Source organism: Actinoplanes solisilvae (assembly GCF_003999975.1).
Lineage (GTDB): Bacteria > Actinomycetota > Actinomycetes > Mycobacteriales > Micromonosporaceae > Actinoplanes > Actinoplanes solisilvae.
In genome coordinates, this window is record NZ_RJAC01000014.1 from 1 (window position 1) to 112846 (window position 112846).

Below are 112846 nucleotides of genomic sequence, written 5' to 3' on the forward strand. Positions count from 1 at the left end.
CGACCGCAAGGCTTCCCACTTCACCGGATTCCTGCGCCTGGCCTGCGCTCTGATCTGCTACCGCCGAGCCGCCCGCCTCAACCTCCTGACCAGCAACAACCCCTAATGAGATGCGGTCTAAGCCGAGCGCGCGGGTCAGCCGTTGTGGGGGCGGCGGGCCACGGCGAGCAGGTGGGTGGCCGGCCAGGGCAGCGGGGTGCCGTCGAGGTCGGTCAGGGCGGCGACCGGCGCTATCCGGTTGTCGATGACCCAGTCGTTGCGGATCGGGGCCGAGGCCGGGTCGAGTTCGAAGCCGGCCTCGGTGAGCAGGGCCGTCCAGTCGGCGAAGCTCAGGCCGCAGAACTGTTCCTGGGTCTCGGAGAGCCAGTTGTCGACGTAGTCCTTGCGGGTCAGGAAGTCCATGGCCGTGGCCTGGTCGAGCTGTACGGTCTCGTCGTCGACGGGCTCGTAGGCGAACGGGAAGGCGAAGTCGACGGCGAACTGGTCGAGCCGCGCGCGTGTCGACAGGCTTTCCACGTACGTTTTGACCTCGGACGGTGACAGGTCGGCGAGGTCCACGCGGGGCTTCGCCGGGTTCGCGCCGTCGTCGCGGGTGAGGCGCAGCCGGACCGGCCGTCGCGGGTCGTCGGGGCCGCAGACGTCACTGTTGATCCAGACGCCGCCGGGGGCGGTGTGGTCGAAGATGCGGCGGGCGAACCGCAGCACCGAGTCGCGGCGTTCGCCGTACGACCAGATCTCGTGGGTCAGGGCGAAGGTGAGAGTGGTGTCGACCGAGCGGTCGTGGAAGATGGCGCCGCCGAGCACGTTGCGCTGATAGAAGTAGACGTTGGCGTTGCAGAACAGGCCCTGGTCCTTCTTGTGCAGGCACTCCTGGTAGAGGTGGCGGGCGATCTCGACGCCGATCAGGTCGCTCTCGTGCAGGCCGGGCTCACGGTCGGCCAGTTCCAGCATCGAGCCGGCGCCGCAGCCGATGTCGACGATGCGGCCGGGCTGCACATATTGCCGCACGGCGGCCCACTTGCGCTCGGCCGCCGCGGTGAACGCCTCGACGTACGTGCGGTAGTCGCGGGTGGCGGTGAGGCCACCCTCGTCGCCGATGACCGGGTCGTTGACGACAGTGCGGACCGTGTCGGTCAGGCGGTACCGCTCGAAGACGTCGATCGTCGCCGGGTGCGCGAGCGTACGCCATGTGTCGTCGTCCTGGCTCAGCCTCAGGAGCACGTCCCACGGGCGCTCCGGGCTGCTCGGCAACGACGGATCGGCCTCGACCCAGGCGATCGGGAAGCCGAGACGTTCGTACAGCTTGGCGACCTGCGGGGTGGAGCAGGCGACCAGCGTGTCGGCGGGCGTCAGCTCGAGGCCCGTGGCGACCGCGATGGTCTTGAGGGTGACCTCGGCGAAGACGTCGGTCGGCGCGGTGTCGAAGATCGGTACGACCACCGACCGGAGGCCGGCCAGCAGGCTGAATCGCTCGATGGCGGCCTCGCGGCGGTGGTACGGAACGGGGTTGCGTTTCGTGTTCTCGTGGTTGGCCGAGGTCACCGCCCACACGATCGTTGATCCGCCCGCGGCGAGTTCGCGCAGGTAATCGGCCTGGAAGCGGGTCAGCAGGTGGTGCCGGCCGGGAAAGAGAACGAAGGGTGCCACCATCGTGATCTTACCCGGCGGAGCCGGACGGTCAGCGCCAGCTGGTCGGGATGCCGGTGACGTTCAACGGACGGCCGGCGTCGCCGCGCGCATGGGAGGCGCGCAGGTAGACGCGCGGAGCGGTGGCGTCCGCGGGCTGGCGGCCGTAGGCCAGAGTGCGACCGTCCGGGGACCAGATCGGGCTCGACTCGACCACAGTCGGGGTGGCTGTCAGGTTCGTGGTCGCGCCGGTGCGGACGTTGATCGACCACAGGTCACCTCCCACCTCAGTGGCGAGGCTGCGGCCGTCCGGGCTCCAGGCGATCCGGTACGGATCCCAGGTGTCCTCACCGTAGGTCAGGCGACGCGCGGTCATCGACCCGTCGGCACGGACGATCCAGATGTCGCGCGCGAAGATGGGGTCCCACGGGTCGCCGCCGACCGCCCAGCCCAGCAGCACGGCGACGTGCCGGCCGTCGGGCGACCAGTCGAGAAGGCCCTCACCGTATTCGAGGGCGTTGTAGACCACTCGTTGGCCCGGCTCGGCGACCGTGGCCGCCGCGATCTCGCCGGCCTCGAAGCCGATCTCTCGGCCGTCGGGCGACCAACGGGGGTGGCTGGGCACCGAACCGCCATCGATCACCCACTGGCGGTCAGTGCCGTCGGCCTTGACCGTGTAGATGCTCCAGCCGTCGGCGTAGGTGACACGCCGGCCATCGGGCGAATAGTCGGGATAGGCGTACGCCGGGAGATTGAGGTTGAGACTACGAACATCGCCACCGCGGGCACGGACGCTGACGACCCCTTGACCACTGGCACTGTCGTCGAGAACGAGAATCCGTCCGCCCGGGGCGGCGGGCGCGGCGCTCGCGGGGCCCGTCTCGACCAGCACGAAGGCTATGGAGAGAGCCAGTATCCCAGGAAGAACACGCACATTGATCACCTCTGGTGAGTAAACGTGCGCTCACCGTAGACGATCGCTTCCACTGTGGAAGCCCGGCTCGGATCGGCGAGGCGGTATGGCAAGCTCCTGTCCCGTGATCGATGATCTCGCCGAAGAGACTCCGCAGGGCCGCCCGTGAGGGCCGTCATCGTCGCGGCCGCCGTCGCGTTCATCATCTCGCTGTTCATCACGCCGGTCGCGATTCGTGTCTTCACCGCGCTCAAGGCCGGCCAGCCGATCCGGTCCATCGGCCTCGCCAGCAACCAGGGCAAGACCGGCACCCCCACGATGGGCGGCGTCGCGTTCATCATCGCGACCGTCCTCGCGTACGTCGCCGGCCACATCGCCCTGACCACCCTCCCGGAACGGCAGATCGCGCAGGAGGGCCCGACCATGACGGCCCTCGTCCTGCTGGGCCTGTTCGTCTTCTGCGGCGTGGTCGGCTTCCTCGACGACATTCTCAAGGTCCGCCGCCGCAACTCCGACGGCCTGTCCGCCAAGGGCAAACTGCTCGGACAGGCCCTGGTGGGCAGCGGTTTCGGCATCGCCGCCCTCTACATGGCCAGCACCAACGGCCAGACCGTGGCCAGCGAGCACATCTCCCTCATCCGCGACATCAGCTGGCTGGACGTAGGCAAGGTCGGCTCGGTGATCGTCTTCGTCTTCGTCATCACCGCGATGTCGAACGGCGTAAATCTCACCGACGGCCTCGACGGCCTGGCCACCGGCGTATCCGTCCTGGTGCTGGGGGCGTACGCCCTGATCGGTTTCTGGCAGTACCGCCACTGGTGCGCCGACGAGGCCTATGCCCGCGCGAACGACTACTGCTACCAGGTCCGCGATCCCCTGGAAATCGCCATGATCGCCGCAGCCGCCGCCGCGGCCTGCCTGGGCTTCCTGTGGTGGAACACGTCCCCGGCCCGGATCTTCATGGGCGACGTGGGCTCGCTCGCCCTGGGCGGCCTGATCGGCGGACTAGCCGTGGCAACCCGCACCACCCTGCTCGCCATCCTGATCGGCGGTCTCTTCGTCCTCATCACCGTCACCTGGGTGATCCAGATCGTCTCGTACCGAACCACCGGAAGACGCGTCTTCCGCATGGTCCCCCTGCACCACCACTTCGAACTGGCCGGCTGGAGCGAAGTGAACATCGTGATCCGCTTCTGGATCATCGCCGGCGTCGGCGTAGCAGCCGGCCTGGGCCTGTTCTACTCAGACTTCCTGGCGGCCAACGGCTGAACACACGTCAGCCCGGATGGTGATAGGCGGCAATGATCTCCAATGCCTGCCCATACCATCCGGCCGCGTCAGCGTCAGCCGTCGCCGCCAGAGCAGCCTCAAGCTTCAGACCCGGAAGGCCGGTACGAATCCAGCCGTCCACTTCCCGGTGAAAGAAGTCGTCCAGGCCGGAAAGCAACACCGCGTCCACCAGTTTGGCCATCTGCACCATCGCCGGCTCACCCTGTTGCCCAGCCAAGATTTCCAGGTACGCGATGACGCTGTGATCGTTCTGCTCGCCGGTCGCGAAGAGCTCCAGAATGCGCGGCAGAAAGTGCCGGAGATCGGCCTCCTCACCCCAGGTCCCCATCGCCTTGAAGGTGTATCGCTCGAGGTCGCCGGCAGTCAGCTCGCGGAGCGGCGTCCGCTGCAAGACCGATGCTTCCTCGTCGCTGATGCAGTGCCCGCAGTAGCTGATCGGCTGCCCCCGCCTGTTAGGCGCGAACGCAACGTAGAGTTCCTCGACGGCTTGCACACCGCGATGCTAACCGCGCCTCCGCAGACTCGAAGCCGATTTATTCGGGGCCGGTCAACGCTTCCGGCGACAGCCACGGCCCCCAGCCGAAGCTCTGTGAGCTTAGGCTTCTCCCATGCATCCGAACCGGCGCGCCACAGACGACGGCCGCAGGCAGGGAGTCGTTTGGCACCGCGTCTGGTGGGGACCGTTGTTCGGCCTCGTCGCGACTGTTGGCCTCGGACACGCCATGGTTCTCGTGCTGACCCGGCTTCGCGGCGAGGTCGCGCCTCAAGAGTTCGACCTGGGCGGCTTCGCACTCACCTGGACGCTGGTGGCAGCGGCGATTTCGGCCTGGGACTGGTGGGACACCCGCCGTCAACAACGTCGTCGGAAGCGCGAACCGGATGACGCACCGATACTGTCCAGGATCACCTCGTCAGCACTGTTCGTCTGCTGGACAGCGACGTGGTTCTCCAGCTACATGACCGCGTTCGACGGCGAGCTCCCGCTGATCTGGGCCGACACCCTGACCGCGTTCACGTTCGCACTGGCCGCATTCGGATCGAGAGCGGCACGGTCAATTCGCTCAACCACCCCGCTGGGTCCGGGCGGGTGACGTGCCGACCGCGCTGACCACCGGGCGGAAGCCGGACTGCCCAGCCCGGCCTCCGGCCATCGACCGCGGAAAGCCGCTAACCCAGGGCCCGAAGACCGGCCGCCAGAAGCGCCGGGACGGCCGACGAGGCCTGCGCAGAAGCAGGGTCGGCGGCTCGATAGCTGATCCCCTGCGCGATAACCGCGAGCTTGAAGTTGGCCAGCCCCATGTAGAACGGCCAGTGATCCAGTGACACGTCACGCCGGCGGGCATAGGCCTCAGCGATAGCGTCCGGATGCGGCAGCCGGTCGCTGGCCCAGGCCGCGTCCAGTCCTAGGATCGGGTCCAGTTCCGGCTGCCGATAGACGCACATCAGGGCCACGTCAGTGAGCACATCGCCGACGGTCGCCAGTTCCCAGTCGACGACGGCCAGGACTTTGCTGATGTCGGCCGTGTCGACCAGCGTGTTGTCGATGCGGAAGTCGCCGTGCACCACGCCGATGTGGGCCGAGTGCGGCGGTAGCGCCGAGACCAGACGGGAATGCAGCGTCCGGGCGTCCGGCAGGTCGTGGCTTTTCACCTCGTTCCACTGCCGCCACCACAGGCGCACCTGACGTTCCAAGAAGCCGTCCGGGCGCCCCAGACTGCCCAGTCCCACCTCGTCGACGTCCAGCGAATGCAGGTCGGCCAAGACTCTGACCAGTTCGGTCACGCACGACTCGAGTTCCCGGGCTGTGTACGTGTGCAGGTGCGCTCGGGTGCGCACGACCTGCCCGGTGATGAACGCCGACACCGCGAACGGCGCCCCGATCACCGATACGTCCTCGCACAGGGCGATCGCCGGCGGCACCGGCACCGCGCTGTATTGCAGGGCCTGCGCCACCCGCCATTCGCGCGCCACGTCGTGGGCCGAGGGCGTCAGCCCCGACACGGGTGGACGGCGGACGATCCAGCGGTGCGTTCCGTCCGTGACCGCGTACGTGAGGTTTGATCGTCCTCCGCTGACCAGCGAGCTCGTCAGCGGCCCGGACACCGGCACTCCCGACGCCTCCAGGAACGCGCGCACCCCCCGTACATCGAGGGTGGTCATGCGATGCCGACGATCGAGCGGGCTATGGTCAGGTAGCGGTCCAGCAGGGCTTCGACCGGCAGCGTGCCGTCCGGGTGATACCACGACGCCACCCCCACGCAGAGCGAGGCGATGGCCCGGCTCGCGTCCTTCGGGTACGGGGTGGCGAAACTGCCGTCCTGCACGCCGGCCAGGATCACCCGGTCGAGCATGCGCTGCTGTTCGTCGCGTTTGGCCACGTAGCGCGACCGGTTGTCGGGTTCCAGGCTGCGCAGTTCCGCTGTGGACACGGTCGCGCCGATACGGCGATACATGTGGAAGCGCAACAGCGACTCGACCAGGGCGTCGAACTGGGCCTGCGGGTCGTTGTCGGCGGCCGCCAAAGCCTGGCGGCTGCGGTCCAGCAGTTCGTCGATGATGACGTTCATCAGGTCGAAGAGAATGTCCTGCTTGGACGGATAGTAGTGGTAGACGCCCGGGACCGAGAGGCCCGAGCGGCGAGCCAGGTCGCGGGTCGTCGTGCCGTGGTAGCCGTGCTCGAAGAAGGCCTGCAGAGCTGCCTCGAGGATGCGGGACAGGTCGAGTTCCCCGTATCCGCGCCAGTCAGGCGTTGCTGCCATCAGGTCGGTCGTTGCCTCTCTGGTCATAGGGTCACCGCCCGCCCACTCCGGCGACCGACGCGATGAGCAGATCCAGCGCTGATGCGTCGTCGACGGCTCCTCGGTCGATGACTCGTGCGGGGTCGGCGCCCTGCAGGATACGTTTCACCGGAACCTCGAGGCGTTTGCCCGTCCTCGTGTGTGGCAAACGTGGCACGACGATGACGTCGTCGGGAACGTGACGCGGCGAGGCCGACGAGGCGATCACGTCTTTCACCTGTTCGACGAGGCCCTCGGGCTCGCCGACGGGAACGATGAACAGCGGCATCCAGTATCCGCCGCCCGACTGTTCCACGCCCACGACCAGCGCGTCCGCGACGGTCGGCAGCGAGCCCACCGCCGCGTAGATCTCCGCGGACCCCAGCCGTACGCCGTGGCGGTTGATCGTCGCGTCGGAGCGGCCGTGAATGATGACCGTTCCGCGCGGCGTCAGTTCGGTCAGGTCGCCGTGTCGCCACACACCCGGAAACATATCGAAGTACGTCTCTCGAAGCCTACGGTCGTCCGGATCCTGCCAGAAACGTAGCGGCATCGACGGCATCGGCTCGGTGATGACCATCTCCCCCGGCACGCCCGGCGGTAAAGGGCGGCCGTCCGAGTCCCACACCTCGACGGCTGCTCCGAGGGCGGGCGCGCTGATCTCCCCGTCGTAGACCGGTGTCGTCGGGGCGCTGGCCACGAAGATGCCGCAGATGTCGGTGCCGCCGCTCATCGATCCGAGTTGGACGCGGTCACCGACATGCTCACGGAACCATTCGTTCGCGCCGGGCGGCAGCACCGAACCGGTCACGCCGACCAGCCGCAACGCCGACAGGTCGAGGTCTTTGGCCGGTGCGAGGCCCGCGCGCTGGGACGCTTCGAGATAGCCCGGGCTGGTTCCGAAGACGGAGACACCGAGATCGGCGACGAGACGCCACAGCGCGTCCGGCGCGGGCGAGGTCGGCTTGCCGTCGTACAGAATGATGGTCGCTCCGTGCAGCAGGCCGCAGATCTGGGCGTTCCACATCATCCAATTGGGCGTGGTGTACCAGAAGAACGTGTCGCCGGGGTCGAGGTCCATGTGCAGGCCGGGCGAGACGAGCTGTTCGAGCAGCACTCCCCCGTGGCCGTGCACGATGCCTTTGGGCCGGCCCGTTGTTCCCGACGTGAAAAGGACCCAGAGCGGAGAATCGAATCGTACGGGGAGAGCCCGCGGAACGGGATCGGCGGTGATCGCGTCGTTCCAGCTCACGCCGCCAGAACCCGGCAGGCCGCCGGTCTCGACCACGATCGTGTGTTCGAGGCCGGGCAGCAGGCCGGCCAATTCGCGAACCGACGCGCGGCGGTCGTGAACCCGGCCGCCGAACCGGTATCCGGTGCCCGCGAACAACACGCGCGGCGAGAGCTGGGCCATGCGGGACGCGGCCGAGGGCGCCGCGTAGTCGAGCCCGGTCTGCGCCCACACCGCCCCGATCATCGCGGTGGCCACGAACGCGACCACGCCTTCGATGCAGTTCGGCAGGTAGGCGGCCACGCGGTCGCCCGGAGAGACGCCCAGCGACCGCAGATGTCCGGCAACCGCGGCGGATCGGGTTCGCAACTGTGCATAGGTCAGCGATTCCTGCGAGCCGTCCTCCCCGACCAGGATCACCGCGTCCTGATCGTCGGCGCCGGCGCGCAGCAGATGGGTGGCGAAGTTCAGCGTTCCGTCCGGGAACCACTCGGCGCCGGGCATGCGACGGGAGACCAGTGCCGCGGAGGGCGGCGTGACCCAGTCGACCTCGAAGAAGTCGGCTACCGCGGACCAGAACTCCCCGGGCGAGGACACCGACCAGGCGTGCAGGGCGCGGTAGTCGGTCACATCGTCGAGTTGTGCCCGGCATTCGCCGTTGAGCCACGAGGCGAACCGTACGATCCGGGTCTGCGAGATCAGGGCCGGGTCGGGCTGCCAGACGCCGGTCATGAGCGGCGGCCCGGCAGCAGTGAGCCGCGCGTCAGCACCACGTCAACGGCCACAGCGATGATGAGCACGGATCCCGTCGCGAAATATTGCACCTCGGTGGAGAGCCCGAGCAGCTGCACGCCGTTGCTGATCGATCCGATGACCAGCGCTCCGAGGACGGCCGACCAGACCGAACCGCGCCCGCCGAACAGGCTCGTGCCTCCGACGACGGCCGCCGCGATCGCGTTCAGCATCAGTGGACCCGCGCCCGACGTGGCCGAGACGCCGAGCTGGCGGGACGCTTCGACCATGCCCGCGATCGCCGCGCACGCGCCGAGGATGAGGAACGAGTAGAGCACCATCCGGCGTACGGGAATACCGGCGCGCTGGGCGGCCTCGCGATCACCGCCCACGGCGTACAGGTGGGTGCCGTATCTGGTCTGGGTGGTCACGTACCAGCCGATGAGCAGCATGACCGCGACGATCAGCACGGGCATCGGCAGTCCGCGCCGCTGGGTCAGCACATAGACGCCGCCGAAGAGCACGCCGGCCAGCAGAATCGCAGGCACGAAGACGGTGGCCATCGAGGTGAGCGACCCCGTCGAGACCCGCTCACGGTGTTGGTAGAAGCGGTAGGCCGTGAACGCCAGTGTTGCCACGGCGGCCAGCAGGTACGAGGTGCCGACCGGGATCGCCGTGCTGGCGATCTTGGCGAACGACGTGCCGGCGATGCTGACCGTGAACTCCTCGGGGAGCACGACCAGAATCAGGCCCTGCAGGATCACCATGCCGCCGAGCGTGGCGATCAGCGACGGCACGCCGAACATGATGACCAGCGCCTCGATGAACGTGAAGGCCATGCCCGAGACGATCCCGGCGAGGATGCCGATGGCGAGCGGCAGTCCGCTGTTGACGACCAGGCCGGCCGAGATCGCCGCGCAGACCCCGGAGAGTACGGCCGAGGACAGGTCGATCTCGCCGACGAGCAGGACGAACACCACGCCCAGGGCGAGGATCGCCGTCGTCGCGATCTGCAGGGTCAGGTTGGTGATGTTCGTGAAGCTGAGGTAGGCCGAGCTCTGGCTGTAGAAGACGGCCCAGATGATGGCCAGGGTGATGACGACCGGGATGCTGCGGTGGCCGCGGGCGACCGTCTCGATGGCCCGCCCGGCCGAGGTGCGCGGGGTCGCCGTCGTGCCGGTGGTCCGCGAAGTCACGATGCTCACCGGTCAACCCCCTCGTGCGCCCCGGTCATGGCGCTGACCAGGTCGGACATCGTGTATTCGTCGCGGCGGAACTCGGCCACCTTCGCGCCCAGGCGCAGGGCCACGACCCGGTCGGCGACCTGCCGTACGTCCTTCATGTCGTGCGAGATCACGATCACGCCGCGGCCCTGGTCGCGCAGGCGGTGGATCAGGTCGAGCACCTCGCCGCGCTGCGAGACGCCGAGGGCCGCGGTCGGCTCGTCCAGGATCACCACGGCCGGGTCGCTGATCAGCGCGCGGCAGATCGCGATGCCCTGCCGCTGGCCGCCCGACAGCGCGACGACCGGCGTGTTCAGCGAGCGGAGTTTGACCGACAGCGATTCGAGGACCCGCTGGGCACGTTCCTCCATGACGTGCCGGCGGATGCGCCGGCCGGACCAGATCGAGCCGTGGTGTTCCTGTCCGAGGAACAGGTTCTGCACGGCGTCGAGGTTGTCGCAGAGCGAAAGATCCTGGAACACCGTACGGATCCCCGCCTCGGCCGCCGCCCGGGGCGACACCAGACGGGCGTGCTCGCCGCGTACCCGGATCTCGCCGGTGTCGGGCGACTCCACCCCGGACACGATCTTGACGAGGGTGGACTTGCCGGCGCCGTTGTCGCCGATGAGCGCGACGACCTCGCCCTCGTGCACGGTCAGGTCGACCTCGTGCAGGGCTCGCAGGCCGCCGAAGTTCTTGGAGATCTTGGTGAGCTCGAGCAGGGCCATGGGGATCCTCCCTCGCGGGCGGCCGTCGCCGGCCGCCCGCGTCCGATGGAAGGGCTACTTGTTGCGCGTCTTGCAGGTCTGGGTCCCGGCGGCCGGGCCCGTGCAGATCTGGGCCCAGGTGAAGATGCCGAGGTCGACGGCCTTCTGTACGGCGTCGCCGGGGTCCTTGCCGTCCTCGAGGTGGATCAGCGTCGACTCGAGCTTGGCCGTTGGCACCTGCATGGCGCCGTTGTCGATGGTGTCCTTGACGAGGTCAGCCGGGGGCTGCTGACCTCCGACGGCGGCCAACGTGATCTTCGCGGCTGCTTCGGCCTCGACCGAGAACGCCTTGAGCACGTTGTCCTGCTGGTCGCCGGTGAGCATGTACTGCAGACCGGTCAGTTCCGGGTTCTGGCCGCCGTACACCGGGGTCTTGAGGTTCTTGTCCTTGAGGCCCGCGATGATGCCGGCCGTGATGCCGTCGTAGAACCCGAAGAAGACGTTCACGCCGTTCTGCGTCTTGGTCAGGCACTGCTCGGTGGCCTTGGTGGCGTTGTCGGGCGCCCAGTCCTTGATGTAGTCCTCGCAGACGACCTGGATGTCGCCGGCCGAGATCAGCGGGTCGAGGACCTTGTTCTGCCCGGCCAGCATCTGGGTCGTGTAGACGTCACCCTTGTTGCCGAACTGCCGGGCGACCTTGACCGGCTTGGCGCCGAGCTTGCCGCTGTTGATCTGCTCGGCGAAGTACGTGGCCTGCTGCTCGCCGACCTTCTCGGGGTCGAAGATGACCTGGGCGTACAACTTGCCCTTGATCGGCGGGTTCTCGTAGCCGATGACCGGCACGTTCGCCTGCTCGGCGGCCTGCAGCAGACCCGCGCTGGTGTTCGGGTCGGCCGCGACGACGACCAGGGCCTTGGCGCCGGCCGCGATGGCCGCGTTGGCCTGCGCGAGCTGCTGCCCGGAGTCACCGCCGCCGTTGACGAATCTGACCTCGACGCTGGGGTCCAACGCCTTGATCGATTTCTCGAACGACGGGCCGTCCTGCTGGATGTAGCGGGTCGGGGTCGTGTTCGGGGCCATGAAGTAGACGAGCTTGGGGCCGTCGCCGCCGCTCACGTCCGCGGCGCCGTCGTCGCCGCTGCTGCAGGCCGAGACCACAAGGAGGCCGGCGCACGCGATCGCGCCGTAAAAATGACGTTTCACGATTACTCCTCTGCTGACTTTCCACGCTGAACGGCGGCGAGAGGGGATTTTTATGCCGCGTGCTTCGCGGTGATCTGAAGGGCGAGGTGCTTCGAATAGATCCGGACCCAGGCGAGGGGGCCGCCCATGTACCAGAACCCCGGATGTCCGGTGCGCCGGTAGAGTCCACCGAGCTCGCCGTCCTCGCCGATGCCGAGGACGAGCGGTAGCCGGTCGGCGACCACGTCACCGAAGAGCCGGCGAGCCGTCTCGCGCATGTTGCGGTAACCGGTCGCGAGGACGACGAGGTCGGCCCGCAGCGTCCGGCCGTCCTCCAGACGTACGCCGTCGGGGGTGAACTCCGCGAGTCCGGAGCCCTGGGCCAGCTTGACCTTCCCGTCGGCGATGAGCCGCGAACAGCCCACGTCGATGTAGTAACCGCCGCCGTACGCCAGCGCGTAGCCCATCAGGCCGGTGCCGTCGGGCCCGTCGTTGCGCTGGAAACCGACGGCGTCGAGCGCGGCGAGCAGGTCGGCGTCCTTGCGGGCCGTGTCCTTCACGCCGTCCTTGGCCATCTCGAGCACGAGCGGCCACGGTGTTCCGGCGGCGAGCAGATCGGCGTACGCCGTCGGCGGGCCACCCTCGACGAAGTTGCTGCCGAAGATGGCGGGAATGCCGTGCTCCTGACTGATGATGTGCGTCGACGAGCGCTGCACGAGCGTGACGTCGGCGCCGGCCTCGTAGAGGTCCTGCGCGATGTCGTGGCCACTGTTGCAGGCGCCGATGACGACAGCCTTCTTGCCGGCCCAGTCGGTGGCGTCGCTGTGCTGGCTGGAGTGGTAACTGACGCCGTTGTAGGTGTCTTTTCCGGGCACGTCCGGCACGTTGGGTTCGCCCGCGGCCCCCGTCGCGAGAATGACGTCCCGCGGGTGAATCGTCCGTTCGCCGTCCGGTGTGCGCACGTGCAGCGTCCACCGCCCGGCCGCCTCGTCGTAGTCGCTCGACGTCATCTCGGCCGAGGTCCAGACGTTGAGCTCCATCGCCGACGCGTACGACTCGAACCAGTCGGCGATCTTGTCCTTGGGGCAGTAGACCGGCCAGCTCGCCGGGTAGGGCATGTACGGCAGGGCGTCGGCCCACACCGGGTCGTGCAGCACCAGGGAGTGGTAGCGCTTGCGCCAGCCGTCGCCGACCCGCTCGCTCTTCTCCAGGATCAGCGTGTCGACACCCATCAACCCGAGATTCGCGGCGACCGCCAGACCGCCCTGACCAGCACCGACGACCACGACGTCAGGATCAGCGTTGCGTACGTGGTCCTCGCGCTCATCGCGCCAGTTGCGGGCGCTCTTCTCGTGGCGGGGACCGCGCGACCGGTACGGGCCGATCCGGCGTTCGTGGCCGTGCAGGTCGTCGAGCTCGGTCATGACGGTCCAGGCGACCCATTCGCCGTCCTCGAACTTCAGCCGTACGGCGCCACGGCCGTACCCCTGGGGCGTTTCGAAGGTCAGGAAGCCCTCGACGACGTCGCCCTGGAAGCGCGGGCCGAACTCGGTGACCATGTGGAGGTTGGTGATCGAATCGGGGGAAAGGTGGCGGTTCAGCATCGCGGCGACGCTGTCGCGGCCGCGGTAGACGCCCAGGTCCCAGGTGAGGGCGAGCAGGTCGCGCCACCAGCAGTCGCGGGCCAGCAGGGAGACGACGCCGTCGACGTCGGCGACCGTGAGGGCCGCCTGCAGCCGGTTCCGCCAGGTCTGGAAAACGGCCGCGGCGCCGCCGGCCATAGAGCTCGCGGCCGGTTCACTCCCGGCCGAATCGGTTCCCACCGCCGCGGATCCGACTGCCTCGGTTCCGGCTGCCTCGGATCCGGCTGCCGCGGTTGCTGTCTCGGTTTTCAGGGCTTGGTGAGTTTCGGTCGCCATTGACGCGCCCTTCCCGTCCGTATCATCGTGATACAGCCCGAGCGCTCGCTCGGTAGCCACGAGTGTGGACCTTCATCCGCGCGACAGGCAACACCCCCGGCCACTTTTCGTAATGAGATCGTCACGATGCCGCCGCCACCCCGGAGGTGCCCATGACCAGCCGAATCGAGCAGCTCGTCGCCCGCACGCGGGCTTTCATCGACACGCAGGTGATCCCCGCCGAGGACAAATCGGACGGCGATATCGCGGTCGCGGGAGGCTCGGCGTTGCGGGCCACGCTGCAGTCGCAAGCACGGCATTTAGGACTATTCGCCCCGCACGCGCCTCGCGAATACGGCGGGCTGGCGCTGGGCATGGAGGAACGCGCTCCGGTTTTCGAGGCCGCCGGGCGGTCGCTCTTCGGGCCGATGGCGCTCAACATCAACGCGCCCGACGAGGGCAATTTGCACCTGCTCGACCACGTTGCGTCGGAATGGCAGCGGGAACGGTATCTGGCGCCGCTGGCCCGCGGCGATCAACGGTCGGCCTTCGCGATGACCGAGCCGCCGCCGGGGGCCGGGTCGGATCCGCAGGCGCTGAACACGCTGGCCGAGCCGGACGGCGACGGCTGGCTGATCAACGGGCGCAAGAAGTTCATCACTGGCGCGGACGGTGCGGCGTTCCTGATCGTGATGGCTCGCACGGCGGGCGGCGCGACGATGTTCCTGGTGCCGGCGCAGCGGCGCGGGGTCACGCTGGTCCGGCACGTGTCCACGGTGGACCGGTCCATGCTCGGCGGGCATTGCGAGCTGTCGCTGACCGACGTACGGGTGGACGCGTCGGACGTGCTGGGCGAGGTCGACGAGGGTTTCCGGTACGCGCAGGTGCGGCTCGGCCCGGCCCGGCTGACCCACGTGATGCGCTGGCTCGGGGCCGCGCAACGGTCCCACGAGACGGCGGTCGCCTATGTCAGTTCACGGCACGGGTCGGGGCGTCCGCTGTCGTCGCACGGCATGGTCGAGTTGATGATCGCCGACAACGAGATCGACCTGGCCGCGACGCGCTCGCTGCTGCTGACCGCGTGCCGGACGCTGGACGCCGGGCGGCCCGCTCGCGAGGAGACGTCCCTGGCCAAGGTCTTCGGCGCCGAGGCCCTGCACCGCGTCGCCGACCGGGCCGTTCAGATGTGCGGCGGCGCGGGGGTCTCGGCCGACCTGCCCGTGGCCCGGATAGCCCGCGAGATCCGCCCGTTCCGCATCTACGACGGTCCGTCGGAGGTGCACCGCGGATCGCTGGCCCGGCGAGCCGTCCGCCGCTACGGCCGCACCGACACGGGCAGCGCCCACCCACTGACCGGATGACCGGTCACAGGTCGTCGGGGATCAGCGAGTAGACGGCCAGGTCCAGGCGGCCGGCGTGGGCGAGGCCGGCGTTCCTGGCCGTGCCCTCGTAGGTGAAGCCGGCCTTCTCGGCGACCCTCGCAGCCGCGCTGTTGCCGGTCGCGATTCGCAGGACGACGCGCTCGAAGGCCGCCTCGGTGAGCACCCAGCGGGACAGGGCAACGGTCGCCTCGGTCATCACACCCCGGCCCCGGAACGCGGGCGCCGACCAGAAGGCGATCTCGGTCTCCCGATGACGCCAGTCGGTGCGCCTCAGGTCGATCGCTCCGGCGAAAGCGCCGCCCCACTCGATGGCCCGGGTCAGCCCGCTGCCGCTCGCGCGCATGGCCGGCGCCGTCTCCCGCACCCACAACATCGCGTCCTCACGGGTGTACGGGTTCGACATCGGGAGCCAGCGCTGGGTCACCGGGTCCGACGCGGCCGTCACGATGCCCTCGGCATCCGCTTCGCGCAGCGCCCGCAGCACGAGCCGTCGAGTCCGCAGCACCACATCGGGAAACACTTTGCTCACCGGATGATCATCGCTCCGCCCGTCGGCGACCGCGAGGAAGGGGTCGATCAGGGCGCGAGGAAGGGTCGGTCAGGGCGCGGCTATGCGGTTCAGGGCCGATCCTTGGCCGAGTTCACGGCGGTCGGCCGGGTGGACGATGTAGTGGGCCAGGGTTTGCAGCAGCAGGCCCGGGTCGGCGGCCAGCCAGCGGCCGCTGATCGTGTCGAACGGCGACAGCGTCTGCGGGCCGGGGGTGTTGCGGCCCAGGTAGTTGCGGGTCACCGTCGCGCTCGAACCGATCGTACGGATGAAGACGACCGGGGAATGGGCCCACAGGGCGGCGACGTCGGTGACGGCCTCCCACGGGACGAAGTGGGTGAACGTCAAGCCTCGGTGATGGACGCCGTCCGGGCCGACGACCACCCGGCCGGGGGCCAGTCTGAGGACGACGGCCAGGACGACCGCGATGAAGAGCGCCAGCAGGATGAGCACCGCCGTGACGACGTACCCCTGGGTTGTGCCCTGGGCGGCGGAGAAGACGGCCATCAGGATCAGCGCGATGGTGGTCATGCCCAGGAACGCGGTGAGCAGGTAGGTGGGGACGGCGCCGTATGTGAAGACCAGGCCGGTGGAGTCTTCGCGGACGCCGATGGTGCTGGTGCGCGGGCGGCCACCGCTGTAGGCGTGGAAGCAGAGAGCGGCCAGATGTCCGAAGTAGACGGCGATGGCCAGGAAGATCAGGGCGCTGACGGCGTCCTCGCGGGTGACCTGCGCGAGGGCGGCGGTGACGATGCCGAGCGTGATCAGGCCCAGGAAGACAGCGCCGAACAGCAGCAGGCCCGAGCGGCGTTGACCGGCCCACTCGGAGGGCCACGTGGAGTCGTACGGGATGGTCCTCATCAGAAAATCGCGTCCCATGCTTTCTTCGCGCCGTCGCCGATCGCATCGCCGACGTCACCGATCGCTTCGCCTGCCGCGGATATGCCGCCTTCGATGCTGTCTTTCACGCCCTGGGGCAGGCCGTCGTAGGCGTAGTCAAGGGCGCCGCTGACCCCCACGCCGATGACCAGGCCGCCGATCGCGCCGACAACCGTGCCCACGACCGGCACCGGAATCAGCGTGCCGATGGCGGCGCCGGTGGCCATCGCCGCGGCCGCGCCGCCGACGCCCGAGATGAGCGCCTTGCCCGCCGGTTTGCCCTGGTGAATGTCGTAGCCGATGCCGGCCGCGGTGATCGCGAGACCGACGACGGGCAGCTTGCCGGCGATGCGGGCGCCCGCCTTCGGGGCACGGCGGGCCAGCTCGTCGGCCTTGTCGAACGCCTCCTGGGACGCCTTGATGAGATAACGCGACTGCGCCGACCCGCCGGGAGTCTTCAGATAGTGCTCGGCGAGGCGTTTCGAGTCGTCGAGCAACGCGATCGACTGGGCCTTGAGGATGCTGCGGTGCTTGGCGACCAGACCACCCAGGACAGCGCCGTTGATCAGGTCGCCCGCCTGCAGGAACGCCTTGCCGTAGAGGTCGTCCCACATGTTGCGGGCGATCGACTTGGCCGCGTTGCTGGCCGACCAGTAGCCGTCGGCCTGCCGTTGCGCCAGCTCGTAGGCCGCGACCTGGGCCTGGTAGTTCGGCGCGGCCTGCAGGGCCGGGCCGTCCCCCGGCGGCTGGATCTGATCGTCGACCACGGCCAGGCCTGCCGCCCGGGCCTGGTCGCGGGTGCGGGCCATGCCGTTCTGGGCGTCCTCGAGCTCGTCGGCGTAGACGACCAGGGAGTTGGCTGCGGTCTCGATGTCGGTGCGCAGCTCGTCGGCCTTCCTGCTGCCGCCGTCCATGCGCGCCTGGAATGCGGGGCCGGCGTCGCCCTGCCAGCCCCGTTCCGCGTCGGCGCGGGCCTCGCGCATCTCGGTGACGGTGCGGTCGACCCCGGCGGCGAGGGTGCCCTTGAGCCATTGCGAAGACGACCGGATGCCGCCCGGGTCGCCCTCGATGCGCGTGTCGATCGCCATCAGAAGAGTCCGTCCGCAGCCGACGCGTCGGTGTGGGCGTACGTCGTTCGGGCCTGCTCGACGCGGTCGCCGGCCTCTTTGAGACCGACGACCAGGTTGCCGCAGACGTCGGTCAGGTGGCCGATCAGCGCGCCGATGTCAGGGGTGAGGTCGCCGGCCTGCGGGGTGGGCGGCACGCGGGAACCCAGCTCGTCGAGCGACTCGCCGGCGTCACGCAGCCGGCCGGCCACCGCTTGCAGCGTGGGCAGGTCGGCCCGGGTCTCGCCGGCCATCACGACACCTCGGCCCGGCGCCGGTGTTCGGGCGGGATCTCGAGGTCGAGCAGGATGAGCTCGAAACCGGTGGCCAGCCGGATCTGTTCGAGGTCGGCGGTGGGCATGACCGCCCACGGCTGCTCGGGCCCGCAACAGTCGACCAGGCGATCGAGAGCCGTGTAGGCCAGCAGCGCCAACTGCCCGTCGCGGGTCTGTCGCAGATCGACGGTCAACTCGGGGTCACCGGCCTGCCCCGGCGCGCACGCCACATAGACGATCGGCGGGACCTCGGAAGGCGATGGCGTCGTCACCATGCGCAGCAGTCTAGGCGCGCCCGGCAATCCGCACCGCCCCTGACCAGCCGAAAGATCCACTCGGGACGCTTCACGCGTGGGGTCACTGTCGGGCTGGTCGAGCACCCGGCGATCTCGCGCCTGCTCCGGGAAAGCGGGCTGCCGGGCGACGAGGAGGCGTTGCGGTCCTACGCTGCTGGCTGAACCGGCTATCGGTGGGGCGGCGGGTTCGCCTACGGTCGGGGAATGGTGGACGACGCGCGGCGTACCCGGCCTTTGCTGCGGACCTTTGTCGGTGAGGTTCTGCGGCGACGGCGGCTGGAGCAGGGGCGGACGCTGGCCGGGGTGGCTCGGGAAGCGTGCGTGTCGGTGCAATATCTGTCGGAGGTCGAGCGGGGGCGCAAGGAGCCCAGCTCCGAGATCCTGGCCGCCGTCTGTGACTCGCTCGGGATCGACCTGGCCGATCTGCTGGCCGAGGTGGGGCGCGATCTGGTGATCGACCGCGCCCCGGTCGTACGGCTCGACCTGGCCCGCCTGCGCCGGGCTCAGCAGTCGCGTCCGGGCGACGTGCTCATGCTGGCCGCCTGATCTCAGGCTGCGTCGAGGCGGTAGGCGCGCTGCTCACGTCGGGTGATCACGCGGTCGGCCAGGCCGTAGGTGACGGCGTCGGCGGCCGACAGGGTCATGCTGCGGTCGGTGTCAGCCCTGATCTTGGCGACGGGGTGGCCGGTGTGCTCGGCCAGGATGCGGTCCATCTCGGCGCGCACCTTGGCCACCTCTTTCGCCTCCACGGCCAGGTCGGGCAGGGTGCCGCGGGCCTGGCTGGACGGCTGGTGGAGGGTGACCTTGGCGTGCTTGAGCACCGAGCGCTTGCCGGGCGTGCCGGCGGCCAGCAGCGCCGCGGCCGCCGAAGCCGCCTGGCCGACGCAGATCGTCGCGATGTCACATCGTACGAAATGCATGGTGTCGTAGATGGCGGTCAGGGCGCTGAACGAACCGCCGGGCGAGTTGATGTAGAGGCCGATCTCCTGCTCGCCCGACGATTCGAGGTGGATGAGCTGGGCGATGACGACGTTGGCGACGCCGTCGTCGATCTCGGTGCCGAGGAAGATGATGCGGTCGGAGAGCAGCCGCGAGTAGATGTCGAACGCGCGTTCGCCGTTCGGCGTCTTCTCGATCACGGTCGGGATCGTGTACTGGCTCATGCGCTCAGCCCCATCGGCTGACGGGTCATCGCGGGTCGCACGTCGTCCACGCTGTCGAGGATGTGATCGATCAGCCCGTACGCGAGTGCCTCCTCGGCGGTGAACCAGCGGTCGCGGCGGCTGTCGCGCTCGACCGTGTCCATCGGCTGCCCGGTGTGTTCGGCGGTCAGCCCCAGCAGCGTCTGACCGAGCCGTTCGAGCTGGTTGGCGTAGATCTCGACGTCGGCCGCGGTGCCCCCGAAACCGGCCGAGCCCTGATGCATCAGCACCTGCGCGTGGGGCAGGGCGAACCGCTTGCCCGGGGTGCCCGCGGTGAGCAGGAACTGGCCCATGCTGCCGGCCAGCCCGAGCGCCAGGGTGCTGACGTCGTTGGGGATCAGGCGCATGGTGTCGTAGATGGCGAGCCCGGCGGTGACCGACCCGCCGGGCGAGTTGATGTAGAGGCTGATGACGCCGCGCGGGTCCTCGGCCGAGAGCAGCAGGAGCTGCCCGCAGAGCCGGTTGGCGATCTGGTCGTCGACCTCGGCCCCGAGCACGATGATGCGCTGGTGCAGCAGCCGGGCGGCTACCTGGTCGTCGATGGACCCCGCGCTCCACGGGGTCGGTGCGGTGGCTAGTTGCATGCCCCCACGATCGGTCGCCGGACGGCCAGGATCCAAGCCCATCTGCTGTTAGCAGACGGTTCGTCAGCCCTCGGGGATCGGGGCGGTCTCGAGGCTGCGCCAGAGGTGGAGGCAGGCTCGGGTGCGGTAGGGGCGCCAGGGCTCGGCGATCTCGGTGACGGTGGCGGCGGGCGGGAGGTCCGGCAGGGCGTACTGGTCGCGGACGGCCTTGCGGATGCCCAGGTCGTTGGCGAGCAGGACGTCGGGGCGGTGGAGGGTGAACAGCAGGAACACGCCGGCGGTCCAGTCGCCGATGCCGGAGACGGCGGTCAGGCGGGTGCGGATCTCGTCGTCGGTCAGCTTCGGGAAGGCGGCCAGGTCGAGCGCGCCGGAGTCGAGCTGGGTGGCCAGGGCGACCAGGGCCCGGGTCTTCGCGTGGGAGAGGCCGGCCGCGAGGCGAAGCTGGTCGGGGTCGATCGCGAGCAGGGCGGCGGGCTTGGGGACGTGCCCGCCGAACTGGGCCAGGATGCGGTCGAACATCGCTCGGGCGGCCCTGGTCGAGAACTGCTGGCTGACGATGCCGAGGATCAGGGAACCGAACAGGTCGCGGCTGGCCTCGCTGGGCACGAAGAACTGGGCCGGGCCTTGGCGCTCGATCAACGCTCGCAGGGTGGGGTCGGCGGCGGCCAGGTGACGATCGGTGGCGTCCAGTGCGGTGCCGTCCGGGTATTTCGCCGGTTTCTTCGATGGTGCCATCGCCCATCCCCCGAGTCAGCCGCTGCTCCGCCTGGTCAATCGTGCCGCAGGAGATCATTGTTCGCTCGGTTACCGGTCGGGGCGGCGCAGCGGGGCGTGGGCTGCTCGGAGCGTGTCGACGTGGCGGTCGGTGCCGGGTGGCCGGAGCGTGTCGATGGTTCGCCAGGCCTCGTCGAGGGCGTGGAGGAGCTCGTCGGTGCGGGTCGCGTGCTGGCGGCGCAGGTCGTCGCGGACGCGCTCGAGTCGCTGCAGCCAGCCGGCGGCGCTCGGGTTCGGGTTCGCGCTCTGGCTCGGGCTCGGGTTCGCGCTCGGACTCGATCGATCGAATGCTTGAGGGCCGGCGCGTTCGAGGGCCTCGGGCGGCACGATGGCGGCCACCGGCTCGCCGCGGTCGACGATCACGGTGGTCTGGTGGGTCACGCGGGTCAGGCGCAGCAGTTGGAGGAACCTGGTGCGCGCTTCGTTGATCGACAGCTCGATGCGGACGGGCGGCGGTTTGGTGGCCTCGATTGCCATAGGGTGAGCATGCCGCTGGGGTGTGACATTTTTCAGCGGCGACGGGTCAGCGGCGACAGCTCAGCGGCCCGGCGCCGCGGTCGCGCAGTCGTCGCCGATGTCGAGCGCGTGGTCGGTGCGCAGGACGGCGTTCGGGTCCGTGCTCTCGACCGGGTTCGCGGCGAACTCCGGCTTGCCCGGTGCGATCAGGCCCTTCGCGGCGGCCGCGCAGTCGATCATCGCCATGTACGACTGGGCCTCGGCCAGCCACATGCCGCGGTCCTCGGGATAGACGTCGTCCGGGTCGGTGAACTCCCACACGATCTCGTCGTGGGCCGCCGCGATCGGACGGTCGGGGCCCTGGAAGGCGTACACCCAGACGAAGTTGGTGGTGATCTGCAAGGTCTGGATCTTGTTGACCATCTTCGAGGCGTACGTGATCCGGCCGCTCACGCGGGGCGGTGCCGCCGGGTCGAGCTTGGCCGACGGGGCGATCCACGTGGCGATGTTCGAGAGGTCGTCGCTCTTGAACCAGGCCGCCGTGTCCTTGCCGTTGCGTGGGGCGAGCAGGGCCAGGAACTTCGCCGGCTTGTGCTCGACGATCATGGTGTGGTCGAGGCGGCCGGCGATCATCGCGGCGCGCACCTTCTTCAGGGCCGCGCCCACCTCCTTGCCGTTGAACCCCTTGACCGCCTTCGCCGTCGGGAGGGTGATGCCGGCGGCGCCCTCGCGGTAGTTGACGGCGGCCGTGCCCGCGAAGGGGTCGGCCGGCGCGAAGCTCTCCGACGAGGTGACGGTGACGCCGTCGGGCACGTCCTGGGTCGGATAGGCCGTGGCCGGCAGGGACCGGTGGAACAGCCACGGCCGCACGCGCGGCGCGACGACGACCACGCAGGTCGTGAGCACGCCTACGACAGCGAGGACGCTCACAGTGCGTACGAGAATGCGTCGTCGGTCACGGGCGAGATCCATCGGCTGCTCCTGCGGGTGACGGCGGAGATCGATGATTATGGGGCAGCCGCCGACTTTTCGGTGCCCCGAAAGGCGGTTCTCGGTGCCCCTTCGAAGTCTCAGAACGGCCGCCGTACGATCCTCACCCGGCCCCGATGATCATGCGGGTCCGGGGAGGCTCCTCAATGCGTTCGACCGCCGGCCGAAACCTGCTACCGGTACTGCTGCTCGCCTGCACCGCCCTCGTCGCGTGCCGTTCGCCCACCGCCGGCAACGCGGCCCCGGTGACCTCGGCGACCCCGTCCGCGCCCGCGCCCGCAACGACCACCACGCCGGAACCGGCACCGGCCACGTCGAAGGCGCGACCCAAGCCGACGATCAGCAAGGCCGGGCTCAACTACTTCTTCGACATCGCTCTCGGATCCGAGTACGGCAAAAAGAGAACTGTCGTCGCGATGTGGAACTGGAAGACGGTCAGCATCCGCGTGCACGGCGGTTCGGCGAAGAGCAGAAGCTGCCTCAACAAGGTGATCGCCGACTTCAACGCCCTCACCGCGACCACCGATCTGCGCCTGACCACGAGCGCGGCCGACATCGAACTGCACTTCACCCCCGTCTCCAAGATGCGCTCGCTCAACTCCCGATACGCGAAGGGCAACGACGGCTTCTTCAGTGCGCAATGGAACGACTACGCCATCAACCGCGGCACCGTGCTGATCCGTACGACCGGAATCTCCGAAGGCATTCGCTGTCACCTCATCCGGGAGGAGTTGACGCAGGTGATGGGGCTGATGCGCGACTCCGCCAAATATCGGGACAGTGTCTTCTACAGCCGGTACACCCCCGCCCCCACCAGGTATTCGGCGCTGGACAAAGAGGTCATCCGCCTGCTGTACAGCGGGGCGGTCGAGCCGGGCGACAGCCGGAAGACGGTCACGGCGAAGGTCACCGTCAAGAAGTAGAAGCCCGGCCGTACGATCGTGAGCCGTCCCCGATGATCATTCGGGGCTCGGAAAGGCTCGTCACATGCGCCCCACCCTCGGTAAAGGCCTGATCCCGGCACTGCTCCTCGTCGGCACCCTGGCCGCCTGCCACGCACCGGCCGCCGGCTCTCCGGCCTCGCCGGCGTCGTCGGCCCCGGCCCCGTCGGCCTCCCCCACCCCCTCGGCTACGACCTCGCCGGCGCCCGCGCCGACCCGGACCAAGCCGACGATCAGCAAGGCCGGTCTCAGCCACTTCTTCACCGTCGCTCTCGGTGCCGAGATCGGGTCGAAGGAGGAGACCGTGACGCTGTGGAACTGGCCGACCGTGACGGTCCGTGTCCACGGTGGCTCCGCACGGAACAAGAGCTGCGTGAACAAGGTGATCGCCGAGTTCAACGCGCTCACCGCCACCACTGATCTACGGCTCTCCACCAACCCGTCAGACATCGAACTGCACATCGCGCAGGTCTCGAAGTTCAAGTCGCTCGACAAGAGCTACAAGTCCGGCAGCGACGGCTGGATCACCCTGAACGTCGCTGACACCTACGCTCTCGAGAGCGCGATCGTTCTTGTGTCGTCCGGCATCCCGGACAGCGACCGTTGCTCCGCGATCCGCGCCGAGCTGACCGAGGCGACGGGCTTCATGCGCGACACCACCAAGCGCGACAGCGTCTTCTACCGCGAGTACCGCGCGACGAAGTACTCGGCGCTCGACTTGGAGGCCATCCGCCTGCTCTACGGCGGTGCGGTGCGGGCGGGCGACACCAAGAAGCAGGTCACGGCGAAGGTGACCGTCAAGTAGGGCAGGCCGGGGCGACGAAGCCCCGGTGCGTGCCCCGCGTGAACCGGCAGCCGAACGCCGGGTCCGCCACCGCCCGCCGGTCGAGAATGGCGTCACCGGCGGGCCGTTTGCCGGTGCGCAGCCAGCCCGTCAGGTCGTCGAAGGCCTCCTGCAGCTCGGGCAGCGTGAAATCGCAGTGGCCCACTCCGCGGATCGCCCGCGACACGAAACGGCCGGTTCCGGCGGCCCGCGCCGCATAGATCTGTTCCATCGAGAACGGCACGAAAAGGTCGCCGATGTCGTGCAGCGAGAGGACCGGGACGGGCGGCCGGCCGTCGACGCGGGGGACGCCGGACAGTCCGGGGTCGGCTTTCGCGGTACGGCGTACGCGCAGAACCTCGTTGTTGAGACGCCATTCGGCGGCAGTCGGGAAAAGCCGATCGGTGCTGCGATAGAACGTGTGCCGGTTGTCGGCGAGGTTGCCTTTCGCGATGCCGCCCGCGGTGCCGCCCGACAGGCCGGGATAGAGACCGAACAGGAACGGCAGATCGGCCAGCGGCGGCAACGAGGGCGCGGAGTTCCAATAGGTGAAGGCGCTGTCGAACCCGGGCCGGTCACCGCCGCTTCGCCGTTCCACGACCGCTGACCACGTACGCCCGGCCGGGGTTGATCCGGACGGCAGGCCGAGCGCCGGGGCGATCTGTCCGACCTGCGTACGCCAGCGCTGCTGATAGTCGGCGCCGGGCTGCAACGGGAACTCGACATCGACACCGGTGAGGGCGGCGGCGGTCAGGCTCGCGTCCAGGAAATAGTCGTACAGCGCGGTGTCACCGAGCACCCCGCAGTACGGCATCGCGCCGTCGAAAGCCCGCGGATGCTCCTCGATCGCCACCGCCGTGACGTGCCCACCCATCGACGCGCCCGACATGATCACCGACCTTGCCCGTACGCCCGTGGCCCGGCGGAAAACGTCGATGAGCGCGACGGAATCGCGGACGCCCTGGCCGACGTCGTAACCGTTGGTGGCATAGCTGGACGCGGCCCACGCATAGCCCCGGGCGACGTAATGCTGCCGCAGCATCGGATTGTCGACATAGACGGTCGTGCCGGTGCCCCGATAGCCGTGGGCGTAGACGACGAGCCGCCCGTTCCACGCGTCGGGCACCTCGATGCGGTAGGCCGCCCCCTTCGCGATCCCGGTGTGGATCTTCGCTCCGGGCAGGGCGGTGAACGGCGTGCCGTCGAGTTCGCAATCGGGGTCGGCCACGAGATAGCCGGGTTGCGTCGTGCTCGGTGTCGGCGCGGTGCAGGCCGGCGCGGCCAGGGCGGGCGCGGGCATCACGACGAGCGGCACGAACAGGCTGAGGGCGACCGCGGCACGACTCCAAATCATGGCGTTACCTCCGGGTAACATCTGAAGCCACCCATCGACACATGTCAAGCTCGGGGCGCCGCCTTCACCGCTCTGAGGATCGCCTTCATGCCGTCCTTCGCCCAATCCTCCAGAAAGGGCACGGACGGCCATTCGGCGACGGTGTGTCTCTCCACGACGGTATCGCCCATCAATGCCTCGAGTTCCGCATCGTCATGGAGAGCCAGCTCATGGCGCATCGGGTTTCTCAGCACCGGCGGATGCCAACGGCTGTCCGCGCCGGTGCACGACTCGTTTTCGCGCCTGGTTTCCGGCGCGGGCGAACTGCGCGTGGGAGCATGACCAAGACCTGTGGGAGGGCCGACATGACCGCGACGCCGCCGCCACCCGACGCCCTGGCCGGACGCCGATGATGTCGGAGGCGCGCTCGTCGAGCAGGCCGCCGCGATCCGGCGCGGGGAGCTCAGCAGCCGCGAGCTGACCGGCATGTATCTGGCGCGGATCGAGGCCTCGGAGCTCAACGCGTTCATCCGCACCCGCGGCGACGAGGTGCTGGCCGAGGCGGCGGCGCTCGATGACCGGCGCGAACCCCTCGGCCCCTGCACGGCATCCCGCTCGCCATCAAGGACAACCTTTTCACCGCGGGCACGCCCACCTCGGGCGGTGCCGGGGTTCTCGAGGACTTCGTCCCCGCCGAAGATGCCGAGGTCGTACGGCTTCTTTCGAGTCTTTCACCCGCCACACGTTCTGCGTCTCGATGGCCGGGCTGCCCGCCGTTTCGCTGCCCGCGGGCACCGACCCGGGCGGGTTGCCGGTCGGCGTACCTCTGATCGGTCTGCCCGGGTCTGATGCCAGGCTGCTCGACCTGGCCCTGGCCTTCGAACGCGTGCTGGCTTAAGGCGTCGCGGCCCGGCGGCCCAGGGCGGTCACGATCTGAGCTCGCGAGACGACGCCGAGCTTGGGATAGGCGCGGTAGAGGTGGGATTCGATGGTGCGCCGGGAGAGCAGGAGCCGCGCCGCGATGTCACTGTTGCTCAGCCCTTCGGCCGCCATCCGCACGATCTGGAACTCCTGCGGGGGGAGCTCGTCGAGGGAATCCACCGGACGTTCCCGGCTGCCCTCGCCCGCGGCCCGCAATTCCCGGCGGGTGCGTTCGGCCCACGAGACGGCCCCGATGGCGTCGAACGCGTCGCGTGCGGCGCGCAGGGGGCGGCGCGATTCGATCGCCCGGCGCTGCCGGCGGAGCCATTCGCCGTGCGCGAGGACGATGCGGGCCCGCATCATGGGCCAGCGCGACAGGTCCCGGCTCAGCGCCTCGTCGAAGCTGCTCTCGTCGTCGGCGAGCTGCATGCGGCCGACAAGCAACTGGACCTCGACCCACCGGGATCGGGCCTCGTCCGCCATGACCTCGCATTCCCGCAGGTAGGTCTCGGCCTCGGCCTGGTGCCCGGCGCGTACGGCCGCCTCGACGAAGTCGCCGGCGCTGTCTATCGCGCACAGCCGGTTGTAGGCGGCGTCGGCCGGTGTGCGGATGCGGCGCAGATGCTCGTACGCCTCCGCGTGGCGGCCCCGGCCCAGTTCGAGGACGCCGCGGGCGTACTGCGCGAGGCTGACCAGATAGGCCGCGCCGGCCGGCACCGAGACCCGGTCGGCCTCTGCGGTCAGCGCCTCGACGGCGGTCTCGTCGCCGCGGAACGCGGCCACCGCGGACTGGGCGATCAGCGCACCGATCCGCCAGAACGGCCCCTGGGTCTCGACCGCCAGTCGTACCGCCTCGTCGGCGGCCGGAACCGCGAGGGTCAGGTCGCCGAGTTCGAGGGCCGCCCACGCCTGGATGGACAGCACCTGGGCCAGCAGGCGCAGTCGTCCCTGACTCCGTAGCTGACGCGCGGCCGCGTCCAGCAGCGGTACTCCCTCGTCGAAGGCCCCGGCGCGGCACACCGCCATTCCTCGCAGGCAGAGCCCCACTGCGTCGGGCGGCGTCGGGGTGCGGGCGACCTCGGTCAGCACCGCCGCGCCGCGTTCGATCGGCGCCGTACACATCTATATGTAGAGCAGACGCTGGTCGCCGGAGCCGGCGCCGATCCGGTCGGCGGCGGATTGCACGGCGTGGGCCTCGGCGCCCAGGCCGGCCCACAGGCAGCGAACGCTCGCCGCCGTCAGCAAGGTGAGCGCGAGATCCCCTCGCCCAGATCGGCCACGCGGGAGGCCATCGCCACCAGCTCGAGCACGCGGGGTGGATCGCCGGCCGGACCGACCCGGAACGCGTCCTCGAGCGCCATCGACTGCGCCTGGTGCACGAGGCCGAGGCGCAGCCCGCCGGCCTCGCCCAGCAGCCGGAGCACGGTGTCGCCGTCGCCGAGCTCGCTGGCCGCGGCGGCCGCCTGCAGCAGGAGCCCGCCCCGCTGCTCGGTCGTGGTCGCCATGCCGGCGGCACGTTCGGCCGCGCGCGACGCGAACGCCTGTTCGAGGCCGCGGGTGAGAGGCAGAAGCGTCTGCGCATCGACCAGCTCGCGCAGTGCCAACGGGTTCCCCTCCGCCTCGGCCAGCACCCGCGCGCGCGTCGCGGGCGGCAAACCGGGCCGCGCCAGCTCGATCAGCTCCTCGGACGCCTGGCCGCTGAGCGGTTCCAGGTGGAGTTCGGACAGCCCGGCCTGTTGCAACGGGCTGTCGTAGCCCTCGCGCAGCGCGGCGACCAGGACGATCGGGTCGGCGGCCAGGCGACGGGCGACGAACGCGAGTACGTCCGCGGTCGGACGGTCGAGCCACTGCGCGTCCTCGACGCGGATCAGCATCGGCGTGCGGGCGGCGGCGTCACCCAGCAGCTCCAGGATGCCGAGCGCGATCAGGAACGGTTCCGGCGAGGGACCCTCGCTGAGCCCGAACGCGACCTCGACGGCCTGCCGCTGCGGCGGGGGCAGGTGCCGGGCCGACGGGATCAGGCCCAGTTCGCGCCGGCGGCCCACCGTCACCCCCTCGTGCATCGGCCCATCATCTCGTACGCCGATGACGGGCTGGATCTCGTACGCCGAGGAAGTGCTGGTGGAAGCGGGTGTGGGAGATGACCACGGGGACCGGCGGCGCGCGGTGACAAACACCCCTTCGCCCTGGACGGTGACCTCCGGACGCTTGAACGAGTGACCACCGAAGGCCGGGAGGACCGATCATGAACGCCGACAACAGGGGTACGCGCGCCGCGGATCGTCTCGTCGAGGCATTGGAGAAGCAGGGCGTCGAGCGGATCTTCGGGGTGCCCGGGGCCAAGATCGACGCCGTCTACGACGCTCTGCTGGACAGTGGCATCGTGACCGTGGTCTGCCGGCACGAGCAGAACGCCGCGTTCATCGCCGGAGCGCACGGACGGCTCACCGGGAACCCGGGCGTCGTCGTGGTGACCTCGGGGCCGGGCACGGCCAACCTGGCCACCGGGCTGTTGACGGCGAACACCGAGCAGGACCCGATGGTGGCCATCTGCGGCACGGTGCCGCGGACCGACCGGTTGAAGCGGACCCACCAGACCATGGACGCCGCCGCGCTGCTCGCGACCGTCACGAAATACACAGCCGAGGTCTCCGACCCCGACGACGTGGTCGAGGCGGTGGCGAACGCGTTCCGCGCGGCCACGACGGAGCCGAAAGGGGCCGCCGCGGTGGCGGTGCCCATCGACGTGCTCTCGGCGGTGACCGGCCATCGGCTGGCCCGGCGCACCTGGGCACCGGAGGCCGGGCCGGCACCCGCGTGGGCGGTCCAGCAGGCGGCCGAGATGATCCGCGGCGCCGCCCGGCCGGTGCTGCTGGTCGGCCTGCGGGCCTCCGACCCGGGATCGGTCGCGGCGGTCCGCGAGCTCATCAGGGTCACCGGCATCCCGGTCGTCGAGACCTTCCAGGCCGCGGGCACCGTCCCGGCGGAACTGGAGGACCAGTACGCCGGCCGCGTCGGCCTGTTCCGCAACCAGCCCGGCGACATCCTGGTGTCACGCTCCGACGTGCTGGTCACCGTCGGGTACGACGCCGTCGAGTACGACCCCCGGCTCTGGAACCTCGGCGGCGGACGAACCGTCGTGCACATCGACTCCGTCGGCGCCTACCTCGACAACGACTACCAACCGGACCTGGAGCTGCGCGGTCACGTCGCGTCCACCGTCGCCGCGCTCACCCCGCTGCTGAAAAAGGTGCCGCCGAGCCCGGGTCTGGCCGAGGCCCGGCGGGGACTGGCCGCCATCGACGACGCCGCCCGGGACGCGTCGCACGGCACGCGCGGCCTCAACCCGGCCCGTGTCGTGCTGCTGCTGCGTGACCTGCTGCCCGAGGAGACCACCGTCGCGTGCGACATCGGGTCGGTGTACATCTACATGGCCCGCCACTTCCGGGTGCACGAACCACGGCGGCTGCTGTTCAGCAACGGACAGCAGACCCTCGGCGTCGCGCTGCCGTGGGCGATGTCGGCCAAACTGCTGCGCCCGGGCACCCCGGTGGTGTCGATCTCGGGCGACGGCGGGTTCCTCTTCTCGGCACAGGAACTGGAGACCGCCGACCGGCTCGGCCTCGACTTCACGCACATCATCCTGCGCGACAACACGTACGACATGGTGGGCTTTCAGGAGATGCTCAAGTACGGGCGCAAGTCCGGTGTGCAGCTCGGCGACTACGGTGTTCCCGAGTTGGCGGCCGCGTTCGGGGCCCAGGGTTTCCGGCCCGGCACCGAGGAGGAGTTCGTCGAGGCGGTCCGCAAGGCGCTGGCGACCGACGGCCGCTCCATCATCGACGTGCCGGTCGACTACAGCCACAACACCGACCTCGGCGAAGTGCTCTCCCCGGACGCGTTCGAATGACCGGCCCGAACCTGCTCGGTGACATCCGCGGCCACCTGCGGCGCGAACTGTTCCAGAGCTCGACCGTCGGGGCCCTGCTCGCCGGGCTCGACGACGGCGACCTCACGATCGGGCAGCTGCTGGAGAACGGCGACTTCGGCCTGGGCACCTTCGACGCGCTCGACGGGGAGATGGTGGTGCTCGACAGCGTCTGCTACCACCTGCACTCCGACGGCACGGTCGACGTCGCCGGGACCGACACGACCACGCCTTTCGCCGCGGTCGTCGACTTCGTGCCCGACCTCACCGTCGCGTTGCCCTCCGGCCGCACCACCACACGATCCGAGCTGATCGAGCTGGTGGAGAGCCACGTCTCCGGGGACAACTACTTCTACGCGATCCGCGTCGACGCAGACGTCGCCTCGATCACCACCCGGACGGTGAGCCGCCAGGAGAAGCCGTACCCGGGTCTGCTGGAGGCCTCGCACGGGGAGGCCGTGCGGACCTTCGAGAACCTGCGGGGCACGATCGCCGGCTTCCGGTCCCCCGACTACGCCGGCACGGTCACGGTTCCCGGCTTTCACCTGCACTTCATCGACGACGAACGCAGGCGCGGCGGGCACGTGCTGGAGTTCGAGCTGACCGGCGGGCAGGTCGGCGTCTGCCGCATCAGTGACCTGCGGTTGCGGCTGCCGGAGTCCGCGGCCTTCGGCCGCGCCGAGCTCACCGGGGACCAGGCCGGATCGGCCATCTCGGCGGCCGAGGGAGGCGTCCGCCCGCCCGTGCAGTGACGTCACTCAGGTTTCGGTGAGTCGTTCCTGCCACGATGATCTGCATGACCATCACCCCGGTGAGATGCCACTGATCTCCGTGGACCCCGTGCTGCCGGGCCGGGCCGCCGACGTGGCTGTCATGCACGCCTTCGCCGACCGGGCCCGGACCGACGGCGGCGCCCTGCTGGTGACCGGCGCGCCCGGTTGCGGCAAGTCGGCCCTGCTGGACGCCGCCGCCCGCTACGGCTCCGCGGCCGGTGCCCGGATCGTGCGCACGGCCGGCGGTTCCTGGCTCGGCACCAGCGACTACGCCGCCCTCGACCGGGTGCTCAGCCCGCTGCAGGACCGGCTGCACGACCAGCCGGCGGGCATCCGCGAGATCGTCCTCACCGCCCGCGAGGTCACGGCCGGGCCGGTGCCGGACCGTCTGGCCGTCTGCGCCGCGATCCTGCGCGGGCTGGTCGAGGAGGACGAGTCCCGGCTGGCGAAGGCGGTGGACGGTTACCTCGCGGCCGGCCGCCCGCTGCTGGCCGCCGCCGCCCTGGAGGACGCCGGGGGCGCCGATCGGCTCCACCGGGCCTTCGACGCCTATCAGGCGGCCGGTGCGGTGGCCGACGCGCAGCGGGTGGGACGACGGCTGCGCCGCTGCGGTGAACTCCGTCGCGTCATGACTCCCCGGCCGGAGACCGGCTGGGCCAGCCTCACCGACGCCGAGCTGAAAGTCGTACGGGTAATCGCAACCGGCGCCACCAACCGCGACGTCGCCCAGCGTCTGTTCATCTCGCACCACACCGTCAACGCCCACGTGCGCAACGTCTTCGCCAAGCTCGGCATCGCGTCGCGGGTGCAGCTGACCAACCTGGTGCGCGACAACGACGGCTGATTCGCCCAGTCCCCACCGGAACGCGTCTAGACAGCATGAGCGATGTGGCGGAACGGGCCCCTCTCCTAGCTTCGAAAGTGTCAGCACGTCGCGCCGAGAAGGAGCATCGAAATGCAGGGCTTCAGCTATCCACTGTCTCCCAAGGGCATCGCCAATCTGGCCTCGGCCCCGCCGTGGCACTACGCCGGCACCTCGATCAACATCGAGTTCTTCGCCGACCCGGCGGCCGCGGCGGCCTGCCTGCCCGAAGGTCTCACCCTCGAGCCGGACGCGCCCGGCAGTGGCGCGGCCGCCTTCTTCGACTGGCAGTACTCGGGCGACCACAAGGAATACCTGGATCCCGCCCACGCCTGCTACCAGGAGTTCTTCGTGCTGATCAACGCGCGATGGGGCAACGAGAAGGTGGCGTTCTGCCCCTACATCTACGTCGACAACGACGCCGCGCTGGCCCGGGGCTGGATCCAGGGCTTCCCGAAGAAGATCGGCACGATCCACCAGACACGGGCGTTCTCGCTGCCGGACTCGTCGGCCACGCCCGTGGTGGGCACCGGCGGCGAGTTCGCCGTATCGGCGTCGTCGCGGGTGGGCTACCGCATCGTCAACGGCAGGATCACGCTCGAGAAGAAGGTCGAGGACCCCTCGGCGCTGATCGGCCGGCCGGTCGTCAACATGCGCTACTTCCCGCGCCTGACCGTCGGGCAGTACGAGAACCCCGTCGTGCACGAACTGGTGCTCGCCAACATGCTCGACATGCAGGCCACCGACGTCTGGGCCGGCACGGGTGAGCTCGAGTTCCCGGTCGCCGTCGGCGAGGAACTGGCCGACCTCAACCTGCAGCGGGTCGGCCGCGGCGTGCGCATGAACCTGGGCTACACCGTCACCGAGGTCAAGACCTTGGTCGACTACACCGCCTGACCACGCCGGACTGCGGGCGGCCGGGAGTCTGGCCCGGCCGCCCGCCACGCCGTTCCTGGTCAGCGGATGGGCCCGGCGCGGTCACCCGCAGGCCGACATCACCAAGCCGGCGCTGGAGATCTCCTCGGCCTCGCCGCGCGGACCGGAGCCGAGGGCGTTCAGCTCAGCGTCACGCCCCTGCGGCGGGTCTGTCCTCCCCATGAGTCCGGACGCTACCGCGCCCGGCCCGAGCTGGGAAAAGACGCGCCGGCCGACTTCCAGGGCGGGGTCTTCATTCAGGAGGGCACGCTCGACATCCTCGATCATGCCGGGCGGCGGCGGGTCTCGCGCACCTTCTCCTGGTCGATGACGTCCTGCACCGCGCGCAGCACCTCGTCGTCGATCTCGCCGCGGCGGTGCATGCCGATGATCGTGTCGTGCTTGTCGGCCAGCATCGCGAGCTCCAGGTCGATGTACTGCCGTTGCTGCTCGGTGGCCCGCCGGCCCCGCCCCGGTTCGCCGTCGTGCAGGGAGCGCAGGCGGCGGTCGTACTCGATGCGGATCTGTTCGACCACCTCGGGTGGGGTGCCCAGACGCCCGGCCAGCTCGGGCAGCTCGGCCAGGGCGTGCTCGGTCGACTCGACCTCGGCGCGATGGCGTTCCTGCTCGACCGAGCGGTCCTCGCCCATGTGCGCCCACCGCACCACGCGGGGCAGCAGCGGCGCCTGCACCAGCACCGTCACTCCGATCACCACCGCGGTCACGAAGATGATCAGGTCGCGGTCGGGGAACGGCTCGCCCGAGGCGATCGTGTGCGGGACCGAGAGGGCGGCGGCCATCGAGACGGCCCCGCGGAAGCCGGCGCTCGCCATCACCGCGCGGGGCCGGGAGCTGAGCCGTCGAGCCCGCTGGGACGGCCGTCGGTCGAGCGCCCGGATGATGTACGGCGAGACGAACAGCCAGCCGAACCGCACGCCGATGATCACGCCGCAGACACCCGCGGCGATCAGCAGACCGCGCACCAGGCCAACGCTGCTCAAGCCGCGGACAGCGCTCTGCGCCTCCAGGCCGACCAGCACGAACAGGGCGCAGTTGGCCAGGGCGGTCAGGAAGTTCATCACGGTGCGCACCTGCTGGCGGGCGTAGGCGGGGAACGCCAGCGGCGAGACCCGGCCGACCCACAGACCGCTGACCACGACCGCGAGCACGCCGGACACCTCGGCCGCCTCGGCGAGCAGGTAGGCGGCCAGCGGGGTGACCACGGCGAACAGGGTGTGCTGGAAGGCGTCCGTCAAGCGCTTACGGAACTGCAGGACGAGGTAGGTGACGGCCAGGCCGGTGACGACCCCACCGCCGTACGAGAGAACGAAGTTGACCCCGAGGCCGCCCCAGGAGAACTCCTCGTCGCCGATCGTGATCCCCACCGCCAGGGCGTAGAGGACGAGCGCCGTACCGTCGTTGACCAGGCTCTCGGCCCGCAACACGGTGCCGAGGCGGCGCGGCAGCACCCGGCCGAGAACACCGACGGCGGTCGCGTCGGTCGGCGCGATCGCGGCCCCCAGCACCCACGCCGGACCCCACGGGACGCCGAGCGCGTGCGTGACAACCGCCGCACCGGCCGCGGTCAGCACCACCAGAACCGTGCTGAGCAGCACGATCACCCGCAGGTCGCGCCGGATCTGCCGGATCGAGGACGTGAACCCCTCCCAGTAGAGCAGCACCGGCAGGAACAGCAGCAGCACCGCTTCCGGCGGCAGGTGCACCGCGCGCAACGCGGGCACGAACCCGAGCAGGATCCCGGCGAGCAGCATCGGTACCGGGGGCGCCGCCCCGATCCGGCGAGCGACGCTGGCGCAGACCAGGATCGTGACGCCGAGCGCGACGACCAATTCGAGACTGGACATGACCACCCCCGCGGATCAGGATGACAGCTCGGCCGCGAGTTACGCGAGGTCAGAGCGCGGGTGGTGGGCCAGGCGCTTGGCGTCCGGGTGTCGGCCGGGCCGTGAACCCTCAGCCCGTACGCCGGGACGGTCGCGATTCAGTTCCCGTCAAGAGCCCGGTTCCGATCGCCTCTCCACGCCGTCTCCTTCTGCCCACCGAGGTGGAATGGCCAGCGGCGCCAGACCGCGACGTGCAGGATGATCGCCGGGCCGAGGGCACTGGCGGCGACGAAGTTGACCCAGTCGTCGGTGCTCGCCCCGGGACGCCACGAGTAGCCGAGCGCGCCGGCCCGCAGCAGGCCGTAGAGCAGCGCGGAAAGTGCGGCCACCAGACCGAGTGCGGCCAGCCGCCCGGCCACCGGGGGCAGGCTGTCCAGCGGCCACGAACCCAGCAGCAGGCCCACGACCAGACCCGTGGCGACCACACAGCCACACACGGCGGCGATGCGGGGCGGCTCCGCAACCAGGCGAACCAGGGCGTACGACACCGTGGCGCCGCCGAGGACGAAGAGGTTCCCGGCCAGGTGGCGCCGGCGTACACGGGCCATCGGCCAGCCGCGCAGCGTCGAGTACGGCACCACCTGCCAGACGCCGAGCACCGCCAGCCACGCCCCGTACGAGGCCCCGTCCACCGCGCCGCCGCGAACCAGCAACAGGTAGGCGGCCACGCCGACGATCCAGCACCCGGCCAGCGCGGCCGGGCCGGCCACGGCCTTCGGCAGCCCTCGCACCGGCCGGCCCTGGTAGACGAGGGTGAGCTGAAGCATCGCCGCCGCGACCCCGGCCGCCAGCGGCAGCGTGCCGGGGAAGGTCGCCGTGTGCCCGGCGCCGGGGAACGGGTCGACCAGCGCCGCGGGATCGACCCGGTCGACCACGGCCTGGCCGAGGATCGTGCAGACGAACGCGGCGGCCGCCGTCGCGAGCGTGTCGGTCAGCGCCGGCCAGCGTCCGGGCAGCAGCGTCCCGGGCCAGTCGTCCCACCAGAATGCGATCATCAGGAGGAACGGCAGGCCGAACGTGACGATCGGCCCGGCGACCCGCAGCGCGGTCTCCCGATCACCCGCGGCGAGGACGATCGCCACGGTGAGAGGCAGGACCACGATCAGGCCGGCCAGGCCCGAGGCGGGCTGTGACGCGATTCTGGGCATACTGTCGCCGTTCCGGACGGGCGCCCCGGCTTTGCTTCTCCGCGGCGTTCGATGGTCGAGTCCAGCCAGGCTGCGCCTCCCTTGTGACAAACGACTGAATCGACGGCGACCCGCCGTGGGCGATGACGACCGCGGGGTTCCGGTCATGGCCAACAGGGGCATCCTCGATCAGCATGGCGAGCAGGTCGGGGTATGCGATGCCGCCGGCCGCGAACATCCGCCCGATCGGCCGGCACGAGCTGCTGGGAATCAGTGAAGCAGGTCGTGGAGGCGGGCCGCGGTGGCGGCTACCTCGTCGAGGTGGGCGTTGTGGCCGAAGGAGCGCGGCCGGGGAATGTCGATGGGAACGAGCGAGCGGATCCGGCCGGGGCGGTCGGTGAGGACCACTACGCGGTCGGCGAGAAGGACTGCCTCCTGGATCGAGTGGGTCACGAAGACGATCGTCGTACCCAGGTCGAGGTGGATCCGCTGGAGTTCTACGGCCAGTTCCTCGCGGGTCAGGGCGTCCAGGGCCGAGAACGGCTCGTCCATCAGCAGGACCTTCGGCCGCGGCAGCAGGGCCCGGCACAGGGCGACCCGTTGCTGCATCCCGCCTGACAGCTCGTGCGGCCGCTTCTTGCGGAAGGCGGTCAGCCCTGTCATCTCGAGCAGTTCGAGAGCCCGGGGCCCGGCGCCGCGCAGGCCCATGATCTCGGCCGGCAGCAGCACGTTGGCTTCCACCGACCGCCAGGGCAGCAACGCGGGCTGTTGGAACACCATGGCCACGTCGCGGCGCGGTTCGCTGACCACCACGCCGTCGAGCGTGATCGTGCCTCGGGTCGGTGGCAGCAGGCCGGCGATGAGGTTCAGCAGGGTCGACTTGCCGCAGCCCGAACGGCCGATCAGCGTGACGAACTCGCCGTCCTCGATCTGCAGGTCGATGTCGGTCAGGGCCTCGACCGGGCCGGGAAACGTCTTCGCGAGCGACGAAACCGTGATCACGCCCACGGCACCACCAGACGCTCGACCGCAGCGACCAGGTAGAACAGCGCCACTCCGGCCAGCGCCAGCAGCACCAGCGCCGCGAACGCCAGCGGGGTGTCACTCGAGGCGCTCGACCCGGTGATCACCGAGCCGAGACCTCGGTCGGGGCTGACCACCTCGCCGATCACGGCGCCGATGATGGCCAGTGGTGTTGCCACCTTCAGGCCGACGAAGATCTGCGGTAGCGCCCACGGCAGCCGCACCTTCACGAACGTCTGCCACCACGTCGCCTTCATCGACCGGACCAGTTTGCGCAGGTCGGCGGGCGCCGACGTCAGCCCGGCCATCGTCGCGACCACGACCGGGAAGAAGCTGACCAGCACCACCAGCACGATTTTGGGGCTGTCCCCGAAGCCCATCCACACCAGCAGCAGCGGGGCCAGCGCGACCTTCGGCACGGCGTTGACCGCGGCCAGCACCGGCATGGTCATCCGTTCGACCGTGCGGGACGCGGCCAGCACGACCGCGACCACCAGACCCCCGGTCACGGCGAGGGCGAACCCGATCAGCACCCGCTGCAGGGTCACCCAGGTCTCGGCGAGCAGGAAACCCGGCGTACGCCAGAAGGTCTGGACGACGTCGGCCGGGGACGGAACGTAGAACGGGTCGATGTGGAAAGCGACCGTGAGCAGCCACCACAGCGCGACCGTCAGCGCCGCCCCGAGCGCGGGCAGCGCCACCCGGCTCACTTGACGAAACTCCCGTCGACGACCTTCGCCGGTGTCAGGCCCACGGGCATCAGGCCGGCGTTCACGAGCTCGTCGATGCCGGCCTTCACCCGTGCCTCGTCGAAATGCCCGGGTGACCCACCGACGTACGGCTTCATGGCCTCGATCTCGCCCACGGCGGCCGGCACCGCGGCGGTCGGCTCGGCGCGGTTGAGGATCTCGGCGGCCTCCTGCGGATGCTCGATCGTGTATCGCAGACCCTTCAAAGCGGCCGTCGTGAACCGCTCGACCAGGTCGCGGTCGCTGGAGATCAGGTCGGCGCGGGCGATGATGGCGTTGCCGAACAGGTCCTTGAGATAGTCGCTGTAGGGCAGCACGACGACCTGCTTCTTCGACGCGGTCTCCAGAGCTTTGCGGCTGAGCAGGAACGTGCTGAGCGCGTCGACCCGCCCCTGGGCCATCAACCCGGTCAGCGCGGTCGCCTGCACCCCTTGCAGTTTCACGGTCGCCGGGTCAAGACCGGCAAGCTTCGCGTACGCCGGGAAGAGCAGCTCGCTGACCGAACCGGCACCCGTGGCGACAGTCTTTCCGCGCAGGTCGACGGGTTTGGTGATGCCGGTGCCGTCCGTCGTCATGATCGATACCAACGTCTGCTGGTGCACCGCGGCGACCGCCCGCCATTCGGTGAACTTGCCCGTGCCGGCCTGGATCACGGCTCCGGTGAAGTCGAGCGCCCCGAACTGCGCCTGGTTCGACTTGATCATCGTGAGGTTCTGGACGTTGCCGGCGCCCTTCTGAATCGTGACGTCGATGCCGGCCTCGTCGAAGTAGCCCTTCTCCTTCGCGACCCAGACGAAGGCGTCCCGCCCGACCGCCCCGAACGCCGTCACGTAGGTGACATTGTCGCGGCTCTCCGGCGTGCCGCCCCCAGCGCCGTCGTCTCCGCACCCGCCGATCGCCACGACCAGCATCATTGCCGCAAGCCACCGCGGTGACCCGCCCGAGCGCTTCCCCTGGACCATGCGCTTCCCCCGATTCCATCGAGACCGATCTATCGTACGACCGGGGGGCGGGACCTGGTCCGAAATGGACACGGAAAGAAGCCCGGAATTACCGAGCCGCAGCACCCACGACGGCCCGCAAGATTCGCGACGGGCCGCAGGACCCAGAACGGGCCGCAGGAGCCACGACGGGCCGCAGGACCCACATCGGGCCGCAGGACTCACAAACCGCGTCGGATAAAATGACGGGCGATGGCCGCAGGGGCGCAGGTGCTGATGTTCGCCGGGGTGGTGACACTCGGCGCGATGTCGCCCGGCCCCGACTTCGCCCTGGTCGTGCGGCACTCCGTCGTGTCGGGGCGGGCGCACGGCATGGCCGCCGCCGCCGGGATCGCGGCCGGGGTGTTCGCCTGGGCCGCGGCGGCCGCGTCCGGGATCGCCGCGCTGATCGCCTGGGCGCCGGGCGTGCTCACCGCGGTGAAGCTGCTCGGCGCGGCCTATCTGGTCTACCTCGGAGTGCAGGCGTGGCGCAGCACCGCGCAAGCGCAGCCGGATCCTGTGGGCCGCGCGACCGGGTTGCCGGCCGCCTTCCGCGACGGGCTGCTCACCAACGTCCTGAATCCCAAGGCGGCTGTCTTCTTCGTCGCCCTGCTGCCGCAGTTCCTGCCGGCCCGGCCCGGCGTGCTCGACACGATGGCGCTGTCCGGCATCGCGGTGGCCATCACCGTGGCGTGGTTCATCGCGGTGGCCGCGCTGTTCGCGTCCTTGCGGCGGCTGCTCACGCGGACCACCGTGCGGCGGCTGATCGACCGGGCGACGGGCACCGTTCTCATCGCCCTCGGCATCCGGCTCGCCGCCACCAGCGCACGCTGATCGACCGCCACTCCCATCGAGGTCGATCTATCGTACGGGGATGGAACCTTCGAAAGCGGCCCGCGATCTGGTCGCCGGCGCCTACGACACCCACGTGCACGTCGCCCCCGACGTGATGGAACGCCGCATCGACGACCTGGATCTGGCCCGCCGCTGTCTCGAGGTCGGGCTGGCCGGATTCGTTCTCAAGTCCCACTACGTGACCACCGCCGAGCGGGCCGCCGTCGTCCGCAAGGCCGTCCCCGGCGTCGACGCCCTCGGCGCGATCACGCTGAACGGCTCGATGGGCGGCATGAACCCGGCCGCCGTCGAGATCGCCGCCCGGCTCGGCGCCCGCGTCGTCTGGATGCCCACCGTCGACTCCCGCAATCAGCGCACGAGCACCGCCGCCGACCTGCCCGGCGCGAAACCGGCGATGTGGGGGGCGCTCCAGGCCGACCTGCACGCGCAGGGCATCGTTCCCGACGTGGTCGAGGTGCTCGACAAATCCGGCGCGGTTACGTCCAAACTCCGGCAGGTGCTGCGCGTCATCGCCCGGCACGACCTCGTGCTGGCGACCGGCCACCTGGCCTCGTACGAAATCGTCGCTGTGGTCGAGGCAGCGAAGACGGAGGGCGTACGCCGAATCGTCGTGACCCACCCCGAATTCACCTCGCAGCGCCTGTCCGTCGAGGACCAGCAACGGCTTGCGGCGCTCGGCGCCCTGCTGGAACGGTGCTTCACCACCCCGTACACGGGAAAGGTCTCCTGGGAGGACCTGTTCGCGAACATTCGCGCCGTCGGCCCGGCCCACTCGATTCTGTCGAGCGATCTTGGCCAGCCGTTCAACCCGCCGGTCGAGGACGGGCTCGCGCTCTTCGCCGACCGTCTGCTCGCGGCCGGCTTCACCGAGGACGAGATCCACACGATGGCCGTGGTCAACTCCCGCCAAGTGGCCGGATGACCGACTGTCACGACCATCGGACAACCGGGCACGAATGGGTGTGACCCCCGGAACCGAACGACTCCGACATGCCGGGCGGTGAGGGCGGCAGAGCTGACGGTCGGAGCGAGGCCGAGATGGACCGCGTCTAGGCCCTGATCCACCGCGTCGACCAGCCACCTGGTACGCCGCCATGCCGGTTGGCTGCCGCTGCCGATTCTGTCCCACCGGCTTCAGAAGACGTCGTTCCAGGGTCGTGTCAGCAGGACGACCAACGTGACCATGGCCAGCAGGCCGAGTACCGCCCGGAAGCGCGGGGCCGTGTCTTCGACCTGGCGCCAGGTGACTTCGGGGAGATCGCGAGCGCGCCGGAGTTTCCAGGCCAGGTGCCGCTGGGCGCGCCGCAACTCCTCCCGGTCGGGCGACTCGACGCACACGGTCAACGCGCCGGGGCCGGTCCGCAGCGTGCATTGAGCACCGTCGACGTCGAAGGTCGCGTGGGCGTCCGGGCGCAGACAGAGATGGCCGCCCAGGCTTTTACTGAGTTCGATCAGGTCCCGGCCCGGACGGTCGGTGCGGATCCGGGCCTCGGCGGTCGGCACGGCTGAGTCAGCGGGTCTGGGCGGCGAGCCAGTCGGCCAGGCGGATCCGGCCGGGGCGGAAGTCGCCGAGGGGGACGATGGTGCCGTCGGCCAGGGGCTGGCCGAAGTAGCGGGCGTCGGGGTCGGCCACTACCTGGCGCCGGTCGCCCCTGGCTGCCAAGGCCTGCCGGATCACGTCGTCGAAGCGGCGGCGTTCGGGGCCGGCCGTCTCGATCGGGCCGTTCACCGGCGCGGAGACCGCGGCTTCGGCGATCGCGCGGGCGACGTCGGCCGAGGCCATCGGCTGAAATGCCACGGGCGCGATGCGTACGGTGTCGCCGTCGGTCGCGGCGTCGGCGATGGCGCCCAGGAATTCGTAGAACTGGGTCGCCCGGACCACCGTCCAGGGCACGCCCGAGAGTGCGATGAGTTTCTCCTGCGCGACCTTGCCGGGCAGGTACGTGCTGTCGGGGCTGCGGTCGGCGCCGACGATCGAGAGTGCGACGTGGTGTCGTACGCCTGCAGTCTTCTCCTCGGCGAGCAGGTTGGCCGTCGACATCTGGAAGAACCGCATCACGTCGTTGAGGGCGAAGGACGGCGAGTTCGTCACGTCGACGACCACGTCGGCTCCGGCGACGGCGGCGGCCACACCTTGGCCGGTGACCGTGTTGACGCCCGTCTCGGGCGACTGGGCGATCGTCTCGTGCCCGGCCATCGTGAGCAGGCTGACCACCTGGGATCCGATCAGGCCGGTCCCGCCGAATACCACGATCCTCATGACTCCACCCCACAAAAGCAAGATACGGTTCGTTTCTTATAAGCCGACGGTACGGTGGGACCGTCAAGAAACGCAACGTTCCTTGGGGGCACGTGATGACCGCTACACGCAGGCATGGCGCGGAGCTTGTCGACGCCATCCACCAGGCGGTCCTGGCCGAGATGGCCGAGCACGGCTACGCCGGCACCACGTACGAAGGGGTAGCCGCGCGGGCGGGAACGAGCAAAACCGTCCTCTATCGGCGCTGGCCCCGCAAGGCCGAGATGGCGCTCGACGCGTTGATGGAGAGCAGCCCCGACCCGGTGATTCCGGCCGACACGGGCAGCCTGTCCGGCGACCTGAAGGCCCTCCTGAGGGCGATGCACTCGACGATGGAGCGCGCCGGCCGTCAGACGATGCTCAGCCTGCTGGCCGAGCTCGACCGGCCGGCCGCCGAACTGCTGTTCATTCGCGGGAGCGCCTTCCTCGAACCGCTGCTGGCGCGGGCCCGCGGGCGGGGCGAGTTGGGGCCGGGAGCCGTGCCGCCCCGCATGGTCACGATGGCGCTCGATCTCGTACGCCATGAGGTCTTGATCGTCGGGTCTCTGACCGAGGACAGTATCGACATGATCGTCGACGAGATGACGATTCCCCTGCTCAGGGCCCGGTCGATGGCATGACCTGAGTCACAGACTGCATAACCGTACGAAGTGTGAACCTCGCCGTATGTCACAGCTCTCACTTCTTCGGAATCCTCGGACGGAACAGACGAGGAGTGGTGAGGAGCCTGCGATGGTGCGTGCTGCGACGAAGTTGGGAAGCGTGACCGAGGGGACGGTGATCCTGACCGTCAACGGGGTGCAGCGGGAGGTGTTCGTCGACAATCAGACGACGCTGCTCGACCTGCTCCGTGACCACCTTGACCTGACCGGCACGAAGAAGGGCTGCGATCAGGGTGCCTGCGGCGCGTGCACGGTGCACGTGGACGGGAAACGGATCGTGTCCTGTCTCGCGCTTGCCCGCCAGTACGACGGCCGCGATGTGACGACCATCGAGGGTGTCGCCGCCGAAGGCGAGCTGCACCCCGTGCAGGAGGCCTTTGTTCGGCACGACGGGTTGCAGTGCGGGTTCTGCACGCCGGGTCAGATCATGTCGGCGATCTCACTGCTGGAGGAGGGGCGGGCGTCGACCGACGAGGACATCCGGGAGTTCATGAGCGGCAACCTGTGCCGGTGCGGGACGTACCCGAACATCGTCGCGGCGATCCGGGAGTGTGCCGATCGTGACGGTGATCGGTGATGGCCGAGTTCGAGTATCTGCGCCCCGATGACGTCTCCGGGGCGGTCGCCACCGTCACGGCCGACCCGGACGCGGCGTTCCTGGCCGGCGGCACGACCCAGCTCGACCTGATGCTCAAGGACCGCATCATCGCGCCGACGACGCTGGTCGACATCACCCGGCTGCCGTTGCACGGGATCACCGGTGGTTCGGACCGGATCCGGGTGGGCGCTCTGACCACCATGGAGGAACTCGCGGCCGACGAGCGGGTGGTGCTGCACGCGCCGTTCATCCGGGAGGCATTGCTGCTGGGCGCGTCGACGCAGTTGCGGAACATGGCCACGATCGGCGGGAACATCCTGCAGCGCACCCGGTGCCGGTATTTCCGCGACCCGATGGTGGCGGCCTGCAACAAGCGTGAGCCGGGTTCGGGGTGTGCGGCGGTGACCGGGGCGGCTCGTATGCACGCGATCCTGGGGGCCGGGCCGAACTGCATCGCCCTGCACGCCTCGGACGTGTGTGTGCCGTTGATGGCCTTGGACACGGTGGTGCAGATCCAGGGCGCGGACGGTGAGCGGAGTGTGCCGCTGGCCGAGTTCTACACCCTGCCCGGCGATCGGCCCGACATCGAGAACGTGCTGCGCCACGGCGAGATCGTCACCGCGATCGACATCCCGCTGCTGCCGGCCGGCATGAACTCGGGTTACCTGAAGGTCAGAGACCGGGTCTCGTACGAATTCGCGCTGACCTCGGCTGCGGCGGCGGTCTGGGTCGTCGACGGCCGCATCGCCGACGTCCGCATCGCCCTCGGCGGCGTCGGCACGATCCCCTGGCGGGCCCCCGAAGCCGAACAGAGCCTGCGCGGACAGCGGGCCGGCACCCGGGCGTTCCGGGCGGCGGCCGAGGCCGCGATCCACGACACGTTCACCGTTCCCGGCACGCAGTTCAAGGTCGAGCTGGTGAAACGCACCCTCGTCCGGATCCTGCAGACCGTCTCGGGGGTGACGTCATGACCGCGACCATCAACGACCGTCTGCTCGGTCAGCCCTTCGACCGGCTCGACGGCGTGCTCAAGGCAACCGGCGCGGCGCCGTACCCGTCCGACGTCTCGATTCCCGGTCAGGCCCACGCCGTGCTGTTGCAGTCGCCGATCGGCGCCGGGCGCATCCGCGCGATCGACTCGACGGCGGCCGAGGCGGCACCCGGCGTGGTCGCGGTGATCACCCATCTGAACTCGCCCGCGCTGGGCGAGGCGCCGATGACCGGGCTGGGCGGTCCGCCGCGCAACCCGTTCACCGACGACCGGGTCCTGCACTACGGGCAGAACGTGGCGGTCGTGGTGGCCGAGCGGCGCGAGCAGGCGATGGCGGCCGCACTGCTGGTCGACGTCGACTACGAGGTGTCGGCCCCGATCCTCGACATGGACGACCCACGGGCCGCGGTCGAGAACAACGCCTGGGGTCTCGAGACGCACGACGGCGATGTCGAAGCGGCGCTGGCCGGCGCGCAGGTGACCTACGACGGCACGTTCCGCATCGCGCCCGAGACCAACAACCCGATCGGCCTGTTCACAACGGTGGCCGAGTGGGACGGCGACCGTTTGACAATCCATGACTCGACGCAGTGGCCGATGATGGTCCGGGCCTCGCTCGCCGCCGTTTTCGGGGTTCCCGAGGCGGGCGTACGGGTCCTCGTGCCCTACCTGGGCGGTGGCTTCGGCAACGGGCTGCGCACGTGGCCGCACACGATTCTGACCGCGCTCGCGGCCCGCATGCTCGGCCGGCCGGTCAAACTCACGCTCACCCGTCCGCAGATGTTCACGTCGCTCGGGCACCGCGCGCAGAGCCGGCAGCGGTTGCGCCTGGGGGTCGGCGGCGACGGGCGGATGCTCGCGATGGATCACGACGCGACGGCGAGCCTGGCCGCCGAGGAGACGAACTTCTCGGCCATCGTGATCGGCAGCCCCGAGGCGTACGCGACCCCGAACGTCGCGACCCACGACCGGCAGGTGCGGCTGAACATCCCGAACCCGAGCTTCATGCGCGCGCCGGGGCACGCCGAGGCGAATTTCGCGATCGAGTCGGCGCTGGACGAGCTGTCGTACCAGCTCGGGATCGACCCGGTCGAGCTGCGGCTGATCAACCACGCCGACGTACACCCGCGGTCCGGCCTGCCGTGGTCGAGCAACGCGCTGCGCGAGTGCCTGACCGTGGGAGCCGAACAGTTCGGCTGGAACGATCGCAATCCCGAGCCGCAGAGCATGCGCGACGGGAACAAGCTGATCGGGTACGGCATGGCGGGCGTGACGTTCGGGTGGTACGCGGCGCCGTGCACGGCGACGATCACGATGGACAGCGCGGGCTCGGTGATCGTGCGGGCGGCCGCGACCGACATCGGCACCGGAACTTACACGGTCGCCGCCCAGCTCACCGCCGACCTGCTCGGGCTGAGCATGGACGACGTCACCGTGAAGATCGGCGACAGCGACCTGCCACCGGCGCCGCAGTCGGGCGGGTCGGGGCTGGCCGTCGCGCTGGCCGCCGCCGTGCAGTCGGGGGCGGCGAAGCTGATCGAGGCCCTGATCGACGCCGTCGGCGACTCCTCGCCGCTGCGGGGCAAGACCGTGGACGAGGTCGTCGCGGAGAACGGCGGGCTACGCCTGCGGGACGACGCCGACGCCGGGGAGACGTTCCGGGAAATTCTGGGACGGCACGGCCTCGACCATCTCACCGCGGAGGGCACGAGCGACCTGGCCGCCGCCGCGAAGAACGCCAAGATGGCCACCGCGCCGGCCTTCGCGGCCCGCTTCGTCGAGATCACCATCGACGAGGACCTCGGGCTGCTGCGGGTCAAGCGCCTGCTTTCGGTGGTCGACGGCGGCCGCCTGCTCAACGCGAAGACGGCCCGTAGCCAGATCATCGGCGGGGCCGTCATGGGCATCGGCATGGCCATGTTCGAGGACACCATCTACGACCAGGACACGGGCCGCATCGCCAACGCGACCTTCGGCGACTACCTGGTCCCGGTCAACGCCGACGTCCCCGACCTCGACGTCGTCTTCGTCGGCGAGCCCGACAGGTTCAGCCCGACCGGCGTGAAGGGCCTCGGCGAGGTCGGCGTGGTCGGGGTGGCCGCGGCCATCGCCAACGCGGTCTATCACGCGACCGGCCGCCGGATGCGCTCCCTGCCCATCACCATCGACCAGCTCATGTGAGCGTCGGCTCTCCGGCCTCGTCCCACCCGGGGGCGAGGCCGGACGCCGTGCCCCGGAGGATCTCGATCAGCGCGGTGGTGGCGGGCGGATCGGGCGGCTCGCCGTAGGTGGCGACGTAGATCCGGCGCGGACTGTCGGGGAGCAGGGTGGCGTGCACGCCCGGGGTTCGGTGTGCCCGCAGGGCGAGCCCGTTGACGATCGCGACCCCCATGCCGGCGGCGACCAGCGCCTGAGTGATGACCGTGTCGTCGCACGAGTAGGCGACCCGGGGTGTGAACCCGGCGCGCTCGCAGGCGCTGATCGTGGCGGCGCGGCAGCGTTCACAGCCGCCGACCCAGGCCGAGTCGCGGTGGTCCTCCAGCCGCGGCCGGGGCTCGTGACCGATCAGATAGAGCGGGTCGTCCAGCAGGTGAGTCAGCCGGAAATCCTGGTCGCCGGCCGGCCGGTCGTCGTTGCGGAAGATCAGCGCGATGTCGACCTGTCCCGATCGGAGCATTGTCAGGCCGTCGTCGGGGTGGGCGTCGACCAGGTTCAGCTCGATGCCCGGATGCGCCCGGGACAGCTCCGACGCCGCCTTCGGCACCAGGGTGCTGAGGACGGTCTGGAAGCCGGCGAGCCGCACCCGCCCGGCACGCAGACCGACCTGGGCGGACAGCTCGGCCGACGCGGCGTTCACCCGCCCCAGGATCTCGGCCGCGCGCGCCGCCAGAAGCTGCCCCTCGGGGGTGAGCCGGATGCCGCGGCCCACCCGCTGGACGAGCCCGGCCCCGGTGGCCGCCTCGAGCCGGGCCAGGTGATGGCTGACCGACGACTGGGAGTAGTGCAGTTCTTTCGCGGCTTCGGTCACCGAGCCGTGCCGGGCGACCGCTTCGAGGACCGTGAGCTGAGTCAGGTTCAGCATGCATCGACTTTATCGATGATTCGCGGTCCGCTTTGACATTAGACGTCATGCCAGCCGGGCAGCATCATCGGGTGAGGACCGAATCGAAGGAGCACCGGCCATGTCCCTCGCCCGCGTTCACAACTTCGCGATCTCGCTCGACGGCTTCGGGACCGGGGAAGGGCAGAGCCGCGACGACCACTTCGGCCACGCCGGGGAACGCCTGCACGAATGGATGTTCGCCACGCGGTGGTGGCACGGCACCGAACCGGGCGGCAGCGGCGGCGTCGACGACGCGTTCACCCGCCAGTTCGAACCGGGCATCGGGGCCGAGATCATGGGGGCCGGCAAGTTCGGCCACCCCGGCTGGCACGAGGACCCGGACTGGACGGGCGCGTGGGGCCCGAACCCGCCGTTCCACACGCCGACGTTCATTCTCACCCATCACACGCGACCGTCGATCGAGATGGAGGGCGGCACGACCTACCACTTCCTCGACACCTCACCGGCCGAGGCACTGGCCACCGCGCGCAAGGCAGCCGACGGCCGGGACGTCCGGATCGGTGGTGGGCCCACCGTGATCCGCGACTTCCTGGCCGCCGGCCTCATCGACCACATGCACGTCGCCGTCGTCCCGATCCTGCTCGGCCGGGGCGTACGCCTCTGGGACAACCTCGAGGGCCTCGAGAAGGACTTCCGGATAGAGTCCGTCTCCTCCCCCAGCGGCGTCACGCACCTGACGTTCACCCGAGCGTGACGGGCACCGAGGCCTTGCGCGCGCGCTTCACCTCGTACATCTCCATGTCGGCCCGATGCAGGATCTGGTCGACGGTCATCTCGCCCGGCCCGCTGACGGCCACGCCGACGCTGCTGTCGATCCGGACCGGGGTGTCCCCGATCAGGACGGGCGATTCCAGCTCCTTGTGCAGGCGCCGGACAACGGCCTCGGCGTTGTCCCGCTCCCCCACATCGGCCAGCACGACGGCGAACTCGTCCCCGCCCAGCCGGGCCACCACGTCGCGGCCGAGCACCGAACGCCGCAGCGCTGTGCCGAACGCCACCAGCAGCCGGTCGCCCGCCTCGTGCCCGAGAGCGTCGTTGACCGCCTTGAACCCGTCCAGGTCACCCAGGAGCACCGCGGTCGACTTCCCCGAACGGGCGCCGCGTTCGAGGGCCAGGTGCAGCGCCTCGTTCAGCCCGGTGCGGTTGGTCAGGCCGGTCAGCCCGTCGGTCACGGCCATCCGCAGGTTCTCGCGCTGGGCCAGCGCCTGACGGGCCACCACGCAGCCGGTCAGGACGGCCGTACACAGGATCAGGCCCAGCCAGGGCAGCCGGAACCCCTCCTGCGCGGCCACGTAGATCAGCACCCCGAACACCGCCACGATCGCCGCGTACGGCATCTTGCTCACGGGGGCGACCGGACGGGCGCGCGCGCCGAGGTCCTCGCCGGCGTGAGCCACCCGCACCTGCTCGAAGGTCGCCGCGCACAGCAGGAAATGCGCGACGGGCAGGAACAGGAACTCCCACCCGATCGAGCCGAAGTGCGCCGCGGAGAGGTCGTTCCTGGTCAGCAGGGTCTCCCCGACGACCCAGCAGAGGGCGGCGAGCATCAGCAGCCGGGCGGTGTGCCGGACCGAGGAGTTGACGCCGCGCATGAGCACCAGCGACATGACGAAGATCAGACCGACGTCGAGCAGCGGGTGCAGGGCGGCCGAGGCAACGAACTCCGCGGTGCTGCGGTGGTTCGCGATCATCGGGTTGATCACGAGGTGCCAGAGGAAGAGGCCGGCCGCGGCGGCCACGGTTCCGGCGTCCAGCAGCAGGCGTAGCCCGTGCCCGGGGGCCAGCGGTCGCATCGGCAGCCGGGTCAGGCCGATCAGCAGCAGGAGGGTCGCCAGGAGCTTGGTGCCGACGGCCGCCACCGGATAGCCGTCGGACGGAAGGTTGTAGAGCACGATCGCGACGGACAGTACGGTGAAGCTGGCGGCCATCCACCGCCAGGCCGACCGGGTACGGGGATCGAGCCGGGGATGGGTGGCGGCCCGCCAGGCCAGCCCGGTGGCGACCAGAGCGAAGAACCCGATCATCGGCCCGAGGACGAGGGCGGCGCGGTTGAGGTTCTGGTCGATGCCGATGATGATGCCGGCCGCCATGCCCGTGCCGAAGACGGCCAGCCCGGCGGCCGCCGTCCACCTCCAACGCCCCCGCATCGGTACCCCTCTCGACCGGGGACGTACGCGCACCGGCTTTCCTTGCCATCGGCCGGGAACGGCGGAATCTGAGATCCTGCGGCCTTGAAACGAATCAAGTCGGCGTGGCGAGCCGATGCAGGGCCCGGTGGAGGTGGCCGCCCGTCTCGGCCAGGGCCCGCGCGGCGTCGTCGGTAGTGGTGCCGGCGATCAGGGTCACCAGGGCGACCTTCGCGTCGCCGCCGGCGTCGGCCAGGGCCTGGCGGCAGCTCTCCAGGTCGGCGCCGGTCGCCTCGGCCAGGATCCGCAGGCGGCGGTCGCGCAGCTTCGCGTTGGTGGCCAGCATGTCGGTCATCAGATTCGAGTACGTCCGGCCGAGTCGCACCATCGTCGCGGTGGAGAACGCGTTGAGCACCAGCTTCTGCGCCGTACCGGCCTTCATGCGGGTCGAGCCGGTCAGCACCTCGGGGCCGGTGTCGGGCGCGATGTGCACGTCGACGGCGTCGGCGATCGGTGACGCGGGGTTGGCCGAGATCAGCACCGTACGGGCTCCGCAGGCGCGGGCGGCGGCCAGAGCGGCCCGCACGTACGGCGTACGCCCGCTCGCCGTCAGCCCGACGACGAGGTCTCCTCGCGCAACCTGGCCGCCGATCGCCGCGCCGGCCACCTCGTCGTCCTCGGCGTTCTCGGCCGGGCGGGTCAGGGCGGCCGGACCGCCCGCGATGTGGGCCATCACCCGGTCCGGCTCGAGCCCGAACGTCGGGATCAGCTCGGCCGCGTCGAGCACCGCGAGCCGCCCCGAGGTGCCCGCCCCCACGTAGTGCACCCGATGCCCACCGGCCAGCGCCGTCACCGCCAGCTCGACCGCCGCGGCCAGTTCGGGCAAAACCTCGGCCACCACCACCGGCACCGCACGGTCCTCGGAGTTGATCAGCTGCAGCAGGTCGACGGTGGACATCCGGTCGATCGTCACGCTGTTCGGGTTGCGTTGCTCGGTGCGAGCCAGCGGCGTCACCCTCGCACCCGCCGTCCACGCACCGCCGCGTACGTGGCGTCGAGCGCCCCGCGGGTCTCCTGATAGGTACGTTGCGCGACCCCGACGAACAAGCAGTCGATGACCGTGAGCTGCGCCAACCGGCTCGCCATCGCCCCCGACCGGAACGTCGTCTCCCGCGCCGCCGTGGTCAGCACCAGATCGGCGACCCGGGTGATCGGTGACTTCGGAAAATTCGTCAGAGCCACCGTACGGGCCCCGTGCCGCCCCGCCTCGGCGAAAGCGTCGATGGTGTCGGTCGTCGTGCCCGTGTGCGAGATGCCGAAGGCGACATCGCGCTCGTCGAGCAGTGCCGCGCTGGTCAGGGCCACGTGGGTGTCGCTCCAGGCGTACGCGATGCGGCCTATGCGGTGCAGCTTCTGCTGGAAGTCGCCGGCCACGAACGCGCTCGCCCCGACGCCGTAGATGTCCACCCGACGCGCGCCGACCACCAGGTCGACCACCTGTTCCAGCACCGCGATGTCGATCTGGGACGCGGTCTCCTCGACGGCCCGGGCGTCCGCGAACGCGATCTTCTTGACCACCTGGGCCAGGTCGTCGGTCTCGCTGATGTCGCTGCCCACCGGGTCGTCGGCGGAGGCGGCCTCGACCGCGCGTCCGGCCTCGGCGGCCAGCGTCAGCCGCAGCTCGGAATAGCCGGCGAAGCTCATCGCCCGGCAGAACCGGATGACCGTGCTCTCGCTGGAGCCGGCCCGCGCGGCCAGGTCGCTGATCGTCAGGCTGGCGGCGGTGGCGGCCTCCTCGATGATCACCCGGGCGACCCGCTGCTCGGCCGGGGACAGCGACGGCAGCAGCCCGCGAGCGCGAACCGTGACCGACGTATCCGAGCGCCGCGGCGAGGATTTGCGGCCTGTCATGAACACGTTTTCCTTTGCTCCGCGTGGGCTATGTTCACCGGATGACCAGCGCGACGATGGTGATCGGGGTCGATGCGGGGGCCACCACCACCCGGTGCGTGGTCGCGACCCTCGACGGCGAGGTGGTGGGCCGGGGCGAGGCCGGCGGCGCGAACCGCAACAGCAGCGGCGGTGAGGTCAGCGCGACCCTGGGCGTGGCCCTCGACGCGGCGCTGGGCCCGATCGATCGAGCCGGGGTGCGGCTGGGCGTTCTCGGCGCGGCCGGGTCTTCCGGCGCCGGCCGAGAGGCTTTCCGTACGGCGGCCACGCGCGCCTGGCACAAGGCGGGGCTGACCGGCGAGGTGGTCACCGCGACCGACCTCGAGGTGGCCTTCGCGGCCGGCACCTGCGAACCCGACGGCGTGCTGCTGCTCTCGGGCACCGGGGCGTTGTCGGCGCGGTTCGAGGGCGGCGTGCTGCGGCAGCGCTGCGACGGATACGGCTGGCTGCTGGGCGACGAGGGTTCGGCGGTCTGGATCGGCGTGCGAGCGCTGCGCGCGGTTCTGGCCGCGCTGGACGGTCGCGGTGAACCGACGGTCCTGGCTGACGCCGCCCACGCCCATTTCGGAGTGTCGCCGGCCAGCCGCGAAGACATCGCGCAGGCTTTCGTCGCGGCCGGATTCGCCACCGCCCCCGCCGCCCTCGGCCGCCTGGCCCCGGCCGTGAGCATCGCCGCCGGAAACGGCGACCCGGTCGCCGCCCGCATCTGCGCCGACGCCGCATCCCGGCTGCTGCACACGTTCGACAGCGTCCAACCGCCGCCCGGCGCCACCGTTGTGCTGGCCGGCTCGGTGCTGCTCAGCCCCGGCCCGGTCGCCGAAGCGGTGCGCGCCGGTCTGCGCGAGCGCACCGCGGCTGAGCCCCGCCCGGCACGAGACGGCGCGGGCGGGGCCGCCGCGCTGGCCGTCGGGCGGCTCACCGGCGCCCCCGTGCCCCCGGTGGTGCACGCCCGGCTGACCAGCGCTCACGAGGCGGACCGGGGATAGAGCAGGTAGGGCCGCCGCTGCCGCTCGAACGCGGCCAGCTCGTCCTTCCACGCCCCGGTCACCTCGCCGGTCGTCGCGCCCGCGTCGATCATCGTGCGCAGCCGCGTCGACCCGGTGAGCAGGTCGATCCAGTAGCGGGTGCTGTCGAGCCGCCACGCGAACGCCGCTTCCTTGCGCGCCTCGACGAGCATTCCCACCGCCGTACGGATGGGGTCGAAGACGCCCTGGTCGACGACCTTGACCTCGACACCCGCGCACAGCGTGTTGGCGAATTTGTTGAACGTCGGGGTGAAGTAGGCCTCGCGGAACTCGACCCCCGGCAGGTTCAAAGCGGAGACCCGGTCACCCCAGTGGTAGTCGAACCCCGGCCCGCCGATCAGCTCGAACGGCCGTGTCGTGCCCCGCCCTTCGGACAGCGACGACACCCCCTCGAACATCCCCGTGCCGGGATAGACGACGGCGGTGTCCTGGGTGGGCATGTTGGGGCTGGGCAGCACCCACGGCAGGTCGGTGTCGCCCGCTCGCAGCCGCCCGTGCCAGCCAGTGCAGGTGATCACCTCGAGGTCGACCGCGCCCGACAGGAACTCGCCGTTGTAGAAGCGGGCCAGCTCCCCCACCGTCATCCCGTGCTGCTGCACGATTTTGAGCCGTCCCACCCCGGACGTGAAGCCGTCGGTCATCATCGGCCCGTACGCGCGACCGCCGATCGGGTTGGGCCGGTCGAGCACGACGTAGCGGAGCCCGAGCCGGGCGGCCGCCGCCATCGAGTCGTACAGCGTGTAGATGTAGGTGTAGAAACGGGCGCCGACGTCCTGGATGTCGAAGACGATCGTCCGGACGCCCGACGCCGTGAACATGGAAACCCATTTGTCCTGTGTGGCCAGGTAGGCGTCGTAGACGGTCAGCCCCGTGCGCGCGTCGATGCCGGTGCCCTCGCTGCCGCCGGCCTGGGCCGAGCCGCGGAAGCCGTGCTCGGGCCCGAAAACCCCGCCGATCGTCACCCCGTCCGCGTGCATCCGGTCGACGAGATGCCGGTATTCGCGGTCGACCCCGGTCGGGTTGGAGACGATCCCGATCCGCTGTCCCCGCACCGCCTGCCATCCGGTGGCGGCGAGCCGGTCCATTCCCGTTCGGATCGGCAGGCGCGGCAGCAGTCCGGGCTTCGCCTCAGCCGGTGCGGCGCCGAGCGACAGTCCGATTCCCGCCGCCCCCGCCGCGAGCAAGCCTCGCCTTTTCACCGCACCCTCCAGGTCAGCCCATGCCCGTACGCATAGAGCCCCGGGATCTCGACCGGGAGCTTGCCACGCGGCGGGGCCGTGCCGAGCAGAACGGCGCCCAACGACTCCATCGAGACCGCGGCGTAACTGTAGGTCGCGAGATAGGTCTTGACCTCGGGGAACGCCGTCAGGTCGTACGGGTCGCGAACGGCCACGACCACCACCGGCTTCCCGGTCGCGACCAGCGCCTTCACGAGCTTCTGCTGCCGCCCGCCCGGGTCTGCGGTCGTCGTGTCCCAGGCCCGGCTGGTGAGCACCACAGTGACATCGTGGTTCTGCGCCGCCGTGACCGCCTCGGCGATCTTCGCGTCGTTCGGCAGGTTCGTGACCAGTTGGGTGGCCCCACCGAGCGCCCCGGCCAGCGCCGCGACGTTCCCGGTGACGCTGGAGTTCCACCCGGTGACCAGCACCGACTTCCCCGGGGCCAGGGGCAGGACGTCGGCGTCGTTGCGCACCGCCGTGACGGTGCGATCGGTGACCGACCGCGCCACGCGCTGATGCGCGGCCGAGCCCACGGAACGTTCCGCCGCCGACGGGTCGACCGGCTTGACCGACAGCAGGCCCCGCTTCTGCTTCAGCGTGAGAATCCGGCGCACCGACTGGTCGATGCGGGCCTCGGTCAGCTCCCCCGAGGCAACAGCCCCGAGTACGGCGTCCGTCGCGAGCTGCAGGTTCGGCGGCATCAGCAGCATGTCGACGCCGGCCTTGAGCGCCAGCACCGGCACGCGCTCGTCGCCGTACTTCTGCCGTACGCCGGCCATTTCCAGCGAATCGCTGACGATGACGCCGCGGTAGCCGAGCTCGCCACGCAACAGCCCCGTGATGATCGGCTTGGAGAGGGTGGCCGGGTCCTCGGCCGGGTCGAGCGCGGGCACGACGATGTGCGCGCTCATGATGGCGTCAACCCCGGCGGCGATCGCGGCCCGGAACGGCGGGGCGTCGATGCGCCGCCACTCGTCGCGACTGTGGGTGATGACCGGCAGGCCCGTGTGACTGTCGGTGGCGGTGTCGCCGTGCCCCGGGAAGTGCTTGGCCGAGGCCGCCGTGTTCGCGCCGCGCTGGAGGCCGAGGATCTGGCTCGCGGTGAGCGTCGCCGCCAGCCCCGGGTCGCTGCTGAAACTGCGTACGCCGATGACGGGGTTGGCCGGGTTGACGTTGACGTCGGCCACCGGGGCCCAGGCCTGGTTGATGCCGACCGCGCGCAGCTCGGCGCCGGTGACCGCGCCGGTGCGATAGGCGTCGACGGGGTTGCGGCCCGCGCCGAGGGCCATGCCGCCGGGGAACTGGGTGGCCGGCGCGGGCATGCGCGAGACCACGCCGTGTTCCTGGTCGGTCGAGATGGCCAGCGGAACGCCGGTCGCGGCGGCCTGCAAACCGTTGCTCAGCGTGGCGATCTGGCGCGGGTTCTGCAGGCTGTTGGTCCAGGCGAAGTAGATGACGCCGCCGAGATGGTACTTCGCGACGACCTCGGCCGGGGTGGCCACGCCGTACAACCGCTGGTTGGTGGCCGCGTCCGCAGCCGACGGAGTGTTCGCGTCGTTGCCGTAGACGTAGGTCGTGAAGAGCTGGCCGACCTTCTGCGGCAGGGACATGCGGGCCAGGATCTCGTCGACCGGCGACCGCGCGGCCTGGGCCGGGGCTGCGGCCAGCGTGAGCCCCAGAGCGGAGAGTGCGATGAGAGCCACCGTACGGGTTCGCATGGTGCCCGAAGGTAGCCGCGCGCCGCGCCTATGGCAATAACCTCCACCCCCCTTGCGCATCACGGAGGAAACAACCATCCTCGACGGATCGGCGTATTGAGAGGCGTTGATGATCAGACTTAGGTTGTTACTTCCCGTGTGCTTGATAGCGGCCGTCACCATCGGCTCGCCGGCGACGGCAGCGCCCGGCACGCCCGGCACTCCCGGCGCGTCCCCGGCCGACATCCGGTTCCGGCACGACGTGCTGCGCCCCGGCAGCGCCCGCCAGGCCGGCCTGCTGCCCGGTCCCGTCGCCGCGCTGCCCGGCATCGCGCGCTCCTATCTGGAACCCACCGCCGACCATCCGGGCCGTCCGACCTATGCGGGCGCGACCGTGCTGGCCGCCCATCACGGGGTCGTGGTCTCGCGGTTCGCAGTCGGTGACGCGGTCCGCTACGCCGCCGACACCACCGGCATCGTCGAGCTGCCGCCGGACCAGCGTGTCCCGGCCCGCACCGACACCCTCTGGGACCTCGCCTCGATCTCCAAGCTGTTCACCACGATCGTCGTACTTCAGCAGGTCGAGTCGGGCCGCGTGAGCCTGGACGCGCCCGTGGCGACCTACCTGCCGGAGTTCGCGAAAGAGCAGATCACCGTCCGGCATCTGCTCACGCACACCTCGGGCCTGCCGGCGTTCCTGCCGTTCTACTCGCGCTACCCCACGCCCGAGGAACGGCTGGCCGCCGCGATCACCACGCCGGTCACCGCCGGCACCGCGCCCGGCAAGCAGTACGTCTACTCCGACATCGGCCTGATCACGCTCGGCGTGCTGGTCGAGCGGGTCACCGGGAAGGCCCTGGCCACGGCGGTCCGCGACGGGGTGACCGGCCCGCTGCGCATGCGCGACACCGGCTACAACCCGTCAGCGCGCGAGCGCACCGCGGCCACCGAATATCAGCCGTACGTCAACCGCGGCATGGTTCGCGGCGAGGTGCACGACGAGAACGCGTGGTCGCTCGGCGGCGTCGCCGGGCACGCTGGCGTCTTCTCGACCGCCGACGACCTGGCGATCCTGTGCCAGACGCTGCTCAACGGGGGTTCGTACAAGGGCAGGCGGATCCTCTCGGCCGGGATGGCCCGGCAGGCGCTAATCAACTACAACGCCGACCTGCTGCCGCAATACCCCGACAGCGCGCGAGGTCTGGGCTTCGAGCTCGCCAAGCAGTGGTACATGGACGGGATGACGTCGCCGGTCACGTTCGGGCACACCGGGTTCACGGGGACGTCGGTCGTCATCGACCCGCTCGACCAGTCGTTCCTGATCCTGCTGAGCAACCGGGTGCATCCCGACCGCGCGTGGGGCAGCAACAACGTGGCCCGGCGCGCCCTCGCCCGGTCGTTCGCCGCCGCGCATCCCGTGCGTTCTCACGGGACGGCCTGGCGCACGTCGCTGGCCGACAACGCCGTCATGACCCTCACCGCGCCCCTGCGGCAAGAGGCAGACGCGCGGGCGAAGGCTTCCTTCCTTCTCTGGTACGACACCGAGCCGCGCAACGACACGCTGACGATCGCCACGTCCGCCGACGGCGTGACCTGGGTGCCCCTGCCGCTGACCCTGCGCGCGGGGTCTTCGCGGCTCGCCGCCGACGGCACGCTCACCGGCTTCGGCGGCCGCCGCTGGTGGCAGGCTTCCGCCGACGTGCCCGCGGGCACGACCGCGCTGCGCTTGACCTACCGCACCGACGCGACCTCACAGGGACGCGGCGTGCTCCTCGACCGCCTCCGGGTGACCCAGCCCGGAGCGATTCTCGTCGACGGCACCACCACCTACGCCGCCGACGGCTGGAACCCAACGCACACATAGGCGGGAGCCGACCATGACATACAGGATCAGCCGGCGCGGGCTTCTTCAGGGCGCGGCCGGGGTCGCCGCCGCGGGCACCCTGGCCGGGTGTGCCACGAGTGGCGACAGCTCGACGGACGCCGCCAAGGGCGAGGTCAGCGCGGCCAACCCGCTCGGGGTCAACGAGGACGCGCCGCTCGAGGTCGTCATCTTCAACGGGGGCTTCGGCGAGGAGTACGCCAAGGCGCACCAGGCCATCTACAAGGAACGCCACCCGAAGGCCGAGATCAAGCACTCGGCCACCCAGCAGATCGCCGAGACGCTGCAGCCCCGCTTCGTGGCCGGCGACCCGCCCGACGTCGTGAACAACTCCGGCGGCAGCCAGATCGACTTCAACGGACTCGTCGCGCAGGGCGCGCTGGCCGATCTCGGCGAACTGCTCGACGCGCCGAGCCTCGACGACCCGAACAAGAAGGTGCGCGACACTCTCCTGCCCGGGATCGTCGACGTGGGGTCGTACGACGGGAAGTTCCTGTCCTTGAACTACGCCTATTCGGCGTACGGGATCTGGTATTCGGAGAAGCTGTTCGAGGCCAAGGGGTGGGCGTACCCGAAGACCTGGGACGAGATGATCGCGCTGTGCAAGACGATCAAAGCCGCGGGGATCGCGCCGTGGACCTACCCGGGCAAGCACTCGCGCTACATGAGCTGGCCGATTCTCGCGGCGGCGGGCAAGATGGGCGGCGTCGAGGTCATCAAGGCGATCGACAACCTTGAGCCCAACGCGTGGAAGCACGAGGCGGTCAAAGCGGCGGCCGAGGCCTATTACCAATTGGCCGTCGACGGTTTCCTGCAACCGGGCGCCGAGGGCATGGACCACGTGCAGTCCCAGACCGAGTGGTGCCGCGGGAAGGCCGCGTTCGTCTCCTGTGGATCGTGGCTCGAGAACGAGCAGAAAGCCGTGACCCCGCCCGACTTCCGGATGGCGGTCGCTCCGACGCCCAGCCTTTCGACCAGCGACAAGCTTCCGTACGAGGCCTTCCGCGGAACGGGCAGCGAACCGTTCATCGTGCCGGCGAAGGGCAAGAACGTGCGCGGCGGGCTCGACTACCTGCGCGTGATGCTGTCGCAGAAGGGCGCGTCGGACTTCACGCGCAAGGTCAGCAGCCTCACCGCCGTGCAAGGGTCGAGCGAAGGCATCGAGCTGGGGCCCGGCCTCACCTCGGTGACCAAGCTGATCGACGCGTCCCAGGGCAGCGCGTTCACGTGGCTCTACTCGTCGTATTACCGCAAGCTCGAACGCGAGCGGGTCGACGCGGCCTGCGCGGAATTGTTCGCCAAGCGCATCACCGCCGCCGAGTGGTGCGACAAAGTGCAGAAGTCGGCTGACGAGTTCGCCCAGGACCCCGCGATCAAGAAGTACAAGCGGGTCTGAATCGTGCGCGGCAAACGGCTGTTCATCGCCGTCTTCCTGATTCCACCCCTGCTCCTGTACGGCATCTTCGTCGTCTCGCCGTACGCGCAGGCGTTCCAGATCGCGGGCACCGACTGGAGCGGGCTGTCCCCGACGTACGACTTCATCGGGCTGGACAATTTCCGGCGGCTGCTCGACGACGGCTACTTCTGGAACGCGTTACGGCACAACGGTTTGCTGCTCCTGCTGCTGCCGGTGATAACGATCCTGCTCGGGCTCTTCTTCGCCTCGATGATCGCCGTGGGCGGCCGCTCCGACCGGGTCGGGGTCCACGGCGTACGCGGGGCCGGCTTCTACCGCGTCGTCTACTTCTTCCCGCAGGTCCTGTCGGTGGCGATCATCGGCGTGCTGTGGAAGGAGATGTACGCCCCGCACACCGGCGCGGTCAACGGCCTGCTGCGCGCGGTCGGCCTCGATGGTCTCGCGGTGGCCTGGCTGGGCGACCCGCGGTTCTCGTTCTGGTGCGTGATGGCCGTGCTGATCTGGATGAACGTCGGCTTCTACGTGGTGTTGTTCAGCGCGGCGATGCAGTCGATCCCCCGAGACCTGTACGAGGCGGCGCTGCTCGACGGCGCGAGCCGCATGACTACGTTGGTCAAGCTCACCGTCCCGCTGGTGTGGGACACGATCCAGGTCGCCTGGGTCTACCTCGCGATCATCGCCATCGACGGCTTCGCCATCGTCCAGATCATCACCGACGGCGGCCCCTCGTCCTCGTCGGACGTGGTCGGCCTGCGCCTCTACAAGACAGCTTTCGCCGACGGCCAGTTCGGCTACGCCTCAGCCATAGGCGTGGCCATGTTCTTCCTGACCCTCACGGTAGCCGCCATGTTCCTGCGAGTGACCCGCCGCGATCGGGTGGAGCTGTAGATGACTGTCCGACCCTCCCCCGGCGAGACGCCACCCAACCACCTGAACCGTGCCCCAGCCCCAGCCCCAGCCGAGGCAACCGCCTCAACCCCTCCCGCGACCACCAGGTCAACCCCGCAAACCCCCTCCGCGGGGCCGCGCGCTCCCCGCCGTACGGTGCCGGTTTTTTCGCACTTTTTCCTCGCTGTCTGGGCTCTGCTGACGACGTTGCCGCTGCTGTGGGCCGTGCTCAGCTCGTTCAAAAGCGACAACGAGATCCTCACCGACCCATGGAGCCTGCCGTCGCGGCTGCGCTGGGAGAACTGGGGCCGCGCCTGGAACGAGGCCCACATCGGCCGCTACTTCCTGAACAGCGCGATCGTCGTGACCGGCGCCCTGATCCTGACGATGCTGCTCGGCGCGATGGCCGCCTACATCCTGGCCCGCTACAAGTTCCGCGGCAGCCGCCTCGTCTATTACGCCTTCGTCGGCGGCATGATGTTCCCGGTCTTCCTGGCCCTCGTGCCGCTCTTCTTCGTCGTGCGCAACCTGGGAATCCTCGGCACCCTGCCCGGCCTGACCCTCGTCTACGCCGCCTACTCGCTGCCGTTCACCGTCTTCTTCCTGACCGCGTTCTTCCGCACCCTGCCGACGTCAGTGGCCGAGGCCGCGATGGTCGACGGCTGCGGCCACTACCGCCTGTTCTTCCAGGTCATGCTCCCGATGGCCCGCCCCGGCCTGGTCAGCGTGGGAATCTTCAACTTCCTGTTCCAGTGGAACCAGTACGTCCTGCCGATCGTCCTGATGCAGGGCGAGGACGCCGAACAGAAATGGGTCCTGGCCCAGGGCCTGACCGCGCTCGCAGTGAACGAGGGCTACCAGGGCGACTTCAGCGGCCTGTTCGCCGGCATGACCATCGCCATGCTCCCGGTCATCATCGGCTACCTGATCTTCAACCGCCAGGTCCAGAGCGGCCTTGCCGCCGGTCAACTCCGCTGACCGCGGTGTGGCCCACTTCTCGCCGAGCCGATCACCCTGCCATGAAGAAGGCGAGGCCGTGTACGTCTTATCGCCGTGAACAAACTTATCGGCCGGATCCGGGACGATGCGCCGCTGCTCGTGGCCGCCTTCGAGGAGGAGGCTCGCCACCTCGAGACCGACCTCCCCGTGCTCATCACCGGGCTCGGCAAGGTCAACGCGGCGATGGCCCTGACCCGGGCGCTCATGGCCGCCACCGAGGAACCCTCGATGATCCTCAACATCGGCACCGCCGGCGCCCTGCGGGACGGTGTCACGGGCCTGCACGTCGTCCGCCGGGTCATTCAGCACGACCTCAACACCGAACTGCTGCGCTCGCTGACCGACCAGACGTTCGGCGGCCCGCTCGACCTGGCCGAGCCTGACGGTGTGGTCCTGGCCACCGGCGACTCGTTCATCGCCGACGACACGAGCAGAACCCGGCTCGCCGCCCGCGCCGACCTGGTCGACATGGAGGGCTACGCCCTGGTCAGCGCGGCCAACGAGCTGGGTGTCCCGATCCGCCTGGTCAAATACGTCAGCGACAACGCCAATCAGGAGGCCACCAAGACGTGGCGGCACGCGGTCAACTACGCCGCGAAGCAGCTCGCCTCCTGGGTGCACGCGAACGTGCCGGTCCCGGCGAATAATATGCAGCGGTGATCGAGTCCTCACGCGTCTGCCGCTGCGTCCTCTGCCACGACTACGGCGATCGCGACGACTACGACGCCGCCGACCGTGGCGTGATCGAGAACGTGGAGAAGTTCGGCTGGAGCGTCACCGGGGTCCCCTCGGACGACGACGGGCCCGGGTGGGCGTACACGATCGGCCGTTGGCACAGCCAGGGCCGGCCGGAACTGGCCATGTTCGGGCTCGACCTGGGTGTCATGCAGTCCTGCCTCAACACGCTCGGGTCACGTGACGGCCTGGCCGACGGTGACTCGCTCGACGATGTCATCAAGGGCTACCCGCTGCGTCTGCGGGCCGTCGAGCCGGACTGGTTCCGGGCGTTCTTCGGGCACGGCATGTGGTTCTACCGGCACCCGCCGATCCCGTTCCTCGAGGTGGTCTGGCCGGACCGCGACGGCGCCTTCCCCGAGGACACCGGCAGCCTGGCCCAGCCGCACCTGTGGCTCAAGCCCATCGACCACCCGAAAGGCGTCTGGACCCAGGACGTCTGACCGCCGATCTCGGCATCCCAGGCGGGTGTGGTCACGCCCGCAGCGTCTATCCGCGGCGACGATCGCGGGCGTCGGAGTTCTCCTCCTGTTCCTCGGTGTCGCCGTGATCGTGCCCCTGAGGCGCCGGGCATTCACTCGTTCTTCGTGATCTCGTTGCGGGGGCGGGCTTCCAGGGCGATGCGGGCCTGCTCACGCCGGTGGCGCAGGATCAGCCAGGTCATCGGGATGGCGAGGCCGGCCAGGCCCCACACGAGGGCCATCAACTCCCAGAACTTCAACGTTTCTGCCTAACTCGCGAGGGGCGAAGAGACCGATGCCGTACGGGCGGCGGCGGCCAGGGCCATCATTCCAGTAGAGAGCGCCACATCTATGTCCGGCGCGAAGGCCGGGCTGTGGTTTGTCGGCAGACCGGCAAGTTTCTCGGCCGCCGTCGCGCCCGGGGCGGCCCGCCATTGTCGTGGACCGATGACGCCGAGCATCCAGTAGCTGCTCGGAATGCTGTTTCCGAGCGTCAGCAGCGGAAAATCCTCCGACGCGAGGGACGGCGGCCACCAGCCGACCCGCTCGGGGCCGAACGCCTGCTCGTGAGCGGCCCGAATCCCGGCAGTCACGGCTCGATCGGCCACATAGGAGGCAGTGCGCGCGACGGTCGCGATCGCCGGCTCGCGGGGGCTGCCGGCGGCCTCGCACGCGGCCCGGACGAGGCGGGTCAATCTGGTGAGCACGCGGTCGAGTGTCGAGTCGTGCAGGGCGCGGATCGTCACGCCGAGGGTCGCGTGCTCGGCGATGACACCCGGGTGGTCGCCCGCGTGGATCGTGCCGACGGTCAGGGCCACCTGCTCGGCCGGGCTCACCTGACGGGCCACCACGGTCTGCAACTGCACGACGATGCTCGCGGCCAGCACCACCGGGTCGACGCAGAGGTGCGGGGTGGCGGCGTGCCCACCGCGTCCGGGGACCGTGATGTCGAGGGTGACGCAGGCGGCCGTCATCGGGCCGGCACCGTGGGCGATCATGCCGGCCGGCAGCGGCGCGGCGTGCTGGGCGAGGATCAGGTCAGGTCGGCCGAACCGGTCGTACAGGCCGTCGTCGAGCATCGCGGCCGCGCCCCGCAGGGTCTCCTCGGCGGGCTGTCCCAGGATCAGCAGCCGGCCCGGCCAACGATCCTGGGCCAGGTGCTCGGCCGCACCGGCCGCCGCGGCCAGGTGCAGGTCGTGCCCGCACGCGTGCATGACACCGGGAGTCGTGCTGGCGTACGGGAGACCGGTCTTCTCGGTGACCGGGAGCGCGTCGAGTTCGGCCCGGATCAGCACCGTCGGGCCCGGCCCGTTGTCGAGGACGCCGACGACGCCGTACCCGCCGATCCCGGTGGTGACCTCGCAACCGGCCTCGTCCAGCGCTGACGCGAAGCGGGCGGCGGTGCGCTCCTCCCGCCCGGAAAGCTCCGGATGGGCGTGCAGGTCGCGGTAGAGGGCGACGGGTGCAGGCATGTGATCAAGCCAAACGCAGGGCGCTGTCATCGGATGACAGCGGTTTGAGAGCGCGGCCGAGGGTGATCGGTGAGCAGCGTGCGGTGTGCTTGCCGGGAAGCCGGACGACCCCGGCCGGACCGCGACCGTGAGGAGCCACCATGGAGAACGAGACCGACCTCAACGCCCTCGCCGAGGAGATCATGGAGCTGGAGTCCGAGACCTTCTCGATCTCCGACTACGCCGACGCGTCCGAGGCGATCCTGGCCTCCTGCTCCTCGTCGGGCACGACCTCGACCTGCAGCAGCACGACCTCGACCACGAGCTGCTCGGCCTGATTCGCACCACGACGTCGGGCCGCCCGGTGGGTGGCCCGACGTTTTGCCTGCCAGGTTGCCTGCCACGTTGCCTGTCAAGGGAACGGATGCGGCACGAGGCGAAGGTCGCCGACGGTGAAGCCGGCCGCCGCGGGCGCGGTTCGCAGACGCGGCATGTGCGGTGCCCGCTGCCGCCGCCAGCCGAAGTCGATCGGCAGCAACCCCGGCACGATCGTGCAGACCGAATGCAACCCGATCGCCGCCTGCTCAGGTGTTGTCTGGTCGACGACAATCGCTTCCAGTTCCCGCGTACGCAGGAGGTCCAGCACGCGCCGCAGGTCATCGCGCAGGTCCATCGTGCGCGGGCGCTCGGCGTAGAGCCGGTCCGCGGGAAGGCCGGCGTCGTCGGTCAGGTAGCTCGCGGCGTGAACGGCCATCCGCGGCAGGCCGAACAGCGCTGAGTGATCAGGCAGCCGCTGCACCAGCGAATAGTCATCAGCCATCGCCTCAAGTTCAGACCGGCGACGCCGTACGGTGGAAGGCTGGTGCGGGACATAGGTGAGCGTCTCGGCCAGCGCACCCGCGAGCGCCTGCGACGGGTCGAGATGCGCGGCCGCCGCGAACGACAACAACCCCGGACCGCCGTCGTGCCGGACGGCGACGCTCGTGACCACCGGTACGTCGAGGTCGATCCGATTGTCGTACGCGTAAAGCCGGTAGCCCTGCAGCTCGGCGCGGTCGGCCATCGCGCGCACGGCGGGTGGGCCGGAGTCGAGGTCGATGCGGGGCAGGGTCAGGTCGCCGTACCAGGCGAGCAGGAAGGCGTCGCGCTCGATGAGCTCCAGCAGTCCGAAGAGGATCGCCTCCTCCAGGCAACTGCCGGTGGCGCAGCCGCTCGACGAGGAGAGCAGGAAGGTGTCGCCCGCGGCCGGCGAGCTGTAGAAGCTGAGCCGCCGGGGAACCAGCACGGGCCCGCCGGTGTGCAGGTTCTGCCCCCACACCCAGGGAATCGGCCGCCGGGGGTCGAAGGGTTGCAGGATCGGATCGGCGTCGTAGACCGCGTCGGGCAATCGCCCGCAGCGGTCCGGGTGCAGGGCCTGGTCGCCGAGGTCGTCATAGGCGGCGACGACCGGGGTCAGATTGCGGCGGCGGTGGGTTCCCGCATACCGCTCAAGGCCTTCCAGGTAAGCCAGTGACCTGCTCTTCGCATATCCGGTGGTCTGACCGCTCCAGGAGACGTCGAGCAGCCCGCCGTAGCCCCGGATGAAGACGCTGCCGTTCACCGGCGCGGTCGTCGGCGAGGTGATCGTGAGCTGGGTGCCCGCGCCGAGCACGCCGCAGACCGGGTTGACGAGCGCGGCCTCCGGCATCGCATAGTCGGCCGGCGCCCGCAGCCGGTAGACATCGGGGCCGGGTTTCGGCCGGGGCTGCAGCTCGAACACCACAGGCACGTCAGGCTGGGCGTCCGAGCAACCGGGACAGAGCGGCTCGGCCAGCATCGGATAGCTGTCGACCCGCAGGCTCCCGAGATCGAGACGGGAAACAGCACGGTCGGGTGAGAAAACGCTCGCGTAGGAGAGGCGGTAGAGGTCCCAGACGGCGTCGACGTGAAAGGCGGTCAGCTTCGGCCAAGGCCCGGTCGCGGCCATCCGGTCGCCGGTCTCGAGGGCGTCGCGTTCGCTGCGGCCGCGTAGTCGCTGCCATCGGATGGCCAGGCAATGCCCGCATCCCCCGGCCGGGCCGATCAGCACGGCGGCGGCGCTGAGGTGCACGTTGGCGTCGCGTCGATCGGGCCCCGCCGCGTCACCGCCGCCCAGCCTCGCCACGCGCGGTTCGGGGCCGAGCGGCTGGGCCTTCCAACGGGTGTGCAGGTGATCGGCGAGGTGGACCGCGGCGGCGGAGAGCGGGGTGGGGCGCGCCGCCGCCACGGGAGCGGTCACGAGTTGTTGCTCCAGCGGAACGTCCGTACGCCGATTACGGCGAAGACGGCGCCGAAGGCGAGCAGCGCGGCGCACGACACCAGGTAGTCGGTCATCGTGCCGAAGCTGGTGAAGGCGTACGCCATGCCGTCGTTGACGTAACGCAGCGGCAGCGCCTTGGAGATCCCCTGCAGCCAGCCGGGCATCAGCTCGAGGGGGTAGAACGAGCCGGAGAGGAAGGCCATCGGCACCACGATGCAGTTGGCGATCGCGGCCACCGCCTCGGCCGTGTTGGCGCGGGAGCCGACGATCAGCCCGAGGGCCAGGAACGCCGTGACCGCGAGCAGCATCGTCGGGATGGCGAGCGGCCACGTCGCGTCGGGGCGCATGCCGAAGCCGGGCAGCATGGCGACGCCGACGAACAGCACGCTCTGCGCCACGCCGATGGCCAGCGCGACCACGTAGCGGGAGCCGATGACCGACCACAGGCTGGCCGGGGAGAGCCGGATGATGCGCAGCAGGTCGTCGTTGCGCCACTGCATCAGCGTGAACGACACCCCGAACAGCGCGGCGCTGGCCAGCCCCCACGAGAGCACGCCCGGCGCGATGTAGTCGATGTAGCCGCGTCCGGTGTCCCCCACCTCCTGGCCGCGGAAGATCAGCCCGAAGATGACCAGGAAGACCAGCGGGAAGGCGAACGTGAAGAACAGGGTCGTGGCGTCGCGGACGGTCGCCTTGTAGGTGGCTCGGGACAGTGCGGCGTATGCGCTCATGCCTGCGGTGCTCCGGTCAGTTCGAGGTAGACGTCTTCCAGGGTGGCGGGCCGGGTCTCGACGTCGTCGAGGTCGCCGAGGGCGGCCAGCACCCGCGCGGTCTGCGTGGTGTGCAGCACGATGCCCTCGTCGGCCACGACGTCGACGCGGTCGACGCCGTCGAGCTCTTCGGCCTCGAGAAGCGTCAGCCGCCCGGCCGGGACGACCAGCCGCGTCCCGATCCCGGAGCTCGCGATCAGTTCGCGCGGGCTGTCGAGGGCCAGGACCCGTCCCCCGGTCAGGATCGCGACCCGGTCGCAGAGTCCCTGAGCCTCGTCGAGGTGGTGGGTCGTGTAGACGATGGTCTTGCCGGTCGCCTTGAGCTTGCGCAGCATCGCGCCGAGGTCGCGGCGGGCCTGCGGGTCGAGGGCGGCGGTCGGCTCGTCCAGGAAGATGACCTGCGGGTCGTGCACGAGGGCCGACGCGATGGCCAGCCGCTGCCGCTGGCCGCCGGAGATGTTGGTGACCCGCACGTCGCCCGAGCCGGTCAGCCCGACCAGTTCCAGCGCCCGCTCGGCGGCGGCCGGCGGCAGGCCGTAGAGGGCGGCCACCGTCACCAGGTGCTCCCGCGCGGTCAGCCGGGTGAAGAACGCCGAGCCCTGCGTCTGCACCCCGATCAGCGGCAGCAGTTTGAGGTTGCGCGGCGCCGGCGACATGCCCAGCACGGTGACGCTGCCCGAGTCGGGAACCCGCAGACCCTCGATCATCTCGATGAGGGTGGTCTTGCCCGCGCCGTTCGGGCCGAGCAAACCGAAGAACTCGCCGCGGCCGATCGAGATGGTGATCTCGTCGACCGCTCTCACCTCGCCGTACGACTTGCTCACGGCGTCCAGCACGATCGCTGGACCGTCGGTGGATGACATGGGATCGCCTTTCATCAATTTTTTCGGGTACGGGGCCGGGCCAGCCAGCCGGCGATCGTGAGTCCGACGACAGCGGCCGGCAGAGCGTAGGCGAACCCGCCGAGCGACGGTACGAGCAGATAGCCCGCCACGAATATGACCAGCCCAGCGACCGCGGCGACCGCGAGGAGCCACCAGGCCGCGAAAAGTCCGAGTTGGACAGCGACGGTCCGCGGATAGCCACGGCCCCGGCGAAGCACGAAGCGACGGCTCTCCTGGGCCAGGTTCAGCAGACCGAACGAATGGCTGACGATCTTGTAACCGTCCAGCGGCGGCAACGGGATGACGTTGACGATCGTCTGAACGGCGGCCACCAGCACGTACGCGCTGAAGAGGGGACCCGGCACGACGGCGAGCACGGCGCCGACGAGCATCAGGACCAGCCCGTTCGCCACCGCCCCGGCCGCCGCGATCATCACCTGCCGCGACCGCCGCGGCAGGTAGAGGTAGTCCTCCACCCGGCACGTGAGCAGGAGCAGATTGATGCGCGTTACGGTTGCTCCGAAGTGGACGGCCACGATGCCGTGCGCGAATTCGTGCAGCGCCGCGCCGGCCCAGGCGAGCACCACCAGCGCGACCAGACTGAGGGGGTCGCCGAACGCGGGCCGGGCATCGTGCCAGAGCGGGCCGATCCTCAACGCCACGACCACGAGTACGACGGCCACGAGCACCGCGAGCAGCGTGAAGACCGACGGATGCAGCAGCCATCGCAGCCGCCGCGCCCAGCCGGCGAGCCGTACGGAACGGGGCTGAACCTCCACGAAGGGGGTCGAGAACAGGTCACGCTCGTGCAGCAGCCACAGCAGCCGGGTCCAGTGGTCGTCGCCGAGCCGGCGACCGTAGGCAACCGCGTACTCGGCTCCGATCTCCTCGAGGGAGCGCGTCCCGTCGAGGCGGCGCATGAGGAACTGTTCCTTGGGCGATATCTCGTACGCTCGTCCGCTGTGCCGGTCCTTGACCAGGTAGACCGTGTCGGGTCCGCGTTGCAGCGGCCGCGAGAAGACGAGGTCCTCGCGCAGCCGGGGCCGCTTGGTCTTCACGCGGTGACCACCTGTTCGCGCAGCACGCGGGCCAGCAGATAGGACAGGTACGCCTCGTCGCGGATCGTGGCGTGCAGCCGGTTGTTGGTCATGTGCAGATAGGGCGAGAGCAGCGCCGTCAGCGGATCGGCGAAGCCGTGGCCGGGCAGCGCGAGCACCTTTGCCCGCAGCTCGACGGCGTGCGCACCCCACCCGCGCAGGAAGCCCGGCAGCCGTCCCGTCTCGCCCCGCCCGACGAGGTCGAGGATCCGGCGCACCCGGCGGCCCAGTTCGACGGCGACCCCGTCGTACATGCGGGTGTATTCGTCGGTGCCGATGAGGTTGGTGCCGGTGAAGGCGCGGTGCCAGAACTGGTGGTAGCGGTCGAAGAACTCGGTCAGCTCGTCGCGGTCGGGCTGGAATGTGCCGGCCAGAACGGTCATGAGCTGCGCGGCGGTGCCCAGCAGCACGGGGCGCAGGTGCAGGTTCATCGACGAGACCGCGTGCAGCACGGTGTCGGTGGAGTGCCGGAAGTGCCACTCGGCGAGCTCGACGCCGGCCGGCCCGCCGTACTTGGCGTACTCGGGCTCGTAGGGTCGATAGGAGTAGGAGTTGTTGGGCTGCAACAGCATCTGCCCGTTGCCGTCGACCAGTTCGGCCGGCCGCCCGGCCGGGAACTCGAGCGCGAACAGGATGTCGTAGAGCTCCCGCAGATATCCGGTGCCCATCGCGTAGAGCGCGGGCCGCTTGGCCAGGAACCGGCTGATCGCGGCTTCGGCGTACGCCCGGACGGCTGGTTCGTCGTCCGGCGTGCGCGGCTTGAGGCGCAGCCGCACGTGCGGCCCTTCCAGCCAGTAGTTGATGTAGAAGTGGCCGTCGAGCAACTGCTGGTCGTTCAGCTCCCGGATCAGCGGCGCCACACACTCGACCAGCAGCGGCTGGGGGTTCGCGGCGTAGAAGACGTGCAGCGCGAGCCACTTGCTCATCGGTTCTCCTCGAAGGTCTCGACGGCCAGCTCGCTGACGTGTCCGCCGGCGGCCAGCTCGCCGGCGGCGGGCAGCATCTCGCGCAGCACAACCCGATCGTCCGGGCCGTCCAGTGAGGACCGGAACGCCTGCAACGACAGCGGGCTCGCGAAATCGACGTACTGCGGCTTGGGATTGGTCATCGAACGGGCCGGATAGACGGTGGCGAAGACCTGTTCGGGTACGCCGTGACGCGCCCGCCACCGCCGCCAGCCGAGGAAGGCCGCGGGGTCGGCGCCGGGGTCGCCCGTGCCGGGCAGGTCACCCACACGGGCCGACCAGCTTCGACGGGCGAGCACGACGTTGCCGACGCGCAGGCGGGGGCGGGTGGTGACGCCGTCGGTGCTCGCCGTGGAGGGCACGCCGCGCCACACGTCGAGGCGGACCATCGACGCCGGCGAGAGCAGCAGGAGCGTACGGGGAATCTGGGGCAGGGCCATCGGAACCAGGTAACCCAGGTAGACCGGCACGATCTCCTGGCCCAGGCGGGTCGAGCGCAGCACGATGCGGTCGGTCGCCGGGTCGTGCACCAGGGTGAGGTCGTCCAGGGTCAGCCGGCGGTCGGCGGGGACGCTGCTGGTCTCGCCGGGGCAGACGATGACGTAGTCGGTGAGCCGGTCGTGCAGGTTCAGGTTGGTGGTGGCCGCTCCCCCGGTCAGCTCGGCGAAGACCGCGCCGGGCGGGGCCTTCTCGGCTGCCTGGGTGCGCAGCCGCTCGGCCAGGGTCGGGGTGTCGTCGTCGAAGCAGTGGGTGAAGCGGCTGAACGGGAACGAGAGCCCGCCGAACGACTGGTTGAGCACCAGCAGCGGGCCGTCGTCGCGCAGGGCGAGCTGAACGAAATGCCCCTGCGGGCCGGTGGCTGCTCCGAGCAGGGAGCCGACCTCGTCCAGGAACGACGCCGGAAGGGTCAGCTCGGCCGCGGCGGAATCCTCGGCGAGGCGGGCCGCGAAGAGCTGACGGGCTTTGTCGAGCGCGGTCATCTCGGGCCGGCCGAGCCAGTTCTCCTCGGGCGTGTACGTGCCGTCCTCGGCGAACGGGCGGCGCCCCGAGGTGTACGAGCTGTACTGGTCGTACAGGTCGTCGTGGAAGTCCTCGACGAGGCGCAGCAGGTCGTCGCAGCGGCCGCCGACGCCGAATCGGGCCAGGAAGAAGCCGTGGAACATGATGCGGTGCGGCCGGTTCTGGTCGAAGGCGGGCAGGACGCGTTCGACGGCGGCCAGGTCGGTGGCGATCAGACGCTGCCAGGCTTCGGCGCCGACGGTGACAGGCTCGCCCGCGACGCGGCTGTCCTCGTAGAGCAGCGTCTGCGGCAGGCTGGGACCGCCCAGGCCGGCCAACGCCGTGCGCAGCCGGCGCAGCAGGTCGCGGCGCTGGTCGAGGTCGCCGTCACGGTAGGCGTCGACCAGTTCGGCGATCTCGTGCAGGCGGGCGGCGAGCTGGTCGGCCCAGGGCCGGTCGAGCTGTCCGAGGGTGGCGGCGAGCGTACGAACGGGGTCTTTGACGTGAACGTCGGTGTCGAGGCCGACCAGGCGGAGCATGCCCAGCCGCAGCAGGGTCGACAGATAGGTCTCGCCGTCCTCGTGGGTGGCCCCGGTGGCTGTGCGGAGCCGGTCGACGAGGTCGGCGCAGCGCATCGTGCCGCGCTGGTGGAGCAGGGTGGTGAGCTCGTCCAGGATGCCGCTGCGGCGCAGGAAGAAAAGGCCGTCGCGCACCGAGTCGAAGCTGACCGCGGCACTGTCGTCGCCGGTCGTGACCCAGTGCCGCACGTAGCGGATGCGGTCGGCGTCGTGGAGCCAGCCGGGGGTCAGCTCGACCGACAGGTCGCCGCGCCGCTGGGGGTCGGCGCTGATCAGCTCGGCGAGGCGGGCGACCAGCACGACGTTGAGCCGCACGTGCCGCTGCCACTGCTCGCTGAGCTCGAGTTCCAAGCCGCCGTCGGTGAAACGGCCCAGGGCGACGGCCGTGAACGTGCTGAACGGGCTGGTCTTGCAGGCGGTGCGGTACAGGTACGAGAGCAGCGAGCGCTCGACCCGGCGGGTGCGCTTGTTCGCGGGGCGGGTCAGTTCCGGGGGCTTTCCGAGCTGCTCGTCCAGGGTGGGTGAGGCGAGTTGGAGCCCGCCCCGCAGGCGCGGCTCGTCGGCGAGACCCCACAGGTGCCTGCGGGCCCGGGTCGAGTCGGCCGCGAAGACCGCGGCGCCCTCTTCTTCGCGACGTGCGAGCAGCGCCCGCAGGTCCAGCCACTCCCGCACGGCCGGAAGACCGGCGAGTCCCGGATCGGGATTGGCCGGCAGCACGTTGTTGAAGATCTGGCGGCGCAGGGTCAGCAGCCGCCGCCGGGCCGCCTCGTCGTCGTTGTCGTTGACCAGCTCGTACAGGAGGTCGCTGACCTCGGCCGCGCCGACCGCGAGCCGCTGCTCCAGGGCGAGCACTTCGTCGGCCCATGTGCACGTCGCAGGGGCGCGCAGCGGGTCGACCGCCGAGAGCGGGAGGCCGGCCACGCGGGCCACGAACAGGCTGCTCACCGCAGCTCGAAACGGTAGTCGCCCAGGGCCGCCCGGTCGTGGCCGGCGAGCATGATGAGCAGCGGGAACTCGTCGGTCAGGCCCAGCTCCTCGACGTAGGAGACGCTGTCGAAGCCGAGCGCGACCCCGGCGCCGAGACCGAGGGCGGCCGCGGCGGTGTAGAAGGTCTGGGCGATCGCGCCGACGGTGGCGTTGACGAGGTTGTAGCCCCGGTCGCCGACGGCGTCGAGCACGGCGTGGGTGCGTACGGTCGGGACGAGCACGACCGCGGCCTGTTCGAGGTTGTAGTTGGCCAGGAAGTAGTTGCGCTGCAGGAACTCCCCCGGCGGGCCGCTTGCCACGGTGACCAGGCTGTGCTCGGCCGGGTCGTAGACGTAGCTTCCAGCCGGTACGTCGGCCACGTGGTTGACGAAGGCGTAGACGCGGGCCAGCGGTTGGTCGGCGGCGGTGGCCCGCAGCAGCGCGGCGAACTGGTCGGCCGCCATCGGCCGGGCCAGGAAACGGCCGAAGCTGCTGCGGCGGGCGGTGAGGGCGGCTTCGAGGGGCACGGTCATCGGCGCGGGAGCGGGCAGGCGGGTGCCGCCCGGCGGTGCCGGATGGGCTTCCGCGGCGGCCAGGGCCTCGGGGGCGGGCCGCTCGACCGCATCGGCGGTGGCCCGATTGACCTGGCGCAGGGTGTCGAAGGTGAGCAGGGTGCGGGAGCGCTCCTGATCCCGGTGGCGATTTCGCACGGGTGTGTTGCTTTCCCGCCCCGGCATGGTCCAGGTGAGCGGGACGACGGCGAACAGCGCCTCGTCGTCGACGTCGAGCCCGAGCAGGTCGCCCACGGCCGCCTGGTCGAACCAGAACACCGGCCGGATCCGCCGCCCCTGCCCGCCGGCCCAGAGACGCCAGGTCTGCAGGATCGTGCCCACGTCCATCGACACCGCGTGGTACGAGAAGTTGTTGTACTTGAAGGCGTTCTGCCAGTACTTCACGCCGATCACCAGGAACTGGCCGGTCGGCTGCGGCGGGTCGACGGCCGCGTTGACCCGGGCGCTGACGTCACCGGCGAGCATCCGCTGCATCGCATGGCGGGCGTGCGCGTAATAGTAGACGCCGGGCGTGACCCCGGCCCCGGGCCCGGCGATCCAATAGACGCTGCACGGGTAGAGCCCGCCGCCCGAGGCCGTGCCGCGATGCCAGTTGGCGTGCGCATAGGACGGCAGCGCGGCCAGGTCGGTGTTGGCCTGGATGCCGAGGCGACGGCCCAGAAGCCCGTACGAGTGGTGAAGCATCCCGGCCAGCAACGGCAGCGTGAACGGCTCGTCGACGTCGCCCGCACCGGTCAGAGCCGTGTCCACATCGGCGCCCGCGATCGGGGGCGCGGGCAGCCCGAACGCGCTCGCCCGCGGGTAGTACTTGCCGCGGCGAGGAGCGTCGCCCCAGTCGGGCGTGAAGTCGGCCGGCGGCATCGGATCACGACCGCGGCGCAGGATCGCGGTCGCGTAGGCGTGGGCGAGGCCGGGTTGGTCAGGCGTCATGGCAGCACCTCACGGGAACGGGTGGGGAACGAAGTGGATCTCGTCGTCGCGTAGGTCGCGGTCGAGCAGTCCGGCGCCTCGGAACGCCGTCCGCAGGCGGGAGGCGTACGGGGCCCGCTGGCGCAGCCAGCCGAAGTCGATCGGGAGCAGGCCGGGAACCACCACACTCGCCGTGGCCAGCCCTAGGTCGCGCTGCTCGGGGCTGGTCTGGTCGACCGCGATGACGTCGAAGCCCTGCGCGGTGACGGTCTTCAGGCAGAGTTCGAGGTCGTCGCGCAGGTCGCCGCTCTCGTAGGCCGGGCCCAACGGCACGACGCCAGGACCGCCCTCCAGTAGGAACGCGGCGTGCTCGGCCATCTCGGGCAGGCCGTAGAGCAGCGGATGGTCGTGCAGGCCCTGCACCCGGGAGAAGTCGTCGACCATGCGGCGCAGGCGGGCCTCGTCGGCGCCGGACCGCAGCCGGACCATTACCGAGTCGGTGGCGATCTCGCACAGGGCGGCGGAGAGCGCCGTCTGCGGGTCGAGGCTGGCCCCGCCGCCGAACGCCATCGTTCCCAGGCCGCCGTCCTCGCGCACCGCCACAGCGGTGACGACCGGGATGTCGAACGTCGTCCGCGTGTCGAAGAAGCGGGCGCGGTAGCCGTACAGGGCCAGCCGGTCGATCATCATGCGGGCCTGCGGCCGCTCGATGCTCTGCGGGTCGATCTCGGGCAGTGGCCGTTTGCCGTACCAGGTCAGCAGGAACGCGTCGCGCTCGATCGCCTCCATCAGGCCGTGGTAGACCGCCTCGACCAGCGAACCCCCGGAGGCGCAGCCGTTCGACGTCTCCTGCACGAACCGCTCGTCGACCGTGGCCGCGTGGTAGTAGACGAGGATCTCCGGCACGAGAACGGCCCGCCGGTCGCGCAGGGACCAGCCCCAGACCCAGGTGATCGGGCGGTCCGGGTCGAAACGGTGAACGTACGGGTTGGCGTCGTAGAACGCGTCGGTGTAGAGGCCGCACTCGCGCGGGTCGAGGGCGTCGGGGCCCAGTTCGCGCAGGGTCGCGGTGACGGTGGTGCGTTTGCCCCGGGGGCGCAGGCCGGCGGCGCGTTCGAGGCCCTCCAGGACGGCGACCCGGGAGCTGCCGCGATAGCCGTCGGTGTGCCCGCCGTACAGGGTCTCGCGCAGGTAGCGGCCGCTGCGCAGGCTGAACGAGCCGACCGCGGGCGAGGTGGACAGCGAGGTGAGGTCCTGCCACAGGCCGCCGCCGAGCGCACCGCAGACCGGGTTGGCGAAAGCCTCGACGTTCAACGGGTAATCGTCGAGGTTCCGGCCGCGGAACGGCGCCGCCTTCGGGGTGGCGACCAGCTCGATCGTGGCCAGTTCGCGGGCGTCGGCGACCTCGCTGCCACAGGCGGAGCACTCCGGATCGGGCACCAAGGGAACCCGGGTGACCCGCAGCGTGGACAGGTCGACCTGGAGAACGCCCTCGCCGACACCCGTGTCAAGCAAGGCCCGCAAGAAATCAACGGCGAAAGGCACGCCGTACGGGGTATCGCCCGCGGCCCGGGTGTCGCCGCCGAGCTCGAGTGCGTCGCGAAGGTCCTTGTGGCGTACGGCCTGCCAACGGCGCGCCAGGCAGGTCGAGCAGCCCTCCGTGAGCAGCGCGAGGTGGCCGTGGACCAGGACGCGGGCCGGCCGGGCGGGGGCGCTCAGCTCGTCGCGCACCCCCAGCGCGGCCGTCTCGATGTCGCCGATCATCGGTCGTCCTCGGTGGCCAGCAGCACCTTCACCGCGACCAGACCACCCGCGGCGCCCAGCGGTGCGACCAGCACCTCGTCACTCAGGCCGTCGAGCACGTCGGACCAGCGCCGCGCCACTTCCGTGGAGGCGTCCGTCTCGCCGTCCACGGGCAGCGTCCCGGCGTCGAAATCGACCAGCACCGGGTCACCGACGTCCGGCTCCGCGCCCTGGGCCCGCAACTGGGCCTGGCCGAGCACGTCCCGCAGAGACGCGACGGCCGCCACCGTCCACACCGGGTCGAAAGCCAGCGCGTACGACCCCGGGTCGGAGGTGCGGGCCAGCAGCACCGCGCCGGGCAGCTCGAGCAGCTCCACGGTGACGCCCAGGTTCGCGGCCGACTTGGTGAGGAAGACGAGCTCGGGGTCGGTGCCGAGGGTGTCGGGGCGAACCCGCCGTACGGTGCCCCGGCCGTTGATGACCTGCCGCAGGGCTTGGCCGGCCAGGGCCGACGCGAGCCCGTTGCGGATTGCCTCGGCCAGGTCAGCGCCCGCTCCCCGGCCGGCGCTGGTCGGTTCCGCGCCGCGGTCCGCCGGTCCGAAGGGTTCCAGCACCGCCTGGGGAACCGCAGCCGCCTCGCCGGTCAGCAACGACCAGGCCGCCGCCCAGCTCGCCGTCGCGGGAGCGTTCCACCCGTCAGCGAGTCCGAGGCGGGCTGCGTCGTACCGGGGTGCGTCGTCCTTCGCCGGGTACCCGAATCCTAGAACCGCGGCTACTCGCAGGGCCCGCAACCGTGCCCCGGCGACGTGGTGGACGTCGAACGCGCTGATCGTGCGGCGCCGGCCGTTGGCGTCGGTGAGCTCGACCGTGCCGACCTTCAGCGGGGTCTGGTCCCAGCGCTCGTCGTCGTAGCGGCGGAAGACGCCCAGGTGGGGCTGGAGCAGCGGCTGATGGGCGGCGAGCCGGGCCACGGTCGCCTCCGCGTCCTCCGCCTCCCCGGTCTCGTTGAACTCGACCTCTTGATACGCGGGCTGTCCCGGCCGGCAGAAGGCGCATCGGGGGTGCGGGATCAGGGGCTCGGTAAGGACGTCGAGCGAGGCGAGATGCTGCACGATCACGCTGCCGTCGGTCTCGGCCGGCAACGCCCCGGTCGTCAGGCGGAACACCTCGTACGCCAGAAGGTTGCCGACCATCGAGGCGAGCGGACCTTCGGGCTCGGCGGCGGCCGGTGACGCGCCGGACGGCAACGCGGCGGCGCGCCACACGTCGGCGGCCGCACCGGTGTCGTCGTTGTCGCCGAACCGCAGCATCGCGCAGCACCAGCAACCGCGGCGGTCCGCGGACTGCGCGGGGCCGATCAGCATCCGCTCGCCGGCCACCCAGGCGGGCAGGAGCAGCCGGTCGGCCGGGATGCCCGCGGTGAGCAACCGCAGCGTGTCCCGGGGAGCGTCGTCGCCCGCGGCCACCACGACGATCTGGGCGTCCTCCAGCTCGGGCCAGCCGGGCTCGCGGGGCAGTGTTGCGACCGGCTCGGTCAGCGCCGGTGCTACCTCCGGGGCGACCGTCACCGCGGCGGCGCCGTTGCGCAGCAGGCCGGTGGCGCAGGCGACAGCGACGGGTCCGGTGCCCAGCACGGCGACCCGGGTGTTCCGGAAGGTTGCGAACCGTTGCGGCGCCCGGTCGACGTAGTGGCCGATGTAGGCGATCTGGGCGGCGAATCGCGTCGCGACCGCCGGACCGAGGATGTCGGCCGGGTCGGTCTCGTCGGCCGGGATGTCGCGGGCGAAGCCGCGGGCGTAGAGCGCGCTGACCAGCTCGGCGATCATGCCGCGCTGGGCGGCGGGCAGGGGCGCGCAGATGTCGGCGACCCGGTTGCGGCCGTTGAGGTGCGGGACGAGCAGCGACGCCAGCCGGTAGGCGGTGGCCGACGTGAGCCGGAAACCGCTGTCGGCGTTGTGGAACAGCACACCGTCCTCGGTGCGGGTGAACAGCACGTCGTGCCGGATCCGCGGCCGGGTCTGCGCCACCGTCTCGTAGGCAGTGCTCATGACAGGGATCCCTTCGCTGGTAGGGCTTTGGCGTGACGCCGGAACAGCTCGCGGATCCAGTAGTGGTCCGCGGCCTCCTCGATCAGGCTGTGGTCGACCAGCTCGTCGAGCAGGTCGCGGGCGGTGGCCGGCCCGGTGTCGAGCAGCTGCGCCGCCCGCGCCACGGTCAACCGTTCCGGCGTGGCGTTGGCCAGCCGGACGAACGCCGCGGCGAGGGTGTCACCGGCCCGGCACAGCGCCTCGTCGAAGCGGTATCCCAGGGACATGTCGGGCTCGCCGGGCAGGCTCAACCGGGCCAGCGGGTCCGCGCTCAGCCACTCGACGGCGTCGGCCAGGCTCATCCGGGCCCGCAGCTGGATGCGGGTAGCGGCGATACGCAGGGCCAAAGGCAGGTGGTCGCAGAGGGCGGCGATCTCGGCGGCGCTACGTGGTTCGGCGTCGACCCGTTCGGGGCCGAGCGCGGCACCGATCAGGTGCAGCGAGTCGGTGAGGTCGAGAGGTTCGACCCGGTGCAGCCAGCCGCCTAGGCGGGCGACCGGGCCGGACAGGCTCTGCCGGCTGGTGACCAGCAGGGCGTCGCCCGGGGCAAGCTGGGCCGCGAGATCCCGCGCCTGGCCGGCGTCGGTCACATCGTCGGCCAGCAGCAGCCGGCGGCCCCCGGATCGTCCCTGGCCGCCCGGGAAGTCGTCGGCCACGACGTCCGCGACGTGCCGGGCCAGGGCGGTCTTGCCGACGCCGGGTGGGCCGCTCAACGCCACGATCGGGTAGCCCGCGCGCAGCCGGTCGGCGATCGTACGGCTCAGGGCGGCCCGGCCCACGAAACCCGGCCGTGCGGGTCGCGCCTTCTCGGCCGGGGTCGGCCGCTCGCCGCGCAGGATGGTCAACTCCAGCGCGCTCAGCTCCGGTCCGAGAGCGACGCCGAGCTCGTGACCGAGGTGTTCGCGCACCCGGCGCAGTTCGGCCAGCGCGTCGGCCTGCCGCCCGGCACGGTAGAGCACCGAGACGAGCTGCGCGGAGAAACGCTCGTTGGCCGGGTAGGCGCGCGTGGCCGTCCACAGGTCGACGAGCGCCGACCGGTCCCGCCCGAGGCTGATCTTCAGGTCGCAAAGCCGTTCGATCGCGCGGACCCGCTCCTCGCTGATCCGCGGCACCACGTCACGGTGCAGCGACTCCGACGGAACATTGGCCAGCATCGGGTCGCTCCACAGCGCGAGCGCCTCCTCCAGCATGGCGAGCTCGGCCTCCGGGTCCGCCTCTTCCCGCGTACGCCCGGTCAGGTCGCGGAAGCGCAACAGATCGACGGTGTCGGCGGTGGCGGTGATGCGGTAGCCGCCCGGCACGGTCTCGATGACGCTGCCGGTGATGCCGTGCCGGCTGAACAGTTGCCGCAGCCGTAGCGCGCACGTCTGCAGCGCGGCCTTGGCCGAGGCGGGCCGCTCGTCGCCCCAGATCGCCTGCTGCAGCGCGCCGACCGGCACGACCCCGCCCGGGTGCAGCAGCAGCGCGGCGAGCATCGAAGTCACCTTCGACGGGGGCAGGACGAGCGCCTCCGAACCGGAGGTGAGAGTCAACGGGCCGAGCACCCGGAACGACGCGGGCCGGCTCACGATTTGCCTTTCAGGTAACCGTCCAGCCCCGCAGCGCGGGTACGACGCGGACCGCCCTCTGGCAGACCCGCTGCACGATATAGTCCGAGATCGCCTGCTCCGAGGCGATCGTGAAGACGGCGACCTCCACCTGTCCGGGGAAGGCGCGGGCGTGGATGTGCCGGATGCCGTCGGCCACGGCGGCGTTGAGCCACAACAGATCCGTCAGTTCGCCGGCGGACAGGTCACGTCGGCCGCCCTGCTGCCCTTGCCGGCCGCCCTGCTGCCCGTCTTGCCGGCCGCCCTGCTGCCCGTCTTGCCGGCCGTCTTGCTGGCCGTCTTGCCGGCCGCCCTGCTGCCCGTCTTGCCGGCCGCCCTGCTGGCCGTCTTGCTGGCCGCGCGGTGGCCGCAGCGCGATCCGGGTGAGCTGCACGGCGAGCCTCCGCTGGATCGAAACCGCGCCCCACACGCCGGCGCGCCGACTGTCCACTCCGGCCCGATGTGCATCGGGCACCTCCCTCGCCTGCCGCCGCTTGGTTACGGCGCCGACACGAGAGTGCGGTTCGGATGGTGGCCACGTCATCACTCAAAGCACTGGCGAAACCGGCCGTGGCCGGTTCCGCCCCGGCGTAACAATCATCAATGACCGATAAACGCCGATTCGGTCCTCCCGGCCATGATCTTGTCGCCGAATGAATACGGGTCAGGACCGTGTGGACGACCCAGGCTCATCTAATGTGAGCACGCGGTGCACACAGTGGAGGACACCTTGCTCGATCGGCTGGCCTTGTCGGCTGCTGCTGAAGCCGTGTACTGGGCGATGCTCGACAATCCCACCTGGGATGTAGACGACCTCGTCACCAACCTCGACATCCCCGAGACGGTCGCCCACGACGCCCTCTCCGCCCTGGCCGACCGCGCGCTCGTCACGCCCTCGGTCACACGGCCCGGCACCCTGCGCGCCGTCAGCCCCAAAGTCGGCCTGCTGACCCTGCTCGACCAGGCCGAACAGCAGATGATCGCGCAACAGGCGAAACTTCAAGCCGTACGCGCGTCGTTCCTGGCCCGCGCCGAAAGCCACGACACCCACCGCGAACGCGAAGAAATCGTACGGCTGGAAGGGGTGGACGCCGTTCGAGACCGCTTGGCCGAGCACGCCTGCACCGCGTCCGAAAGCTTCATGACCCTCACAACCGGCCGGGCGATCGCGCCGGAAGCCATCGAGAACGGCAAGACACTGACCCGCATCGCGCTCTCCCGCGGACTGCCGGTACGCCACATCTACCAGGAGAGCCTGCTGTCCGATGCCGCCTCCCGGGCGTACGCCGAACTGATGGCCGAAGAAGGCGAACAGAGCCGGGTGATGCCCGAGACGCCAGTACGGATGACCATCGTCGACCGGCAGTTCGCCCTCGTCCCGATCGAACCCCGCTCCGGCCGCGGCGCCCTCGAGATCCGCGGCAACCGGCTGGTGTCGGCGCTGTGCCTGCTCTTCGACATGCTGTGGGAACGCAGCACACCCTTCCCGAGCCCGCCGCCGGCCGACGGCCACGGTTTGACCGACCAGGCCGTGGCCATCCTCCGCCTGCTGCGCCAAGGCCGCACCGACGAGGCCATCGGACGCCAACTCCAGCTCTCCGAACGAACGGTCCGCAGAACCGTACGCGACCTGATGCAACGCCTGGACGCCGAAAGCCGCTTCCAGGCCGGCGTGGAGGCTGCGCTACGCCGCTGGATCTGACGCTGCCCCCGCTCGCGTGCTCAACTCGAGACACGGCCGTCAGCGGTGTCGACCACGAAGCAGGCGCAATCCAGGATTTCCAACAGCGCGGTACGAACCAGCCGGATCGCGTCGTCGTCCACGGCGAGGTGAAACCGGCAGTCGCGCGGGAAACCCAGGATCGTGGCGCTCTCCCGGCCGAACTCCAGACACAACTCGTCGCCGATGAGGGTCCACGCGCCCGGACCAGGCCCGATCGCTCCGGCGCCGTTGATCACCTCGTCGACCCAGCCGTCATAACGCAGCCGGATCAGCATGACGTGAACACCGGCCGCGCCGAGGATCAGCGTGAGCCCATGACCCTCCTGCCGGACGTCGACCCGGTCAACGCGCAGCCGAGCACTATCCACAGGCTGACCGTAGTACCGGGCCATGCGCCCAGGCGAGGGCAATACCACCGGGTGGCGTCGAACCCGGACTGGTCGCAGTCAGGTATCCGGCCTTTGTGGTCGCGCTGGGGCAGGGCCGGGTTGGGATGATCCGGTGGTGGCGGGGCTGGCCGGGCGCGCGGGCGTCGTGGTCGCCCTGGGCGGGGCCGGGTTTGCGGTGATCCGGTGGTGGCGGGGCTGGCCGGGCGCGCAAACGTCGTGGCCGCCCTGGGCGAGGCCGGGTTGCGGTGATCCGGTGGTAGCGCGGCTCGCCAAGCGGGCAAACGTCGTGGCCACGCTGGGGCGGGGCCGGGTTGCGGTGATCCGGTGGTAGCGCGGCTCGCCAAGCGGGCAAACGTCGTGGCCACGCTGGGGCGGGGCCGGGTTGCGGTGATCCAGTGGTAGCGCGGCTCGCCAAGCGGGCAAACGTCGTGGCCACGCTGGGGCGAGGCCGGATTACGGTGATCCAGTGGTAGCGCGGCTCGCCAAGCGGGCAAACGTCGTGGCCACGCTGGGGCGGGGCCGGGTTGCGGTGATCCAGTGGTAGCGCCGCTCGCCAAGCGGGCAAACGTCGTGGCCACGCTGGGGCGGGGCCGGATTACGGTGATCCAGTGGTAGCGCCGCTCGCCAAGCGGGCAAACGTCGTGGCCACGCTGGGGCGAGGCCAGCTCGATGCAATGAGTCTCAAGCCCGCCTGGCCGAAGTTCGCCATGTAACGAGTTTCGCGCCCTGGCCGAGCGGCCCATACACGCGCTCTCTACGCTGACAAAGGTGCGCCTTCTTGTCGCCCGGAAGACGTCGTCTACCGCTTACCAGCAGAATTAGTTGTTTGCGCCTGCAGATATTCCAGCCGTGCATTTTTGGCAAAAGAATTTTCGTTGGGAATGGCATGATCCAGTCTTAGCAGACGATCTTGGAGGTGCGGAATAATCTATGCATGGCGCACGTGCAGCTTTCGTTGTTCAGCAGATCTCAGACGGCTGCAATGCGCGACTGCACCAAGAAGCGCAATTATTCGCCGGAGAATGAGGCGTTTCGTCTCGATCATGAGGCTCGTCGGCGGGTCGGGCTGAGGCATCGTCACGCGTGGAAGCTGTGCCGATTGCACGGGTGCTCCCGCCTGTGTTTCGAGGTCGGGATTCATGATCAGTTCGACGCAATTCCGCCGCTGATCTGGAACCCCGAGTTCACGGTTACGCGCCCTGATCGTGGAGGCTCGGGAAGCGGTGAGCCGGCTGTCTCGCACCGATCGCCTGATGGTCAAGATTTGACGGCTCCGGCTAAGCGTGCAGCGAGTGCGGTGCCGGAGCGAGTCCCCGCCTCGACTGCGACTCAACCTGCGTGCCAGCCGGAACCGGCGGCCCAGCCTCCGGCGGCGGCGAAGCCCGAGTCTGCGGTGCCAGCTCGCCCGGCCGCCCCGACGTGGCTCCCTGCCCCAACCCGCCCAACGAACCCGACCTGCTCTGACACCCCAGGCCACCCAACGAACCCGACCCGCCCTGACACCCCAACCCGCCCAACGAACCCGACCCGCCCCAACAGCCCAACCCGCCCAACAACTCCGACCCGCCCGGCGGTTCCCGCTGAACCAGTGGCTCTGAATCTGCGATCGATGTTGGCGGCCGTGAGTCATCCACGGCGTCAGGCCACACCCTCGACCGTCCATGTTCGCTGCATCAACCAGACCGGGGAGCCCCCGTGTCGGGTTCGGGTTCCGGCTCGGACGGCTTTCTGCCCGAGACGGCGCCGACGGACCGCCGTGTTGGCTCCGGCCACGGCGCCTTTCGTGGCTGCGCCGAACTCGTCAGCAATTGCAGGGGCCCGGCGCGCTGGTCGGTCGTGGTGTCGCGGGCGGGGGCCTCCAGGTCGGCGAACACCGGTGGAATCTTCGAATGGCGGCATCGTCGACATTAAGCTGCGGGCCCATTCGGGATGCGTCGCGTGTTTCAGGGCCTTTTCGCAATCGCGGGGGAAAGGAAAGCGGAGACAAACGCACGGCCCGTTTCGACGGGCGCGGCGATCTGACAAAGCTTCGGCAACCCTCTTTGGCCCGGATCCCGAAGGCGGAATGAAACCCTCGCTGGAATCGGCAGTCTTCCGGCACCTCCGCACAGACCACTACCAAAGGCACACCGATACGGAGCCCTGGCGAATGTCGAACGACAGCGAGCCGGATTGACGTGGGAGTCGCAGGCGGACTGACAAATCTCTGCTTCAACACGATCTCCGGGACCCCGTGAGTGGCAGATTGGTCCCGAAGAGCGTTGCGACCGCGATCGGCGCCGGGCAGGGTCCAGCCGATGGTCATGAAGGCTTGGCAGGTCGATGCGGTTGCTGAAAGTGCTTGGCGCGCGCGGGCACCATCGGAGAAGAGGAAGGCGAAGGAGGGGCGATGACCGACAAGACGTCCGGACGGCCGGGTCCGGAGAGGCGGAGGCCGGCGCGGCAGTTTCGGCGAGGGCGGGGGCGGAGCGTTGGGGATGCTGTCATCGGGCTGTTCGTTCGGGTGGGGGTTGTGCCGAGCACCTACATGTTGACTACGGTCGGGCGTCGGAGTGGGCGGGCTTTGACACACCCGGCGACCATCGTTCAGGACGGCGAGCGGCGATGGCTGGTTTCGCCGTACGGGACGGTGTCCTGGGTGCACAACGCCCGTGCGGCCGGGCGGGTCAGCCTCGCCCGGCGCGGGAAGCGGGCTGCCTATGTCGTCCGTGAGTTGTCCGCCGCTGAGGCCGGGCCGGTGCTCAAACGGTACGTCGTCGTGGCCACGGCCACCCGGCCCTACTTCGACGCTGACAAGAACGATCCGGTGGAGGATTTCGTGGCCGAGGCCGACCGTCACCCGGTTTTTGAACTGCTCCCGGCGCCCACCGATTGACCCGTCACAAACGCCTGCGGCCGGTCACGAGACGGCCCTCCGCCCGGTCATAGAGGTGTGCGGGGTGGGGAGGCCAGTGGGTGCCGTCCGTCCTTCCCACCCCGTTCCAGGCTTACAGCAGTTCGATGTAGCCGTCGGAGCCGTGCACCCGGATCCGCCGACCGTCGGCGATCAGGTGGGTGGCTTGATCGACGCCCACGACCGCGGGCAGGCCGTATTCGCGGGCGATCACCGCGCCGTGCGTCATCAAGCCGCCCACCTCGGTCACCAGGCCCGCCACGGCGACGAACAGCGGGGACCAGCTCGGGTCGGTGTAGGCGGTGACGAGGATGTCGCCGGGCTGCAGGTCGGCGTCGGCCAGGTCGAGGATGACGCGGGCGCGGCCCTCGACCGTACCGGCGCTGACGGGCAGGCCGACCAGCGCGCCGGGTGGCACGTCGTCACGACGGTACGAGCCGTTGACGCCCTCGCCGTCCGAGGTCAGCACGCGCGGCGCGCGCAGGGACTCGTACGATCGGAACGCCTCTTTCCGCTGCCGGATGAGTGCGGCGTCCAGGATGCCCGCACGCAGCTCGTCGAAGGTCAGGAAGAAGATGTCCTCGGGTGAGGCGAGTTCGAGACGATCGGCCTCGGCCAGCAGCGCCTGCTTGTAGACGAAGTAGCGGCTGACGATGCCGTACTTCGGATACTCCCGGTAGCCCGCGAAGTTCCGGACCTGATCGATCATCCGCTTGGTCTCGAGTGCCTTGCTCTCGCCGTCGGGCCGGGAACGCAGGCGGGCCAGCACGTCCTCCTCCTTTTTCAGCGCCGCCGCCCGGCCCTCCGAGAAGCGCCGCGCCGCCGCCCCGGGTGAGAAGTTGCGCACGTTGTCGAGGATCAGCGGCACCAGCGTGGCCGGGTGTTCGCTCCACCGCGGCCTCGTGATGTCGATCTCGCCGGCGCAGCGCATGCCGTACTTGGCAAGATAGTCCTCGATCGCGGCGCGCGCCTCGGCCCCGCCCGCGACCTTCGGCAGTTGGTCAAGGAAGTCCGGTAACGACGCCGCGTCCCCCAGGAAGGCCACCACCTCCGGGTACGGCCGGACCACGTCGGCCACGTCGAGCAGGGCCAGCCCCATCTCCGCGGTGATGTTGCCGGGCGCGGAGAGCGTGAGCGTGTCGGCCGCGTTCTTCTCGCCCAGCCAGTCGGCGAGGTGGTCGTTGAGCCACCAGGTGGCCTCCATCCCCGCCATGATCGCCTGGATGCTGAGCGGATCGCTGAGGACCCGCTTGTGTTCGACGAAGGCTTCGGCCAGGTAGTCGAAGAGCGCGGGACCGGTCAGGCCGGCGATGTCCCGTTTCAGGGCCTCGACCGACGCCTCGCTGCGCGAGATCAGCTCGGGAACGACCACCGGATCAGGAACGGCGGCAGGCGTGGTTCCCGGCAGCGGCCTCGGCGGCGCCGAATCATCCCGCAACGGGACGAAACCCCGAGCCAGTACGGTCTCCAGCGCGTCCCTGACCAGCGGATCCCCCCGGCCCATCAACTCCAGCACGGCCGCCCGGCTCGCCGCTGAGCCCAGCCGCGGGGTGACCTCGACGAACAGGCGCCCGCCGGCCTCGTCCATCGGCGCCATGGCCGTCCGCTGCCACACGGAGATCCCGAGCGGTTTCATCGCGTCGGTCATCATCTGCTGGTGCCCGACCGAGACCCAGACATGGTTCTCAAGATCTTCGGTCGCGGGTACGGGGTACAGGGTCGTGATCGGCCTGCTCTGGACGACCTGGAAATCGCCGTCGGCCAGGCACCACTCGATGTCCTGCGGCCGCCCGAAGTGCGCCTCGACACGCCGCCCGAGCTCGACCAGCCGTACGACCTGGTCGTCTGTCAAAGCGCCGACGGCCGGCTTCTCGATGATCTCGCCGCCGCGAACCTTGAAATGGTCGGGGTTGACCAGCCCCGACACGAGATCCTCACCCAACCCGGATACGGCGTCGACCGTGGCGACCTTCCGGTTGCCCGAGACCGGGTCGGCCGTGAACAGCACGCCGGACACGTCCGCCGGCACCATGCGCTGCACGACAACAGCCATGAGGACCGTACGGTCGTCAATGTTGTGGCGGCGGCGATAGGTGACCGCCCGTTCGGTGAACAGCGACGCCCAGCAGCGGCTGACGTGCTCGAGAACCGCCGCGGACCCGACGACGTTCAGGTACGAGTCCTGCTGCCCGGCGAAGGAGGCGTTCGGCAGGTCCTCGGCCGTCGCGCTGGACCGGACGGCGTAGGCCACCGTCTCGTCCAGCGCGCCGGTGATGGCCGCGGCGAGCTCACCCGGAATTGCGGTCCCCTCGATGGCTTCCCGGATCTGCGCGCTGACCGTGCGAATGTCCGCGCCGAGCCGCGACAGCAGGTCATCGACCCGCGCCTCCGCCATGATCAGCCGGAAGGCGTCCGTCGTCACGACGAAGCCGGGCGGCACCCGTACGCCGTCCATCCGAAGAAGCTCACCGAGGTTCGCGCCCTTGCCTCCGACGACCGCGCCCACACCGCCGTCCTGAAGATCCAGCACGTACCGTTCGCTCATTGAGCGTCCTCATTTCCGCAGGTAGAAGCTCCGGCCGACGATTCTGCGCCCTCACCTGGGTCTTGCCGCAAGCCCCCGGGTGCGCTATACGTTAGAAGTGGCGGGGAGCGCTTTCACCCCGCCATTACTTGTGTACGGGTGCCAGCTGGTCGGTCACGTCGCCGTGCGCACTGCGTACCCAGTCCTTCTCCGCGACCTTCAGGTGCAGTGCGCGCAGAGCCTCCGCCCGCCGCCCCGCCGGCACGGGCTTCACCAGCGACGCGATGACACGCAGGGGCGCCACGTCTTCGAGGTCTTCGGGTCGCGGGCACTCCCCCGCCTGACGTGCGCGCCGCAGCCCGGCCTGCGAGGGCAGCACGGCCGCCGGGGCCGAGCCGAGTTCGCGCCGCAGATAGTCGACGTCCACCTCGTCGACCACCTTGTTGCCGACGAGGAGCAGCAGGTCGGCCACGCCGGCGGCCTCGGCGAGCTCACGGTAGCGGCGGGCGACGGTCACCGACTCCGGGGTCGGCTCGACCACGACGACGATCGCGTCGAACTGCGCGTGCAGCGAGTTGGCGAACGCGTCCGTGCCCGCCACCATGTCGCACACGACCACGTCACCCTCGCGGGTCTCCAGGTGGGACAGCAGGTTCTCCAGGATGGCCAGGTGCCCGTGGTAGCAGCCGGCCCCGATGTTCTCCGGCTCGTAGGTGCCGACGTGCATCACGTGGGTGCGCTCGTCGAGGGCCACGGCGTGCGCGGTCAGCACGGGGTCGGCCGCGTCCAGGGTGACCGTCCGTGAGCCCGGCCCGGGCGGGGTCGTCGCCACGAAGCGGTCCACGCCACCGATGAGCTTGTTCGTCCCGAGCAGATGCCGCCGTACGGCCGTCGTCCGCTCCGGGTGCGACAGTGCGGCCGAGGCGTGCGCGACGACGCCGAGCAGTGGTGCGAGGTGGACGTTGACGTCGGCGTCGACGGCGAGAACCCGTACGCCGGTCTGTCGCAGATAGCCGACGAAGAGAGCGGCCATCGTGCTCTTCCCACTGCCACCCTTGCCAGTGAAAGCGATTTTCATTACCAGGAAGCTAGTGACGCTGCGCCGTCGTCGCAAGCCGAATCGCCGGGGCTGTCACAGATCGCGCTCTCGTCCGGTCTGGGCTGAACAGTCGCGATGGGAAGGATCTTGAATGCGAAGAACCACGTACGGCGTCATCGCCGTCATCGCCCTGGCCGTGCTCGTCCACGTGGCCCTGGGCGGGCTGCTGGTCACGGCGGCGGGCCCGTGGAAGCACTGGGTCATCGGGCTGATCGTGGCGGGCGTGGCGATCCACATCGCGCTGCGCGTCCGAAAAAACCGTCACAAAACACGCGACCGTCTTGTCTCTCCTGCCGACAGTCCCCGTTCTGGAGGAACACATGAGCACTGAGCACGGACACCTGCCCCCGGGTGTCGAGCTGATCTCGACCATGCCGGACGCCCCGGCCTTCATCCCGGCCGGCGCCGAGGCCCGCACCATCCGGGTCACCCTGCCTCCCGGCGACCCGGGCGCACCGCCGCACCGTCACCCCGGTCCCGTCTTCGGTTACGTCACCCAGGGCGAGATCCTGTTCGAGCTGGAGGGCCAGGCGCCCCGCGTCCTCAAGACCGGCGAGTCGCTGTTCGAGCCGGGCGGCGACACGATCCACTACCAGGGCGCCAACAACCTGGCCGACGCCCAGTCGCAGCTTCTGGTGGTCATGTTCGCGCCTCCCGGAACCCCGATCCTGACGGTGGTCAGCGAAGAGGAACAGGCCGAGCGGCGCCACCTGCGCTACAGCGAGTGATCCCCCGGCCGGGGCGGACCTGCCACCGCCCCGGCCGGCCCCGCCCCGCCGTGGCCCACCGCGCCCCCGGCCCGCCTCCCTCGCCCCGCCGTTGCCCCGCCCCGCCGTTGCCCCGCCCCGCCGTTGCCCCGCCCCGCCGTTGCCCCGCCCCGCCGTTGCCCCGCCCCGCCGTTGCCCCGCCGTTGCCCCGCCCCGCCGCGCCCTGCCGCGCCCTGCCGCGCCCCGCCGCGCCGCGCCCTGCCGCGCCCCGGCTCGCCTCCCCCGCCCCGGTGACAGCGTGTGTGTGCCCTCATGGTCGACTGGATGTCGCTGGGGTACGAAGGCTCCGGCACAAGTCCGAAATTTCGGGATGGGAGCGGGCCGTGAACGCGGGTGCCGAGCAGCTCGAGGCCCGGGTGCGGGAGCACCTGGCGCCGGGCGAGACCTTTCGCGCCGCCATCTGGGTGAGCCGGGCCGACGGGCGCACGTCGGTCGGGATGACCCGCCGCGAGATGTCGCAGTTCCGTTTCCGCAAGCGCGTGCCCGACGCCCCCGGTGACCGGCGCGGCGTCGACGGGTCGAAGCAGAGCCTCGCCGTCGGCCTCGACGTGCACATCCGCACCGTCACCGACCCGCGGGTGCTGGCCCTCACCGACCGTCGCCTGCTGCTGTTCTCGCGCCGCATCGGTTCCTTGGGCGATATCTTCCGCCCGGCCTCGGGCCCGGTGCCGCCGCTGCGGCTGCGCTGGCAGTGCCCCCGCTCGAGCTTCGCCTCGGTCACCGAGCAGGCCGGCCGGATGCGCCTCACCTTCACCGACCGCTCCGGCGTCACCCTGCTGACCCCTTCGGCCGACGCCCAGCCCTTCCTGGCCGGCTGACCGCCCACCCTGGGGCCAACCATGCCGTGAGCTGCGGCTTCTTTATCCGAATAGTCCAGTGGTCGATCGCCGGACGTAGATCTGTGGAGATCCAGCACCGGCCCGTGCCAGCTTTCTTGCGCAAGATGTCACCGCGAGAAAGGGAACTGCTTCGTGCGCATTTCGCGAACGTTGACCGCGCTGGGAATGACAACGGCAGCCGTGGCTACGGGGGCTGTGGTGAACGCCGCTCCCGCGCTCGCCGCTCTCTACGGGAACCAGTGCGGCTCGGGCTACTCCGTGGTCAACTTGATCGACCTGCCTGACCTGCGCGGCACGGTGTACCTCACGTACAGCAGCGCCACCGGGAAGAACTGTGTCGTCACGGTCCGCGAGAAGCCGGGCACGGCCACCCTCATGGAGGCCTTCATCCGCAAGACCGGCACGTCCACCTGGATCAAGGACAGCGGCAACTTCACCACGTACGCCGGTCCGAAGTATCTCTCCGCTGCGGGCGAGTGCGTCGACTGGGGCGGCACGATCGGCACGGCCACGAAGACCAAGTCCGGCACCAACTGCGGCTGACCGAGGAGAACCCGATGAAGCTCGTCAAGAAGACCGCCGTGACCCTCGCCGCCTCGGCCACGCTGGTGGCCGGCGCGCTGGCCGCCGGGTCGCCCGCGTTCGCCGCCACCTACGGCAACGAGTGCGGCGCCGGCTACGCGGTCGTGAACTCCGACCCGATCGGCACCAAGGGCACAGTGTTCCTCACCTACAGCGCGACGACCGGCCAGAACTGTGTGGTCGCCAAGCGGAACTCCGTCGGCTCGGCCGTGCTGATCGAGGCCGGCCTGGGTCTGAACCCGGTCGGCAGCCACTGGCCGAAGTACGACGGTGACTTCTACACCTCGTACGCCGGTCCGCTGTATCTGTCCGCCGCGGACAAGTGCGTGGACTGGATGGGCCGGATCAGCGGCACCGAGGGCGGCAAGCGCAAGACCAACTGCGGCTGACGCCGGGCGCGGGTCGGCGTCACGCGCCGACCCGCACGTCCAGGAAGACCGGGCGTTTCGCCGGGAACAGCATCCGCCCCTGCTCGTCCACCATCTTCCAGTAGATCTTGCAGCGGCCCGGCCGGTCCGGCGTGCGGACGGTCACCGAGATGTCGACGCTCTCGCCCGGCCCGGTCTGCGGGATCTCGACCAGGTCGGGCGCCACGCAGGGCTCGGTGTTGATGCGGGCCAGGAAGCGGTTGGCCCAGAACGTCGTGCCGTTGTTGCGAAGCCGCCAGGTTTTCGTGAACGACGTCCCCGGCGGCACGAGAGTCCCGTCGGGATAGGTGATGTCCCCTTCGAAGACCGAGTCGTCGCGGGCGGGTGTGGCGTCCCGGTGCCAATCGAGCACGACGAACGTGAGAACGGCGCTGACCAACGCGGAGAGGGCCGCCACCAGCCCGGTCCGGCCGAGCCGCCACGCCCGCGACCGCCGGGGCGGCAACGGGTCGGGCGGCACGACGCCGGGTGCTTCGGAGACCGAGCGGGCCCGCTCCCATCGTTCGCGCCACTCCTTCTCGGTGCCCGCCGGCTCACGGCCGAGCCGATCAACCGCGAGGACCCGTACGAATTCCCAGGTCGTCTCCCAGCTCGGCAGAGCGCGCCCCTGAGCGGCGGCGGCGAGCGACGACTTCGAGGCCGCCGCCCCCAGCCGTCCGGCCATCTCCTCGTACGAGGGGTCGCCCGCTTCCTGGCGCAAGCGCCACAGGCCGTCCGCGAAGGCTCCCACCGGCCCCGATTCCGGGTCGGGTCGCGCCGGCCGTCGCCCCCGCCGTCGAGGCGCCTGAATCTGATCCCGCGTTTCGTGCCCCACGTCTTGCGTCCCCTGTCAGAGAGCCGGGCCGCACTATATCCGCCCGTATCGACACAAGACGAAACCGTCGGTCCATGATGGACTCGAAGCCCGTTCACCTTGGGCGTCCGGGGCGCGACACGACCACGAAATTGGCAGCTCACGGGGCCGCCCGAATTGTCCGGCGCTGCTACCGTGCACCTCATGAGGGTGCGGTACCTGCTCCACAACGCCTACGGTGTCGGCGGGACCATTCGTACGGTGGTCAATCAGGCCAATGCCTTGTGCTCCGATCACGACGTCGAAATCGCGAGCGTCTATCGCACGAGCGCGACACCGTCGTTCACGATCGACGAGCGGGTCCGTTTGGTGTCGCTCACCGACTTGCGGCCGAACGGCTCCCGGCACACGGATCCGCCCGACGGCAACACCCGTTTCAGCCGCAAGACGCGCCGCTTCCCCAACCCGTTCATCTACCGCGCCGACCACCGCTACCGCCGATGGGATCCGGTCGTCGACCTCGCGATCGCGCGCTATCTGCGATCGGCACGCGACGGCGTTCTGGTCACCACCCGGCCGGCGCTGAACATGATGTCGGCCCGGCTGACGCCCCGGCGGGTCGTGCGGGTCGCGCAGGACCACATGAACCTCGACTCGTACGGGCCGAGGCTGCGCGCCGCGATCCTCAAGAGCTATCCGAGGCTCGACGCCGTCACCGTCCTCACCGAACACGACCTGGCCGCGTACGAGAAGGCGCTCGAAGGTGTGCGGCTGGAACGCATCCCGAACGGCATCCCGCCCAAGGACCCCTCGACCGTCGCCCACGACCGGCCGCGGATCGTGGCCTCCGGGCGGCTGGCCCCGCAGAAGGGCTTCGACATGCTGCTCGACGCCTGGGCCACGGTCAGCGCCAAACACCCGGAGTGGGAGCTGGTCATCTACGGCTCCGGCCCCGGCTTCCGCAAGCTGGTCGAACAGCGCGACGCGCTCGGCCTTCGCGAATCGGTCCGGCTGCCCGGGGTCACGTCCCAGCTCGACGCCGAACTCAGCGCGTCGGCGATGTTCGTGCTCAGTTCCCGGTACGAGGGCCTGCCGATGGTGCTGCTCGAGGCGATGAGCTGCGGCCTGCCCGTGGTCTCCTTCGACTGCCCGACCGGCCCCGGCGAGGTGATCACCGACGGCGTCAACGGCCGCCTCGTCCCACCGGCCGACGTCGACGCGCTCGCCGCCACGATCCTCGAGCTGATCGACTCCCCCGAGCGTCGCCTCGCGATGGGAGAGGCCGCCTACGAGACCAGCCGGCGCTTCTTCATGCCGAGCGTCCGCGACGCGTGGGAACGCTTCTTCGCCTCCCTCACGCCGCGGTGACCTCTCGGCGGGCGGCGTTGCGGAACCGCCCGCAGTGGGTGCAGGTCACGAAGTAGCGGGCGGCGCGGACGGGGAACAGCGGCACGAAGAAGAGACTGAACTTCGTCGTACGCCGTACGAGCGTCTGGGCCGCGGTGGCGCCGCAGACCTCACAGCGCCCCAGCCGTGAACCGACGATGCTGTCCTTGCTGCGAAGTCCGAAGATGAGGAACACACCCCCAACCGTACGGCGGGATGTCGATGAGGGCGCTACCCGCGATCGCCGCAACCCAGATGATCGTGTTCGTGACCGTGGCCGGCTCGGTCCGCCCCGGCTACGACCCGGCCCGCAACTGGGTCAGCCAGCTCTCCCTGGGCCCGGGCGGCGGCTGGGCGACCGCCAACATGATCTGCTGCGGCCTCCTCCTGATGCTGGGCGGCCGCGCGGGCCGGCGGCACCCCGGGCCGGGCGGTGGCGCGGGCCCGCGCCTCGTCGCGTGGTGCGGTTTCTGCCTCGTCGTGCTCGCGGTGCTCCCGACCGACCCGGGCATCGGCTACCCGCCCTACGTCGCGCCCGCGCACACCACGATCGGCTTCGCCCACCAGGTCGTCGCCGTCGTGCTGGCCGTCTCCGGCGTCGCCGCCGCGGCCGTGGCCGGTTGCGATGCGGGCCTCGCCCGGGCCGGCCTGATCGTCGCCGCGATCATGGCCGTCTCGTTCACCGCGGCGACCGTCCTCGTGCTGCTCGACGATGCCGGAGTGCTGCCCGGCAACCCGAGCGGGCTGCTGGAGCGCGTAGCCCTCTTCCTCGGCCTGGCCTGGATCGGGGCGCTCGGCCTCCGCACCCGAAGACCGAGCGACCCCGAGGCGGCCGACTCAACCGACAGGTGTCGTTCGCGAGCCACCCTCGCAGCAGGTTCAGCTCGAAGCGATCCCCGGGATCCTCGCTGACGCCGCCCGGTCGCGCCGGCCCTCAACATTCCCGAGGGCACCGCCAAGTGGCGCCTGTGCAACGCCCTGGACCGCATCGGCGAACGGCTCACCGCCGAGGGCCTGCATCACGGTTGACCCCGTACGCTGGTCGGGTTCGACTCAGCCGGGAGGATGTCGTGGCGCAGCGTGGGTTCGTGCTGGACCAGCCGGGCGGGAACCTCGCGCTCGACCTCTTCGTGCTGACCCAGCATCTTCGCGCGATGCTCGAGGACGCATTCGCCGGTACGGACGTGACGCCCACCCAGTACGCGGTCTACTCCCAGCTCGGCGAGGGCGAGCTCACGCCGCGCAGGCTGGGGGCGACGCTGGGGCTCCCGCCGGCCACCGTGTCGAACTGCCTGAACGCGATGGAGAAACGCGGACACCTCGCACGCACCCCGAGCCCGACCGACCGCCGCTCGCACACCGTGGCCCTGACGAGGAGCGGCACGTCGACGTGGCACGAGTGCCGTGACCGCATGCGGACCGCCGTCAAGGAGCTGAACGCCCAGGTCGGCACGGCGGCCGACCGCGACGGTCTGCGGGCGGCGCTCGGCCGGCTGGACGCCGCGATCCTCGCCGTCCAGCCGGGCCGCGGTCAGCGACAGGCCGGGTCGGGCATGGCGCGCACCTCGGGAGAGCTGACCACGTAGACGCGACACCGGTGCACGGCCAGCGTGGTGGGCAGCCCTGGCAGCAGGATCTCGTCGGTGACCTCACCCTTCGTGAGGTCGGGCTGCAGGCGTACGAGGTAGACGCCGTTCGGGGAGGCATAGTTGACGACGGCGTAGAGGGTGCGGCCCCGAAGCTGCATCCCGTCGGCGCCGAAGCTGCGCCCGCCGAGATCGACCTGCGCGGTCGCGCGGGTGGCGGTGTCGACCCGCCACAACGCCTCGGTTCCGTTGCCGGCGATCAGAAGCGTCGATCCGTCGTGGTTCGCGACGATGCCGTTGAGGAACCAGAACTGGGCTGGGAACCCGGGGAGGGCGGCCCGCAGGTCGAGCCACGGTCGCAGCGGCCCCAGACGGATGCCGTGCCGCTCGGCCCGGTGCACGGTCGGGTTGGCGAAGTCGGTGACGTAGACGGCGTCGCGGGTCAGCACGAGGTCGTTCAGCGTGGGCGGCCCGACCGGTCCCGTCCCGGCCGCGGCGGACGACAGCAGACGCCCGCGACGGTCGTGGACGGTGAGCGAGCCGGCGCCGACGGACCAGACATTGCCGGCGGCATCCGTCTTGAGGCCCAGGGTCGTGCCGCGCTCCACAGTGCCCGGTGCTTCGACGGGCTTGAGCAGTGGACGGCGGGTATCGCCGCGATAGATCCGGCCGGTCGCCGAGGAGCCGACCCAGATGCGGCCGTCGGCGTGCACCGCCACGCCTTCGGCCGCGACGTCGGCCGGAGCGGCCAGAACATAGGTGTCAGGAGCGGCCACAGCTTTGGTGGCGGGTAGATCGCGGGCAGAGGTATCGCGCGGCCCGGCGGACGCGGAGGCGGGGAATCCCAGAGTGAGCACCGCGGCCAGCACGGCTGAGACGGTCTTCATGGCGTCAAAGTAGTTCCACATGGAACTACATGCAACCCCGTCAGCAAAAGCCGACCCCGCCTGCCCGGGTGCGGGGCGAGGCGGGGCGAGGCGGGGTTGGAGCGTGGCGGGGTCGGTTGGGGCGAGGCGGGGCGTGACTGGGTTCGGTCGGGGGCGGACCGGGTCCGGGGTCGGCGGTCAGGCGACCCTGCGGCGGTAGGCCAGCATCGCGAAGACGTACGCGACCACGAGGACGCCGACGCACCAGGCCAGCGCGACCCAGATGTCGTTGCCCACCGGCTGCTGGTCGAACAGGGAGCGGATCGTGTTGACGATCGAGGTGACCGGCTGGTTCTCGGCGAAGGCGCGCACCGGGCCGGGCATCGTGTCGGTGGGGACGAAGGCCGAGCTGATGAAGGGCAGGAAGACGATCGGGTAGGAGAAGGCCGACGCACCGTCGACCGACGTGGCCGACAGCCCGGCGATCACCGCGACCCAGGTCAGTGCGAGGGTGAAGAGGGCCAGGATGCCGGCCACGGCGAGCCACGACAGCACCCCGGCCGACGAGCGGAACCCGATGCCCAGCCCGACCAGGAAGATGACCACCACGGAGATCGCGTTGGACACCAGCGAGGTCAGCACGTGGCCCCACAGCACCGACGAGCGCGCGATCGGCATCGAGTGGAACCGTTCGAAGATGCCGCTCTGCATGTCGAGGAAGAGGCGGTAGGACGTGTACGAGATGCCGCTCGCGATGGCGATGAGCAGGACCCCGGGCATCAGGTAGTTGACGTAGTTGTCGGTGTTGGCCTGGATCGCGCCGCCGAACACGTAGCGGAACAGCAGCAGGAACGCCAGCGGCATGATCGCGGTCGTGATGATCGTGTCGGGGCTGCGGGTGATGTGTTTCAGGGTGCGCCCGAGCATCACGCCGGTGTTGCCGAAAACGTGCGCGCTCATTTCTGCTCCTTCTTTCCGACGATGGCCAGGAAGATCTCCTCGAGGGTGGGTTGCCGCTCCACGTATTCGACCTGGGCCGGCGGCAGCAGTTTCCGCAGCTCCTCCAGCGTGCCGGACACGATGATCGTGCCCTGGTGGAGGATCGCGATCCGGTCGGCCAGCTTCTCGGCCTCGTCCAGATACTGGGTGGTGAGCAGGACGGTCGTGCCGTCGTCGGCGAGCTTCTGGATCACCTGCCACACCTCGATGCGGGCCTCCGGGTCGAGCCCGGTCGTCGGCTCGTCGAGGAAGATGACCGGCGGGTCGCCGATCAGGCTCATCGAGATGTCGAGGCGCCGCCGCATGCCGCCGGAGTAGCCGGCCACGCGCCGGTCGCCCGCGTCGGCCAGCCCGAACCGTTCGAGCAGCTCGTCGGCGACCTTGCGCGGGTTGGCGACCTGACGCAGCTTGGCGATCAGGATCAGGTTCTCCCGGCCGGTCAGGATCTCGTCGACCGCCGCGAACTGCCCGGTCAGGCTGATCGACTCACGCACCCGCTCGGGCTGGGCGAGCACGTCGTGGCCGTTGACGGTCGCCGTCCCCTGGTCGGGTTTCAGGAGCGTGGCCAGGATGCGCACGACCGTGGTCTTGCCGGCGCCGTTCGAGCCGAGCAGGGCGAAGATGCTCCCGCGGGCCACGTCGAAGTCGACGCCCTTGAGCACCTCCAGTTTCCCGTACGATTTCCGCAGTCCTTCGATGTGGATCGCCGCGTTCGGTTCCATGTCTGCGTGTCCTTTCAGGACCGGTGAATGGTGATGTCGCCGAAGGAGGTGCGGCCGCGCACCTCGACGGTCTCGGCGGCGTTGTCGGGACCGGTGGCGTTGTCCAGTTCGTTGCGCACGTGCCCGAACGAGGTGTTGACGTCGAGCCAGGCGGCGGTTCCGTCGGCGATGCCGATGTCGAGGTTGCCCATCGAGGTGCCGAGCACGACCGAGCCGCGCGCGACTTCGCCGAGGTGGATGGCGCCGTTGGCCGTCTTCACGTCGACGCCGGCGCCGGCCCGCTCGACGCGGATCTCGCCGTTGGCCGAGCGCACCCGCAGGTCGCCGTCGACGAGCCCGATCGTGGTGTCGCCATTGGAGTTCTTCACCGTCGCGCCGCCGTGGACCTCGCCGACCTGGATCTTGCCGGAGGCGGTCGAGATGTCGGCGGCCCCGTCGACCCGGCCGACGGTGATCTGCCCGGCTGACGTGCTCACCCGCAGCGGGCCGGAGCGCTCGACGCTGACGTCACCGGCGGAGGTCTTGTACCGGCACTCCCCCAGCGGGCCGGAGCAGCGCAGGTCGCCGACCCCGGTCTGGGCCGTCACCCGGGAGCCGGCCGGCAGCTCGATGGTCACGTCGACCGACCGGGTCCTCTTGGAGAAGTCGAACAGGCGCTTCGGGCCGGTGATCCGCAGCGTGCCGTCGGAGAAGTCGACGCGGGTCTGCGCGGCGGCCTCGACGTCGGAGCTGTCGGATTCCAGGCTCGGGCGGACCTCGACGGCCGTGTCGGCGCGCTCGCTCGCTACGACGCGCACGTTGCCGACGCTGATGTCGAGATCGACGGAGATCGGTCCGGGCGTTTCGAAAAAAGGCATGGTGGTCCCCACTCAACGGGTCGGAGGGTGAAAAAGGGAGGTCAGCGCACCCAGCCGGTGAACCGCTGGGGGGCGCGGCGGGCGCTGTCGGGCTTGGTCGGCGGTTCGCGGTCGGCGCGCTGCAGGTGGGCGGAGGCCGCCCGGACGAGCCAGGCGTTGACCGAGCGGCCCTCCTTGGCGGCGGCCTCCTCGATCGCGGTCTTGAGCTGCTCGGGCATGCGGACGTTGATGCGGGTGGCCGGGCCCTCCTCGGCGACCGCGAGGTCGCTGTCGGTGGCGTTGGCGGCGGCCGCGGGCGCGGCCGTCTCGACCGGGGGCGGCGTCACGACGAAGCTCGGCTCGCGGCCGCGCAGGCGCAGCTCGACCGAGCCGGGGGCCAGGTCACTGGTGATCTCGTCGGCGGCGGTGGAGAGCGCTTCGAGCAGCGTCATGCGGATCGCCGACTCGAGCGGCCCGGTCAGCCGCTCGACCAGCGCCCGCGACTCCTCGCCGCCGGCTTCGGCCAGCGTGGCGAACTCGCGGCCGAGGCTGCTGACGTACGCGTTCAGGTCCATGGCACCATCGTGGCACACGGATGGCACCAGAGCAAGCCAAAGTGGTGCCACGATGGCGTCAGACCGTGAGGTGCGCCCGTTTTGCGGCATACATGGCGGCGTCGGCGTCGTCCAATGCCGCTCCGATGCCGCCGTCGGTCGTGATCGACGCCCATCCGACCGACGCCGCGACCCCGGCGCTCGCCAGTTCGGCGCGCAGGCGGTCGATGGCCCTCTGGCCGGCGTCCTCGGAGCACTGGGCCAGGATGAGACCGAACTCGTCACCGCCGATGCGGGCGACGAAGTCGGTGTCGCGAAGGGCGCGCTGGGCGACGGTGGCGGCCGCCTTGATGTACGTGTCGCCGGCCGCATGCCCCTGGGTGTCGTTTATCGTCTTGAGCCCGTCGAGGTCGAGCATCGCGACGACGGTCGGGTCGGCGAGGCGCTCGAACCGTTGCCGGGTCCGGTCGACCACCCGTTGCCAGGCGCGCCGGTTCGGCAGGCCGGTGAGGGGGTCGGTGTCGGCGCAGAGCTGTTCGCGCAGCAGCGCGTTGGAGGCGCGGTCCTGCACCCGGTCGGCCGACAGGGCCGCGGTCAGCATGCGGCCGAGCAGTGCGAGCAGCGGTTCGGCGTGGGCCAGGCGCGGGTCGTCGGTGTGTGCGGCCGGGTCGAGGCCGCAGATGGCGCCGAACAGGGAGCCGTCGGGTTCGGTGATGACCGCGCCCGCATAGGTGCCGATGTCGACGAGGTCGTTGACCCGGGCATTCGCGTACGCCGGGACGGCTCGGGCGTCGCGGGCCACCGTCGGGGCAGTCCCGGCCGCCATGTGCACGCAGTAGCTGTCCTCCCAGGGATGGCTCCCGCCCTGCCGCAGGCCGTACCCGTTGTCGGCGTCCAGATAGAGGTACGTCTGCCGGCCGTTCTGCACCCGGGTGACCGCCCAGAAGGCCAGCGGCATCTGCTGGTGCAGGTATTCGAGAACGAGCAGGGCACTGTGCTCGAAGCCGGCCGACGGTGGCTCGGGCGAGACCGAAGGCTCGGGCCCGGGCTCGGCCGCCTCCGCTGGTTGCGGCGGGCTGCTCTCCGGCGCGGGTGCTCCGATGGCGTCGGCGGGCAGGGTCAGCGTGAACCGCGAGCCCCCTTCGACCCCCGGCGAAGCGGCGATGGTGCCACCGTGGCGCTCGACGATGCGCTTGCAGATTCCCAGCCCGAGGCCGGTACCGCTGTAGCCGGCGCCGCGGTGCGCCCGGTGGAAATTGGTGAAGATGCTTGTGTGCTGACCCTCGGGGATGCCGATGCCGTTGTCGTCGATCGTCACGGTCACGACGTGGTCGGCGGCCTCGGCACGGATCCGCAGCCGGGGCGTGATGCCGGCGCCGGTGTATTTGATCGCGTTACTGATCAAATTCTCCAGCAGCTGCCGTACGAGGACCGGGTCGGCATAGACCGTCGGCAGCTCGCCGATGTCGAAGGCCGGCACCGGCGTACCCGCGCTCTGCGCCTGGTCCATGCGGGCGATCGCGATGTCGTTGACCACCTCGCCGAGCTCGACCACGGTCGGGGCGAGCGTGGCGTCGCGGGCGGTCGTGTAGGCCAGCAGGTCGTCGATCATGCCGCGCATCCGGCGGGCGGCGCGCCCGATGCGGGTCAGCGCGTCGCGGGCCTCGTCACGGTCGAGCGGGCCGGGCTCATCGGCCAGGGTCTCGACCAGCGACTCGGTCCAGCCCTCGACGGTGGCCAGCGGGTTCAGCAGGTCGTGGGCGACGGCGCCCGCGAAGGAGGCGAGCTCGTCGCGGTGGCGGCGCTCCGCGGTGACATCGTGGAAGACGGTGACGGCGCACCGCCGTCCGTCGAGGTCGGCCGGCAGAATCGCGGAGCTGACGTTGAGCAGCCTTCTCTCGGGCACACCGGGATTGCGGACGAGGATGTCCATGCCCCGCACATCGGTTCCGGCCAGAGCCCGGCGGTACGGCATCTCGTCGTGGGTCAGCAACGTCCCGTCGGGGTGGAACAGGCCGTAGAAGTCGGGCCGGGCCATCTGCCCCGAGGTGCTGACGACGCCGCCGATGAGCCGCTGCACGGCTGGGTTGCGCAGCAGGAAGCGGCCGTCCTCGTCGACGACGGTGAGCCCCTCGGCCATCGAGTCGACGATCGCGGTCATCAGCTTGGCCTGCCGGGCCGACGCCTCCTGCTCGGTGCGCAGGAGCCGCACGAGGGCGACGCGCTCGTCGCGGCCCAGCGCGAGGGAGAGCCCGACCACGGCGATCACGCCGACGAACGCCTGCGCGACCAGGGCCCGGGCCGGGTGCGAGTCGATCTGGGCGAACACACCGGTGCCGTGCAGCGTGAACAGCACCGCGACCGTGCCGAAGACCAGGTCGTGCAGCACCACGAAGCTGGTGTGCAGGCGCGATCCGGCCCAGACCGTCATCGCGAGCACGGTGAAGGCCAGCGGCAGGTGGTGCAGCAGGCCGAAAACGGCCCAGTAGCCCGCCGCGGAGAGCACTACGACGGTGGCGTACTCGAAGCGGCGTCGTACCGGGGTGGCGGACCAGCGGGCCCGGATCGCCGCCGGGCCGGACTGCCAGAGCTGCCCGCAGGCGAGCCACACGGCGCCGATCAGCAGGATGCTCACGGTGTTGCGGGTCATCCAGACGACCACGGCCGACCACGAGTAGGTGCCGGAGACGACCCAGACCCCGGTGGGGCCGACGAGCGCGCCCGCACCGGTGCTCAGCAACGCCGCCGCCGTCAAGCGCCACAACTCGTACGGGCGACTCAGCTGATCTTTGCCGCCGAGCGCGCGCAGGTGCGACAGCCAGCGGTTGATCAGGTAGGCGAACGTGATCGCCTGCAGCAGATTGGCGACCACGAACCAGACGGCCAGCGTCGCGGAGGCACCGGTGGCCATGTTGACCACGACAGTGACGACCGACAGCACCAAGGCGTCGACAAGCCGCCAGCGCGAACGGTGCTGCACGAGGAACCAGACCGCCGACACGCCGGCCGCGGGCCAGACGAGGCTCAGGTTCGTCGCGTCCATCACCGTCAGCCGCCCGGCGTAGGTCGCGAACAGGTAGACGACCATGAAGCAGAGGGTGCGCACCAAGGAAGAGCGCAAGCCGACGACCTCCCCCCACTGCGGGACGCCCGATGATCCTGACATTTATCATATAAGGGGCAATTCGCCCGTACGGTAGTGTTTACCGCAGTGGCAGGAGGGGATCGCATGTCGGCGCCGGCCACCCCGGTCGTGCTCGTCGTGGACGACGACCTCGACTTTCTGGACACCATGACGCACCAGCTCGGCGTGCGCGGCTTCCGGGTACTGACCGCGCCCGACAGCGAGTCGGCCATGACGGTGTGCGAGCAGGAGGGCGACGCGATCGACGTGCTGATCGCCGACCTGTCACTGCCCGGCGACCTGAACGGCTCGCTGGCGCGGCGCGTCTCGGCCGCCTATCCGACCGTGAAGATCGTGTACGCCACCGGAGTGCCGCGGCACATCGCCGTGGCCACCGGGCTGGTCCCGCCGACCGCGCCCTACCTGGAGAAGCCGGTCAGCGCCGACATCCTCTCGGGCCTGATGCGCAGCCTGATCCGGCGGTAGGAAACTTAGCCCTTGCACTAAGTGTTCGCGGCGGCCAATACTTAGCCTCGTGGCACAGTATTCGGCCCTGCTCGATCACGTCTTCGTCGCCCTGGCCGACCCGACGCGGCGCGACGTCGTGCGGCGTCTCGGCGAAGGCCCGGCCAGCGTGGGCGAGCTGGCGGCCGCCTTCCCGATGACACTGCCCTCGTTCATGAAGCACGTGCGCACGCTCGAACAGGCCGGCCTGATCCACACGGCCAAGTCGGGCCGCGTCCGCACCTGCGTGCTCAACCGCGAGCGCCTGGCCCTCGTCGACGACTGGCTGGCCGAACAACGCACCCTCTGGCACCAGCGAACCAACCGCCTCGAACAACTCGTCACCGAGGAGCAACCGTGAACCCCGACCTTGACCTGACTCTCGACCGCGTCATCCGCGCTCCCCGCGCGGCCGTCTGGAACGCGTGGACCGACCCGGCCCGCTTCGCTCAGTGGTGGATCCCGGCGCCGGCCGTGTGCCGCGTCGACCGGCTGGAAGCACGACCGGGCGGCGGCCTCGTGACCCGGATGAGCGACGACGGGGTCGATTTCGTCCCGCACGTCGACGCCGTCTTCGTGGTCGTCGACGATCTCGAGCGGATCGTCTGGACCAACGCCGTCGACAGCTCGTGGCGGCCCGCCGACCCGCAGCCGATCCCGATGACGGCCGAGATCACGTTCGCCGACCACCCGGACGGCACCGACTACCGCGTCATCGTGCGGCACGCCGACCCCGCCGCCCGCGATCTGCACGAGAAACTCGGCTTCGCGGACGGCTGGGGCACGGTCACCGACCAGCTCGCGGCGGTCTCAGGGCAGCAGGGCTGACAGGTCGGGCGGGGTCGTGAGCAGGCCGTCGGTCTTGGCCTGCTCGGCCAGCGACTCGACCGAGGCGCGATCGACCTCGGCGGGCCAGCGCGGCAGGATCAGCGCGTCGCGGGTCTCGGGCGGGATCTTGGTGTAGGTGCCGAGCGCGTCACGCACCTCGTCGGCGTGCGAGTCGGCGTACGCCAGGGACTCTTTCATCGCCTCGGTGAAGCGCTTGACCAGGTCCGGGTCCTTGGCCAGCAGTTCCTGGGACGTGAAATACATGGCGACGGTCAGGTTCGGGGCGGCGTCGACGTAGCTGGAAGCGATCTTGCGGGCGCCCGCGGCCTCGGCGGCCTGCTGGAACGGTTCGACGACGAAGATCGCGTCGACCTGGCCGGACTGCAGGGCCGGCAACTGGTCGGGAAAGGCCAGCTCGGTGAACTTGACCTTCGCAGCGTCGCCGCCGTCCTTGCGCACCGACGAGCGTACGGTCGTCTCGACGATGTTCTTGAGCGTGTTCGCGGCGACCGTGCGCCCGGCGAGATCCTTGGCCGACTTGATCGGGCTGTCCGCCTTGACGAACAGACCCGCGAAGTCCTTGCCGTCGACGCCGGTGGAGTTGTTGCCGTTCGCGATCGCCTTGATCGGCACCTTGCGCGACTGCGCGAGCAGCAGCGAGATCGTGTTGCTGAAACCGAACTGGAACTCCCCGCTGAGCACGGCCGGCACGATGGCCGCACCGCCCTGCGCGGTGGTCAGGGTGAGGTCGATGTTGCGCTGCTTGAAAAAGCCCTTGGCCTGCCCCAGATAGATGGGGGCGACGTCGACGATCGCGATGACGCCGACGTTCACCTTGTCCGGCCCGGCGGTCTCGGCCGGCTCGTCACCGTCACCGCCGCACGCGGCAAGGACCAGGGCTGTGGTGGTCAGAATGGCCAGAAAGGGGGATCGTCGCATGAGGACTCCGTCCGCTCCCAGGCAACCTAAATTGATCGACACCTATCGGTCAAGAACGGCCGCGGCATCGTAGTCATAAAGCCACTCAAGGGCGTTGAACGACCACGCGCGCGAGCCGGCCGCCAGTTCGCGATCGCGGTCGCGCTGGGCGGGCCCGTCGGGCAGGTGGAAGCGGGTCTTGTTGCCGGCCGACATCTCCTGCAGTCTCGACGTGCGGGGCAATCGCACCTGCTCGTAGCGGTCGAAGGCGTCGGGCAGCAGCGCGGCGAGGGTGGCGCCGTCCTCGATGGCCTGGGCCGCGCCCTGCGCCATGAACGGCAGCATCGGGTGGGCGGCGTCGCCGAGCAGCGTCACCCGGCCGACCGACCAGCGGGGCATCGGCGGACGGTCGAACAGCGCCCAGACGTACGTCTCGTCGGCCGCGCTGATGATCTCGCGAACCTGGGGATGCCACCCGTCGAAGGCGGCCAGCACGTCGGCGATCTCGGCCCGGTCGGTCCACGACTCGCGGGTCCAGCGGTCCTGCTCGACGACCGCCACGAAGTTGACCGACCGCCGCCCACTGATGAAGTAGTGCACGAAATGCCGCCCCGGCCCCATCCAGATCTGCGCCGTGACCTCGAGATCCAGGTGCCGCAACCTCTCGGCCGGAACCACGGCCCGGTACGCCACACAGCCGGTGAAACGAGCCGCGTCGGGCCCGAACAGCAGCCGTCGCACCGTGGAGTGAATCCCATCAGCGCCGACGAGCACATCGAACCGAGCCCGCAGCCCGTCAGCGAACCGAGCCTCGGTCCCGTCGACGCCGACCAGGCGGTGTCCGAGGTGGATGCGGTCGGGCGGGATCGCGGCGGCCAGCGCGGCGAGCAGATCGGCGCGGTGCATCTGGTAGTGCGGCGTGGGCGCGGCGATCGGGGCGCGCAGCAGCGTGCGGCCGTCGTCCCAGCGGCGCTGGTGCCAGGCGAGGGGCTGCACGCCGGTCTCGGCCAGCGCGTCGGCCAGGCCCAGACCGTGCAGCACCCGGGACGCGTTCGGGCTGACCTGCACGCCCGCGCCGACCTCGGACAGCCGCGGCGACTGCTCGTACACGTGAACGTCGTGACCCGCCCGGAGCAGGCTCACCGCGGCGGCCAGCCCCCCGATGCCCCCGCCGATGACCCCTACCGTCATCCTGCCGATGGTTCCACCCCGGCCCGTCGCGATGCTGCCAGGTTGTTGACAGTGCCACGCCTCACAGTGAACGGCCGGCGCCGGGGTGGCTATGGTTGGTGCGGACGCGCAAAAGTCACAGCCCGGTAGGTAGTCCGGGTGGCATCTTTGCTCGTACGAGATGGGGTCCCACCAGGGGCCTCCTCCCCGGTGCGTCCCTTCCGATCAGTGAAGGGACCCATGATGTCTGAACCAACCGTGTTGATCGCCGGCGCCGGTCTCGGTGGCCTGAGCCTCGCCCAGGCGCTGCGGGGCTACGGCATTCCGGTGCGGCTCTTCGAGCGCGACGCCACCCCGTGGGACAGGCCCCAGGGCTACCGGCTGCACCTGGAGGCCGACGCGCTCAACGCTCTGCGCGAGGTGCTGTCGCCCGAGCGCCACGCCCTGTTCGAGGCCACCGCCATGCGGACGACCGCGTTCACCACGATCCTCAGCCCCGCCCTGCAGGTCATCAAGCAGATCCCCACCGGCGACGGCCAGGACGCGGAGCACTGGCCGCAGTACGTCACCGACGAGAACGTGCACCGCAACGTCGACCGCGCCACGCTGCGGGAGATCCTGCTCGACGGTCTCGAGGAGCACACCCGATTCGGCAAGGAGATCGTCTCGTACGAGTCCACCGACGACGGCGTGACGGTCACCTTCGCCGACGGGACGACCGACCACGGCGACATTCTCGTCGGCGCCGACGGCATCCGTTCCGCCGTACGCGCTCAGCGCGCCCCGAATTTGCAGATCATGGACGCCGGGGTGCAGGCGATCTACGGACGCATCCCCTGGGAGGCGGCCGTCGCGGTGCTGCCCGAGGCGGCGTTGCGGGACATCTTCGCGATCGGCATGGACAGCCGGAAGGTGTTCCTCGGGCTGGGCGCCGTCGACTTCCCCACCGAGCCGTCCACCGCGGCCGTCCGGGCGGCCCGGCCCGGCCTGCTCAAGGCGCGCGGCGACTACGTGGTGTGCATCGTCGGCGGTCGCCACGAGCACTTCCCACTGAGCCACGACGAGCTGCGCACCAGGCCGCCGGCTCAACTGCGGGAGGTTGCTCTGTCGGTGATCGAGGACTGGCCCGAGCAGGCCCGGCACGCCATCGCGGCCGCCGAGCCGGAGTCGTTCTTCAGCGTCGGCATGTACAGCAGCGTGCCGGGACGGTTGGAGCGGCACGGCAACGTGACCTTGCTGGGCGACGCGGTGCACGCCATGACGCCGACGCTGGGCCGCGGCGCCAACCTGGCCATGCGTGACGGCGCCCTGCTGTCGCCCCGGATCAGGAAGATCGCCGACGGCACCGCCACCGTCTCGGCGGCGGTCGCCGCGTACGAGGACGAGATGACCCGGTACGGCTTCGACGTCGTCCGTGCATCGGTGTCGATGGGCGAGCAGCGCATGTCGCAGCACCCACTCCCCCGCTGACCGGCGACCTTCCGCCCCGGCCGTTGACGGCCGGGGCGTCAGCGGCCGGGCGTCCGTCTCAGAACGGACCGGGCGGAAAGATCCCTAATCACGATCTCCGCAAATATTGACGCACGTCTTCCCCTGGTGGCTCCAAGGTGCCTACGTTCCGGGGCGGGCCCGGCCCCACAAGGTGCCGGCACGAACCCGGAGGACAGTCGATGCGAAAAGTCGTAGCGGGATTGCTCGGTCTGGGCTTGGGCTTGACCCTCAGCCCGGGCGCCGTGGCCACCGCCGCCCCGCCGACCGATGCCTCCTCGGCCGCGAAGGTCCCCTCGGCCGCGAACGGACCCGAGGCCGGCAGTGACGAACTGGTCAGTGCGCTTGAGAAGAAGCGACGGCTCCTGCGGGAGAAGGCCGTCAGCGACGTCGTCTCGGGCCGGGCGAAGCCGGTGATCCGCGACGGCAGCACGGTCGTCAAGGTCGGGCAGGCGTCCGGCGGTGGCGCGTTCGGCGGGCAGGCGCGCAACCGGCGCGGCGGCAACGACCACCGCGACCAGTACGTCGAGCTTGCCCGCGAGAAAACTGACCGGATCTTCGTGATCCTCGCCGAGTTCGGCAACGAGCGTGATCCGCGGTTCCCCGACCAGGACACCGATCCGGGCACGGCCGGGCCGCAGCGGTTCGACGGGCCGTTGCACAACCAGATCCCGGCGCCGAACCGGGCGGTCGACAACACGACGGTCTGGCAGGCCGACTACAACCGCGCCTACTTCCAGAAGCTCTACTTCGGCCAGGGCCGCAACGTCGAGTCGGTCAAGACCTACTACGAGACGCAGTCGTCCGGGCGCTACAGCGTCGACGGCACGGTCACCGACTGGGTCAAGGTCAAGTACAACGAGGCCCGGTACGGTCGTTCCGGTGACGATCCCACCGATGCGAACGGTGACGACCCGAACGTCTGCTCGAACAACGTCTGCAACACCACGTACGACCTGGTCCGCGACGCGGCGAACCAGTGGGTGGCCGACCAGCTCGCCCGGGGGCGTACGAAGGCCCAGGTCGTGGCCGAGCTCAAGACCTTCGACCAGTGGGACCGCTACGACTTCGACGCCGACGGCGACTTCAACGAGCCGGACGGCTACCTCGACCACTTCCAGATCGTGCACTCCGGTGGGGACGAGGCCGACGGGGACCCGTACCAGGGTGAGGACGCGATCTGGAGCCACCGCGCCTTCGCCTACGGTGACGACGAGGGGGACCGCGGCCCGGCCGGGAACCTGCTGGGCGGCACCGAGGTCGCCGACACCGGCCTGTGGATCGGCGACTACACGATCCAGCCCGAGAACGGTGGACTGAGCGTATTCGTCCACGAGTACGGTCACGATCTGGGGTTGCCGGACGACTACAACGTGCTCGCGGGCGGGAACAACAACAACGAGTACTGGACGCTGATGGCGCAGAGCCGCCTCAACGCCAAGGGCGAGCCGCTGGGCACCCGGCCCGGCGATCTCGGCGCGTGGAACAAGCTGCAGCTCGGCTGGCTCGACTACGAGACGGTCGTCGCCAAGCAGAAACGCACGCTCACTCTCGGGCCGCAGGAGTACAACAGCGACAAAGCCCAGGCCGCGGTCGTGGTGCTGCCCAAGAAGACGGTCACCACGCAGTTCGGCACGCCGTTCAGCGGCAGCCGGCAGTACTTCTCCGGCAACGCCGACGACCTGCGCAACTCGATGACCCGCCAGTTCGACCTCACCGGCACGACCGCGCCGGCACTGACGTTCAAGGCGCGCTACAACATCGAGGAGGGCTTCGACTATCTGTACGTCCGGGCGTCGCTCGACGGGCAGAAGTGGACCGCTCTCGACGGGACCGTCAACGGGCAGCCGTTCATCCGCGACGGCGCGAACCCGCCGCGGCCGGCGATCGGCGGCACCACCGACGACCAGTGGGTGGACGTGTCGGTGCCGCTGAGCGCCTACGCGGGCAAGAACGTACAGCTGCAGTTCTACTACCGCACGGACGGCGGGTTCTCGGCCGGCGGCTTCTTCTCCGACAACATCCAGGTCGCCGACGGCGGCACGGTGCTGTTCAGCGACGACGCCGAGGGCACGACACCGTGGACGCTGCACGGCTTCACGGTGGTCGGCACGAGCGCGACGAACCAGTACGACAACTACTACATCGCGGGCCACCGGACGTACGTGTCCTATGACCGCTACCTGAAGACGGGCCCCTACAACTTCGGATTCCTGAACACCAAGCCGGATTGGGTCGAGCACTACTCGTACCAGCAAGGGGTGTTGATCTCGTACTGGGACCGCTCGCAGGTCGACAACGACACCAACTGGCACCCGGGGGTGGGTCGCAACCTGTATATCGACGCGCACCCGCGGCCGTTCTACCGTCTCGACGGGTTGCCGTTCAGCGCGCGCATCCAGGTCTACGACGCGCCGTTCGGGCTGCGCAAGGCTGATTCGTTCACGCTGCACATCAACGGCCAGCCCTCGTACGTTCGTGGGCAGCCCGGTCAGCCCCTGTTCGACGACACGCAGAAGTACTTCTACGAGGAGCTGCCGAACCACGGGGTCAAGCTGCCCGCGGCCGGCGTGAAGATCCGCGTCCTCGAGGAGAACGGCACCTCCGCCAAGATCCGAATCTCCTGACTCGGGCGGCCCGGGACTCTTCGGGGTCCCGGGCCGATGAGTTTCGTCGAACGAAGCGGTCTGTAGTCACACGCCTTCGACGTTCGACAGGGAGAACATCATGACCGCTACGTACACCTTCGACGTGTTTTCCAGCCTCGACGGCTTCGGCGCGGCCACCGAGCCGTGGACCGGATACTGGGGCAAGCAGGGGCCTGAGCTGCTCGAACACCGCCTCGCCCTCTACCGCGAGCCGCAACGCATGGTTCTCGGCGCCAACACGATCCGTGCCTTCATCGGTCTGCTGGCCGACGGGACCGAGACCGCGGTGCAGGACCCGTGGGTGACCCGAATGATCCAGACCCCGGCCACGGTCGTGTCGACCACGCTCGAAGGCCCGCTCGACTGGCCGGATTCCACCATCGTCAAGGGCGACGCGGTCGACGTCGTCGCGCGGCTCAAGCAGGAGTCCGACGTGCCGCTGCGCTCCCACGGCAGCCTGTCGATGAACCGCGCGCTGATGGCCGCCGGCCTGGTCGACCGGGTCCAGGTCACCGTCTTCCCGGTCATCACCGGCCGGACCGGCCTCGACCCGATCTTCGCGGGCGCCGCCGACTTCGACCTCGAACTGCTCGACGCCCGGACCCTCGACGGCCACATCCAGCAGCTCACCTACCGGCCGACCCCGCACCCGGCCGGATAGCCCATTCAAGCGATGGATCCCCGGCGCTCCGGGTTCGAAGATCGGCACATGGGTGTCGTACTGGTCCACGGCGCGTACGCCGACGGGTCGTCCTGGTCGAAGGTCATACCGGGACTGCAGAGCGCCGGGATCGCCGTCACGTCGGTGCAGAACCCGCTGACCTCGCTGGCCGACGACGTGGCGAGCGTGCGGCGCGTCCTCGACGAGCAGAAGGAACCGGTGGTGCTGGTCGGCCACTCCTACGGCGGCGCCGTGATCAGCCAGGCCGGCGAGCATCCGCTGGTCAGTTCGCTGGTCTACCTGTCGGCCCGGGCCCCCGAACCGGACGAGGACTACGGCGCCCTGGCCGCCCGTTTCCCGGCGCCACCGGCCAACGCGGGCCTGATCTATCGCGACGGCTTCGGCTTCCTCACCGAGGACGCGTTCCTGCACGACTTCGCCAACGGCGTGCCGAAGAGAGAGGCCCGAGTCCTGTACGCCTGCCAGGGCCGCATCGCCGAGGGGCTGTTCGCGCAGCGCACCACCGTCGCGGCGTGGCAGACCCGGCCCACCCGCTATCTGATCACCACCCAGGACCGGACGACCGCCCCGGAGCTGCAGGCATACGTGGCCCAGCGCATGGAGGCCCACGTCGAGGAAATCGCCTCCGGCCATCTCTCGATGGTGTCCCACCCCGGGGAGGTCGAGCGATTCATCCTCGGGGCGCTCCGGGAACTCGCCTAGCGGCCCTCTTTGTAGTACTTCATCTCGCCGCCGTGCACCACGAGGGCGTAGATGACGAAGACGTCGAGCGTGATGGCGATGACCGACCAGATCGGGTACGCCGGCATGAAGAGCATGTGCAGGGTCGCGTTGATCACCGCCAGGATGACGGCCAGCACTCGCGCCCAGGTCTGCCCGGTCATCAGGCTGTACCCGCCGAAGACGAGCAGGGCGCCGATGGCCAGCAGGACCCAGCCGTACGCGGTGTAGTCGACGTTGACGACCAGACCGCTCGACCCGACCAGGTAGAAGTCGTCTCGCATCAGCGCGACCAGACCCTCTATCACGTTGAAGATGCCGCCGGTGAACATGATGACGCCGGCGAACAAGATCCACCCGACCCACCCGGTCACCGTTTCGCTCTCTCCGCGCTCCGCCGTCCTGACGGCCGGCTCCTGCGTGTGCACCATGATGGCCCCCTGTCGATCCTGCGCCGAAGTCTCAGCAGTCAAGACTGCCCAGACGGGGCCGCCCCGGATTCATCCGGCCGGGATGACTTCCGCCGGGCGGGCGGCTCACGGCGTCCGGGTGAGGGCCAGCCGGCTCAGCCGGATCCAGTCGACGGCCGGCTTGGCCGCCGGAACGCCGGGGCGGTTCCTCGGCAGCCGCACTCGCAGGGCCCCGGGCACCGTGCCGCAGCGAACCGGGGTGGGCATCAGCACCGCCTCGCCGTCGATGCCGACCGGGATCTCGGCGACGTCGGCGTCGACCACGACCTCCGGCGCGGTGAACCGGATCAGGCCCCGCCGGCTGCCGCGGTGCAGAAGTCCGACGGCCTGCCGGGCGTTGGCCACCGAGACGGTCACGACGCCGAGCACGCCGCGGTCGAGCCGGGCCCGGCGCCCGAGACCGGCCAGATCGGTCGAGCCGTACGGGCCGTTGCTGACCAGCACCGCCTGCGGCGCCTCGACGGTCGCGTCGTCCACGCGCACCGACAGCCGCGCGCCACGATGCCCGGCGAGCTGATCGGGCAGCAGGCTCAGGGTCGTCCGTGTCTTGTCGTCCCGGTACTGCGGGCTGCGCACGATCTCGGCGTACACCCCGAAGGAGGCGTTGTTGACGAACGTGCGGCCGCCGATCAGGCCGAGGTCGACGCGGGTCTCCACCCCGTCGACCAGGGCCCGCAGGCAGGTGGCGGGGTCCTCGCGGTCGAGCCCGAGGTCCAGCGCGAAGTGGTTGCGGGTGCCCGCGCTCACCACGACGAACGGCAGATCGTGCTCGGCGGCGATCCCGGCGACCAGGGCCTGCGTGCCGTCACCACCGGCGACCCCGAGCAGGTCGGCGCCGCACGCGACGGCGTCCCGGGCCAAGGCCGCGACGTCCACCGTGCCCGGGCCGTCGACCAGAGCGACCTCCGCGCCCAGGGCCTCCGCCTTCGACTGCAGCCCGAACCGGACCACCTTGCCGTCGCCCGAGCGAGGATTCATGACCAGGAAGGGATGCCTCGCCGGCGGCGCGTCGTAGGTGGCCATACCTGTCGGCTCCTGGTCACCGGCGAGCGCGGCCACGCCCGCGGCCCCGGCGAGCAGGAAGAGCGCCAGCGACAGCAGCGCGACCCACATGAGCTCGCCCCGGATGTAGAGGACGAGCACGGTCAGCGGGGCGAGGACCAGCAGGGCGGCGGCGCAGGCCCGTACGAGGCCGCGACCGGCCAGGAACCAGTAGGCGCTCGCGACGATGACGGCCAGCCCGCCCGCACCGACCAGCCCGATCGACACACCGCGCAGCCCGGCGAACCCCAGCAGGACCCCGGCCGACGCGGCGGCGAGCACGAACGCGCCGCGAGCCAGCCATCTCTGCGCGGAGGAAGCGGGCGCCGGAAGCGTGGTCACAGCCCGGTCTGCATCGGGACCACGCCGTCGCGGGCGGCCGATTTCAGCAACCCGTAGTCCTTCTCGTTGACGTCGGCGTAGGACTCGGCGAAATCGGCGACGGCCTGCTCGAACCGGTCCGTCGCGCCGAGGTAGGCGGCGATGGCGATCCGGTCCCCCGAACGGGCATGCGCCCGGGCCAGTGTCCAGCCACAGATCGAGGCGTACGCGGCCATGCCGCTCGGACGCATGTCCTCGACCTCGGCCGAGCCCTTCCAGTCGCGCAGCTGGCGCAGGTAGAAGTCGCGCTCGGTGCCCTGGTCGTCGCGCACCCGCCGGGTCCCGAGGAAGATGTCGCCGCTGGCCTGCATCGTCCGCTGCCCGTGAACCACCCGTTCGCCGTGATGATCGAACTCGCTCGCGCCCGCGTACGGCTCGAGCACCGACTCCCCGGCCTCCTTGGCCTGCAGGAAGAGCGGGTCGGCGTCGTCGCGGCCGAGCAGCAGCAGGATCCACGAGCGGGTCCCGACGCTGCCGACCCCCACGACCTTGCGGGCCATGTGGACGAGGCGGAACTGGGCCAGCAGTTGCCGGCGCTCCGGGGGCAGCGTCAGGCTGTAGCCCGCGAGCAGATCCTGCATCGCCTCGAACAGCTTCTCGGACGGGGCGTCCACCAGGTCCTCGACCGGCACCACGATCGGTGGCATCGCGGTCAGCCGCCGTTCACCGCCGACCAGCCGGGAGAGCTTCTCCAGGGCGTGCAGGCTGTCCCGGGTGCGGGCCTTGCGTATCGCGGCCTTCGAGCGCTTGACCTGGATCGGCCGCAGCTGGGTGCCCATCCGCTCGACCAGGGACTCGATCGCCAGCTGGGCGTACCAGACCTCGAGGTTCGTCCCACGGGCGAACTCGCGCATCGCCGTGCGGTAGGCCTCGCCGGCGGCCAGCTCGATCCGGCGGCGCTGCCTGGCGGTGTAGCCGTTGTGCCGACCGGCGATCGCCAGGCTGGCGACCAGCCGCTTCACGTCCCACTCCCAGGGGCCGGGCAGGGTCTCGTCGAAGTCGTTGATGTCGAAGACGAGGGTGCGCTCGGCCGAGGCGAATAGGCCGAAGTTGGACAGGTGGGCGTCCCCGCACGTCTGGGCGCGAAAACCGGAGACCGGCGTATCGGCGAGGTCGGCCGCCATCACACCGGCCGCGCCCCGGAAGAAGGTGAACGGCGAGACGAGCATCCGGCCGTAGCGGATCGGGACGAGTTCCGGCACCCGCGTGGCATCCTCCGCCATGAGCGCGGCGACCGGATCGCGCGCCGACCGGATGGTCAGATCGGCGTGCCCGGTCAAGGGGGCGTCCTTCCGCGCCCGCTTGCCGAGCCGGGCCCGGTCGGCCGGGGTCCGGTGGCCCGCGGGCGGTGCATTCTTCGAGCGACTCATCCGGTCACGCTGCGCCGCCCGGCGTGCGGTGACTTCATCCCGCGCGCATGAACCGGGTCTCACCCCGTCGGGATGGTCCGGGCGCTGCCGGGCCGCTCACCCGTCCGGGGTGAGGGAGCGACCGCCACCGGGGCCGCACGATGAATCCGGCGTTGATCGACGAGGAACGGGGAGCACCGATGGCCAGGACGGGCGACGTCGACGCCACCGGCACCACGGAGGCGGGCGCGCCGCATTACTCGGGAGCCGTCTACGGCTCCTTGCTGGCGGCCTCGGTCGTCGTCGGGGCGGCGTCCGGCGGTCACGGCGAGCTCGAGTTCCGACCGATCAAACTGGCCGCGCTGCTGGTCGTC

108 protein-coding genes and 4 pseudogenes (1 of these 112 cut by a window edge) are annotated in these 112846 nt (G+C 70.2%); 45 read left to right on the forward strand and 67 right to left on the reverse strand.

What is annotated here, in order from left to right:
* Positions 1-135: 135 nt before the first annotated feature.
* Positions 136-1650 (reverse strand): class I SAM-dependent methyltransferase, encoded by a 1515-nt coding sequence (locus EER30_RS28975; RefSeq protein ID WP_127503806.1) that lies wholly within the window; start codon positions 1648-1650, stop codon positions 136-138.
* A gap of 28 nt (positions 1651-1678) precedes the next feature.
* Positions 1679-2560: a PD40 domain-containing protein gene (locus tag EER30_RS28980; protein WP_127503807.1), complete on the reverse strand. Its 882-nt coding sequence runs from the start codon at positions 2558-2560 to the stop codon at positions 1679-1681.
* 144 nt (positions 2561-2704) lie between these two features.
* On the opposite strand from EER30_RS28980, the gene mraY reads away from it, so the two are divergent.
* On the forward strand, positions 2705-3808 hold the full coding sequence (gene mraY / locus EER30_RS28985) for a phospho-N-acetylmuramoyl-pentapeptide-transferase (RefSeq protein ID WP_127503808.1): 1104 nt from the start codon (positions 2705-2707) through the stop codon (positions 3806-3808).
* Between the two features lie 7 nt (positions 3809-3815).
* Here mraY and EER30_RS28990 read toward each other — a convergent pair whose 3' ends face one another.
* Positions 3816-4322 carry a hypothetical protein gene (locus EER30_RS28990; RefSeq protein WP_127503809.1) on the reverse strand — a complete coding sequence of 169 codons (507 nt, stop codon included), beginning with the start codon at positions 4320-4322 and terminating at the stop codon, positions 3816-3818.
* A gap of 115 nt (positions 4323-4437) precedes the next feature.
* Between EER30_RS28990 and EER30_RS28995 the strand changes: the two genes are divergently transcribed.
* Positions 4438-4920: a hypothetical protein gene (locus EER30_RS28995; RefSeq protein ID WP_127503810.1), complete on the forward strand. Its 483-nt coding sequence runs from the start codon at positions 4438-4440 to the stop codon at positions 4918-4920.
* 76 nt (positions 4921-4996) lie between these two features.
* Here the strand turns inward: EER30_RS28995 and EER30_RS29000 are convergent, their stop codons facing one another.
* From EER30_RS29000 to EER30_RS29030, 7 genes are read right to left on the reverse strand one after another with little or no spacing between them, the layout of a single operon-like run.
* Positions 4997-5989, reverse strand: coding sequence for a phosphotransferase family protein (locus EER30_RS29000; RefSeq protein ID WP_127503811.1), 993 nt, complete (start codon positions 5987-5989; stop codon positions 4997-4999).
* Positions 5986-6615, reverse strand: a complete 630-nt coding sequence (locus tag EER30_RS29005) for a TetR/AcrR family transcriptional regulator (RefSeq protein WP_205650469.1) — start codon at positions 6613-6615, stop codon at positions 5986-5988. Before EER30_RS29005 ends, EER30_RS29000 begins: the two co-directional genes overlap by 4 nt.
* Positions 6616-6619: 4 nt before the next feature.
* Positions 6620-8569, reverse strand: a complete 1950-nt coding sequence (locus tag EER30_RS29010) for an acetoacetate--CoA ligase (RefSeq protein ID WP_127503812.1) — start codon at positions 8567-8569, stop codon at positions 6620-6622.
* Positions 8566-9774 carry a sugar ABC transporter permease gene (locus EER30_RS29015; protein ID WP_127503813.1) on the reverse strand — a complete coding sequence of 403 codons (1209 nt, stop codon included), beginning with the start codon at positions 9772-9774 and terminating at the stop codon, positions 8566-8568. Before EER30_RS29015 ends, EER30_RS29010 begins: the two co-directional genes overlap by 4 nt.
* Entirely contained in the window at positions 9771-10520 is a 750-nt protein-coding gene (locus tag EER30_RS29020) for an ATP-binding cassette domain-containing protein (RefSeq protein ID WP_205650470.1), read from the reverse strand. The genes EER30_RS29015 and EER30_RS29020 overlap by 4 nt, the downstream gene beginning before the upstream one ends.
* A gap of 54 nt (positions 10521-10574) precedes the next feature.
* A complete protein-coding gene (locus tag EER30_RS29025) occupies positions 10575-11702 on the reverse strand; it encodes a substrate-binding domain-containing protein (RefSeq protein WP_127503815.1) in 1128 nt (375 codons plus the stop codon).
* A gap of 50 nt (positions 11703-11752) precedes the next feature.
* Complete coding sequence (locus tag EER30_RS29030; RefSeq protein ID WP_164842515.1) at positions 11753-13504, reverse strand: flavin-containing monooxygenase; 1752 nt, start codon at positions 13502-13504, stop codon at positions 11753-11755.
* A gap of 248 nt (positions 13505-13752) precedes the next feature.
* Here EER30_RS29030 and EER30_RS29035 point away from each other — a divergent pair, with 248 nt between their 5' ends.
* Positions 13753-14940: an acyl-CoA dehydrogenase family protein gene (locus EER30_RS29035; protein ID WP_127503817.1), complete on the forward strand. Its 1188-nt coding sequence runs from the start codon at positions 13753-13755 to the stop codon at positions 14938-14940.
* A gap of 4 nt (positions 14941-14944) precedes the next feature.
* Here EER30_RS29035 and EER30_RS29040 read toward each other — a convergent pair whose 3' ends face one another.
* From EER30_RS29040 to EER30_RS29060, 5 genes are all read right to left on the reverse strand, one after another.
* Positions 14945-15490, reverse strand: a complete 546-nt coding sequence (locus tag EER30_RS29040; protein WP_127503818.1) for a GNAT family N-acetyltransferase — start codon at positions 15488-15490, stop codon at positions 14945-14947.
* A gap of 69 nt (positions 15491-15559) precedes the next feature.
* A complete protein-coding gene (locus EER30_RS29045; protein ID WP_164842516.1) occupies positions 15560-16369 on the reverse strand; it encodes a PH domain-containing protein in 810 nt (269 codons plus the stop codon).
* Complete coding sequence (locus tag EER30_RS29050) at positions 16369-17475, reverse strand: WXG100 family type VII secretion target (RefSeq protein WP_127503820.1); 1107 nt, start codon at positions 17473-17475, stop codon at positions 16369-16371. The genes EER30_RS29045 and EER30_RS29050 overlap by 1 nt, the downstream gene beginning before the upstream one ends.
* Positions 17475-17747, reverse strand: coding sequence for a hypothetical protein (locus EER30_RS29055; RefSeq protein WP_127503821.1), 273 nt, complete (start codon positions 17745-17747; stop codon positions 17475-17477). Before EER30_RS29055 ends, EER30_RS29050 begins: the two co-directional genes overlap by 1 nt.
* Positions 17747-18043 carry an SAV_915 family protein gene (locus tag EER30_RS29060; protein WP_240670374.1) on the reverse strand — a complete coding sequence of 99 codons (297 nt, stop codon included), beginning with the start codon at positions 18041-18043 and terminating at the stop codon, positions 17747-17749. The genes EER30_RS29055 and EER30_RS29060 overlap by 1 nt, the downstream gene beginning before the upstream one ends.
* A gap of 225 nt (positions 18044-18268) precedes the next feature.
* On the opposite strand from EER30_RS29060, the gene EER30_RS29065 reads away from it, so the two are divergent.
* The gene (locus tag EER30_RS29065; protein WP_127503822.1) at positions 18269-18610 is read left to right on the forward strand and encodes a helix-turn-helix domain-containing protein; all 342 of its coding nucleotides are present in this window, start codon (positions 18269-18271) and stop codon (positions 18608-18610) included.
* 2 nt (positions 18611-18612) lie between these two features.
* On the opposite strand, the gene EER30_RS29070 is transcribed toward EER30_RS29065, so the two are convergent.
* The 5 genes from EER30_RS29070 to EER30_RS29090 all read right to left on the reverse strand — a co-directional run bounded on the left by EER30_RS29070 (position 18613) and on the right by EER30_RS29090 (position 22052).
* Positions 18613-19227, reverse strand: a complete 615-nt coding sequence (locus EER30_RS29070; protein ID WP_127503823.1) for a ClpP family protease — start codon at positions 19225-19227, stop codon at positions 18613-18615.
* Complete coding sequence (locus EER30_RS29075; RefSeq protein WP_127503824.1) at positions 19224-19850, reverse strand: ClpP family protease; 627 nt, start codon at positions 19848-19850, stop codon at positions 19224-19226. Before EER30_RS29075 ends, EER30_RS29070 begins: the two co-directional genes overlap by 4 nt.
* A 63-nt stretch (positions 19851-19913) precedes the next feature.
* Complete coding sequence (locus tag EER30_RS29080) at positions 19914-20585, reverse strand: DNA-3-methyladenine glycosylase family protein (protein WP_127503825.1); 672 nt, start codon at positions 20583-20585, stop codon at positions 19914-19916.
* Between the two features lie 69 nt (positions 20586-20654).
* A complete protein-coding gene (locus tag EER30_RS29085; protein WP_127503826.1) occupies positions 20655-21101 on the reverse strand; it encodes a type II toxin-antitoxin system prevent-host-death family antitoxin in 447 nt (148 codons plus the stop codon).
* A 60-nt stretch (positions 21102-21161) separates the two neighbouring features.
* The gene (locus EER30_RS29090; RefSeq protein WP_127503827.1) at positions 21162-22052 is read right to left on the reverse strand and encodes a hypothetical protein; all 891 of its coding nucleotides are present in this window, start codon (positions 22050-22052) and stop codon (positions 21162-21164) included.
* Positions 22053-22216: 164 nt separating this feature from the next.
* Between EER30_RS29090 and EER30_RS29095 the strand changes: the two genes are divergently transcribed.
* Both EER30_RS29095 and EER30_RS29100 read left to right on the forward strand, forming a co-directional pair.
* Complete coding sequence (locus EER30_RS29095) at positions 22217-22993, forward strand: DUF2927 domain-containing protein (protein ID WP_164842517.1); 777 nt, start codon at positions 22217-22219, stop codon at positions 22991-22993.
* Positions 22994-23057: 64 nt separating this feature from the next.
* On the forward strand, positions 23058-23816 hold the full coding sequence (locus tag EER30_RS29100; protein ID WP_127503829.1) for a DUF2927 domain-containing protein: 759 nt from the start codon (positions 23058-23060) through the stop codon (positions 23814-23816).
* Here the strand turns inward: EER30_RS29100 and EER30_RS29105 are convergent.
* Both EER30_RS29105 and EER30_RS29110 read right to left on the reverse strand, forming a co-directional pair.
* Positions 23809-25188 (reverse strand): alpha/beta hydrolase family protein, encoded by a 1380-nt coding sequence (locus EER30_RS29105; RefSeq protein ID WP_240670375.1) that lies wholly within the window; start codon positions 25186-25188, stop codon positions 23809-23811. The genes EER30_RS29100 and EER30_RS29105 overlap by 8 nt on opposite strands.
* A gap of 44 nt (positions 25189-25232) precedes the next feature.
* Positions 25233-25421, reverse strand: a complete 189-nt coding sequence (locus tag EER30_RS29110) for a hypothetical protein (protein ID WP_127503831.1) — start codon at positions 25419-25421, stop codon at positions 25233-25235.
* Positions 25422-25766: 345 nt separating this feature from the next.
* Here EER30_RS29110 and EER30_RS50020 point away from each other — a divergent pair.
* A pseudogene (locus EER30_RS50020) lies at positions 25767-25876 on the forward strand (amidase family protein); the annotation flags it as partial.
* A 24-nt stretch (positions 25877-25900) separates the two neighbouring features.
* A pseudogene (locus EER30_RS50025) lies at positions 25901-26065 on the forward strand (amidase family protein); the annotation flags it as partial.
* On the opposite strand, the gene EER30_RS29120 reads toward EER30_RS50025, so the two are convergent.
* Genes EER30_RS29120 through EER30_RS47370 form a run of 3 tightly spaced genes read right to left on the reverse strand, consistent with a single transcriptional unit; the run spans position 26062 to position 28151 of the window.
* Positions 26062-27210, reverse strand: a complete 1149-nt coding sequence (locus EER30_RS29120) for a helix-turn-helix transcriptional regulator (RefSeq protein ID WP_127503832.1) — start codon at positions 27208-27210, stop codon at positions 26062-26064. The pseudogene EER30_RS50025 and the gene EER30_RS29120 overlap by 4 nt on opposite strands.
* Positions 27211-27333 (reverse strand): hypothetical protein, encoded by a 123-nt coding sequence (locus tag EER30_RS49455; protein WP_255436965.1) that lies wholly within the window; start codon positions 27331-27333, stop codon positions 27211-27213. It lies immediately after the preceding gene.
* Positions 27327-28151 carry a hypothetical protein gene (locus tag EER30_RS47370; RefSeq protein WP_164842518.1) on the reverse strand — a complete coding sequence of 275 codons (825 nt, stop codon included), beginning with the start codon at positions 28149-28151 and terminating at the stop codon, positions 27327-27329. The genes EER30_RS49455 and EER30_RS47370 overlap by 7 nt, the downstream gene beginning before the upstream one ends.
* A gap of 182 nt (positions 28152-28333) precedes the next feature.
* Here EER30_RS47370 and alsS point away from each other — a divergent pair, with 182 nt between their 5' ends.
* From alsS to EER30_RS29150, 4 genes are all read left to right on the forward strand, one after another.
* Positions 28334-29998, forward strand: a complete 1665-nt coding sequence (alsS, locus tag EER30_RS29135) for an acetolactate synthase AlsS (RefSeq protein WP_127503835.1) — start codon at positions 28334-28336, stop codon at positions 29996-29998.
* Positions 29995-30768 (forward strand): acetolactate decarboxylase, encoded by a 774-nt coding sequence (gene budA, locus EER30_RS29140; RefSeq protein WP_127503836.1) that lies wholly within the window; start codon positions 29995-29997, stop codon positions 30766-30768. The genes alsS and budA overlap by 4 nt, the downstream gene beginning before the upstream one ends.
* 64 nt (positions 30769-30832) lie before the next feature.
* On the forward strand, positions 30833-31633 hold the full coding sequence (locus EER30_RS29145; RefSeq protein WP_127503837.1) for a helix-turn-helix transcriptional regulator: 801 nt from the start codon (positions 30833-30835) through the stop codon (positions 31631-31633).
* 111 nt (positions 31634-31744) lie between these two features.
* Positions 31745-32548, forward strand: coding sequence for an acetoacetate decarboxylase family protein (locus EER30_RS29150; RefSeq protein ID WP_127503838.1), 804 nt, complete (start codon positions 31745-31747; stop codon positions 32546-32548).
* 302 nt (positions 32549-32850) lie between these two features.
* Here the strand turns inward: EER30_RS29150 and EER30_RS29155 are convergent, their stop codons facing one another.
* The 5 genes from EER30_RS29155 to EER30_RS29175 form a co-directional block, all read right to left on the reverse strand.
* Positions 32851-34431: a Na+/H+ antiporter gene (locus EER30_RS29155; RefSeq protein ID WP_127503839.1), complete on the reverse strand. Its 1581-nt coding sequence runs from the start codon at positions 34429-34431 to the stop codon at positions 32851-32853.
* A gap of 137 nt (positions 34432-34568) precedes the next feature.
* Complete coding sequence (locus EER30_RS29160) at positions 34569-35618, reverse strand: hypothetical protein (RefSeq protein ID WP_127503840.1); 1050 nt, start codon at positions 35616-35618, stop codon at positions 34569-34571.
* 249 nt (positions 35619-35867) lie between these two features.
* On the reverse strand, positions 35868-36599 hold the full coding sequence (locus EER30_RS29165; protein WP_127503841.1) for an ABC transporter ATP-binding protein: 732 nt from the start codon (positions 36597-36599) through the stop codon (positions 35868-35870).
* On the reverse strand, positions 36596-37330 hold the full coding sequence (locus EER30_RS29170; RefSeq protein WP_127503842.1) for an ABC transporter permease: 735 nt from the start codon (positions 37328-37330) through the stop codon (positions 36596-36598). The genes EER30_RS29165 and EER30_RS29170 overlap by 4 nt, the downstream gene beginning before the upstream one ends.
* Positions 37327-38283, reverse strand: a complete 957-nt coding sequence (locus EER30_RS29175; RefSeq protein WP_127503843.1) for an ABC transporter substrate-binding protein — start codon at positions 38281-38283, stop codon at positions 37327-37329. The genes EER30_RS29170 and EER30_RS29175 overlap by 4 nt, the downstream gene beginning before the upstream one ends.
* A 279-nt stretch (positions 38284-38562) precedes the next feature.
* Between EER30_RS29175 and EER30_RS29180 the strand changes: the two genes are divergently transcribed.
* Together EER30_RS29180 and EER30_RS29185 are read left to right on the forward strand one after the other, a co-directional pair.
* Positions 38563-39183 carry a LysE family translocator gene (locus EER30_RS29180; RefSeq protein ID WP_127503844.1) on the forward strand — a complete coding sequence of 207 codons (621 nt, stop codon included), beginning with the start codon at positions 38563-38565 and terminating at the stop codon, positions 39181-39183.
* Positions 39184-39223: 40 nt separating this feature from the next.
* Positions 39224-40126, forward strand: coding sequence for a DUF6282 family protein (locus EER30_RS29185; RefSeq protein ID WP_127503845.1), 903 nt, complete (start codon positions 39224-39226; stop codon positions 40124-40126).
* A 212-nt stretch (positions 40127-40338) separates the two neighbouring features.
* Here EER30_RS29185 and EER30_RS29190 read toward each other — a convergent pair whose 3' ends face one another.
* Both EER30_RS29190 and EER30_RS29195 read right to left on the reverse strand, forming a co-directional pair.
* Positions 40339-40707, reverse strand: a complete 369-nt coding sequence (locus EER30_RS29190; RefSeq protein WP_127503846.1) for a DUF2218 domain-containing protein — start codon at positions 40705-40707, stop codon at positions 40339-40341.
* Positions 40708-40714: 7 nt separating this feature from the next.
* Positions 40715-41464: an SDR family oxidoreductase gene (locus EER30_RS29195; protein WP_127503847.1), complete on the reverse strand. Its 750-nt coding sequence runs from the start codon at positions 41462-41464 to the stop codon at positions 40715-40717.
* Positions 41465-41559: 95 nt separating this feature from the next.
* On the opposite strand from EER30_RS29195, the gene EER30_RS29200 reads away from it, so the two are divergent.
* From EER30_RS29200 to EER30_RS29215, 4 genes are all read left to right on the forward strand, one after another.
* Positions 41560-42123 (forward strand): TetR/AcrR family transcriptional regulator, encoded by a 564-nt coding sequence (locus EER30_RS29200; RefSeq protein ID WP_127503848.1) that lies wholly within the window; start codon positions 41560-41562, stop codon positions 42121-42123.
* Between the two features lie 112 nt (positions 42124-42235).
* The gene (locus tag EER30_RS29205) at positions 42236-42742 is read left to right on the forward strand and encodes a (2Fe-2S)-binding protein (RefSeq protein WP_127503849.1); all 507 of its coding nucleotides are present in this window, start codon (positions 42236-42238) and stop codon (positions 42740-42742) included.
* Positions 42742-43734 (forward strand): FAD binding domain-containing protein, encoded by a 993-nt coding sequence (locus tag EER30_RS29210; protein WP_127503850.1) that lies wholly within the window; start codon positions 42742-42744, stop codon positions 43732-43734. The genes EER30_RS29205 and EER30_RS29210 overlap by 1 nt, the downstream gene beginning before the upstream one ends.
* On the forward strand, positions 43731-45935 hold the full coding sequence (locus EER30_RS29215; protein WP_127503851.1) for a xanthine dehydrogenase family protein molybdopterin-binding subunit: 2205 nt from the start codon (positions 43731-43733) through the stop codon (positions 45933-45935). The genes EER30_RS29210 and EER30_RS29215 overlap by 4 nt, the downstream gene beginning before the upstream one ends.
* Here EER30_RS29215 and EER30_RS29220 read toward each other — a convergent pair.
* Positions 45928-46836: a LysR family transcriptional regulator gene (locus tag EER30_RS29220; protein ID WP_127503852.1), complete on the reverse strand. Its 909-nt coding sequence runs from the start codon at positions 46834-46836 to the stop codon at positions 45928-45930. The two genes, EER30_RS29215 and EER30_RS29220, sit on opposite strands and share 8 nt — an antisense overlap.
* A 100-nt stretch (positions 46837-46936) precedes the next feature.
* Here EER30_RS29220 and EER30_RS29225 point away from each other — a divergent pair, with 100 nt between their 5' ends.
* Positions 46937-47572, forward strand: coding sequence for a dihydrofolate reductase family protein (locus EER30_RS29225; protein ID WP_127503853.1), 636 nt, complete (start codon positions 46937-46939; stop codon positions 47570-47572).
* Here the strand turns inward: EER30_RS29225 and EER30_RS29230 are convergent.
* The 3 genes from EER30_RS29230 to EER30_RS29240 all read right to left on the reverse strand — a co-directional run bounded on the left by EER30_RS29230 (position 47559) and on the right by EER30_RS29240 (position 50915).
* The gene (locus EER30_RS29230; RefSeq protein ID WP_127503854.1) at positions 47559-49025 is read right to left on the reverse strand and encodes a GGDEF domain-containing protein; all 1467 of its coding nucleotides are present in this window, start codon (positions 49023-49025) and stop codon (positions 47559-47561) included. The genes EER30_RS29225 and EER30_RS29230 overlap by 14 nt on opposite strands.
* 94 nt (positions 49026-49119) lie before the next feature.
* A complete protein-coding gene (gene murQ, locus EER30_RS29235; protein ID WP_255436966.1) occupies positions 49120-50019 on the reverse strand; it encodes an N-acetylmuramic acid 6-phosphate etherase in 900 nt (299 codons plus the stop codon).
* Positions 50016-50915 (reverse strand): MurR/RpiR family transcriptional regulator, encoded by a 900-nt coding sequence (locus tag EER30_RS29240; RefSeq protein ID WP_127503855.1) that lies wholly within the window; start codon positions 50913-50915, stop codon positions 50016-50018. The genes murQ and EER30_RS29240 overlap by 4 nt, the downstream gene beginning before the upstream one ends.
* Before the next feature lie 41 nt (positions 50916-50956).
* Here EER30_RS29240 and EER30_RS29245 point away from each other — a divergent pair, with 41 nt between their 5' ends.
* Positions 50957-51940, forward strand: a complete 984-nt coding sequence (locus EER30_RS29245; RefSeq protein ID WP_205650471.1) for an N-acetylglucosamine kinase — start codon at positions 50957-50959, stop codon at positions 51938-51940.
* On the opposite strand, the gene EER30_RS29250 is transcribed toward EER30_RS29245, so the two are convergent.
* Both EER30_RS29250 and EER30_RS29255 read right to left on the reverse strand, forming a co-directional pair.
* A complete protein-coding gene (locus EER30_RS29250) occupies positions 51919-53178 on the reverse strand; it encodes an exo-beta-N-acetylmuramidase NamZ family protein (protein ID WP_127503856.1) in 1260 nt (419 codons plus the stop codon). The two genes, EER30_RS29245 and EER30_RS29250, sit on opposite strands and share 22 nt — an antisense overlap.
* Positions 53175-54917 (reverse strand): glycoside hydrolase family 3 protein, encoded by a 1743-nt coding sequence (locus EER30_RS29255; protein ID WP_127503857.1) that lies wholly within the window; start codon positions 54915-54917, stop codon positions 53175-53177. Before EER30_RS29255 ends, EER30_RS29250 begins: the two co-directional genes overlap by 4 nt.
* A 136-nt stretch (positions 54918-55053) precedes the next feature.
* On the opposite strand from EER30_RS29255, the gene EER30_RS29260 reads away from it, so the two are divergent.
* The 6 genes from EER30_RS29260 (at position 55054) to EER30_RS29285 (ending at position 61260) form a co-directional block, all read left to right on the forward strand.
* Positions 55054-56760 (forward strand): serine hydrolase domain-containing protein, encoded by a 1707-nt coding sequence (locus EER30_RS29260; protein ID WP_205650472.1) that lies wholly within the window; start codon positions 55054-55056, stop codon positions 56758-56760.
* A gap of 13 nt (positions 56761-56773) precedes the next feature.
* Positions 56774-58174 carry an N-acetylglucosamine/diacetylchitobiose ABC transporter substrate-binding protein gene (gene ngcE / locus EER30_RS29265; RefSeq protein WP_127503859.1) on the forward strand — a complete coding sequence of 467 codons (1401 nt, stop codon included), beginning with the start codon at positions 56774-56776 and terminating at the stop codon, positions 58172-58174.
* A gap of 3 nt (positions 58175-58177) precedes the next feature.
* Positions 58178-59083: a carbohydrate ABC transporter permease gene (locus EER30_RS29270; RefSeq protein ID WP_432417575.1), complete on the forward strand. Its 906-nt coding sequence runs from the start codon at positions 58178-58180 to the stop codon at positions 59081-59083.
* 207 nt (positions 59084-59290) lie between these two features.
* On the forward strand, positions 59291-60061 hold the full coding sequence (locus EER30_RS29275; protein WP_432417576.1) for a carbohydrate ABC transporter permease: 771 nt from the start codon (positions 59291-59293) through the stop codon (positions 60059-60061).
* A gap of 75 nt (positions 60062-60136) precedes the next feature.
* Entirely contained in the window at positions 60137-60742 is a 606-nt protein-coding gene (locus EER30_RS29280; RefSeq protein ID WP_240670378.1) for a nucleosidase, read from the forward strand.
* On the forward strand, positions 60739-61260 hold the full coding sequence (locus tag EER30_RS29285) for a DUF4262 domain-containing protein (protein ID WP_205650473.1): 522 nt from the start codon (positions 60739-60741) through the stop codon (positions 61258-61260). Before EER30_RS29280 ends, EER30_RS29285 begins: the two co-directional genes overlap by 4 nt.
* 131 nt (positions 61261-61391) lie before the next feature.
* Here EER30_RS29285 and EER30_RS47375 read toward each other — a convergent pair whose 3' ends face one another.
* Together EER30_RS47375 and EER30_RS29290 are read right to left on the reverse strand one after the other, a co-directional pair.
* Positions 61392-61538 (reverse strand): hypothetical protein, encoded by a 147-nt coding sequence (locus tag EER30_RS47375; RefSeq protein ID WP_164842519.1) that lies wholly within the window; start codon positions 61536-61538, stop codon positions 61392-61394.
* A gap of 9 nt (positions 61539-61547) precedes the next feature.
* A complete protein-coding gene (locus tag EER30_RS29290; RefSeq protein WP_349290892.1) occupies positions 61548-62750 on the reverse strand; it encodes an amidohydrolase in 1203 nt (400 codons plus the stop codon).
* Positions 62751-62890: 140 nt separating this feature from the next.
* On the opposite strand from EER30_RS29290, the gene EER30_RS29295 reads away from it, so the two are divergent.
* Positions 62891-63067 carry a thiazolylpeptide-type bacteriocin gene (locus tag EER30_RS29295; protein WP_127503864.1) on the forward strand — a complete coding sequence of 59 codons (177 nt, stop codon included), beginning with the start codon at positions 62891-62893 and terminating at the stop codon, positions 63065-63067.
* A 74-nt stretch (positions 63068-63141) separates the two neighbouring features.
* Here the strand turns inward: EER30_RS29295 and EER30_RS29300 are convergent, their stop codons facing one another.
* The 11 genes and pseudogenes from EER30_RS29300 to EER30_RS29350 all read right to left on the reverse strand — a co-directional run bounded on the left by EER30_RS29300 (position 63142) and on the right by EER30_RS29350 (position 78557).
* Positions 63142-64986 (reverse strand): TOMM precursor leader peptide-binding protein, encoded by a 1845-nt coding sequence (locus EER30_RS29300; protein WP_127503865.1) that lies wholly within the window; start codon positions 64984-64986, stop codon positions 63142-63144.
* Entirely contained in the window at positions 64983-65738 is a 756-nt protein-coding gene (locus EER30_RS29305; RefSeq protein ID WP_127503866.1) for an ABC transporter permease, read from the reverse strand. The genes EER30_RS29300 and EER30_RS29305 overlap by 4 nt, the downstream gene beginning before the upstream one ends.
* Entirely contained in the window at positions 65735-66655 is a 921-nt protein-coding gene (locus EER30_RS29310) for an ABC transporter ATP-binding protein (protein WP_127503867.1), read from the reverse strand. The genes EER30_RS29305 and EER30_RS29310 overlap by 4 nt, the downstream gene beginning before the upstream one ends.
* A complete protein-coding gene (locus tag EER30_RS29315; protein WP_127503868.1) occupies positions 66655-67719 on the reverse strand; it encodes a metalloprotease in 1065 nt (354 codons plus the stop codon). The genes EER30_RS29310 and EER30_RS29315 overlap by 1 nt, the downstream gene beginning before the upstream one ends.
* Positions 67716-68684: a thiopeptide-type bacteriocin biosynthesis protein gene (locus tag EER30_RS29320; RefSeq protein WP_127503869.1), complete on the reverse strand. Its 969-nt coding sequence runs from the start codon at positions 68682-68684 to the stop codon at positions 67716-67718. Before EER30_RS29320 ends, EER30_RS29315 begins: the two co-directional genes overlap by 4 nt.
* Positions 68681-71245 carry a lantibiotic dehydratase gene (locus EER30_RS29325; protein ID WP_127503870.1) on the reverse strand — a complete coding sequence of 855 codons (2565 nt, stop codon included), beginning with the start codon at positions 71243-71245 and terminating at the stop codon, positions 68681-68683. The genes EER30_RS29320 and EER30_RS29325 overlap by 4 nt, the downstream gene beginning before the upstream one ends.
* Positions 71242-72768 carry a nitroreductase family protein gene (locus EER30_RS29330; RefSeq protein ID WP_127503871.1) on the reverse strand — a complete coding sequence of 509 codons (1527 nt, stop codon included), beginning with the start codon at positions 72766-72768 and terminating at the stop codon, positions 71242-71244. Before EER30_RS29330 ends, EER30_RS29325 begins: the two co-directional genes overlap by 4 nt.
* A gap of 9 nt (positions 72769-72777) precedes the next feature.
* Positions 72778-74487 (reverse strand): annotated as a pseudogene (locus EER30_RS29335) (TOMM precursor leader peptide-binding protein); the annotation flags it as partial.
* A 20-nt stretch (positions 74488-74507) separates the two neighbouring features.
* Positions 74508-76538 (reverse strand): TOMM precursor leader peptide-binding protein, encoded by a 2031-nt coding sequence (locus tag EER30_RS29340; protein WP_127503873.1) that lies wholly within the window; start codon positions 76536-76538, stop codon positions 74508-74510.
* Positions 76539-76564: 26 nt separating this feature from the next.
* A pseudogene (locus tag EER30_RS29345) lies at positions 76565-78145 on the reverse strand (AfsR/SARP family transcriptional regulator); the annotation flags it as partial.
* Between the two features lie 10 nt (positions 78146-78155).
* Positions 78156-78557, reverse strand: a complete 402-nt coding sequence (locus EER30_RS29350; protein WP_127503874.1) for a hypothetical protein — start codon at positions 78555-78557, stop codon at positions 78156-78158.
* A 387-nt stretch (positions 78558-78944) separates the two neighbouring features.
* Here EER30_RS29350 and EER30_RS29355 point away from each other — a divergent pair, with 387 nt between their 5' ends.
* Positions 78945-79865 carry a LuxR C-terminal-related transcriptional regulator gene (locus EER30_RS29355; protein WP_127504025.1) on the forward strand — a complete coding sequence of 307 codons (921 nt, stop codon included), beginning with the start codon at positions 78945-78947 and terminating at the stop codon, positions 79863-79865.
* A 20-nt stretch (positions 79866-79885) separates the two neighbouring features.
* Here the strand turns inward: EER30_RS29355 and EER30_RS29360 are convergent, their stop codons facing one another.
* Positions 79886-80254, reverse strand: coding sequence for a hypothetical protein (locus EER30_RS29360; RefSeq protein WP_127503875.1), 369 nt, complete (start codon positions 80252-80254; stop codon positions 79886-79888).
* Between the two features lie 2410 nt (positions 80255-82664).
* On the opposite strand from EER30_RS29360, the gene EER30_RS29365 reads away from it, so the two are divergent.
* Complete coding sequence (locus EER30_RS29365) at positions 82665-83150, forward strand: nitroreductase family deazaflavin-dependent oxidoreductase (RefSeq protein ID WP_127503876.1); 486 nt, start codon at positions 82665-82667, stop codon at positions 83148-83150.
* A 112-nt stretch (positions 83151-83262) separates the two neighbouring features.
* Here EER30_RS29365 and rph read toward each other — a convergent pair whose 3' ends face one another.
* Both rph and EER30_RS29375 read right to left on the reverse strand, forming a co-directional pair.
* Complete coding sequence (gene rph, locus EER30_RS29370; protein WP_127503877.1) at positions 83263-85713, reverse strand: rifamycin-inactivating phosphotransferase; 2451 nt, start codon at positions 85711-85713, stop codon at positions 83263-83265.
* Positions 85714-85837: 124 nt separating this feature from the next.
* Positions 85838-86770, reverse strand: a complete 933-nt coding sequence (locus EER30_RS29375) for an ATP-binding protein (RefSeq protein ID WP_127503878.1) — start codon at positions 86768-86770, stop codon at positions 85838-85840.
* 112 nt (positions 86771-86882) lie between these two features.
* On the opposite strand from EER30_RS29375, the gene EER30_RS29380 reads away from it, so the two are divergent.
* From EER30_RS29380 to EER30_RS29400, 5 genes are all read left to right on the forward strand, one after another.
* Positions 86883-87122: a hypothetical protein gene (locus tag EER30_RS29380; protein ID WP_127503879.1), complete on the forward strand. Its 240-nt coding sequence runs from the start codon at positions 86883-86885 to the stop codon at positions 87120-87122.
* Positions 87112-87519 carry a cupin domain-containing protein gene (locus EER30_RS29385; protein ID WP_127503880.1) on the forward strand — a complete coding sequence of 136 codons (408 nt, stop codon included), beginning with the start codon at positions 87112-87114 and terminating at the stop codon, positions 87517-87519. The genes EER30_RS29380 and EER30_RS29385 overlap by 11 nt, the downstream gene beginning before the upstream one ends.
* A gap of 362 nt (positions 87520-87881) precedes the next feature.
* Positions 87882-88376 (forward strand): hypothetical protein, encoded by a 495-nt coding sequence (locus tag EER30_RS29390; RefSeq protein ID WP_127503881.1) that lies wholly within the window; start codon positions 87882-87884, stop codon positions 88374-88376.
* A gap of 153 nt (positions 88377-88529) precedes the next feature.
* A complete protein-coding gene (locus tag EER30_RS29395; RefSeq protein ID WP_205650475.1) occupies positions 88530-88940 on the forward strand; it encodes a spore-associated protein A in 411 nt (136 codons plus the stop codon).
* A 14-nt stretch (positions 88941-88954) separates the two neighbouring features.
* On the forward strand, positions 88955-89368 hold the full coding sequence (locus tag EER30_RS29400; protein ID WP_127503882.1) for a spore-associated protein A: 414 nt from the start codon (positions 88955-88957) through the stop codon (positions 89366-89368).
* Between the two features lie 19 nt (positions 89369-89387).
* Here the strand turns inward: EER30_RS29400 and EER30_RS29405 are convergent, their stop codons facing one another.
* A complete protein-coding gene (locus EER30_RS29405) occupies positions 89388-90137 on the reverse strand; it encodes an NBR1-Ig-like domain-containing protein (protein WP_127503883.1) in 750 nt (249 codons plus the stop codon).
* 267 nt (positions 90138-90404) lie between these two features.
* On the opposite strand from EER30_RS29405, the gene EER30_RS29410 reads away from it, so the two are divergent.
* A complete protein-coding gene (locus EER30_RS29410; RefSeq protein WP_127503884.1) occupies positions 90405-91568 on the forward strand; it encodes a glycosyltransferase family 4 protein in 1164 nt (387 codons plus the stop codon).
* Here the strand turns inward: EER30_RS29410 and EER30_RS29415 are convergent.
* A complete protein-coding gene (locus EER30_RS29415) occupies positions 91555-91782 on the reverse strand; it encodes a zinc-ribbon domain-containing protein (RefSeq protein WP_127503885.1) in 228 nt (75 codons plus the stop codon). The genes EER30_RS29410 and EER30_RS29415 overlap by 14 nt on opposite strands.
* Positions 91783-91808: 26 nt before the next feature.
* On the opposite strand from EER30_RS29415, the gene EER30_RS29420 reads away from it, so the two are divergent.
* Positions 91809-92498 carry a DUF998 domain-containing protein gene (locus EER30_RS29420; protein ID WP_164842520.1) on the forward strand — a complete coding sequence of 230 codons (690 nt, stop codon included), beginning with the start codon at positions 91809-91811 and terminating at the stop codon, positions 92496-92498.
* Positions 92499-92656: 158 nt separating this feature from the next.
* Positions 92657-93172, forward strand: a complete 516-nt coding sequence (locus tag EER30_RS29425) for a MarR family winged helix-turn-helix transcriptional regulator (protein WP_205650476.1) — start codon at positions 92657-92659, stop codon at positions 93170-93172.
* On the opposite strand, the gene EER30_RS29430 is transcribed toward EER30_RS29425, so the two are convergent.
* The 6 genes from EER30_RS29430 to EER30_RS29455 form a co-directional block, all read right to left on the reverse strand.
* Positions 93118-94059 carry an SMP-30/gluconolactonase/LRE family protein gene (locus EER30_RS29430; RefSeq protein ID WP_127503887.1) on the reverse strand — a complete coding sequence of 314 codons (942 nt, stop codon included), beginning with the start codon at positions 94057-94059 and terminating at the stop codon, positions 93118-93120. The genes EER30_RS29425 and EER30_RS29430 overlap by 55 nt on opposite strands.
* 177 nt (positions 94060-94236) lie before the next feature.
* Positions 94237-94998 carry an ABC transporter permease gene (locus tag EER30_RS29435; RefSeq protein ID WP_127503888.1) on the reverse strand — a complete coding sequence of 254 codons (762 nt, stop codon included), beginning with the start codon at positions 94996-94998 and terminating at the stop codon, positions 94237-94239.
* Complete coding sequence (locus EER30_RS29440) at positions 94995-95759, reverse strand: ABC transporter ATP-binding protein (protein ID WP_127503889.1); 765 nt, start codon at positions 95757-95759, stop codon at positions 94995-94997. The genes EER30_RS29435 and EER30_RS29440 overlap by 4 nt, the downstream gene beginning before the upstream one ends.
* A gap of 14 nt (positions 95760-95773) precedes the next feature.
* The gene (locus EER30_RS29445) at positions 95774-96616 is read right to left on the reverse strand and encodes a DUF4097 family beta strand repeat-containing protein (protein ID WP_127503890.1); all 843 of its coding nucleotides are present in this window, start codon (positions 96614-96616) and stop codon (positions 95774-95776) included.
* A 41-nt stretch (positions 96617-96657) separates the two neighbouring features.
* A complete protein-coding gene (locus EER30_RS29450; RefSeq protein ID WP_127503891.1) occupies positions 96658-97170 on the reverse strand; it encodes a type II toxin -antitoxin system TacA 1-like antitoxin in 513 nt (170 codons plus the stop codon).
* A 58-nt stretch (positions 97171-97228) separates the two neighbouring features.
* Positions 97229-100270, reverse strand: coding sequence for a diguanylate cyclase domain-containing protein (locus tag EER30_RS29455; protein WP_240670380.1), 3042 nt, complete (start codon positions 100268-100270; stop codon positions 97229-97231).
* A 108-nt stretch (positions 100271-100378) separates the two neighbouring features.
* On the opposite strand from EER30_RS29455, the gene EER30_RS29460 reads away from it, so the two are divergent.
* Genes EER30_RS29460 through EER30_RS29470 form a run of 3 tightly spaced genes read left to right on the forward strand, consistent with a single transcriptional unit; the run spans position 100379 to position 101605 of the window.
* Positions 100379-100759, forward strand: coding sequence for a response regulator (locus EER30_RS29460; RefSeq protein ID WP_127503893.1), 381 nt, complete (start codon positions 100379-100381; stop codon positions 100757-100759).
* A 49-nt stretch (positions 100760-100808) separates the two neighbouring features.
* Complete coding sequence (locus tag EER30_RS29465; RefSeq protein WP_127503894.1) at positions 100809-101138, forward strand: ArsR/SmtB family transcription factor; 330 nt, start codon at positions 100809-100811, stop codon at positions 101136-101138.
* Complete coding sequence (locus tag EER30_RS29470) at positions 101135-101605, forward strand: SRPBCC domain-containing protein (RefSeq protein ID WP_127503895.1); 471 nt, start codon at positions 101135-101137, stop codon at positions 101603-101605. The genes EER30_RS29465 and EER30_RS29470 overlap by 4 nt, the downstream gene beginning before the upstream one ends.
* Here the strand turns inward: EER30_RS29470 and EER30_RS29475 are convergent.
* On the reverse strand, positions 101588-102544 hold the full coding sequence (locus EER30_RS29475) for an ABC transporter substrate-binding protein (protein ID WP_127503896.1): 957 nt from the start codon (positions 102542-102544) through the stop codon (positions 101588-101590). The genes EER30_RS29470 and EER30_RS29475 overlap by 18 nt on opposite strands.
* Positions 102545-102586: 42 nt before the next feature.
* Positions 102587-103714, reverse strand: a complete 1128-nt coding sequence (locus tag EER30_RS29480; protein WP_240670381.1) for an FAD-dependent monooxygenase — start codon at positions 103712-103714, stop codon at positions 102587-102589.
* 222 nt (positions 103715-103936) lie between these two features.
* On the opposite strand from EER30_RS29480, the gene EER30_RS29485 reads away from it, so the two are divergent.
* The 4 genes from EER30_RS29485 (at position 103937) to EER30_RS29500 (ending at position 109213) form a co-directional block, all read left to right on the forward strand.
* Positions 103937-105163 (forward strand): FAD-dependent oxidoreductase, encoded by a 1227-nt coding sequence (locus EER30_RS29485; protein WP_127503898.1) that lies wholly within the window; start codon positions 103937-103939, stop codon positions 105161-105163.
* Between the two features lie 200 nt (positions 105164-105363).
* Positions 105364-107808, forward strand: coding sequence for an immune inhibitor A domain-containing protein (locus EER30_RS29490; protein ID WP_127503899.1), 2445 nt, complete (start codon positions 105364-105366; stop codon positions 107806-107808).
* Between the two features lie 100 nt (positions 107809-107908).
* A complete protein-coding gene (locus EER30_RS29495) occupies positions 107909-108490 on the forward strand; it encodes a dihydrofolate reductase family protein (RefSeq protein ID WP_127503900.1) in 582 nt (193 codons plus the stop codon).
* 48 nt (positions 108491-108538) lie between these two features.
* Complete coding sequence (locus EER30_RS29500; RefSeq protein WP_205650477.1) at positions 108539-109213, forward strand: alpha/beta fold hydrolase; 675 nt, start codon at positions 108539-108541, stop codon at positions 109211-109213.
* Here the strand turns inward: EER30_RS29500 and EER30_RS29505 are convergent.
* The 3 genes from EER30_RS29505 to EER30_RS29515 form a co-directional block, all read right to left on the reverse strand.
* Positions 109210-109662, reverse strand: coding sequence for a DUF7144 family membrane protein (locus EER30_RS29505; RefSeq protein ID WP_127503902.1), 453 nt, complete (start codon positions 109660-109662; stop codon positions 109210-109212). The two genes, EER30_RS29500 and EER30_RS29505, sit on opposite strands and share 4 nt — an antisense overlap.
* A 105-nt stretch (positions 109663-109767) precedes the next feature.
* Positions 109768-111084, reverse strand: coding sequence for a diacylglycerol/lipid kinase family protein (locus EER30_RS29510; protein ID WP_205650478.1), 1317 nt, complete (start codon positions 111082-111084; stop codon positions 109768-109770).
* Positions 111081-112493 carry a DUF2252 domain-containing protein gene (locus EER30_RS29515; RefSeq protein WP_127503903.1) on the reverse strand — a complete coding sequence of 471 codons (1413 nt, stop codon included), beginning with the start codon at positions 112491-112493 and terminating at the stop codon, positions 111081-111083. The genes EER30_RS29510 and EER30_RS29515 overlap by 4 nt, the downstream gene beginning before the upstream one ends.
* A gap of 179 nt (positions 112494-112672) precedes the next feature.
* On the opposite strand from EER30_RS29515, the gene EER30_RS29520 reads away from it, so the two are divergent.
* A protein-coding gene (locus EER30_RS29520) for a hypothetical protein (RefSeq protein WP_127503904.1) crosses the window boundary here: on the forward strand, positions 112673-112846 show its beginning. The gene runs 351 nt beyond the window's last position; only the first 174 of its 525 coding nucleotides appear in the window; the start codon lies at positions 112673-112675; its stop codon lies beyond the right edge, outside the window.

Coding starts and splice junctions, on each gene's coding strand:
- EER30_RS29385 (WP_127503880.1), top strand. CDS start 87,112: ATGAGCACTGAGCACGGACACCTGCCCCCGGGTGTCGAGCTGATCTCG.
- EER30_RS29445 (WP_127503890.1), bottom strand. CDS start 96,616: ATGCCTTTTTTCGAAACGCCCGGACCGATCTCCGTCGATCTCGACATC.
- EER30_RS29245 (WP_205650471.1), top strand. CDS start 50,957: ATGACCAGCGCGACGATGGTGATCGGGGTCGATGCGGGGGCCACCACC.
- EER30_RS29290 (WP_349290892.1), bottom strand. CDS start 62,750: ATGCCTGCACCCGTCGCCCTCTACCGCGACCTGCACGCCCATCCGGAG.
- EER30_RS29045 (WP_164842516.1), bottom strand. CDS start 16,369: ATGAGGACCATCCCGTACGACTCCACGTGGCCCTCCGAGTGGGCCGGT.
- EER30_RS29320 (WP_127503869.1), bottom strand. CDS start 68,684: ATGAGCAAGTGGCTCGCGCTGCACGTCTTCTACGCCGCGAACCCCCAG.
- EER30_RS29220 (WP_127503852.1), bottom strand. CDS start 46,836: ATGCTGAACCTGACTCAGCTCACGGTCCTCGAAGCGGTCGCCCGGCAC.
- EER30_RS29070 (WP_127503823.1), bottom strand. CDS start 19,227: ATGAGCCAGTACACGATCCCGACCGTGATCGAGAAGACGCCGAACGGC.
- EER30_RS29515 (WP_127503903.1), bottom strand. CDS start 112,493: ATGAGTCGCTCGAAGAATGCACCGCCCGCGGGCCACCGGACCCCGGCC.
- EER30_RS29105 (WP_240670375.1), bottom strand. CDS start 25,188: ATGATTTGGAGTCGTGCCGCGGTCGCCCTCAGCCTGTTCGTGCCGCTC.
- EER30_RS29505 (WP_127503902.1), bottom strand. CDS start 109,662: ATGGTGCACACGCAGGAGCCGGCCGTCAGGACGGCGGAGCGCGGAGAG.
- EER30_RS29430 (WP_127503887.1), bottom strand. CDS start 94,059: ATGAAGACCGTCTCAGCCGTGCTGGCCGCGGTGCTCACTCTGGGATTC.
- EER30_RS28995 (WP_127503810.1), top strand. CDS start 4,438: ATGCATCCGAACCGGCGCGCCACAGACGACGGCCGCAGGCAGGGAGTC.
- EER30_RS29060 (WP_240670374.1), bottom strand. CDS start 18,043: ATGGTGACGACGCCATCGCCTTCCGAGGTCCCGCCGATCGTCTATGTG.
- EER30_RS29420 (WP_164842520.1), top strand. CDS start 91,809: ATGAGGGCGCTACCCGCGATCGCCGCAACCCAGATGATCGTGTTCGTG.
- EER30_RS29330 (WP_127503871.1), bottom strand. CDS start 72,768: ATGACGCCTGACCAACCCGGCCTCGCCCACGCCTACGCGACCGCGATC.
- EER30_RS29205 (WP_127503849.1), top strand. CDS start 42,236: ATGGTGCGTGCTGCGACGAAGTTGGGAAGCGTGACCGAGGGGACGGTG.
- EER30_RS29210 (WP_127503850.1), top strand. CDS start 42,742: ATGGCCGAGTTCGAGTATCTGCGCCCCGATGACGTCTCCGGGGCGGTC.
- EER30_RS29340 (WP_127503873.1), bottom strand. CDS start 76,538: ATGAGCACTGCCTACGAGACGGTGGCGCAGACCCGGCCGCGGATCCGG.
- EER30_RS29075 (WP_127503824.1), bottom strand. CDS start 19,850: ATGCAACTAGCCACCGCACCGACCCCGTGGAGCGCGGGGTCCATCGAC.
- EER30_RS29000 (WP_127503811.1), bottom strand. CDS start 5,989: ATGACCACCCTCGATGTACGGGGGGTGCGCGCGTTCCTGGAGGCGTCG.
- EER30_RS29225 (WP_127503853.1), top strand. CDS start 46,937: ATGTCCCTCGCCCGCGTTCACAACTTCGCGATCTCGCTCGACGGCTTC.
- EER30_RS29240 (WP_127503855.1), bottom strand. CDS start 50,915: ATGACAGGCCGCAAATCCTCGCCGCGGCGCTCGGATACGTCGGTCACG.
- EER30_RS29120 (WP_127503832.1), bottom strand. CDS start 27,210: ATGTGTACGGCGCCGATCGAACGCGGCGCGGCGGTGCTGACCGAGGTC.
- budA (WP_127503836.1), top strand. CDS start 29,995: ATGACCGGCCCGAACCTGCTCGGTGACATCCGCGGCCACCTGCGGCGC.
- EER30_RS29035 (WP_127503817.1), top strand. CDS start 13,753: ATGACCAGCCGAATCGAGCAGCTCGTCGCCCGCACGCGGGCTTTCATC.
- EER30_RS29255 (WP_127503857.1), bottom strand. CDS start 54,917: ATGCGAACCCGTACGGTGGCTCTCATCGCACTCTCCGCTCTGGGGCTC.
- EER30_RS29195 (WP_127503847.1), bottom strand. CDS start 41,464: ATGAGGATCGTGGTATTCGGCGGGACCGGCCTGATCGGATCCCAGGTG.
- EER30_RS29375 (WP_127503878.1), bottom strand. CDS start 86,770: ATGAAAATCGCTTTCACTGGCAAGGGTGGCAGTGGGAAGAGCACGATG.
- EER30_RS29065 (WP_127503822.1), top strand. CDS start 18,269: ATGGTGGACGACGCGCGGCGTACCCGGCCTTTGCTGCGGACCTTTGTC.
- EER30_RS29365 (WP_127503876.1), top strand. CDS start 82,665: ATGACCGACAAGACGTCCGGACGGCCGGGTCCGGAGAGGCGGAGGCCG.
- EER30_RS28975 (WP_127503806.1), bottom strand. CDS start 1,650: ATGGTGGCACCCTTCGTTCTCTTTCCCGGCCGGCACCACCTGCTGACC.
- EER30_RS29490 (WP_127503899.1), top strand. CDS start 105,364: ATGCGAAAAGTCGTAGCGGGATTGCTCGGTCTGGGCTTGGGCTTGACC.
- EER30_RS29150 (WP_127503838.1), top strand. CDS start 31,745: ATGCAGGGCTTCAGCTATCCACTGTCTCCCAAGGGCATCGCCAATCTG.
- EER30_RS29485 (WP_127503898.1), top strand. CDS start 103,937: ATGTCTGAACCAACCGTGTTGATCGCCGGCGCCGGTCTCGGTGGCCTG.
- EER30_RS29310 (WP_127503867.1), bottom strand. CDS start 66,655: ATGAAAGGCGATCCCATGTCATCCACCGACGGTCCAGCGATCGTGCTG.
- EER30_RS29400 (WP_127503882.1), top strand. CDS start 88,955: ATGAAGCTCGTCAAGAAGACCGCCGTGACCCTCGCCGCCTCGGCCACG.
- EER30_RS29010 (WP_127503812.1), bottom strand. CDS start 8,569: ATGACCGGCGTCTGGCAGCCCGACCCGGCCCTGATCTCGCAGACCCGG.
- EER30_RS29495 (WP_127503900.1), top strand. CDS start 107,909: ATGACCGCTACGTACACCTTCGACGTGTTTTCCAGCCTCGACGGCTTC.
- EER30_RS29020 (WP_205650470.1), bottom strand. CDS start 10,520: ATGGCCCTGCTCGAGCTCACCAAGATCTCCAAGAACTTCGGCGGCCTG.
- EER30_RS29175 (WP_127503843.1), bottom strand. CDS start 38,283: ATGATGCTGGTCGTGGCGATCGGCGGGTGCGGAGACGACGGCGCTGGG.
- alsS (WP_127503835.1), top strand. CDS start 28,334: ATGAACGCCGACAACAGGGGTACGCGCGCCGCGGATCGTCTCGTCGAG.
- EER30_RS29180 (WP_127503844.1), top strand. CDS start 38,563: ATGGCCGCAGGGGCGCAGGTGCTGATGTTCGCCGGGGTGGTGACACTC.
- EER30_RS29440 (WP_127503889.1), bottom strand. CDS start 95,759: ATGGAACCGAACGCGGCGATCCACATCGAAGGACTGCGGAAATCGTAC.
- rph (WP_127503877.1), bottom strand. CDS start 85,713: ATGAGCGAACGGTACGTGCTGGATCTTCAGGACGGCGGTGTGGGCGCG.
- EER30_RS29230 (WP_127503854.1), bottom strand. CDS start 49,025: ATGCGGGGGCGTTGGAGGTGGACGGCGGCCGCCGGGCTGGCCGTCTTC.
- EER30_RS29200 (WP_127503848.1), top strand. CDS start 41,560: ATGACCGCTACACGCAGGCATGGCGCGGAGCTTGTCGACGCCATCCAC.
- EER30_RS29460 (WP_127503893.1), top strand. CDS start 100,379: ATGTCGGCGCCGGCCACCCCGGTCGTGCTCGTCGTGGACGACGACCTC.
- EER30_RS29145 (WP_127503837.1), top strand. CDS start 30,833: ATGCCACTGATCTCCGTGGACCCCGTGCTGCCGGGCCGGGCCGCCGAC.
- EER30_RS47370 (WP_164842518.1), bottom strand. CDS start 28,151: ATGCACGAGGGGGTGACGGTGGGCCGCCGGCGCGAACTGGGCCTGATC.
- EER30_RS29480 (WP_240670381.1), bottom strand. CDS start 103,714: ATGACGGTAGGGGTCATCGGCGGGGGCATCGGGGGGCTGGCCGCCGCG.
- ngcE (WP_127503859.1), top strand. CDS start 56,774: ATGACATACAGGATCAGCCGGCGCGGGCTTCTTCAGGGCGCGGCCGGG.
- EER30_RS29085 (WP_127503826.1), bottom strand. CDS start 21,101: ATGGCAATCGAGGCCACCAAACCGCCGCCCGTCCGCATCGAGCTGTCG.
- EER30_RS29380 (WP_127503879.1), top strand. CDS start 86,883: ATGCGAAGAACCACGTACGGCGTCATCGCCGTCATCGCCCTGGCCGTG.
- EER30_RS29100 (WP_127503829.1), top strand. CDS start 23,058: ATGCGCCCCACCCTCGGTAAAGGCCTGATCCCGGCACTGCTCCTCGTC.
- EER30_RS29055 (WP_127503821.1), bottom strand. CDS start 17,747: ATGGCCGGCGAGACCCGGGCCGACCTGCCCACGCTGCAAGCGGTGGCC.
- EER30_RS29475 (WP_127503896.1), bottom strand. CDS start 102,544: ATGCGACGATCCCCCTTTCTGGCCATTCTGACCACCACAGCCCTGGTC.
- EER30_RS29050 (WP_127503820.1), bottom strand. CDS start 17,475: ATGGCGATCGACACGCGCATCGAGGGCGACCCGGGCGGCATCCGGTCG.
- EER30_RS29215 (WP_127503851.1), top strand. CDS start 43,731: ATGACCGCGACCATCAACGACCGTCTGCTCGGTCAGCCCTTCGACCGG.
- EER30_RS29095 (WP_164842517.1), top strand. CDS start 22,217: ATGCGTTCGACCGCCGGCCGAAACCTGCTACCGGTACTGCTGCTCGCC.
- EER30_RS29005 (WP_205650469.1), bottom strand. CDS start 6,615: ATGACCAGAGAGGCAACGACCGACCTGATGGCAGCAACGCCTGACTGG.
- EER30_RS29155 (WP_127503839.1), bottom strand. CDS start 34,431: ATGTCCAGTCTCGAATTGGTCGTCGCGCTCGGCGTCACGATCCTGGTC.
- EER30_RS29410 (WP_127503884.1), top strand. CDS start 90,405: ATGAGGGTGCGGTACCTGCTCCACAACGCCTACGGTGTCGGCGGGACC.
- EER30_RS29305 (WP_127503866.1), bottom strand. CDS start 65,738: ATGAGCGCATACGCCGCACTGTCCCGAGCCACCTACAAGGCGACCGTC.
- EER30_RS29355 (WP_127504025.1), top strand. CDS start 78,945: ATGCTCGACAATCCCACCTGGGATGTAGACGACCTCGTCACCAACCTC.
- EER30_RS29160 (WP_127503840.1), bottom strand. CDS start 35,618: ATGCCCAGAATCGCGTCACAGCCCGCCTCGGGCCTGGCCGGCCTGATC.
- EER30_RS29450 (WP_127503891.1), bottom strand. CDS start 97,170: ATGGACCTGAACGCGTACGTCAGCAGCCTCGGCCGCGAGTTCGCCACG.
- EER30_RS29500 (WP_205650477.1), top strand. CDS start 108,539: ATGGGTGTCGTACTGGTCCACGGCGCGTACGCCGACGGGTCGTCCTGG.
- EER30_RS29185 (WP_127503845.1), top strand. CDS start 39,224: ATGGAACCTTCGAAAGCGGCCCGCGATCTGGTCGCCGGCGCCTACGAC.
- EER30_RS29295 (WP_127503864.1), top strand. CDS start 62,891: ATGGAGAACGAGACCGACCTCAACGCCCTCGCCGAGGAGATCATGGAG.
- EER30_RS29435 (WP_127503888.1), bottom strand. CDS start 94,998: ATGAGCGCGCACGTTTTCGGCAACACCGGCGTGATGCTCGGGCGCACC.
- EER30_RS29080 (WP_127503825.1), bottom strand. CDS start 20,585: ATGGCACCATCGAAGAAACCGGCGAAATACCCGGACGGCACCGCACTG.
- EER30_RS29090 (WP_127503827.1), bottom strand. CDS start 22,052: ATGGATCTCGCCCGTGACCGACGACGCATTCTCGTACGCACTGTGAGC.